We start from the raw sequence: 115,343 nt of genomic DNA, 5'->3' as shown, positions 1-115,343 counted from the left end.
CTGCCGGATAAACAAGGTTTCCTGGTGACTGAGCGTCCTGGCCACCTGCGGTTCGTCAGCCCGGACGGCAAACTGTCGGCACCGCTGACCGGCGTACCTCAGGTGTGGGCCAAAGGGCAGGGCGGCTTGCTTGACGTCGTGCTGTCACCGGACTTCAAACAGGACCGCCTGGTGTACCTGTCCTACGCCGAAGGCGGTGGCGAGGGGGGCAAGGCCGGTACCGCCGTCGGGCGTGGGCGCCTGGCCGATGACTTGAGCGGCTTGAAGGACTTCAAGGTCATCCTGCGCCAGGAACCCAAGTTGTCGACCGGTAACCACTTCGGCTCGCGCCTGGCTTTCGACCGTGATGGCTACCTGTTTGTGACCTTGGGTGAAAACAACGATCGCCCGACGGCCCAGGACCTGGACAAGTTGCAAGGCAAGGTGGTGCGCATCTTCCCGGATGGCCGGGTGCCGGAGGACAACCCCTTTGTCGGCCAGCAGGGCGTACGCCCCGAAATCTGGTCGTATGGCCAGCGTAACCCGCAGGGTCTGGCAATGAACCCGTGGAGCGGCACGATCTGGGAAAACGAACATGGGCCTCGCGGTGGTGATGAAATCAACATCATCGAGCGTGGCAAGAATTACGGTTGGCCGCTGGCGACTCACGGCATCGACTATTCGTTGACGCCGATCCCGGAGGCCAAGGGCAAGGAAGTGGAAGGCACCGTGGCGCCCCATCACGTCTGGGAGAAATCACCGGGCATCAGTGGCATGGCGTTTTACGATGCTGATCGTTTCAAACCCTGGCAGCACAACGTGTTCATCGGTGCCTTGGCCAGCCAGGAACTGATACGCCTGCAGTTCGATGGCGACAAGGTGATCCATGAGGAGCGTTTGCTTGGCGGCTTGAAAGCCCGCATCCGCGATGTACGGCAGGGCCCGGATGGCTATCTGTATGTGCTCACGGATGAGGATGACGGCGTGTTGTATCGGGTTGGCCTGAACTCGGACTGAGTGGGTTGCGGTGCAATGCCAGTCAGTCAGGGCTTGCTGCTGTCACTGTGGCGAGGGAGCTTGCTCCCGTTGGGCCGCGAAGCGGCCCCAGCTTTTGGTTTGAAAAGACTGGGCCTGCTACGCAGTCCAACGGGAGCAAGCTCCCTCGCCACAGGTTATCCGTCGTCCGCTCTAAATGTTTAGAGCCCCAGTTCGGACAGCCCCGGATGATCATCCGGGCGTCGGCCCAGCGGCCAGTGGAATTTGCGCTCGCTTTCCTGGATCGGCAGGTCATTGATGCAGGCAAAGCGGTTCGCCATCAGGCCGTTTTCGTCGAACTCCCAGTTCTCGTTACCGTAGGAACGGAACCAGTTGCCGGAGTCATCGTGCCATTCATAGGCATACCGCACCGCAATCCGGTTATCGGTAAACGCCCATAATTCCTTGATCAGCCGATAGTCCAGCTCCTTGGCCCATTTACGGGTGAGGAAGCCCTTGGCTTCTTCGCGGTTGTGGGCAAATTCGGCGCGGTTACGCCATTGCGTATCCAGGGTGTAGGCCAGCGACACTCGCTGTGGGTCGCGGGAGTTCCAGCCGTCTTCGGCCAGGCGAACTTTTTCGATCGCCGACTCGCGGGTAAAGGGCGGCAAAGGCGGGCGTGTTTCCGGGAGAGATGACATTGGGCAGTTCCTTGACACAATAAGGGTTATCGAGAGTTGCCGGATTTACGCGTTCTCAAGTCCTAATAACGTTCGCGCCATGCATTGCGCATTATCAGCGGCTGTTGAATCGCCCATCACCAAGGCAACGGTTATCGCACCATCGATCAATATCAGCAGTTGCGCGGCCTGCTGTTGCGGGTCGGGGGTGCCATGTGCTTCACACAGTTCAAGTGCGTACTCGAACAGTTTCTGTTTATGGGCTTTGGCCAACAGCCGCACCGGGTCTTGCGCGTCACCGGTTTCGCCGCTGGTGTTGATGAAGGCGCAGCCACGAAAGTCCGCCGACGCAAACCAGGTTTTCAGCGCACTGAACAGCGCCAGCAGGCGCTCGCCGCTGCTTTCGCTGCGTTCCACTTCTGCGCGCAGCCACTGCATCCAGCGCTCATCGCGGCGTTGCAGGGCGGCGATCACCAACTCGTCCTTGTTGGCGAAGTAGCGATAAATACTTTTTCTCGACACACCGGCGGTTTTCACCAAGAAATCCATGCCGGTGGCGGCGATGCCGTGGCGATAGATCAACTTCTCGGTGACGTCGAGGATAATGTCGCGGGTTTCACTGGGAGTCATGTCGTTCATGTGGCTAACAGTAGAACGATCGTTCTTCTTGGTCAACCAACTTTTTCAATGCGTGACTGCGAGACCTGAGCGCACCCATGGTGTAAGCTCGTGACCTCTTCGGATTCGACCCATTGCGAGCCTTATGCCGTCGTTCTTCAAACGCTCCCTGTTGCCCAAACTTCGCGGTTTTCCAATCACCCCCGAGGCCATTGACGTGCTGTCCGGCGCCGAGGCGTTCCGGCGTTGCATGCTGGAAAAGATTCCCCAGGCCACTCGGCGCATCTACATCGTTGCGCTGTATTTGCAGCACGACGAAGCGGGGCAGGAGATTTACGACGCGTTACATGCCGCCAAGGCCGCACGGCCGGAGCTGGACATTGTGGTCGTGGTCGACTCGCTGCGTGCACAACGCGGCCTGATCGGCGCCGGCAAGCAACCCGGCAACAGCGCCTGGTACCAGGCCATGACCCAAAGCCATGCCAGCGAAGTGCCGGTGTACGGCGTGCCGGTGCAAACCCGCGAACTGTTCGGCGTGCTGCATCTCAAGGGCTTCGTGATCGACGACAGCGTGTTGTATAGCGGCGCGAGCCTGAACAACGTGTACCTGCACAAGTTCGACAAGTACCGTTATGACCGCTACCACTTGATCCACAGCCAGCCGCTGGCCGACTCCATGCAGCATCTGGTGGAGCATGGCCTGGTCGCTTCCAAGGCGGTGCATCGCCTGGACCTGCCCAACCCGCCCACCACCCGCAGCCTGCGCAACGACATCGGCGACCTGCGCAGCCGCCTGAAACATGCGGCCTACGACACCACCGCCGGGCAGTTGCCCAATAACCACCTGGCCGTCAGCCCGTTGCTGGGCGTGGGCAAGAACAACCCGCTGAACCGGGTCGTCCTAGAACTGATCGCCAGCGCCCAGCATCAGCTGACCATCTGCACCCCGTATTTCAACCTGCCACTGCCTGTGACCCGGGAACTCAACCGAGCCCTGGCGCGAGGCGTGAAGGTCGACATCATCGTCGGTGACAAAACCGCCAATGATTTCTACATCCCGCCCAGCGAGCCGTTCAAGGTGATCGCAGCGTTGCCGTACCTCTACGAAATCAGCCTGCGCCGCTTCGCCAAGCGGCATCAGCCGGTGATCGACAGTGGCCAGTTGAACCTGCACCTGTGGCGCGACGGCGACAACACCTACCACCTCAAGGGCATGTGGGTCGACCAACGCTACACCTTGCTCACGGGCAATAACCTCAACCCGCGAGCGTTCCGCCTCGACCTGGAAAACGGTTTGCTGATCGATGACCCCCAGGGCCAATGGCTGGCGCCGCGACGTGCGGAGCTCGCGCAAATTTTCCAGCACACCACGCGTATTGCCGGCTATCAACAGTTGCAGTCCCTGGTGGACTACCCCCCGGCCGTAGGCAAGTTTTTACGGCGGGTCAGTCGGGTGCGGATTGAGCGGTTGTTGTACCGGATTCTGTAAGCGCTGAGCGTCACAAGATAATTCCCGGTTTCTGCCTGCATCTCTTTGGGACTTGGCTTACGAAAGAGCCCAATTGCGACTTGTAGATTTCCTCTCGACAGTTCTTACGGACGAGAACTCTCACCATTCTGACTGGTAGAGAGGAAATAGAAATGTCGCTTATCCAGGTAAACCCTTACCACCGGTTCTCCCACCTGCCTCCTGCGTCGGATGGGGCGGTGTCGAACCCGTCAACGCGAGACAAGCGTGGCGCCACGGCTGCCGTAGCTGAAGCGCCACGTCGATTCCCCTCCGAAGAAAACGCGCCCAAAGGCGATGCAACCCTGCAGACCAAGGTGGGGCGCTGGCTGAGTTCAGGGGTTGCCCCTGAGCCGCTTATCCCGCGAAATGCCTCGATTGGGCCGTTTATCAGTCAATACCAACAGGCACTCAGCGAGCCGCCAGTGCAGGACTGGTTTCGCGCCAAGGGCTTGAAGATCTCTACGGTGCGCGTGTTCAGCGACAGTGTGGTGGGCGTGGTCAGTCGCGATGGAAAAGACACCTTCGTACGGTTTACCACCACCGATGGTTCCGGCTGGTGGGAGGCCAGCGGCAAGCTTCGCAAGGTGCAAAAAATACTCTCGCCGAGTGACTTGGGGATTCCCGCCAACATGCCCTCCGAGCCGATCCCGCGGGATATCATCCTGGATTTTTATGGGGTGCAACCTGCGAAGAACGAGCAGGCGGCACCCGCGCTGGGGGCACAGCTCAAGCGTAATGGCTGGCCGCCCATCAGCGTTGAGAAGCGCCAGCAGTGGCGCGACGCTTTTACCCGCACAGTGACGGCGAACAGCGATGCAACCGCTCGCGGCGGTTTGGCCGAACAACTTCGCCAGCGCTTGCGAGGCCTGAAGGAGGGCGAGGCTCTGCGGTTGGATGAACAAGCCTATGTGGCGCCACCGGGTTCCTCTCTGGAGCGCAACAGCCAATTGCCACGCCAAGCCTTTGTCGAGCTGCTCGCCTCACCGGCGTTTCGGGACTTTCTTGAGAAAATCGGCCTGGACAGCGTCGGTGACCGTTTCAGAATCAGTCAGGGCGAGCTTCAACAGTGTGATGCCAAGGGCACGTGGCGGTCCCTGCAAGCCTACTTCGATGACGAAGTTGGCAAGAATCCCGACCCTGGCGTGCAGGCAATGAAGAGGCGGTTACAAGCCTTGGTCGAGCAAAGTCAGAAAACCGGCAACGCCCTGTACTCCACCGATACTTGGGATATGCGCCAGGCACTGGATTTCTTTGGCCTGAGTTCGCCCACGACGCTCGAGCAAGGCCGCGACGTGCAGGCTTGGCTCGACACGCGATGGCCTGAGCCGCCGCTGACCGCTGACTACGCAGCTTTGACCCCCTACACCTGGACACCGGGCGCATTGACGGCGGCTGACTGTGAAGTGCTAAAGACTGGCGCGGCGAGCGTCGCCGGTTTGTTCGATAGCTTCCTGGCCACCCCGGACCCCTGGCAGGCGTTGTCTGCAGACCCTGACCGGCGGTTGACCGCCTTTTTCGATTCGCCCGCTGCCGTGACCCAGGCCGACGCCTTGGCCAAGGAACTCAAGCTTTTCGACGTGGCTGATGGTCAGCCGTTACCCAGGGCGCAGCGTCATGCGTTGCTCGCTACGGCGCTCAAGCTCAACCTTCAGGGCAGCCTGCCGGGCAAACCAGGAGAAGTAGCCGGCTACGCGATTTATCAGCCTGCCAATTTCGGACGCACGCAAAAAGAAGTGCGTGCCGACATCGAGCGGCACCTGCGGGAAAAAGGCGCCAGCGCTGAAAGTGCGCCGTTTCTGGCGCATATGTTCCTGGCACAGGCTGCGCCGGAAATGCTGCTCAAGCCCGACCCACAACTGCCTGCCTCAATACCCCAAGTACTCAAGCAAAGCCCCGATGACGTGCGGATGGGTTCCCCGGCATGGCTCGCCATGCGTCTGGGCTGTGGGATCGCCGAAGCGCTCGCCGGGCCAGGCAGTTCGCGGGCGATGAACGCAACGCAGGTCAATGCCCTGGCACGCTTGCAACCGCAAAACCCGGAGCAGGAGGCGTTGATCAAAGGTGTGGGCACCCTGCCTTTGTTGGAGTGGGCCGTGATGGCCGGCGTGTTTCCCAAGCCGTTGGACGGCAAATACACCGCGCAAAACTACCAGGCGGCTGCACAAGCCTTCACCGAGCAGCAAAACAGCCTCCGCGACGCCTTCCAGACGCTGACGGCCGAGCCGCCCTCGATGACCCGCCTGCTTGTCGAGCAATTGACGCTGCTGTTTCCCGAGATGAGCGAAGATGAAATCCGTGGCTTCACTTTGCGCCGGGTGGCGGATCCCAGGCAGCACGGCCAACCCCATGAGGTTTTGTTGACTGAGTTTCTTCTGGCGGAACAAGACTCGCCGGGTGCGCTGGTCGCGTTCAACACGTGGCTGAACGAATACCGCGCCGGTAAAGCGAAGTACAAGTTCGAACATCCACGCATTTCCCAGGCGGATTTTGATGAGCGGATCAAAAAACTGCCGAAAATCGCACCGCTGGTAGCGCCCGCCATCGAGCGCTACGTGGCTGATTGTTGTGCGGCGCAGGCCACGGTACTCAAACTCATGTTTGCGCAGTTGCCGCTGGAAGACCGTAAGGCCCTTGAAGTGGGGCAAATCGAATTCTTCAGTTTGCGCGAGGCGACCGGCGACGCCATTGAGGACGACGAAGGCGCCGATTCCAAGGTGGCCGAACACAAGGGCACGCATGGCACGTTGATCCGTTACGAGACCGGCGCCGTCGAGCCTCGCTTCGGGTATTTCGAGGTGTTCCCCGGCGCCATGCGTATCGTCAAGCGCGACGACTTGAGCTACACGCTGCCGCTGGGCGGGCAGGTCGAAGTGGGGCAGAAACCCCATGGCCCCTTTGCGTATGTGCGGCGCGAGTTCCGGCACACAAAACCTGCCAGCTTTGATTTCGCGGCGTATAAAACTGGCAGCGAGCCGAAAGCCGGCGTGCAGTCATCGGTCATCATCGAAAAGGCCGCGACCGACCTGCCTGCCACGTTGATGCCCGGCCATCCAAAGCACGCACAGCTGCCGGTGCCCACGACGTTCAGCAGCGAAAAAACCGGCCGCATTGTCGAGGGCGTACTGAGTAACAGCTTTACCATGCCACGTGAGCCTTTGCTCCGCTATGCCAACCAGCCCACCGACTATCAACGTCGCCGGGCATTCCCGTTTGGCTCCGAGGACGTTTTCGGCCCTGAAAACCTGCGGATGGTCTTGGGCCTGCTGCCCTTTGTCGGCGCCTTCGCCGATGTCGCGGAGGGCAAGACGGCGCAAGGGGTACGCGGCATATTGATCGATTTCGCCTCGTTCGCAGTGACCGGTGGGTTAGCGGGTGTGAAGAGCTTTTACAGAGGGCTGAAAGTGGTATTGCCATTTAATGGCAGGGCATTTTCCATGCAGGGGTTCGCGGGGGTATCACCGTTTTTTCGCAGCGTGCTCAATCCGTTGGATGGCGCCATTGGGGTATTGAAAACGGGGCAGAAGGTGGCGGCTTTCGGTAAAAACTTCATGCGCGGAGAGTTGCGCGCCCTGGGGGCGGATATCTACCTGCCTGCAACTGTGTTTGAAAAGTGTCGCTGGGGGGCAGGCGTGTACTCCAGCGTCAACGCAGAATCCGGCCAGCCTGCCGGCAGTCGCGCCGGCACCTGTGCCGGACGCCCGTTGCATGCCGTGCAGAAAAACAACCTGTGGTATGCGATCAACCCGCACACCTTCAAGCCTGAAGGGGCGCCACTACAGGGCTTTCAGCCGTCGGCCGCCTGACGTCACAGACGCCTTCGCCGCGACAGCGGCGAAGGCGCCCGCAAAGGTCAGTTCAAGCCCAACTTGCCGCGCAGGGTCGACAGGTCTTCGGCCAAGGTATTGACCGGGCCGACCAGGGCCTTGCGGTCGTTTTCCTTGACCTTGTCGTAGGTCTCAAAACCGCCATCCTTGGTTTTGTACTTGGCCAGGATCTTGTCCACGGTGGCGAAGTTCTTGTCGACTTTGGCCAGGAACGCCTTGTCCTGCTTCTCGATCTGGCCACGGAACAGATCGACGATTTTCTTCGCGCCATCGACGTTGCCCTGGAAGTCATACAGGTCCGTGTGGCTGTAGCGATCTTCTTCGCCGGAGATCTTGGTGGCCGCGACCTCTTCGAGCAGCGCAGCGGCACCGCCGACGACTTTCTCGGGCGGGAAGGTCAGGCCTTCGACGCGGGTCTGCAGGTCCTTGACGTCGCCGTTCAGCTTATCGGCCAGGGCGCCCAGGCCCTCGGTGGTGTTCTTGGAGAACAGCGCGTATTCGATCCGGTGGAAGCCGGTGAAGTCGTCGGCTTCAACGCCTTTCTCGTGATCGTCGACACGCGAGTCGATAGACGCGTCGAGGTCGCTGAACAACTCGGCGATCGGCTCAATCGACTCGTAGTGCACGCGGGTCGGCGCATAGAGTTTCTTGGCGGTGGCCAGGTCGCCTTTCTTCACGGCGTCGGTGAACGCCTGGGTCTGGGTGACCAGTTCACCGATTTCTTCGGTGACGTAGATCTTGTAGTCCGACACCGGGCCTACCAGGTCCAGTGGCGCAGTGGCGGCGAAAGCGGCCAGTGGCGAAAGGCTCATTAACAACGACAACGCGATAGACGACTTCTTCATGGGACGTATCCGCTCTGGGTTTGTTTTAGGTATTGGCAGTGGTTTGAGGGTGCGAGGCCGCGAGCAGCGTACGCCCGAGGAAGTCCTTGGGCCCCGTGACGCCCGGCAAGGTGAAGAAGTACCCGCCGCCGACCGGCTTGAGGTATTCCTCCAGGGGCTCGCCGTTGAGCCGGGTTTGCACGCTGATAAAGCCTTTCTCCAGGTCAGCCTGGTAGCAGATGAACAACAGCCCCATGTCCAGCTGACCGTTTTTATTGACGCCGTTGGAGTAGTTGAACGGCCGACGCAGGATCAGGTTGGCCTGGGTCTGCGGCGTACGCGGGTTGGCCAGGCGGATGTGGGCATCGAGCTTGGTCAGCTTGCCTTCCGGGTCTTTGCTGTAGTCCGGCACCTGGCTTTCGCGCTGGCCGTCCATGGGCGCGCCCGTGGGTTTGACCCGACCGATGATGCTTTCCTGTTCCTGCAGCGGGGTACGGTCCCAGCGCTCGACGAAATTGCGGATGATCCGCACCGCCTGATAGCTGCCGTTGGCGGCCCAGGCCGGTTCATCGCTGCTCGGTTGCACCCAGACGATCTGGTCCATGGCTTTGTTGTCGTTGGAATTCGGGTTGGCCGAACCATCGCGAAAACCGAGGAAGTTACGCGCGCTCTGGGCCGGTTCGCCGGTTTTGGCCGGGGCCTGAGGCGGAACGCTGCCTTCCTGTTTCCAGCGCACCAGCAGCAGGTCCGGCAGGTTTTTTACAATGTCGCGCAGGGCATGGATATTGGTGTCAGTGGTGTTGGAGGAAAACTGCAGGCTCAAGTCGCCATGGCACTGCGCCGGTTCCAATGCATCATTGGGAAAGCCGACCATGCGGATCAGGCGCTTGGGCTTGACCGCCGACAGGCCGAAGCGCTCATCGAACAGCGATTCACCCACCGATACGGTGATGGTCAGGTTGTCGGGCGTCACCACCGGGCCGAGAATGCCGGAGTCGGTCGGCGGCAGTTTCGGGTCGACTTGCGGCACGGGGCCGCCGGTCATCAGGAAGTGGATACGTTCGTTCAGGGTACGGAACAGACGCTCCAGGTCTTCGCGGTCGCTGGCCAGTACATCGAACGCCACTACCATGCCGCAGGCGGGGCGCGGGGTGACGATGCCGGTCTGGTGTTTGCCGAAGAAATCCTGGTGGTCCTGGGTCTTGTCGCTGCGCGGTGCGGTGGTGACTTGCTCGGCTGCGGCGGCCATGGCCGGGCATGTCAGGGCACTGCCGGCAATCGCCGCTCCGGTGGCCGCCATGCCCAACAGGACACGGCGACGTTGGAGGTTGGTGTGTTCAGAATCACTCATGTGTGCGGTCGTCTTCACTGCAGGCCGGAAAGGCCAAGGGCGGGGTCGATTCCATCGAGTGCAACGGCCAGAGCCTTGGCCTTGTCGGCGATCTGCTTGCGCTGATCGGCCGTAACACTGTCGTAGCGGCTGAATTGACCGTCGACTTTGAAACCATTGAGTTCGGTATCGAACGCGTCGAGCGCGCTGTCGACCTTGGGCACCAGGTCGGCGGCGGATTGGGTCAACAGTGGGCGCATCAGGTCGACCACCTTGCGCGCCACCGCAAGGTTGGCGGCAAAGCCGTTCAAGTCGACGTGGCTGTAGCGTTCTTCTTCACCGCTGATCGCACGCGTGTCCGCCAGGCTGTTGAGGTTGCGTACCACGATGCCGACCAGTTGTTCCGGTGGCAGCGACTGCGTCAGCAATTGTTGCTTGAGCTGGGTGACATCGCTGACCAGGCGTTGGGCAACCGGTGCCAGGCCGTCCAGGTTGTGCTGCTGGAACAGGCTGTATTCCAGGCGGTGGAAGCCACTGAACGCGGGGTCTTGCTCGCGCTTTTCAAAGTAGTCGGCACGCGCATTGATGGCGTTGTCCAGTTCGGCCAGGCGCTGGGAGGCGGGCGCCAGCCGTTGGTAGGCTTCGCGGGCCGGCACATACAGCGCCTGCGCCTGGGCCAGGTCACCGGCGTCAATGGCTTGCTGCAGGGCGGTCACGGCCTTGACCAGCGCGCTGCCATGGCTGCTCAGATACACGCGGAACTCCGACAGTGGGCCGATAAACGCCACCATCGACGGTTTGGCCTTGGCCTGCGCGTCGGACTCGGCAGTCGGCGTCACATGCAGGGTGCCGCGTGGGTTGCTCAGCAGGCCGCAGGTGATGGCGTAGTCGCCGGGCAACAGGTTGGCGTTGATCACCTGGCTCAAACCGGGCGCGATGTTCTCGCGCTCTTCGACCACCAGCACACCGTCGAGGATTTCCCATTCCACCGCACGGTCGGAGCGGTTGATGATACGAAAACTGGCACGCCCGGCAGGCACGGTCAGCGCGTTGGGTTCGCAGGCGTGGCTGTGGATGGTCACGGCGATTTCATTGTGGTTGCTCTGGCGTTTGGCCGCGGCCAACTGCGATGCGTAGTAGAACAAGCCACCGGCGGCGATCATCACGATCACCGAGCCGGCCACGGCCCAGCGCAGGGCGCGGGACGGTGGGGCCGGTTGAGGGGTTGGGTTGGACAAGAGGCGGTCCTTACTGGCTGGAAACGGAAGAAGATTTGGCAATCGGCTTGGCGGGCGCCGAAGGCAGGAAGAACATCACCAGGGCCACCACCAGATAAATCAGATAAGCACCCAGGGTGCTGACGGTCGGCGCTTCCTGGTAACCGAACATACCGGCCAGCACCGAGCCCAGCGGGCTGTCCATGGGCAGCGCGGCGCTGAAGTCAAACAGCACGGTTTGCAGGTGGTTCCACACGCCGGCTTCATGCAAGGCCTGCACTGAGTTGGCGAGGATGCCGGCGGCGACCACCAGAATGAACAGGCCGGTCCAGCGGAAGAACGCGCCGAGGTTCAAGCGCATGCTGCCGGAATAGATCAGCAAGCCGACCACAATCGCCAGGATCAGGCCGAGCAGGGCACCGATCGGCGCGCCGGGGCCTTCGCTCTGTTGGAACACGGCCAGCAGGAAGAACACCGTCTCCAACCCCTCACGGGCCACGGCGAAAAACACCATGGCGATCAGCGCGAACACTTGATGTTTTGAACCAGCCAGGGCGTGGTCGAGGGACTCATGCAGGCTGTGCTTGATGGAGCGTGCGACCTTGCGCATCCAGAACACCATGGAACTGAGGATGCCCACGGCGATCAACCCTACGACGCCTTCGAAGAGCTCCTGTTGTTTCTGCGGGAACTCAGCGCTGACCAGCTCCAGGCCACCGCCTACCAGCAGGGCAAGGGCGGCGGCGAGAAATACGCCGATCCACACGGCGGGCATCCATTGGCCACGGCCGGTCTGTTGCAGGTAACTGGCGATGATGCCAACGATCAATGCGGCTTCAATGCCTTCGCGCAGCATGATTAAAAAAGGAACAAGCATTCGGCACCGCAATCATGACTGGATGGGATGGCAATTTGTAACATAATGATACTCATTGCTAAACAAGAAATATTGACTTTCGCTGAACCGAGGCTGAACGGTGGTGGCGAATCGCAAGCGCCTTTATGATGCAGGCCTTGCTTATGCGCCGTTGAAAAGCCCATTCCCCATGGCGGAAAAAGACACCATCTCCATCCATCTTGTGCGTGAGGCGCTGCTGCAGAGCTGTGCGTGCGACATGGCGATTGCCGAAGTACTGAGTAAGGCCGGTATCGACCCGGCGGCGTTGGAGCAGGGCGACGCCCGTGTGCCGGCGACGGCGTATGCGCGGTTGTGGCGTTTGTTGGCGCGGCGCATGGACGATGAATTTTTCGGGATGGACCCGCGCAAGCTCAAATCCGGCAGCCTGGCGTTTCTCTGCCGCGCCGCCATCGCGCAACCGACCCTGGCCGACGGCCTGGAAACCGCGCTGGGGTTTCTGTCGTTGATGCTCGAGCGGTTGCCCGCGCAACTGGTCCGCCAGCAGAGCCTGGCGGAAATCGTGTTGATGGAGCCCGAGGCGCAACCCAATCGGGCATTCACCTATTTTACGTATTGGATGATCGTCCACGGGGTTGCTTGTTGGTTGGCGGGCCGCCGGATTCCGATCCTGGCCATCGAGCTGCGTTGCCCGCAGCCGGACTTTTGCGACGATTACCAAGTGATGTTTTCCGACAACCTGCGCTTTGATCGGCCACGCACGCGCATGATCTTTTCCGCAGACTGCCTCGACCTGCCGATCAAGCGCAGTAACGACGAACTCAAGCGCTTCCTGGCCCATGCACCGGCCAACATCCTGGTCAAATACCGCGACCCTGATAGCCTCGCCAATCGCCTCAAACACGACCTGCGCCAAATGCCCCCCGAGACCTGGCCGGAAACCGAGGGTCTGGCGACCCGCCTATGTATTTCCGCCTCCACCCTGCGCCGCCGTCTGGCGGAAGAAGGGCAGACCTACCAGGGCCTCAAGGACAGCGTGCGCAAGGAACTGGCGATTGTCTGGCTGGCCGAACCGCAGATCAGCTTCGCTGAAATTGCGGCGCGGCTGGGGTTTGCCGATGCAAGTTCATTTTATAAGGCATTTCGTAAGTGGTCGGGGTCCAATCCTGGGCATTATCGAAGTCTGATTCTGAATGAACACAGCCGGTTTTAGTTGCCGCCCTGCGGGACTAGGAAATAGCTGACCAAGACTTTCTCCTGGGTATGACAGAGTTGGCTTATTTGATGATAGGACGCGTCTGGCATATTCAGGGTTATAAAACGTGCATTGTAGGTGGGTGATTCCTACCTGTAGTTCTGTCTGAGGTGTTGGGGGATAGGTAGGTCACTTGATCAACCTGTCGTTCAACTGTGAGGATGGAAATCATGAAAAGGTTTATCACCTTTGTCGTTTTGATGTCGGCTTTTGTGTCCTTTCAAGCGTTTGCTGGGTGTTGGTCTATTACGGACACCTATACGGGAATACTGGAAGGAGAAAGCGAAAAAGTGGCCTACGGACCCTTTACTATAACCTCCGCTAATGGGTGCCTGAATGCGAACATTGATGCAACCATTACTGCGGTAGACCGCGGAAGGCCACCTCAGCTATCGATACATAAGGAAATAGGTTCGTCGTGGGCTCAGGTGGCAGGAAATACGGGTAGTAATGTTTTGTATAGCGGTTCATTTGGTACTTATCGGGTGATGATAAAAAATCCTGATGCTGCACCTAAAGTCTACTTGGGAACTGTCAAGTACGGTCGCTGAAGAGAGTGTCAGCAGTGAGCCCAAGCTGTTGATGGGCTCACTGCTGGCTAAGCGTCGCAATCATGCCTGATCATCCACAGAAAGCTTAGGGTTGGATGAGTTGGCGAAGTGCATGAGGGCACCGATAGCATGATTGGCTGCGACCATCGCGTGTTTCCATCTCAGATTATCCTGTGTAGCGTGAACGGGGTATTCCTCGAGAAATTTAGCATACTCTTCTAACTTCTCATTGAATAACGCGATAGCGTTAAATTTAACGTGCGTATTTGCCTGATTGCCGTTGGCATCGAACTCTCCATTTCCGCTTATGAACATTCCAAATGTCATTACGTCAATCGCTCCGCTATCGTAAAGTTCTCTGCCTACTTTCTTTAGTTCGCGTGTACTGATCGATGCCATATCGTAAGTTTTCAAAAAATCCTTTAACTCGGCAACCTTCTTGTTGTCGCTGGTTTTCAGTATCTCGGCTGCCTTGGCATCGTCCGTTATAGAAAATGCGTTTTTGACTTCTTTAGGGTTTTTGATGAGATAAGCGCTGGTTGCCTTTGACCGTTGTGCGGGTTCAATCGTGGGTACAATTGCCATGGTGATGACCTCCGCTGTTGCTCAGAAATATTTGCGGTGCAGCGTAATGCTAGAACCAATCACTTTAATATTTACAGGTTTACTAGGCTGTGAAGAATATTTGGAAGTTGCTTACAAAATCCTACAATCGGTTCTGACGGCTTGATCCGTCACCGGCTTTCTGGGGTCGGACGCAGCCAGTTGAGTGGAGCTTCAGAGAGTTTGAATAATCAATTTTTGTAGTTCTATGTGTCGTCGCACTCGAGCCATAAAAATAATGCTTGCAATAAATACCCTTTAATCCTAAATGCCAAACACAGCGCGGCATTAGGACCTTACTTACAAAAGACTTCTTATCCGACTTACAGAACTAACCTTCAACATTTTAGGACCCCCAAAACAAAAAAAGCCCCACGACCGAATGGACCGCAGGGCTAAAAATTGGCTGGATGCGACCAACCAAAGGAGCGCTTTACATCATTTGGCGCTGGCGACCACCGTGTCCGGCTGCCAGCCGCCACCCAGGGCCTTGTAGATCGCGACAATCCCGCGATACAAGTCGACTTCCGCCTGGGCCTGGGCGTCTTCGGCGGCCAGGCGTTCGCGTTGGGCGTCGAGCAGGACCAGGAAGTCCACGGTGCCTTCGCGGTAGCGGATCGCGGCGAGGTCGGCGGCGGCGCGGCTGGATTCGCTTTGACGGATCAGCGAAACCAGGCGCTGTTGGCGTTTGCCGTAGTCACTGAAGGCATTTTCCGACTCTTCCAGCGCCAGCAGTACTTGCTGCTCATACGTTGCCAGGGCGCCATCGGCTTCGGCGTTGGCGCCGCGCAGGCGGGCACGCACGCTGCCGAGGTCAAAGGCGGCCCAGGTAATGCTTGGGCCGAGGGACCAGGCGTTGGCGGCCGCTGAACCGATCTGCGAACCCCGCCCGGCGGTAAAGCCGAGGAAGCCGCTGAGGCTGACCCGTGGGAACAGGTCGGCCTTGGCCACGCCGATACGTGCGGTGGCGGCGGCCAGTTTGCGTTCGGCACTGAGGATGTCCGGGCGACGTTGCAGCAGTTGCCCTGGATCGCCAATCGGCAATGCCTTGGCGATCGCCGGCAGGTCTTTCGGGCTCAGGTCCACGCTCAGCTTGTCGGGGCGCTGGCCTAGGAGGGTGGCGATGCGGTTGCGCTCGCGCACTTGTTCGGCCTGCAATTGCGGCACGCTGGCTTCAACCGCCGCCAGGCGTGCGTCGGCGCGTTCCACATCGAGCTGATCGCCGACACCGGCATCACGCAGGCTGACGGTGATGGCGCGCGACTCCTGCTGGTTCTTCAGGTTGTCCAGGGCAATGCGTTCACGCAATTGAGCGCCGCGCAGTTGGCCGTAGGCATCCACCAGTTCGGCAATCATGGTGACTTGCAGTTGGTACAGGTCGGCTTCGGCCACTTGCTGGTCGGCGTCGCTGGCCTCCAGGTTGCGGCGGATGCGGCCGAACAAGTCGACTTCCCAGGCCATGTCCAGCCCCAGGTCGTAACGCTCGCTGTTGACGCGCTTGGTGGTCTGGCCCGGGATCTGGCCTTTGCCCACGTCACTGCTGGCCCGCGAGGTCACCACCGGCATGATGTCGGTGGCCACGTCATCGCGAATGGCCCGCGCCGCCCGCAGACGGGCGAAGGCGACGCGCAAGTCACGGTTACCGCTCAGTGACTGAGTCACCAGTTGGTTGAGGGTCGGATCGTCGAACTGCTGCCACCAGATGCCTTCGTATTTGGCATGGTCATAGCTTTTGGTGTCGGCGGCGGCCGTGATATTGGCCGCCTCCAGCTTCTCGGTTTTGTAGTCCGGGCCGACCGCACACGCGCTCAGTGCGAGTACCAGCAGGCTCGGCAAAAATACTTTCACACTCATTGCTGTGTCTCCAGCTTCAAGGCCTTGGCCGCTTTGCGCGTTTCGCTGCGCTCCACATAGCGACGGATCAGTACGTAGAACACTGGCGTCAGCAACAGCCCGAAGAAGGTCACCCCGATCATCCCGGAGAACACCGCCACGCCCATGGCATGACGCATCTCGGCACCGGCACCGCTGGACAACACCAGGGGCACCACACCCATGATGAAGGCGAACGAGGTCATCAGGATCGGCCGCAGACGCAGACGGCAGGCTTCCAGTACCGCAGCGAGCGGGTCGAGGCCTTCCTGCTGTTTATCCTTGGCGAACTCGACGATCAGAATCGCGTTCTTACAGGCCAGGCCCACGAGTACGATCAAGCCGATCTGGGTGAAGATGTTGTTGTCGCCGCCCGAGATAATCACCCCGGTAATGGCCGACAGCAGCGTCATCGGTACGATCAGGATCACCGCCAGCGGCAGGCTCCAGCTTTCGTATTGGGCGGCCAGTACCAGGAACGCCAACAGTACGCAGAGCGGGAATACGAACAGCGCGGTATTGCCCGAGAGGATTTGCTGATAAGTCAGGTCGGTCCACTCGTAGGTCATGCCGTTGGGCAGTTCTTCTTTCAGCAGTTTTTCAATTGCAGCCTGGGCCTGGCCGGAGCTGTAGCCCGGTGCGGCGTTGCCATTGATTTCAGCGGTGATAAAGCCGTTGTAGTGCATTACACGGTCCGGGCCCGAGGTGTCGCTGACCTTGATGAAGGTCGCCAGCGGGATCATCTCGCCTTTGTTGTTACGCACTTTCAACTGGCCGATCTGGTCTTCATCCAGGCGGAACTGCTGGTCAGCCTGCACGTTGACCTGGTAGGTACGGCCAAAGCGGTTGAAGTCGTTGGCATACAACGAACCCAAGTAGATCTGCAGGGTGTCGAAGATGTCGCTGATCGCCACGCCGTGGGTCTTGGCTTTTTCGCGATCGATGGCGGCATCGACCTGCGGTACGTTGACGGTGTAGCTGGTGAACAGGCCAAACAACTCCGGCACGTTATGGCTCTTGGCAATGATGTTCTGGGTTTCTTTGTACAGCTCGTCATAACCCAGGTTGCCACGGTCTTCGATCTGCAGGCGGAAGCCGCCAATCGTCCCCAGGCCCTGTACCGGCGGCGGTGGGAAGATCGCCATGTAGGCTTCCTGGATGCTGCTGTACTTGCCGTTCAGCGCGCCGGCAATCGCACCGGCCGACATGCTCGGGTCTTTACGCTCGTCGAACGGCTTCAAGGTCACGAACACGATGCCGCTGTTCGGGCTGTTGGTGAAACCGTTGATCGATAGGCCCGGGAACGCCACCGCCGCTTCCACGCCCGGTTGTTTCAGGGCGATATCGGACATGCGCTTGATCACGTCTTCGGTGCGGTCCAGGCTCGCGGCGTCCGGCAATTGCGCGAAGGCCACCAGGTATTGCTTGTCCTGGGCCGGTACGAAACCGGTCGGGGTGTGGGCGAAGCCCAGCCAGGTCAGGACGATCAAACCGGCGTACAGGAACAGCGCGATACCACTGCCACGGATCACGCGGCGCACGGTGCCGACATAACCATGGCTGGCCTTGTCGAAGAAACGGTTGAACGGTTTGAACAACCAGCCGCCGAGCAATTTGTCGAGGAACCGGGAGAAGCCGTCTTTCGGAGCGTCATGCCCTTTGAGCAGTACCGCAGCCAGCGCCGGCGACAAGGTCAGCGAGTTGAACGCCGAGATCACCGTGGAGATCGCAATGGTCAGCGCGAACTGCTTGTAGAACTGCCCGGTCAAGCCGCTGATAAAGGCCGCCGGCACGAACACCGCGCACAGTACCAACGCGGTCGCGATGATCGGGCCGGTTACTTCGCTCATGGCTTTTTCGGTCGCCGGAAACGGGTCCAGGCCCAGCTCGATGTTCCGTTCGACGTTTTCCACCACCACGATGGCGTCGTCCACCACGATACCGATGGCCAATACCAGGCCGAACAGCGACAACGCGTTAAGCGAGAAGCCGAACAGGTGCATCACCGCAAAGGTACCGATCAAGGAGACCGGCACGGCCACCAACGGGATGATCGAGGCGCGCCAGGTCTGCAGGAACAGGATCACCACCAGCACCACCAGAATCAGTGCTTCGAACAGCGTGTGTACCACCGCTTCAATCGAGCCGCGCACGAAGATGGTCGGGTCATAGACGATGCTGAAGTCCATGCCTTGCGGGAAGTTCTGCTTGAGTTCCGCCATCTTGGCGCGGACTTCGTTGGAGATTTCGATCGCGTTCGAGCCCGGACGCTGGAAGATCGGGATCGCCACCGCCGGCTGGTTGTCGAGCAACGAGCGCAGGGCATATTGGCTGGAACCCAGTTCCACCCGTGCGATGTCTTTCAGGCGCGTGATTTCACCGTTTTCGCCCGAGCGAATGACGATGTTCTCGAACTCTTCCTCGGTTACCAGGCGGCCCTGAGTGTTCACCGACAACTGGAAGCTGGTGGCATTCGGAGCCGGTTGCGCACCCAGTGCACCCGCGGCCACTTGGCGGTTCTGTTCGCGAATCGCGGTGACCACATCGGTCGCGGTCAGGTTGCGCGAAGCGGTCTTGTTCGGGTCCAGCCAGACGCGCAGGGAATAGTCGCCCATGCCGAACAGCTGCACGTCACCCACGCCGCCCAGGCGTGCCAGCTCATCCTTCACATTGAGCAAGGCGTAGTTGGACAGGTAGAGCATGTCGTAACGCTTGTCCGGGGAGGTCAAGTGCACAACCATGGTCAGGTCGGGAGAGGCCTTGTCCACGGTGATACCGATGCGCGTCACTTCCTCAGGCAGCTTCGGCTGAGTCCGGGTCACACGGTTCTGTACCTGTACCTGCGCGTTGTCCAGGTCGGTGCCCAGGGCGAAGGTGATGGTCAGGGTCAGTTTGCCGTCGGCGGTCGACTGCGAGGACATGTACAGCATGTTCTCGACGCCGGTGATGGCTTGCTCCAACGGAGCGGCCACGGTTTCACCGATGACTTTGGGGTTGGCGCCGGGGAAGTTGGCGCGTACCACGACGGTCGGCGGCACCACTTCCGGGTATTCGCTGATCGGCAGTTGGAACAGCGAGATCGCACCGGCGATCAGGATCAACAGCGAGAGCACCGCTGCGAAGATCGGCCGCGAAATGAAGAACTTGGAAAAATTCATCTTGAGTCGTATCCCTTAACCGCGTGGAGTCGCGACGGCTGCGAGCTTGGGCGCGGCTTTATCCGGCGCCACTTGCGGAAGTAAGCTGGCTTCAAGCGCTTGTCGTTGTTGTGCCAAGGCGGCGAGGGTTTCCTTGCTGGCCATCGGGATGGTTTCCGGCGCTACCGGCGACCCCGGGCGAATGCGCTGCAAGCCCTTCACGACGATGGTGTCGTCCTTGTTCAGGCCGCTGCGCACGATGCGCAAACCTTCGATCTTCGGCCCCAGTTCCACCGCACGATAGGCCGGCTTGTCGCCGTCCATCACCAGCACGAACTTCTTGCCCAGGTCGGTGCCGACCGCCTCGTCGTTGATCAACACGGCGGAGTAGGTGCCGCTGCCGACCAGCTTCAGGCGGGCATACAGGCCAGGGGTGTATTCGCCCTTGCTGTTATCGAACACGGCACGACCGCGGATGGTGCCGGTGGCCGGGTTGACCTGGTTGTCGACAAAGTTCATCTGGCCCAGGTGCGGGTTGCCGGTCTCGTTGGACAGGCCCAGGTACACCGGGGTGGTTGCGCCACGACGGCCTTCGCGGGCCAACTCGGTGTACTTGAGGTACACGCGTTCATCGGCGTCGAAGTAGGCATAGACCTTGTCGGTGGAGACCACGCTGGTCAGTGCGGTGACATCGGCGGTCACCAGGTTGCCGGCAGTGATTTCGGCACGGCTGACGCGGCCGCTGATCGGTGCGGTCACGCGGGTGAAGCTCAGGTTCAACTTGGCCAGGTCCAACTGCGCCTGGATGCCGGCTACGGCGGCGCGAGCTTCCTGGGCGGCGGTGGTGCGCGAGTCGGCCAGTTCGGCGGAAATCGCATTGCTCTGACGCAGGCGTTCGCCACGTTGCGCTTCATTATCGCTGCGGGTGGCGGCGGCTTTGGTTTGGGCCAACTGGGCTTCAAGGCGGCGCACTTCGGCCTGGAACGGACGCGGGTCGATCTGGAACAGCAGGTCGCCTTTCTTCACCAAGGCGCCTTCGGTGAACGCCACCTGATCGATCTGGCCCGAGACTCGCGGACGAATCTGCACGGTTTCCGGGGCTTCCAAGCGGCCGGTGAACTCGTCCCACTCGTTGACCGGTTGTTCCAGCACCTTGGCCACGCTGATTTTGGCAGGGGGCATGGCGGCCGCTTGTTCCGGGGTTTTGCCGCATGCGCTCATCACCACCACGGCCAGGATCGCCAAGGGGAAGCGCAAATGTTTGAGTGACTGTTCCATGAGGTGCATCCGCCAATGTATTTGAGATGGGCGGATCATGCGCGGCGATGTGCTATGTCACGAATCGAATGAAGCAAAGGTAACTATCATTCGGAATGATATAAGCGCGAGATTAGCCCTCTAGCATGGGGGTTTCGTTAGGGTGCTATCAATAGGCGTGATGACAAAAGACTTTTGCACGCTGCGCAATCAGTCTACGCAGCGCACATGTCTGGCGGTGTGGCAGGGTGTTTTTTGGCTAAAGTGCGCCCAACTGCTTCATCAGTGTGAGGTTGTCTTCAATGTGCCAGTTGGCGGCGATCTTGCCGTCTTCGATCTGGTAGATATCGGTGGCGATGAAATCCACCGACTGGCCCTTGCCCTTGATCTCGCCAAAGGTGCCGGTGAAGTGCCCGCGAAAATGCAGGTGCACCACGACCCGGTCACCGGCGATGATCATTTGTTCGATCTCACAGCTCAGGTCGGGCACCGCGCCACGAAAAACCCGGGAAGCCAGCAGGGGGCCTTGGGGCCCTTGTTTGCGCCCTGGCGGTGGGGTCTTGTCGATGAAGTGATCGGCCAACGCTGCGCGGGCCAGGGTTTCATCGCCGGTATGCCAGAACGTGTCGTAGCGCCGGGCGACGTTTTCCATGGTCTCGCGTTGGCTGGTGGTGAGGCTTTTGTCGACCACAAGTGTTCCGGGTTTGACCAGCTCGGTGTTTGCGGCGACGGCCGCACCCGACAGGGCCAAACCCAAGGCCAGGGCAGCGATTCGATAGTGTTTCATTGGACTGTTTCCTTGAATGCAAAAGGGGGAGGCTTCAAATCGTCTCGGTTTCCCGCAGGCTGAGCGGACTCTTGAGGGTGTAGTCGGCGATGGCGTCCTTGCGCATGAAGGCCACGCCCGGATGACTGCCGGCGTAGCGCAGGAACTCGTCCCATACCCGCACCATCTGGGGTGTGCCGCTGATACGGTCGTGGGCACTGATGGACATCATCCGGCGTCGGCTGCCAGCCTCGGCATACAGCTGGTCAAACTCCAGCTTCACCTGTTCCAGGAACTGGGAGGGTGAGTAGTTGCGCCCCTCAATCAGCACGATGTCGTTGTTGCGCAAGGTGTAGGGCACGACGACAAAGTCCTTGCCGTTGACCTTCTCGATAAAGGGCTCATCCCGGCTCACATCATCGATGTGATAGACGTAACCCAGCTCTTGCAGGAGCGACAGGGTATTGGGGCCTCGGCGCAGCCAATTGCAGTTGTAGCCGGTGACCGGCTGGCCGGTCACGTCTTGCAGCACGCTGGCCGCCTGGCGCAGGAACGTGCGTTCGTCATCGCGGCTCATGGCAAATTGCGAACTCCAGTGGGGCCCGTGACCCGAGGCTTCATGACCGCGAGCGACGATCTCGCGGGCCAGCGCGGGGTTGCGCTTTACCGCGTCGCCGATCATGTGGCACGTGACTTTCACCGCGTGTCGGTCCCACAGGTCAAGCATCCGCGTAATGCCCTCGCGGTAGCCGTAGGCAAACCAGGTCGTGGTGGCCAGGTCCGCTGGAACACTGTCGGGGAAGTCCACTTTCGGAAAGGGGCTGTCAGTGCCTTTGAGCGGTTGGCCACCGGCTTCGAACTGCATCGAGATCGACACCACCAGCCGCGTGTCGCCTGGCCAGAACCGGCCGTTTGGCGGGCTTTGGGCCGGGGCAGGCGAGGAGGCTGGCGCCGTATGGGCGCGGGCCGGATTGAGTAATGCGCCTGCGGCAAGTACGGCTGCGCCTGCACCGGCCTGGGCCAGGAAGGTGCGCCGCTGAGGATCAGGTGGCGCAAGTGGGTTGCGGGGGGCATTCATCGGGGCCATCCCGGGTTGAATGATGGGCACTGTCGGGTTACTGGAAGGCATCGCTTCACTCCACGCTGTAAACGGATGGATGCAACCCTATGCCTTTAGGTTTATTTTGATAATCGGGCAAAAATCAAAAACCATCTTCGGAAATACCGAACAATGCTGCTAAAGAACCTTGAACTGTTTTTGCTGATCGTCGAGAAAGGCGGGTTATCGGCAGCCGGCAGGGAGCTGGGGCTTTCGCCCGCGTCCGTCTCCGAGCGGCTGGTGCAGTTGGAAGGTTTCTACGGTGCCAGCCTGCTGAACCGCACTACGCGTGCGGTCAACCTGACCGACGAGGGCCGGCTGCTGGTCGAGGGTGCCCGCCAGTTGCTGGCGCAAGCCGATGAACTGCACAGCAGTATTCGCCTGGGGGTGCACCAGGTCTGCGGGCCGATCCGCCTCAGCGCTCCCGTAGACCTCGGGCGCCAACTCATTGAGCCGATCCTGGCGCAGTTCATGGAGGAGCATCCGCAAGTCAGCATCGACCTCAACCTGAGCGACGGCTACGTCGATCTCGTCAGCCAGGGCATCGACTTTGCCGTGCGTTATGGGGCGTTGGCCGACAGCACGTTGCACGCCAGGTCGATGGGTGAGAACCGCCGCGTCGTATGCGCCTCGCCACAGTACCTGGAACTCAATGGCACGCCGCTGCACCCCGAAGACCTGACCCGCCACGAATGCCTGGTGATGCGCTTTGGTAGCAATATTTCGCGCGAGTGGACCTTCAAGCGTCACGGGCACACCCATCGGGTCCTGGTGCGCGGCCGCAGGGTGGCCAACGACGGCGCGTTGGTGCGGCAGTGGTGCCTGGCCGGTCACGGCATCTGCCTGAAATCGGTATGGGACGTCAGCGCCGACCTCGCTGCCGGGCGCCTGGTTGAGCTGCTCAAGGACTACGACCTGGGCAGTACCGCGTTGAACATCGTCTATCCGCCGAGCCGGGTTCAGCCGCAGCGGGTGCGGATGTTGATCGAACGGATCGTGGCGCGCTTGTCGAGCGTCGATGCGACGGTGTTTTCAGGCTGAGAGGTGCCGGAGGCCATGTGGATGTAGCGCCCCGTGCCTACTCGTACCGGTTGAGGGTTTCAGCCCGTACATAGGTGCGCAACACGTGATCCCACAGCGGCGACGACACCCCGAAGTTCTTTTCGACACCCTGGCGATGGTGTAGATCATGATTGGCCACCAGCCCCGGAATAAAACGGTAGGCCCAATGCTCGGGGCGGTGCATCACGTAGTGCACCGAGATGTAAATGAAGTATCCGCTCACCGCCCCCACAAAAACCGAGGTCAGGCCGGTGAACCAGGCCAGCAGCAACAGCGCGGCAAAGGTTGAGCTGGTTTTCCAGCTCGACACGCCGATGTAGGCGAGTACGTCGACATGGTGGGTCCAGTGCTCGCGGCGGTACAGCGAATGGAACAGGAAGCGGTGGGCCGAGTACTCCACGAGTGTCCAGGCCAACCAGCCGGCCAGTGCCAGGCCGAGGTCAAAAGGCGCGAGGTAGAGGGCAAGAAGGATGAAGAGGGGAACGGTGAAGAAGTCGAGGTAATAAGCGACTGACGACATCAGCCATTTATTGGAAGCAGCCATGTGCAGAATATCCCTGTAGTGCCCGATGGAAGAGGCGGATTCTGAAGGGCTGCGCTATGACTGGCAACTGCGTCGTGAGTGCAGCGTCACATCTTCAGAATGTTGCAAACGACTGACGTTCACGTGTGGCAAGGAGTCCGTATTGACGTTGTTTGCAGTGAAGCGGTTTGTGAATTAAAACAGCCCCCCGGACTGTTTACTTCAAGGAGATCTGATGTCCGTAGCAACCGCTTCAACGTTCCAGGTATTTTTTCGCAGAGGGTTCAAGCACCTGCTTGAACACTGGACACCGTTTACGGTGACTGTGATTTTTCTCGGCACTGGCTTTGGCATGCTCAGCCTTTACATTTACACCAAGGCTATTGGTCGCGCGGATATTTTCATGTCCACGCTGGATGCCAAATCGGCCCTGCTGGTGTGGGTGTTCGTCGTGATGTTCATGATGACCCTGCAGCTGGCGGTGCTGATGGTCTCGGCGTGGCTGTATGGCATGTCGGTCTCACTGCTCCATAGCCGTCCTGAGAAAACCCGATTCATCGCGCTGTGGCTATTGTTGCCATTAGTGGTCGGATTCATCACATTCATGGCGCTGGCTTTCAAATGGAACGAAGACGTTGGCGCTGGGCAGGCGCTGCTGATTGTGTTGGTCGCTACACTGCTTGCGCTTTTCGGGCTGACTAGGATCAGACAGGTTCGTGAGCTGATCGAGCAAAGCGCTCCCGAGGGTCATGGAAAGTGGGTGTATGTTCCTATTGCCCTCATGCTGTTCTTCACAGTGGTATCCGGAGCATTTCCGACGCTGCTGATTCTGGGTAACTATGTTGGCCAGGACGATGCAGCGGCGGTCAAGTTTGTCGCCGTTTTCTCGATTTTTACCTTTGTATTCAGCCTGATACCGGCGCTGTTGTTTTTTGTGGTCAAGGGCAGTCTGTTTCGTCGCCTGTCTACGCTGGCAGTCTCCGTGTTGATTTTTTTCGTCGTGTTCCTGCTTTCAGCGCGGGGGGCCATGTCGAGCATTACTTACATTGTTGCGGGCACACTGGAAATCCGCCAGACCCACGCAGCCCGGTTTATTCTGGAGGACCAGGTCAAATTGGGCGATCTCGATTCGCTGCAATGGCATACACGCTTGCGTGACGACGGCCGCGTGCAGGTTCAGGCGTACCAGCTGTTTGCATTCGGCGACTTACTACTGATTTGTCCGGTAGCTCTCCATGCTGCCAAACTTCATCAGCTGCCGCTCTACACCAAACTCTGCTGGTTCACCCGTGCCAGCAGCGTCCATCGCATGCCCCCGCAGATGAACCTCCATGCGCCGCCCACGGCAGAGTCGATCTGGACCAGGGCAGCAGCTCAACGCTTGAACTGGGAGAGCGTTCGGATCAACCTCACGTCCAGGATCAGTTTGCTGCGTGACAGCTCAGGTGGCTGATCACGCGGCTGTCGCCGTGACCTGTCGACCGGGTATGGCTGCAATCAATTCACGCGTGTAATCGCTGGCCGGCCGATTGAATATCCGCTCCACCGAGCCCTGTTCAACCACCCGGCCATTGCGTAAAACCAGCACCTCATGGGCAAAGTTAGCCACCACCGAAAGGTCGTGGGACACCAGCACATAGGCAATACCTGTCTCCCGTTGCAGCTCTTCCAGAAGCTCAAGAATGTGCGCCTGCACCGACACATCGAGCGCGCTGACCGGCTCGTCCAGCAGCAGCAAGTCAGGTTTGAGCGCCAGGGCACGGGCGATAGCGACGCGCTGGCATTGGCCGCCGGACAGTTCGCGAGGCAGGCGATCGAGGTAGCTGACGGGCAGGTGTACGCGTGCGATCAACTCCCGCGCCGCCTGCTCCAAGGCAGGGCCCTTGAGCAAGCCGAATGACACCAGCGGCTCGACAATGCTCTCGAACACTGTGAAGCGTGGGTCAAGGGCGGCAAACGGGTTCTGTTGCACCAACTGCAGGCGCTGGCGCAGGGGGCGAAAGTCGCGCCAGCTCAGGTCGGTGACGTCCTGTTGCTCGAACCAGCCCCGGCCCTGGGTCGGTTTTTCCAGGCCCAGGGCAATGCGCAGCGCGGTGCTCTTGCCCGAGCCGGACTCGCCAACAATGGCCAGCGTCTGGCCGGGATAAACTTGCAGGTTGAGACCTTCAAGGGCCAGGAACGTCGAGTCCTCACCCTTGACCTTGGGCAGCGCAAACGTTTTGCCCACGTTTTGCAAACTCAGGATGGGAGGCTGCGCGGGATCGATGCGGGTCAAGGGCGCGCGACGTTTGGCGAGCGCGGGGGCGGCACCAATCAAAGCGCGGGTGTAGTCGTGCTGTGGCGCGTCGAGGATCTGGCGTGGTGGCCCCTGCTCGACGAGCTCGCCGTGTTGCATCACCAGGATCCGGTCGGCGCGGTCGGCGGCCACACCCAGGTCATGGGTGATGATCAGCAGCGAAATCCCGCGCTCGCTGACCAGGCGCTGCAAGTGGTCGAGGATCTTGCGCTGTACGGTGACGTCCAGGGCGCTGGTGGGCTCGTCAGCGATGATCAAGCGCGGGTTGCCGGCCAGGGCAATGGCGATCAGCACGCGTTGGCGCATCCCACCGGAAAGTTCATGGGGATACTGACGTGCGCGCAGCACGGGTTGGTCGATGCCCACTTGTTGCAGCAGCTCGACAATGTCGGCATCCACCGCAGGGTAGCGTTTACCCTTGGCCAGGATCAGCGCCTCGGCAATTTGCTGGCCGACGCGTAGGGTCGGGTTGAGGCTGACCATTGGGTCCTGAGGCACCAGGCCGACGGTGCGGCCGCGCAAGCTGCGTTTCTGGCGCTCATTGGCGTGAGTCAGGTCGTTGCCGTCCACCCATAGCTGCCCGGCGTTGATCTGCGCGTTGTCCGGTAGTAGGCCGAGGATGGCATTGGCCAGGGTCGACTTGCCCGAGCCGGACTCGCCGACAATCGCCACTGTTTCGCCCTGGGCGACGGCGAATGACAGCGTGCGCACCGCTTGATTGACTTGCCCGCCGGAACGGTAGGTGACGCTGAGTTGGCTAACCTCCACTAGAGCGTTCATCGCTGGTTCTCCTCGAAGGTGCGGGCGATATGGTTGAGACTGAACACCACGGCGACCAGGAACAGACCTGGCAGCAGTGACACCCACGGGGCGGTGATCAGAAAGTGCCGACCGTTGGCGATCAAGGTGCCCCATTCCGCGGCCGGTGGTGCGGCGCCGAAACCGAGAAAACTCAGGCCGGCAGTAGCCAGGATCGCGGCGCCGAAATCCAGGGTCGCCAGCACTGCCACCGGCCCCCAGGCGTTGGGCAGAATGTGCCGCAGCAAGGTCCGCCCCCAACTGGCGCCGCCCAGGCGTGCGGCTTCGACGTAGGGCAAGGTCTTGACCCGCAGCACCTCGGCGCGGGTGGTGCGGGCGAACCCGGGGATGATCCCGACACCTACCGCGATAGCGACCGGTACAGTGCCGAAGCCGATCGCGGTGACGATAGCCAGCGCCAGCAACAGGCCGGGCAAGGCCAGCAGCACATCGACAACGCGCATGATCAGCGCATCGATGCGTCCCCCGGCAAAGCCCGACAAAATGCCCAGCCCCAAGCCGCCCAGCAGTGCGATACCCACCGCCAGGGAGGCAGCCAGCACTGACAAGCGGGCGCCGTATACCACGCGGGTGAACAGATCGCGGCCCAGTTCGTCGGTGCCGAACCAGTGGGTCAGGTTGGGCGCGCGGAGCTTGTCGGCCGGCGCGGTGGCGTAGGGATCGTAGCTGCTGAGCCCATGCGGCCACACCGCCGCGATCAACGCAAACACCAGTACCAGCAACGCCAGGCTGAACCCCGGACGGCGCAGCAACTGCAGCACCACTGTCGTTGTGCGTTGCAGGCGGCTGCGACGTTGCCACAGGTCAGGGCTGGCCGGGGCAGCTTTACCGCGCAGGTTCTGCTCAAGCATGGTCATGGTCTAGGACACCTTTGGCGTGTGGGAAATACGTGGGTCGAGCCAGGGATACAGCAGGTCCACCAACAGGTTCACCAGCACAAACGCGGCCGCCGACACGGCGACAATCGCCAGCACCACGGGAATGTCTTGCCGCAGCACGGCCTCCTGGGCCAGGCGGCCGATGCCGGAGCGGGCAAAAATGGTTTCCACCAGCACCGCGCCCGACACCGTATTGCCCACCTGCAGGCCGATCAGGGTCAGGATCGGCAGCGCTGCATTCTTGAAACCATGACGTGCTTGCACCTGGCCCCGGCTCAAGCCCTTGGCATAGGCGGTGACGATGTAGCGCTCTTGCCATACGCCTTGGAAACTGCGTTGCAACACTTGGGCGTACACCGCCGCACTGGGAATCGCCAGGGTGATTGCCGGCAGTACCAGGCTTTCAACACCGCGACTGCCGGTGGCGGGAAACCAGCCAAGGCCGAAGGCAAACACCTGGATCAGCAACAGGCCCATCCAGAACACCGGCACTGAAAACCCCAGGGATGGCAGACGGGCCAGGGCTTTTTTCAATGGCTGCCAGCGAATGTAGGCGCTCAGGTAGGCCAGGCCGATGCCGCCGAGTAACGACAGCACGATGGCGAATCCGGCCAGGGACAGTGTCTGAGGCAAGCGCTCGGCGAGCAGCTCGGCGACCGGACGATTGAGCGAAAGGGATTGCCCGAAGTCACCGTGCAGCGCGCCCACCAGCAGGTCGAAATACTGCTCGAACAAGCCTTTATCCAGGCCGTAATACGCCCGTGCCTTGGCCAGGTCGTCCACCGACAGCGAATCGGCCTCCATGCCTGCGGCGCTGAGCATGATCGACAGCGTATCGCCGGGCAGCAGATAAAGGATGAAGTAGGCGACGCTATAGGCACCCCACAGTACCAGCAGCGCCTGGCCGACACGGCCGATCAGGTAGCGGCTCATGGTGTGCCGATCTCGATATCACCCAGCAGCGCGAAGCCCTCGGCGGTCCAGCGGAAGTTTTTCACTTTGGATGACGTGGCGGCCTGCCAGACTCGCTCGTATATCGGGAATGCCGAGCTTTCATCGATCAGCAGGTCCTGCAGGTCGCCATAGGCCGCCGCGCGCTGTGGGCTTTGGGTAGCGGTGATGCCGGCATCGAATAAAGCCTTGGCTTGATCCAGCACGGCGGGTGAGTAAAGGTTGGTAGCCAGGGTCGAGCTGTTGGCGGTGCGTGGATCAAGAATGGTTTGCAGGATGATCGGGTCGGCGCGGGTCATGTAGGTGCTGGTCAGGTCGTAGTTCCCGGCCGAATTGTTGGCGACCCATTCGGCACGTGTCACCACGCTGAGTTTCAACTCGATACCGACCTTGCGCAGTTGGTCCTGGATCAGCACGTCGCCGGCGGTTTCAGCCGGGGTGAGGTTGTAGCTCAGGCTCAAGCGCTTGCCGTTTTTCTGGCGATAGCCGTCTGCGCCCTTGGCCCAGCCGGCTTGTTCCAGCAGTTGTTCGGCGCCGGCCGGGTCATAGGCCAGTTTGGACGCCTGGCTTTTGAAATAGGGCGTGGTCACATCGAAGAGGCCGCTCACCACCGGGAATTCGGCGTTGTACACGGTGCTGGCGTAGCTCTTGCGGTCGATGGATTTCTGCACGGCCAGGCGCACTTGTTTGTCGGCCAGCGCCCGTTCACCACGGGTGTTGGGGTACAGGTTCAAAGCAGGTCCCGGCAGCGAGCGGCTCTGGATGGTTGCGCCCTTGGATTGGAGCAGTTTGAGGTCCACTTCCGAGAACGGATTACGCGGCCACAGAATGTCAGCCTTGCCCTGCAGGAATAGACCGTTGCGCACGCTTTCTTCGGGGATGTAGCTGATGTCTACCGCGTCCAGATGTGCTTCGCCCTGGTTGTTCATATTGGCCGAGGCCCACGCATAGCCCTTGCGTTTAGTCAGGTGCGCACCGACTTCCGGGGTGTAGCTGGCCAGGACGAACGGGCCGGTGCCGATGATTTTGCCCAGGGACCGTTCCTTGACACTGAGGGCGTAGGAGGCGGGTGCAAGGATCGCCAGGTTAGTGGTGGAAGTGGCTTGCAGAAACCCGGCATTCGGCTTGGCCAGCACCAGCTTGATGGTGAAGGCGTCGACCACTTCGGCATGGTCATAGCCTGCCAGATAAGTCGCGCCGAAGGTCGCCGGCAACTCGGTGGCCAGGGCCTTGTCGCTGTCGAACGCGGTTTTCACCGCCTTGGCATCAAAGCGCTCACCGTTGCTGAAGGTGACGTTGTCGCGCAGATGGAAGGTGTAGGTCAGCGCATCGTCACTGACTTCCCAGCGTGTGGCCAGCCACGGAATGATCTTGCCGGTAGCCGGGTCTTGGTCGGTGAGGGACTCGGCGACATTGCGCAGCAGTACCCGATGCTCAAGCCAATAGACCTGGAACGGGTCGACGCTGACCAGCGTGGTGTTGTCGCCGAAGAAAGCGATGTTCAGGGTCTTGCCCGTCTGGGTGTCATTCCCCGGTGAGCAAGCGACCAGGCTCAATGCCAATGCGCCAGGGGCCAGCAGACGGCTCATCAAGTTGGAGGTATTCAATGGGTTGCCCTCGTGTGGCGTTTCGGGTGCGTGCAAGGTGCGGATCAGAAGTCGTAGGCCAGCTTGGTGTACCAGTAGCCGCCGCCCGGGTAGAACGGCGGGTTGCCGTAGGGCGCCAGGCCCAGGTTGCTGTAGACGGCATGCCGGTCGGGGCGCACGTCAAAGATGTTGGTACCGCCGAGGCTGACGGTGAGGTGGTCGACGAAGGTGTAGCTCACGTCCAGGTCCGTGATCCATTTGGCGCCAAAGCTGCGATCACCTGTGGGGTTCACTGCCAGGGTCTTGACCGCGCCGTAGCGACTGGTTTGCAGGGTGACGGCCAGGTCCTCGACTTTCCAGTTGGCCCCCAGGATCCATTTAGTCTTGGGTGTGGCATCGGTGAGGTCGCCTTCGCGATCGCGGCCCACCAGGGTCACGCCGGAGTTGGCCAGCGCGCCGGGCGTGTCGCGGGCGCCTTCGATGGTGGTCTTGTTCCAGTTGAAACCCAGGCTCCAGCGCACATCGCCCCAGGCATCCAGCGGCGTGGTGTGATCGGCGACTACATCCAGGCCACGGGTGCGGGTGTCGAAGGCGTTGGTGTAGTAGTTGACCCAGGTGCCGGTGGGAACGCCCTGGGCGTTGAGGATCGCGTTGATCGCGCCATTGCCGCGGTCGTAGATATTGCTGGTCAGGGCGATGCGGTCATTGATGTCGATCAGGTAGGCATCGGCCGTGATGCTGGTACGCGGCGCCGGTTGCCAAGTCAGGCCGAGGCCGAGGTTGCGCGACTTTTCCGGTTTGAGGTCGTCGCCACCCAGGGCTTTGGCCAGGTTGCTGCCGGCCGGGGTCAGTCGGGTCACGGCAGGCACCACGTTGCCATTCGCGTCGGTGGCCACTCGGTTGTCCGCCACGGTGTAGCCGATTTGCGTCAGCGACGGCGCCCGAAAGCCGGTGCCAACGGTGCCGCGCACGGCCACGGTATCGGTCAAGTCAAAGCGTGAGTTCACCTTCAGGCCGAAGGTGTTGCCCGAATCATCGTCGTAATGCTCAACCCGCCCAGCCACGTCGAGGAACCAACGCTCGGTCAGGTCAAAGCCCAAGTCCAGGTAGCCGGCATAGTTGTTACGGATCAGGCTGACTTCATCTTCCGGTCGGATCGTCACCGCCGCCTGCGCACCTGAAGCGGCCGGGTAGGTGCCTGTGATATACGCGGCAGGTTCGCCCGCGAAGGTACTGAAATGTTCCCAGCGATGCTCAAGGCCAGCTGACACCTGCACCGGCGGGGTCAGGCTGAACAGGCTGTCGTAGCGTCGGGTGACGTCCAGATTGTTGACCCATTGCTCGAAACGGAAGGTCGCCAGGTTGTCGAATCGGGTCGGTGACGCAGTACCCAGCGACGGGTTGATATTCAGGTCGCTGGCGTGGTGGACGTTGTTGCGCCCGTAGGTGGTGCTCAGGTCCCAGTTCCACTCGGCCAGCTGGCCCTTGCCCCCGAACAGTAACTGGTAGTCGCGGTCCTTGATGTTGTTGAGCGGGTAGTAGCCGTTGGGGAATACTTCAGGCACGGCTGCGGCGCCGGTGGGCAGGCGAAAATAGTTGGCCGCCTCGGCATCGCGCTCGCCATAGGTGGAGAACGAATACAGCGTCAAGTCTTCCAGAGGAAGTTCGGCGTTGTAGGCCAGGTTGAACGCCTTGAGGTCGGGATCGCCGTTCTTGATTGCCACGCGATCCCAGGCCGCTTCCTTGGCCTGATCGTTGAACGCCCTGACGCTGCTGTCTGCCTTGTCGTTCCACGCGGCGCTGCCGCGTTTGCGAGCATCTGCGGAGAAGTGGAAAAAGCCGCCGTCACCGAGTTTGAAACCCTGATCGCCGGCCACCTTGATAGTTTCACCCTGCCCGGAAAACAACTGGCCGTAGCTGGTTTCCAAGTGCCCGCCGTTGTCGGTGGCCTTGAGGATGATATTGATCACCCCAGCCACTGCATCCGAACCGTACTGAGCGGCCGCGCTGTCTTTGAGCACCTCGATATGGTCCACCGCGCTGACCGGGATCAGGTCGATGTCCACGGCATTCGCACCGCTGTTGTCGATAGAACCACGCTGGCCGGTGGCGCCGTTGTGCCGGCGCTTGCCGTTGACCAGCACCAGGGTGTAAGCCGGTCCCAGGCTACGGTTGCTCAGGGGGCGCGTCACCGAGTTGTAGCCGGCGATGTTGGTGCCGAAATTGAACGAGGGCAGCAGCTTGGCAATCGCCTCCGACAGTTCGGCGCGACCGGTCTTGAGCAACTGTTCGTTGTTGATCACATCAATCGGTGCCGGGCTGTCCGCCACCGTTCGCGCCTGGCCGCGCAGGCCGGTGGAAATCACGGTGACGGTATCGAGTTTGGCCTCCTCGGCGAAGGAGGGCGCCGCTGCCAGCAGGAGGGAACTGGTCAACAATGACAGGTGGAACTTGGGAATGGGAAAGACAATGTCCGGCATATCGAGCGAGGTCCCTTGAGCCTGGTTCAGGCTCCCGATGGTCGAAGGTACGTCCTCCACCAGGTATGGGGTCGGTCTGTGATATGAAGATATTCCTATAAAAAAGCTCAGTGAAAGTCTTTTTTAGAATAAGCTAATTATTAGATATTGTTATTTTGATATTTTTTAAGATTCTCTATTTTTATGATGTTGCGGCGGTCTCGGTCACGTTGTTGCTGCTGCTTGAACCGATCGTGGGGTGGCCTCGTTTCATGAGGCGTCGGAACGAGGTGCCCGGATCGATTGTTGTCTGGGGCGCTGGGCAGAGAAACCGCATTGGGCAGGCGACCAGCCCCGCCCAATGCCTCACCACCCGATTGGGCCGTGCTTGAGCGATCAAGCCAGCGTGTTCAAGCACACCACCTTGGGCTGGGTCATTTCTTCATAGGCAAAACGCACCCCCTCGCGGCCCAGGCTGCCGTATTTGGAGCCGCCAAACGGCATCGCATCGAAGCGATAGTCGGACGAGTCATTGATCATCACGCCACCGGCTTCGATCCGGCGTGCGGCGCTCATGGCCGTGGCCAGGTCACGGGTAAAGATCCCGGCGTGGAGGCTGTACTCGGGTTCGTTGGCCAGCGCGATGGCCTCATCGAAGGATTCAAAACGCTGCAACACCACCACCGGCGCGAAGACCTCATTGCGCCAGAGCTGGCTGGCGTGATCGACGTTTTCCAGGACGGTGGCGGCGTAGCAGGCGCCCTGGCGTCGATGCCCGCAAAGCAACGTAGCGCCTTGGGCCAATGCGTCAGCGACCACACGCTCGGCATTCTGCGCGGCTTGTTGAGTGATCATCGGGCCGATATCGGTGTTGGCGAGCATTGGGTCGCCGACCACCAAGGCTTCGGTTTGGCTGACGAAACGCGCGCGGAACGCTGCGTAAATGGACGCATGCACCAACAGCCGCTGGGTGCCGATGCAGTTCTGTCCCGCGGCCCAGAACGCGCCGGACACGCAACTCGCCACGGTGGCCTCAAGGTCGCAGTCGGCCATGACGATCACCGGTGCGTTGCCGCCCAGGTCCATCGCGAGTTTCTTCAAGCCCGCAGTGCGGGCAATCTGCTCGCCGGTGACAAAGCCTCCGGTAAAGGAAATCATGCGTACCTCTCGCGCCGCCACCAGCGCCTTGCCCAGCTCCGCGCCGCCGGTGGCCAGCGTGACCACGGATTCGGGCAAGCCGGCTTCGACCAGGTACGACACCAGTTTGATCGCCGATAACGGCGCCAGCTCCGAGGGTTTGAGAATCACCGCATTGCCGCCGGCAATGGCCGGGCCGAGCTTATGCGCCACGAGATTCAATGGGTCGTTGTACGGCGTGATTGCGACGATTAAACCGAGCGGCTCACGGGAGAACCAGCCCTGGCGCGACGCCGAGCCTTCATAGGCATCAAAGGGGATCACCTCGCCGGCATTACGCTTGGCCTCTTCGGCGGACAGCTTGAGGGTGTTGACGCAGCGCTTGACCTCTTTTTCGGCCTGCTTGAGGGTCTTGCCGGCTTCCTCGACGATCAGTCGGGCAAATGCCTGGGCATCGCGCTCCACGTGCAAGGCGGCCTGTTCGAGAATCTGCGCCCGGCGATGACGCGGCAACCCCGCGCACGCCTGCACGCCGTCGCGGCCCTGCGCCAGCAACTGCGGTACCTGCGAGGCACACACCTCGGCGACGCTGTCGATCAGCGTACCGTTGTAAGGGTTGAGGACTTGGATCTGCGGTGCCACGACGGCCCGGGCCAGGTTCGATACGTTCATGCGCTTACTCCCGGTTCTGTGCCGCAGCCTGATGCAGGCTGATGATGTCTGACAGCAGCGCGAAGGCGGTTTCCGTACGCCCGGCGCCAGGCCCCGACACTGTCACCGTGCCGATCAGGTCGGTGTTGAACGACACCGCGTTGGTGGCTCCGCCGATGCTGGCCAACGGATGCGCGTTGTCCAGCAGGCGCGGTTCGACGCTGGCACTGACCGAACCGTCGGCCTGGCGTGTGGCGGCGCCGATCAACTTCCAGCGTGCATTGTTCTGGCGGGCCTGGTCGATGTCGTCCAGCGTGAGGGTACTGATACCGCGGCAGCGCACATCGCTGACATTGAGCTTTGCATCCAGCAGTTCGTTGGCCAGGATCACCACTTTGAGGCGCACGTCATGGCCCTCGACATCCGCCGTCGGGTCGGCTTCGGCATACCCCAGCGCCTGGGCCTGCTCGACCGCTTCGGTAAAACCCAGGCCACTCTCCATGCGGGTCAGGACGAAGTTGGACGTGCCGTTGAGAATGCCCTCGAAACCGTTGATCGTGCTGCCCGCCAGCAACTGCCTGGCCAGGCGGATCACCGGGGTGCCACTCATGACCGAGCCTTCATATTCAAAGGCCACGTGATTGCGCTGGGCCAGGGCTTTCAATTGAGCACCGTGCAGGGCAATCGGCCCTTTGTTGGTGGTCACTACGTGCTTGGCGCTTTCCAGCGCCCAGCGACAGAAGGACGTCGCCGGTTCGCCATCCACCGGGTTGGTGAATGTCGCCTCCGCGATGATGTCCGCGCCGGAGTCCTTGATCACCACCTCGTTGAGCGCCAAGGCGCTGCCACCCGGTAGTTGCGCCAGGGCGCCCTTGACCGCCGGCAGACCTGCCAACGAGGCCGCATCCAGCCCTTGACGATTGATCAGCGAACCGAGGAACAGGTCGGTGACGCCGACGATTTTCAGGCTGAAGCCCAGTTCGGTTTTCCAGCGTTCATTGCGCTCGGCAATCAATTGCGCCAGGGCACGATTGACGCCGCCAAAGCCGACCAGCGCGAGTTTATATTCAGTCATTTTTTTATTGCCCTTGATCTGGATGAGGTGGGGTAGGGCTCTAGATTAGGGGCGCGCCCAGGGCAGTGAAATATGCCGATTTGCTCTATTTCATGGGCGTTTTGACCAAGGGAGGGCGCGCATGACCGGCATAAAAAAAGCCAACCGCAGTTGACTTTTTTCCAAGCAAAAACCGGCTCAGACGACTGAGGACAAAACGAACGAAGTCACTGTGTTTTCCACGCCCGCCAGTGCCGAAATCTGATTCCACACCTGATGCACCCGCTGCGGGCTGGTTGCGCTGACGCGCAGCATCAGGTCGAACTCGCCGCTCATGACATCGCACTGGGTCACTTCGGGGATCGCGCGCAGGGCCTGCAAGACGTCTTCCCCGCGCATGCGGTCATAGCGATAGACGAAAATCACTGCGTTGATCTGTGAGGCGGCGTGTCGTCCATCGCCCGTGAGGACGGTATAGCCGAGGATCGCACCGTCGCGTTCCAACCGTTCGATCCGTTGGCGCACGGCGTTGCGCGACAGGTTGACCTTGGCCGCCAGCTCGGCGTGGGCCGCCCGTGCGTTAAGCCGCAGCTCGGCGATGATGCGCTCATCGAGAGGGTCCAGGATGCGCTTCATGGGGCCTCCACTGGCCACGCGTTCAAAGCGTGTCGAGCACGTTAAGAAGGGGGGTGATGTCATCGGGGGCGACCCGATGGCACGGTGGGTGTACCGGTGGCTCGCCCTGGCTGGCTGACGGCGGGAGGCCGATCCCCAGTTCGGCGAGCAACGCCGCCGATTTGACCGGGGAAATTTCCCCCAGCGTGACCATCGGCGCCACCAGGCTGCGACGGTACAGGCGAGCGGCAATCACGCCGGTAGCCGTGTGCGGGTCGACAACGTAGCCGGTGTCGCGATGCAGTGCGGTCATCTCATTCAGGGTTTCCTCATCGCTGACGGCGTAGGAGTCAATGATCATCCGTGCACGTAACCAGCATTCGTTGGCGAGGGTGATCTCGCCGTGGGATTCCAGCTCGAGCATCAACGCGCTGACCGCCTGATGGTCATGCTCATACACTTCCCAGAGGAACCGCTCCAGGTTGGAGAACGTCGACAGGTCCATCGCCGGTGACCGGGTCTTGTTGGCGCGCAGCCTGGAATAATGGTTCTTCAGGAACAACTGGTGCAGGGCATCGTTGGTATTGGTGGCGACGATAATCTGAGTGATGGGCAAGCCCATTTTCTGCGCCACGTAGCCTGCATAAACTTCGGCGAAACTCGCCGCCGGCACGCTGAAACCGATCGGCCGCTGACCGCCGCCCAATTGCAGCACCGCGTGGAAATACATCACCAGTTGCGCCAGCACATTGACCCAGTTGCTGGAGTTGAAACTGATCGCCTCGTACTGGGGGCACGGCCACTGTCTGAACAGCCGGCTCACAATGCCCTGGCACTCGTCGAAGCTGCCGTCGACCGCAAACAGATGCACATCGGGCCGTGCCGCCGCCCACAGTGCGTGCAACTGATGCGGCGGCACCCCTCGCTCCGGGTAAAGCACTACCAGATGGGCCTCGTCACAATCGTTGAACGCCTCGATCGCCGCCAGGCCGGTATCGCCGTTGGTGGCGCCGAGCATCACTGCACGTCGGGCGCGGCGTTGCAGAAAGTACTGCACCAATTGCGCCTGCAATTGCGCGGCAAAATCCTTCGAGGAGCGGGTCGGGCCGTGGAACAGCTCCAATACCCATTCATTGCGGTCGACCTGATGCAAAGGCGCGACGGCCCGGTGCTGGAAACGGCGGCTGGCGTCTTTGAGCAGGCGCTTGAGATCCGGCTCGGGAATGGCGTCCCCAATGAACGGACGCAAGATCCGATACGCCAATTCGTCATAGGGCAAGGTTGACCAGTTCGCGATGTCCTGGGTTTCGAATTGCGGCAGGTCCAGGGGGACGAACAGCCCGCCGTCGTCGGCAATACCGGACAATACGACCCTTTCGAAGTCGACCCGTACGGCGGCATTTCGGGTACTCACATAGTGCATGCTTGGGCTCCGGCCACTATTTGTATCGGTGTGCCTGCTCGACCAGCCAGGTGGAAAACATCACGGCGTCGGGATGCTCGTCGGCGCCTGAACCGCGTACCAGATAAAACGATTCGCTGGCTTCGATACGCTGGTCGAAGGGTGCGACCAGGCGCCCGTCCTCAAGCATTTCGTCGACCATCGAGGAGCGTGCCAGGGCGATCCCTTGCCCCAGCTCCGCCATGCGCAAGGTCGAGATCAGCGTGTCGAACTGCAGGCCGCACGACGAATCGACGGCGTCCGCGCCGACCATCTTCAACCAGTAGCCCCAACCTTCTTCGTAGCCCAGCACATGCAGCAGTGTGTGCTGGGCCACGTCCTCGGCCGCATTCAGTGGTGAACGTGCGGTCAGGGCGGGCGAGCACACTGGAAACAAGGTGTCCCAGGTCAGGCGCTGCGAAACCAGGCCGGGCCATTGACCATGGCCCCAGCGAATCTCCATGTCGTCCTCGCCATCCAGCTCCTTGACCCAGATATTGCTGATGTAGCGGATATCCACCTGCGGATGGGCCTGACGAAAACCCACCAGTTTGGGCGCCAGCCAGTGCACGAAAAACGCCAGGCTGCCGCGCACTTTGATTGGCCGGCGTTTGTGCTGGCCAAAAATCTCATTGGTGCCGACGGCCAGGCGGGTGATCGCATCCTGTACCACCGGCAGGTAGGCCTGGCCTTCTTCGGTCAGGCCCAGGCCACGTGGTAACCGCTTGAACAGCGCCACCCCCAGATGGCTTTCCAACTGCCGGATCTGCTGGCTGACGGCACCCTGGGTCAAGCACAGTTCGTCAGCGGCGTGAGTGAAGTTCAGGCATCGAGCGGACACCTCGAAGGCCCGCAGCCAATTCAACGGCGGGAGTGGCTTTTGCTTCATGATCTGTCCCTTATCGACGCTGTGCCGAGCACGCTGGACCACACCGTCGAGCGTGCCTAGAACGCATCGGACGGTCGAACCGTGGAGGCGAGCGACAGGCGTCGCTCGCGGCTATTGCGGGTAATGTAATACACGAAGTAGCACCAGGCGATGAAGGGCACGCCGAAGTACAGCGCGACCCGCTGCTCGGGGTCGAACGCGATGCCCACACACGCCAGCGCGCAGCACACCAACGCGCCCAGCGGAACCCAGGGGTAACCGCGCACACGGAACTTGAGGTCGCGCACATCGCCGCCGTTGGCCACATACTGGCGGCGAAAGGCGATCTGGCTCGCGGCAATGCTCATCCACACCACCACAACCGCCAACCCGGAGATGGAAACCAGCGCCAGGTACACGGTGTCGGCTGCGAACACGCTGCTGAGCAGGGAGGCGCCGCCACCGACCATGCTCAACACAATCGCATTCAAGGGCGTGCCCATGCGGGTCAGCTGGGAGAACTGCTTGGGCAGATGGCCCTGGTCGCTCAAGGTCCAGAGCATCCGCGAGGCGGCGTACAGCCCGGAGTTGGCGGCCGACAACAGCGCAGTGATGATCACAAAGTTCATGATGTCGGCGGAGTAGGGGATGCCGATATAGGTGAATACGGTCACGAAGGGGCTTTCCACCAAACCGGCCTGTTCGCGGGGCAGCAGGGTTGCCAGGACGGAAATCGTGCCGACGAAAAAGATCGCCAGGCGCAGCACGGTGGTGCGGATGGCCCGTGGCACATTGCGTTGGGGGTCTTTGGTTTCACCGGCGGCGATACCGATCAGCTCGGTGCCCGAGAAGGCGAACGACACGGCCAGCAAGGTCATGGCAATCGACATGAAACCGGTCGGGAACAGGCCCTCGCGGGTGAAGTTACCCAGGCCGATGCTGTGGGCCTGATCGATATTGAGCAGGCCGAGAATGGCGCCGCCGCCGATCACAAGAAACACCACCACCGTCACGACTTTGATCAGCGACAACCAGAACTCGGTTTCGGCAAACAAACGCACCGACACCACGTTGGTGAAAAACACCGCGCCGGCGAACAGCGCACTCCAGATCCATACCGGCGTGTCGGGGAACCAGCGCGTCATCAGGATACCGGCAGCGGTGAATTCCGAACCGATGGCCACGGTCCATGTCAGCCAATACAGCCATGCCACGGTATAGCCGGTGCCCGGGCCGAGAAACCGCGTTGAGTAACTGCTGAACGAGCCGGTTTCAGGCATCTGCACCGCCAATTCGCCCAGGCACATCATCACCATGTAGACCATGAGCGCGCCAATGACGTAGGCGATGACCGCGCCGAGAGGACCTGCCTGGTTGACGGTATATCCAGAGGTCAGGAACAGCCCGGTGCCGATCACGCCACCGAGTGCGAGCATGACGATATGGCGGGTCTGCATTTCCTGTTTGAAGCCGGCACGCGTGTTGAGTTTTTCTTCTTTTGTGGACATGGTTGTTCTCATGAAAGTTGTTAGGGCAGGTCGGAACGTTGCCGCTAAGTCTTATTATTATTCCTCTTCATGAAACGCCTCACAGACGGCCCTGTCGTGAGGTTTGAAACGTCAGTTCGCGACTTCGGCGCAGTTGCTCTGTGGGCTGTTTTTCTCACGCAGGCCGCGCACAAAGGCGAACGCCTGCTTCAAATCATCCAGCAGATCATCGGTGTCCTCGATACCGACCGAGACCCGCACCAACCCTTCCGAAATCCCCAGGGCCAGCCGTTCCTCCAGCGTGTTTTCCACATGACTGGTGGTGCGGGCCGGGCCGTAAATGGTTTCCACCGCACCGAGGTTGCCGGCGCAATGCGCGAAGCGCAGGCGTGGCAATAGCAGCTTGACCGTGTCCATGCCGCCGACCAGTACAAAACTGACGATGGCGCCGAAGCCAGCCATTTGCGCGCAGGCCACTGCGTGGTTCGGGTGCCCGGGCAGGCCGGGATAATTGACGGATGACACCAAGGGTTCGGTGCACAAGAATTCCGCCAGGGCACGAGCGCTGCGCTGCTGTTGGCGCATGCGCAGTACCAGGGTTTTCATGCCGCGAATGATCAGGTAGGCCGAGAACGGGTCGAGTGACGCACCGTTGATTTCGCGGTAATGCCGAACCTTGGCCATCAACGATTCCTGGCCGCAGACCAGGCCGCCCAGCACATCACCGTGACCGCTTAGGAACTTGGTGGCGCTGTGAATAACCACGTCCACCCCCAGCGCCAGCGGGCTCTGATTCAGTGGCGTGGCGAAGGTGTTGTCGGCCACGACCAAGGCGCCGACGCGTCTGGCCGCCGCGACCAGCCGTTGGATATCGACGATTTTCAGGGTCGGGTTGGTGGGCGTTTCCAGGTACACCACCTGACAGCCTTTGGCGATTTCGCGCTCGATCTGCTCATGATCGAACGTCTCGCACAGCGTGACCGCCACGCCCATGCGCGGCAGGAACTCTTCGAAAATCTTGTTGGTGCCGCCATAGCTGTCCTTGGTGGAGACCACGCGGTCGCCATGAGCCAGGAAGGTGTAAAGCACGCTGCTGATCGCAGCCATGCCGCTGCTGAAGGCAACGGCGGATTCGGCCATTTCCAACTCGCCGATCTTGGCTTCGAGGGTCTCGACCGTCGGGTTGCTCATGCGGCTGTATATGAAGCCCTGGGCTTTGCCCAATGCCACGTCATACCAGACATCGATGTCGTCGTAGCCATACGCGGCGCTGGCCACGATCGGGGTTTGGGTAGCGTTGTAGGGGTGCCTGACTTGCTCCCCGCCCCAGACTGCCCGGGTCCCGGCACCCGCATTATCAAGTCCTGTGCTGTCAGGTTTTTTGTTCATTGAGATACTCGCACTGAGGGGTGAACGTTGAGTCATTCACACAGATAGTGCGAGCCAATATAGGGATTGGCGGCGTCCCCGAGAAACGATGTTATCGGTGCCAAAGGGCTGCTTTTTTTAATGGGTGGAGCTGGAGCAGCTCGATAATTCTGAGGTCGGTCTGCGCGCTCACGGGGTTTGCCGCTGATGTTTCTTCAACCGATAGGCAAATTGGGCACGGCTGAGCCCAACGCGTCTGGCCGCCGCGGCCAGGTTGCCGGCGTTCTGTTGCAGCGCCTCTCGGATCAGGCGTGCTTCGAGCCCTTCGATGGAAAACCCCTGGTCGAGTTGGCCCAGGGTGTCCAGCAGCACAGGGGGGCTGACCGGCGCGGTGTTTGACAGGCTGCCGTGGTGGTCCAGGCCATAGGCATCCGCCGGCAGCGGTTCGTTGCGAAACAGATGCACCAGATCAATCGCTTGGCCCTCGTCACTGGCGATCAGGCCGCGCTCGATCAGGTTTTGCAGCTCACGCACATTGCCCGCGAAATCGTAGCGCAGCAGCACCTTCAGCGCGCGCATGGTCAGGCCGGCGGGTGTACGCGCGTATTCCTGGCAGAAGCGCGTCAGGAACGCATTGATCAACAGCGGGATGTCATCCCGGCGCTCACGCAGCGGCGGCAGGGCGATGGGGTAGACATTCAGGCGGTAGAACAGGTCTTCACGAAACGAGCCGTCGGCGACCGCCTTGCGCAAGTCGATATTGGTCGCGGCCACCACCCGCACGTCCACCGTGATGCCGCGCACGCCGCCGACCCGTTCGATCTCGCGCTCCTGCAACGCCCGCAGCAGTTTGCTTTGCCCCGCCAGGCTGAGGCTGGTGATTTCATCCAGGAACAGGGTGCCGCCCTGGGCCCGTTCGAAACGCCCGGGACGCGAGTGGGTGGCGCCGGTGTAGGCGCCACGCTCGACCCCGAAGAGTTCGGCTTCGATCAGGTTGTCGGGGATGGCCGCGCAATTGAGCGCGACGAATGGGCTGTCACGGCGGCCGCTGAGTTGGTGCAGCTGGCGTGCGAACATCTCCTTGCCGACGCCGGACTCACCGCTGATCAGCACCGTGGCGGGGGTCAGCGCGACGCGTTGCAAGGCTTGCATCGCGGCGTTGAACGCTGCACTGGCACCCACCAGCGGTTGTGCCTGGCTGACCCCGGCAGGGCTGCCTGCCGGACTATGGCGCAGCGGGGTGGCGGCGGGGCTGGTGACGGCCTGGGACACATTCAGGTAGCGCAGGTCCTGCTCGGCGTCGCCCCATTGCTCGACCGTCTTGCCGAGCACCCTGCAACTGCGGTGGCCCATGCCACGGCACTCGACTTCACGGAAAATCACCAGTTGCCCGAACAGGCCACTGACGAAGCCCGTGGCATACCCGGTCTCCGTCCAGCACACCGGATCCTGGCCGACACCGTAGGCGCGCACATGCTCGTCGGCCTCGCAGGAGTGGTGCCAGAGAAACTCGCCTTCATAGAACCCCGAGTCGGCGTCGAACTTGAAGTACAGGGGTTCGACCTTGGTCATGCCCTCCAGGGTGTGCAAGTGCGTCCCGGCCCGGAACACGGCGGCGGCATCGGCCTGTGGCCAGCGCTCGCGTATCAGGCGCGCATCGCGCGCGCCGCAGGCATAACCGGTGCGGGTAAACAGGCCGCGCGCCTGCTCCAGCCCCAGGCGCTCGATGACTTCCCCACGCAGGGCGCCGAAGGCGGAGCTGTGCAGCAGCAACATGCGTTGGTCGTTGAGCCAGATCCGCCCGTCTTCGGGAGAGAAAAACAGGCAGTCGGTCAGTTCCGCAGGCGTGGGTGAACTGCTGTCGCTGAGTTGGCGGCTGTCGCCGCGCGGATGATAGTGCGCGGCGCTCGCTCGGTCGTCGGGCTGCGCGCTTTGGGGATTAGTCATTGTTATGCCCCTGCAAGGCGAGTGATCGATATGAGTCACTGCTCAGATAGTTATTAAACATAACCTTATCAATTGAACAAGTGGCGCGGTGGTGGTTTTTGCAGTTGAGCGATGGAGCACCGCAACGCGGCGCGTGAAAGGCCCCGATCCAGAGCCTTCGACGGTTTATGTCAGCGGGGTCTCGTGCAAGCGGCACAGCCTTTGCTCAAGGCTTGATGCGGCGTCTGCACCCGTGCAGGCGATGACAATTACAAGAACCGGGAGTTGCCATGTCAGTGTCTGAAACCACCCACCTGTTACAACGGGCCATCGAGTCCGAATGCCTGTTCAACGGCGATTGGGAGCCCGCTTCGGGAGCCGTGATCCCCGTGATCGAACCTGCCACCGGCGAACCGCTGATGAACTGCGCCATGGCCAGCCCGGCCGACATCGCCGTGGCCAGCCGCAGCGCGGCCCTGGCCCAGCCGGCATGGGCCGCGCTCGGCCCACGGGAGCGCGCCGAGGTGTTTCGCAAGGCGGCTGAGGTGGCCCGACAGTCATTCGCCGAACTGGCGCTGTATGTCGCCCGGGAAACCGGCGCCGCGCTGTTCAAGGGCGAGCACGAAGTGCGCGAAGCGATCGTGCTGCTGCATCAGGCGGCGGGCTTGCTGTCCCAACCCCACGGCGTGGTACTGCCCAGCGCGGCGGGGCGCTTGTCCTATGCACGGCGCCAGCCCCATGGTGTGGTCGGGGTGATTTCCCCGTTCAACTTTCCCTTGGTGCTGTCGCTGCGTTCGGTGGCACCGGCCCTGGCGGCGGGCAATGCGGTGGTGCTCAAGCCCGATCCGCAGACCCCGGTCAGCGGTGGTTTCCTGATCGCCCGGCTGTTCGAAGAAGCGGGCCTGCCCAAGGGTTTGCTGCACGTGTTGCCCGGCGCCGCAGCGGCAGGTGAGGCGCTGTGCCGCGACCCCAACGTGCGGATGATCGCGTTTACCGGCTCCACGGCAGCGGGGCGCAAAGTCGCCGAGGTGGCTGGCCGGCACCTGAAAAAAGTCGCGCTGGAACTGGGCGGCAAGAACCCGTTGATCATTCTCGAAGACGCCGACCTCGACCTGGCCGCCAGCAACGCCGCCTGGGGAGCATGGCTGCACCAGGGGCAAATCTGCATGGCGACCGGGTTGGTGCTGGTGCATGAGTCCATCGCCGCCAGCCTGACGCGCAAGTTGGTGGACAAGGCCCGTGCGCTGACCGTGGGCAACGCTGCGCGCGGTGAAGCAGCGCTCGGCCCCTTGATCAACCTGCGCCAATTGCAGCGCGTGCGCGAGATCGTCAACGACAGCCTGCAGGCGGGCGCAAAGCTGGAGGCGGGCGGCGATTATGACCAGCTGTTTTACCAACCCACGGTGCTCAGTGGCGTACGGCCGGGTATGCGCGCCTTTGAAGACGAAATTTTCGGCCCGGTGGCGACGGTGGTCAGCTTTGCCACGGATGAGGAGGCCATCGAGCTGGCCAACCGCACCGAGTACGGGCTTTCGGCGGCCATCCTCTCGCCCTCGGTGGGGCGCGCCATGGCCATCGGCGAGCGGCTGGACTGCGGCCTGCTGCATATCAACGACCAGACCGTGGCGGATGAGTGCATCAACCCTTTCGGTGGGCGCGGCGCGTCGGGCAATGGCGGCAGCGTTGGCGGGCCGGCTGACTGGGACGAATACAGCCAATGGCAATGGGTCACCGTGAAAAACACGCCGCCGGCCTATCCCTTCTGAGCCTTGGCTCGCACCTGCCTACACAACAACAAGAGGGCTTGAACATGCACCTGTACAACAAAACCTTGATCGTCACCGGCGTCGCGTCGGGCATTGGAGCGGAAGTGGCGCGATTGGCGCGCTTCCAGGGCGCCACGGTGTTGGGCGTCGATCGCCATGAACCCCAATTGACGCTGGCTGGATTTTTTCATGCCGACCTGAGTGATCCCGCGAGCATCGACGCGCTGGTGGCGCGCCTGCCGACGCGGGTTGACGCGCTGTGCAATATTGCCGGTGTGCCCGGTACGGCGCCGGTGCAAACGGTGGCGGAGGTCAACTACCTGGGGTTGCGCCATCTCACCCAAGCGCTGCTGTCACGCATGCCGGCGGGCGGCAGCATCGTCAACGTCGCCTCGGTGCTCGGCGCGCAGTGGCCGCAGCGCCTGGCGCTGCACAAAGCGCTGGCCGCGACTGAGAGCTTCAGGGCCGGGCAGCAGTGGCTGGCGGCCAATCCGGTGGAGCAGGGCAGCTGCTATCAGTACTTCAAGGAAGCGCTGATCGTCTGGAGCGCACAGCAATCCCAAGCCTGGTTTCGCGATCACGCGGTGCGTATCAACTGTGTCGCGCCAGGGCCGGTGTTCACCCCGATTCTGGGGGATTTCGTCAGCATGCTCGGGCCAGAGCGGGTGGCCGAGGACAGCCAGCGCATGACCCGCCCGGCCTTGGCTGATGAGGTGGCCTCAGTGATCGCGTTCCTTTGCTCGGACGCGGCGCGTTGGGTCAACGGGGTCAATCTGCCGGTGGATGGCGGGTTGGCCGCCACTTACCTGTAGGCATTGCCACAGCGTTGCACCCCGGTGCGGCAGCGCCGTGCCGGGGGTCTTGAACAACAACAAAAATACAGGACATACAAGATGCTCAAGCCTATCTTGCGGCCGGTTGCGGCCGTGACATGGGTCGCGTTGTCAGCGACCGCTCATGCTTACGACTTACCCGGCCTGAACCTTGGGACCACCAGCTTCTATGACGGCTCACCCGCGCCTGCCGGACCCGGTTGGTACCTGGAGGAATACCTCACGTACTCGCGTGCGAGCCGCTTCAATGATGCCCATGGCAACAAGCTCGCGTTGCCCCGGCAGGACCTGGAAGTGGTGGCGCCCACCACGCAGATCATCTACGTCGGCCAGCCCCTGGCCAATGGCGCGATGCCAGGATTTACCCTGATCAATACCTCCCTGGCCCATGTGTCGGTGGAGGATGGCTTGAACAACGCGGCACTCAGTTCCCGGGCCGGGTTTGGCGATGTCACGCTGGGCGCGTTCCTGCAACTGCCGACAGTGACCCGAGCCGATGGCAGCCCGTGGTTGACCCAGCGGGTCGAGGCGGATGTGACGGTGCCGGTGGGCGCTTACGACCGCAATCGCTCGATCAACCCCGGCAGCCATTTCTGGTCATTCAACCCCTACTACGCGGCGACATACTGGTTCAGCCCCAAGTGGTCGGCGAGTGGGCGTTTCATGTACCTGTGGAATGGCAAGAATGATCAGCCGCAGGCAGGCTTTGGAGATGCCTCCAGCACCCAGGCCGGGCAGGCACTGCATGCCAACCTGACGCTGCAGTACGCTATCGACGCGCAATTGAGCCTGGGCTTGAATGGCTACTGGTTGAAGCAGATCACCGACACCGAGGTGGATGGGCATGCGGTGAGTGGGCGTCGAGAAAAGGTCTGGGCCATCGGCCCGGGCATGATGTACGCGTTCAACAAGGAAAATATCCTGTCGGTGAACGCGTACTTCGAGCAACAGGCGCAAAACCGCACCCAGGGCAACAAGCTGGTGTTTAACTGGCTGCACCGGTTTTAGCGGCGGGGGTGCCAGGCAGGCCCGGTGGCGCCGCACGTAGCATCACGCTGATGATGGTGAGTGCGGCGATCACCACGCCGGGGGACGTCGCCAACAGCACGCCGGGAGTGCCGGCGCCTGCCGCGAGGAGTTGCCCGGCCGCCAGCGGCCCGGCCACCGAGCCCAGCCGGCCGATAGCCACGGCCGCCCCCACGCCGGTCGCACGCACGGCGGTGGGGTAGGCGGGTGGGGCGCTGGCATACAGCACCAATTGGGCGGCCATCACGAACAACCCGGCGGCAAAGCCGGCAATGGCCATGGGCACAATCCCCACCGACAGGCCGACCCCGGCCAGTGCGGCGAGCAACCCGGTGTACACGCACAGCACCACTTTCAGCGCGTTGCAGCGGTCCAGCAGCACCCCGCCCAGCAGCGAGCCGAGGGCGCCGCCGATATTGAAGAGCATCTGCACCAAGCCCGCCTGGGGTTTGCTGAAGCCCTGTTCCATCAGCAACGAAGGCAGCCAGTTGAGCAGCATGTACATCACGGTCAGGGTGAAGAAGTAACTGAGCCATAACGCCAGGGTCGTGCGTGCGCGCCCTTCGCCGAACAGTGCCTCGCCGGTGGAGGGGCGCAGGCTGTGGCCTTGCCCGGACTGTTGGCGAAAGGCATTGGATTCAGGCAGCAGCCAGATCATCAGCGGCACGGCCAGCAAGGGCGCCAGGCCGCCAATGATAAAAGTGGTTTGCCAGTGTTCACTGGAAAACATCGCGACCACGGCGGCGAGTGCACCGCCCAGTGGCACGCCGCAGTACATGACGCTGATCGCAGTGCCACGCTTGCCTTCGCTGACCGCCTCGGCACACAGCGCGATCAGGTTGGGCAGCGCGGCGCCCAGGCCCAGGCCGGTGAGAAAGCGCACCAGCAACAGGCTCCAATAGCTCTCGACAAACGCAGTACTCAGGGAAAACAGCCCGAACAGCAGTACGGCACTGGCCAGGATTTTCTTGCGGCCGATGCGGTCGGCGACCCAGCCACCGAAGAACGCCCCCGGCAGCAAGCCAATGATGCCGACGCTGAAGACCCAGCCGAGCATTTTCGGGTCCAGCGCAAAACTTTGCCGCAACCCGGCGGCAGCGGTGCCGGCGGCCTGCAGATCGAAACCCTCGATCAGCGCAACGATAAAGCACAACGCGATAGTCAGCGTCGAACGACGCGATGGACTGTCCATGGGCAAACCTCATTGTTGTTTTTGTTGTGGTGCGAGCCGATCGGCTGCTGACGATTAAGATAACAAATATAACTAAAAAAACTACGACGGCGAACCTGCCGCAAATATCGACCAGCAAGCCCTCTATCTCAGTCGTTTGCGCTGGGGACGCATGGGGTAAATGAAAATAGATAGTTTTATTAACGTTCGATTATCGGTCAGTCGCGGTTGACGAGTGCCTCCAGCTGTTTCCATTCTCTGTTGGCGAAGCCGGTTGGCCGAGCGCGTGTCACCCCAAAAACAACAACAAAAAATGGACATCGAACATGCAAAAACTCCCCACGGGCGCTGTCGCGGCGGCCTGCCGTGTGTCGAACCGCACGCCACGCCTGATCAGTGCGCTGCTGCTGTTGAGTGTTCTGCCCACCTCGTCGTGGGCGGCGGGGTTTATCGACGACAGTCATGCCACCCTGACGCTACGCAACTACTACCTGGACCGTGACTACAAGGACGACGGCGCCAAGACCGCCGCCCGCGAATGGGCGCAGGCGTTTATCCTCAACCTGGAATCGGGATACACCCCAGGCACCGTGGGCTTTGGCCTGGATATGCGCGGGCTGATGGGGGTCAAGCTCGACTCTTCGCCAGACCGCAGCGGCACTGAGTTATTGCCGGTATCGGCCAGCGACAAGCGTGCCGCCGATGAATATTCGCGGCTGGCGCCGACCGCCAAGTTGCGGTTTGCCCAAACCACGGTCAAGGCCGGCGACGTGTCGATCTTTCTGCCATTCGCTTTTGCCAGCCCCTCACGCCTGCTGCCGCAGACCTTTCGCGGCACGACCTTGAGTTCCAAGGATATCGACGGGCTGACCCTGAATACCGGCTACATCGACCGTATCAACAAGCGCGATTCCACCGACTATCAGGCCATGACGATCGCCTCGCCCAACCGCCGGTTCAACGCCACCGCAACCACCTCGCACCTGGCGTACCTGGGCGGCGATTACCAGGTCAATAAAGACCTCAGCTTGCGCATTTATCACGCGCAAGTGGCGGACCTCTATCAGCAGGACACCTTCGCGTTGCTGCATAACCTGCCAGTGGGCGACGGGGTACTGACCAGCGACCTGCGCAGTTTTTTCAGCCGCGAAGACGGCAGCGCCAAGGCCGGTAAGGTGGATAACCGCAACCTCTCGGCGCTGTTCGGCTATCGCCTCGGCGGGCATCGTTTCAGCCTGGGCTACATGCACTCCAGCGGCGACACGGCCACGCCCTATATCTCGGGGACCGAGCTGATGGGCATGAGCGAACTGACCATGAGTTCGGACTTTCTCAACGCCAAGGAGCGCACCTGGCAGGCGATCTACGACTATGACTTTGCGGCCTCAGGCTTGCCGGGCCTGAAAAGCCGGCTGCGGTATGTGCGAGGCGACAATATCGAATTGACGGCCTTCAATGCCCAGGACCGCAAGGAGCGTGAGTTCCAGATGGAACTGGGCTACGTGATCCAGAGTGGCCCGCTGAAGAACGTCGGGCTGATGGCGCGCAAGTCGATCTACCGCAACGACTTCCCCGGTGGCGCCGCGTTTCGCGATGAAAACCAGACACGCTTCCTGGTGCTCTACACCGTGGCGCTCTGGTAGGTCAGCCGTCCTGGTACACCTTCTTGAGCAGGCGCAGCAGCTCTGCACGCTCTTCGGCGTCGAGGGCGGCGGTGGCGTCCAGGTCGCTCTGGGCGGCGATGTCCTTGAGTTCCTTGAGCAAGACTTCGCCAGGCTTGCTCAAGAAAATCCCATAGGAGCGCTTGTCCGGTTTGCAGCGCACGCGCACGGCCAGGGCGCGGCTTTCCAATTTGTTCAGCAAGGGCACCACCTGCGGTGGTTCGATGGCCAGGGCGCGTGCCAGGTCGGCCTGCATCAGCCCGGGGTTCTGCTCGATGATCGCCAGGGCCGAGAACTGGGCGGGGCGCAGGTCATGCTCGGACAGCCGGCCGATCAGGTTCTGGAACAGCTTGAGCTGGGCGCGGCGCATGGCATAACCGATCAGATCGTCCAGCGCTGAATCCAGCGGCGGCCGTGCCTCGTCGTTGTCGGGCGGGGCCTGGCGGGCGGCGGCGAGGGTGGAGGGCTTGGCCATTGGCAGTGCAATCCTCAGGAAGTGGAGGTTAAGAAGGCTATCTAGTTTGCCGGGGTTGACGCGCCCTGGCTACGACAGCTTTTCAAGTCGTAGGAAAAAACGCTGGTCACACCTTGAGAAATATTGGTTATTAAAATTAATAGTTAATTGACATAACCATATTTGCGGTTTAATTTCGAATCCATCTTCACACCAGAACAAGAGCATACCGCCATGAGCAATTACGAAGGCCGTTGGACCACTGTCAAGGTTGAGATCGAGCAAGGCATCGCCTGGGTCATTCTCAATCGCCCGGAAAAACGCAACGCGATGAGCCCGACCCTCAACCGGGAAATGATCGACGTGCTGGAAACCCTGGAGCAGGACCCGGCCGCCGGTGTGCTGGTACTGACGGGCGCCGGTGAAGCCTGGACCGCAGGCATGGACCTCAAGGAATACTTTCGCGAAGTGGATGCCGGCCCGGAAATCCTCCAGGAAAAAATCCGCCGTGAAGCCTCGCAATGGCAATGGAAGTTGCTGCGCATGTACGCCAAACCGACCATCGCCATGGTCAACGGCTGGTGCTTCGGCGGTGGTTTCAGCCCGCTGGTGGCCTGCGATCTGGCGATCTGCGCCGATGAAGCGACCTTCGGTCTCTCGGAAATCAACTGGGGCATCCCACCGGGCAACCTGGTCAGCAAGGCCATGGCCGACACCGTGGGCCATCGTCAATCGCTGTACTACATCATGACCGGCAAGACCTTCGGCGGGAAGAAGGCCGCTGAAATGGGCCTGGTCAACGAGAGCGTACCGTTGGCGCAACTGCGCGAAGTCACCATTGAGCTGGCGCGCAACCTGTTGGAGAAAAACCCGGTGGTGCTGCGCGCGGCCAAGCATGGTTTCAAGCGTTGCCGCGAACTGACCTGGGAGCAGAACGAAGATTACCTGTACGCCAAGCTCGATCAGTCACGCTTGCTCGACACCGAAGGCGGACGCGAGCAGGGCATGAAGCAATTCCTCGACGACAAGAGCATCAAGCCGGGCCTGCAGGCGTATAAACGCTGAGGTGTGCGGCCTGCGGGCCGCATTGCCGTCACCCTGCTTGAACGTATTCCCGATAAAGATAATAAAGAGGAATCACCATGCTGGACGTGCCCCTATTGATTGGCGGCCAGTCGTGCCCCGCCCGCGACGGTCGAACCTTCGAGCGTTGCAACCCAGTGACCGGTGCCGTGGTTTCGCGGGTGGCCGCCGCCACCCTGGAAGATGCCGACGCCGCCGTGGCGGCGGCCCAGGCCGCGTTTCCCGTCTGGGCTGCGCTGGCGCCCAACGAGCGTCGCACCCGCCTGCTCAAGGCCGCCGAGCAATTGCAGGCGCGTAGCGCTGAATTTATCGCCGCGGCCGGTGAGACCGGCGCCATGCCCAACTGGTATGGCTTTAACGTGCGCCTGGCGGCCAACATCCTGCGCGAAGCCGCGTCGGTGACCACCCAGATCACCGGCGATGTCATCCCCTCCGATGTGCCTGGCAGCTTTGCCATGGCCCTGCGCCAACCGTGCGGCGTGGTGCTGGGCATCGCGCCCTGGAATGCTCCGGTTATTCTCGCCACTCGCGCCATTGCCATGCCGCTGGCGTGCGGCAACACCGTGGTACTCAAGGCTTCTGAGTTAAGCCCGGCGGTACACCGGTTGATCGGCCAGGTGTTGCAGGACGCCGGCCTGGGCGATGGCGTGGTCAATGTCATCAGCAATGCGCCGGCGGATGCGGCCGCGATTGTCGAGCGGCTGATCGCCAACCCGGCGGTGCGGCGAGTCAATTTCACCGGCTCGACCCATGTCGGGCGGATTGTCGGCGAACTCTGCGCTCGCCATCTCAAGCCGGCGCTGCTGGAACTGGGCGGCAAGGCACCGTTGCTGGTGCTCGATGACGCCGACCTGGACGCTGCCGTAGCGGCCGCGGCCTTCGGCGCGTATTTCAATCAGGGGCAGATCTGCATGTCCACCGAACGCCTGATTGTCGATGCCAAGGTCGCCGATGCCTTTACCGCCAAGCTGGCGGCCAAACTCGAAACCCTGCGCGCCGGTGACCCTGCCGCGCCGGATTCGGTGCTGGGTTCGCTGGTGGATACCGGCGCCGGCACGCGCATCAAGGCGCTGATCGACGATGCCCTGAGCCAGGGCGCACGCCTGGTGGCCGGCGGGCAATTGGACGGCAGCATCCTGCAGCCGACCCTGATCGAGGGTGTCACCGAACACATGCGGCTCTACCGCGAAGAGTCCTTTGGCCCGGTGGCGGTGTTGCTGCGCGCTGACGGTGACGAAGCGCTGCTGCGCCTGGCCAACGATTCCGAGTTCGGTTTGTCGGCGGCGATCTTCAGCCGCGACACCGGACGTGCCCTGGCGCTTGCGCAACGGGTGGAATCGGGCATTTGCCATATCAATGGCCCGACGGTGCATGACGAGGCGCAGATGCCGTTTGGTGGCGTCAAGTCCAGCGGTTATGGCAGCTTTGGCGGCAAAGCCTCCATCGAACACTTCACGCAATTGCGCTGGGTGACGTTGCAGAACGGGCCACGGCACTACCCGATCTGAGTCCGTTGCGCGACATAACAATAAAGGCGGGCGTTTGACCCGCCTTGATGGAGGGCATTCTTGTGAGTTCCGAATTCAGACCGCAACCTCAGTCCGAGCCGCACCCGCCGCAGTACCGCGCGGTGTCCATCGGCCATGCGCCGGTCGAGGTCACTGAAGAACAGGGCGTGCTGCATATGCGTTCCCTGGAGCCATTGGCCGAGCTGCCGAGGCGCTTGCTGGATCGTCTGGTGCATTGGGCCGAGGTACGGCCTGAGCAGACGTTTATCGCCGCGCGCCAGGCCGACGGTGAATGGCGCCGAGTCAGCTACGCGCAGATGCTCGACAGCGTGCGAGCCATCGCCCAAAGCCTGCTGGGTTTCGGGCTGTCGGCGCACAAGCCCCTGGCGCTGCTGTCAGGCAACGATATCGAACATTTGCAGATGGCCCTCGGCGCGATGTACGCCGGCATTCCCTACTGCCCGATTTCGCCGGCGTACTCATTGTTGTCCCAGGATTTCGCCAAGCTGCGGCATGTATGCGACCTGCTGCAACCGGGGCTGCTGTTTGTCAGCGATGCGCCGGCGTATCGGCGTGCGATCGATGCGGTAGTGCCGGCCGACACACCGCTGATCAGTGTGCGCGGCGAGGTGCCGGGGCGTACCCACGTCAGCTTTACGCACCTGCTGCAGACACCCGGCGGTGCCGAGGCCGAGGCGGCGTTCAACGCCACCGGCCCCGACACCATCGCCAAATTCCTCTTCACCTCGGGCTCGACCAAGTTGCCCAAGGCGGTGATCACCACCCAACGCATGCTGTGCGCCAATCAGCAAATGCTGTTGCAGACGTTTCCGGTGTTTGGCGAGGAGCCGCCGGTGCTGGTGGACTGGCTGCCGTGGAACCACACCTTTGGCGGCAGCCACAACGTGGGCATCGTGCTTTACAACGGCGGCACCTTTTACCTGGACGACGGCAAACCCACGGCCCAAGGCTTCGCCCAGACCCTGCGCAACCTCAAGGAGATCTCACCCACGGCGTACCTGACGGTGCCCAAGGGCTGGGAAGAACTGGTCAATGCGCTGGAACAGGACGCCGAGTTGCGCGAGTGCTTTTTTGCCCGCATGAAGCTGTTCTTCTTCGCTGCCGCCGGCCTGTCGCAAAGTGTCTGGGATCGGCTTGACCGGGTGGCCGAGCGGCACTGCGGCGAGCGCATCCGCATGATGGCGGGGCTGGGCATGACCGAAGCCGCGCCATCCTGCACCTTCACCACCGGTCCGTTGTCGATGGCCGGTTACATCGGCTTGCCCGCGCCGGGTTGCGAGGTGCGGCTGGTACCGGTGGACGGTAAGTTCGAAGGGCGCTTTCGCGGGCCGCACATCATGCCCGGGTACTGGCGGGCGCCGGAGCAAACCGCCGAGGCGTTCGATGAGCAGGGTTATTACTGTTCCGGGGATGCGCTCAAGCTCGCTGACCCCCAGCAACCGCAATGGGGGTTGATGTTCGATGGGCGGATCGCCGAAGACTTCAAGCTGTCTTCCGGGGTATTTGTCAGCGTCGGCCCGCTGCGCAATCGCGCCGTGCTTGAAGGCTCGCCCTATGTGCAGGATGTGGTGATTGCCGCACCGGACCGTGAGTGCCTGGGTGCCCTGGTGTTCGCCAGGCTCTACGAATGTCGCAGGCTGGCGGGCCTGAGCGCCGAGGCCAGCGACACTGAAGTGTTGGCCAGTGCGCCGGTGCGCCAGTGGTTCGCCGACTGGTTGCAGCGACTCAATCGCGAGGCCACCGGCAATGCCAGTCGCCTGGAGTGGATTGCGCTGCTCGACGAGCCGGCGTCCATCGACCGCGGTGAAATTACCGACAAGGGTTCGATCAACCAGCGTGCGGTATTGCAGTGGCGTGCGGCGAAAGTCGAAGCGCTGTATCGCGGTGAAGACCCCACGCTGCTGCGTGCGGAACACACACAATGAGGTCTGCCGATGCCCAGCTATGAGGCGCCCTTGCGCGATATGCAATTTGTGCTCGAGCATTGGCTGCAGGCGCCTGATGCGTGGCGCCGCAACCCGGCGTTCGAGGCGTTGGACCTGCCGCTGGCGCTGCAAGTGCTGGAGGAGGCCGCGCGCTTCAGCCAGGGCGTGCTGGCGCCTTTGAACGCCCTGGGTGATCGTCAGGGCTGCCGCTGGCAGACGGGCCAGGTGAGCACCCCGGACGGTTTTGCCCAGGCGTATCAAGCCTATGTCGACGGCGGCTGGCCGGCGCTGGCCTGTGCTGAGGCGCTGGGCGGGCAGGGCTTGCCGCAGGTGCTCGACGCCGCCGTGCAAGAGATGCTCTATGCCAGTAACCACGCCTGGGCCATGTACACCGGCATTGCCCACGGCGCCTACCTGTGCCTCAAGACCCATGCGGCGCCGTGGTTACAGGCGCGTTATCTGCCCGAGATCATCAGCGGCCATAGCTTGCCGACCATGTGCCTGACCGAGCCGCAGGCCGGCAGCGACGTCGGCTTGCTGCGTTGTCGCGCCGAACCCCAGGGGGATGGCAGCTATCGCTTGAGCGGCAGCAAACTGTTTATTTCCGGCGGTGAGCACGACTTCACCGCCAATATCCTGCACCTAGTGTTGGCGCGCCTGCCCGATGCGCCGCCCGGCAGTCGCGGTATTTCGTTGTTCCTGGTGCCCAAGCGTCTGGACGATGGCCGGGCCAATGGCGTGCGCTGTGAGGGCATCGAGCACAAGATGGGCATTCAGGGCAGTGCCACCTGCTCGCTGGTGTTCGACGCCGCCCAAGGCTGGTTGATCGGCGACCCGCATCGCGGCCTGGCAGCGATGTTCGTGATGATGAATTCGGCACGCCTGCATGTCGGCCTGCAAGGCTTGGGGCATGTCGACGCGGCTTGGCAGAACGCCCGGCAGTACGCCGCTGAACGCGTGCAAATGCGCGCACCGTCACGGCCCGCGACAGTGGCGGCGCAAGCCGCTGACCCCATCCGTTATCACCCGGCCATGCGCCGCGTTTTGCTCGAACTGCGCACCACCAGCGAGGGCCTGCGCGCCATCGGTTACTGGGCCGCGCACTTGCTCGATCAGGCTGAGCAGGGGCCGGACCCGGCGGCGGCCGCGTTGGCGTCGTTGCTGACCCCGATCATCAAGGCGTTTTTTACCGAACAGGGGTTTCGCCAGGCCAGCAACGCGTTGCAGGTCTTCGGCGGCTACGGTTATGTCACCGAGTTCGGTATCGAGCAAACCCTGCGTGACAGTCGCATCGCGATGATTTATGAGGGCAGCAATGAGATCCAGGCCAATGACCTGTTGCTGCGCAAAGTGCTGGGCGATGAGGGCCAGGCGTTTGGCTTGTTGCTGGCCGAGCTGCGCGCTGAAGCCGGGCAGGGCCGGAAGCATGCTGAGTGCGCAGGGTTTGCCGACGCGTTGGACAGCCTCTGCGATGCCTTGGCCGGTGCGGTGAGCGCCATACGCGAGCGGTCTGGCGAAGACCGCGAATACCCGTATCGGGCCGCGCCGGACTTCCTCCAGTTGTGTGGCGTAGCGCTGTTGGCCTTTGCCTGGGCACGGGCTGCGCGGGTCTCCAGGGCATTACCCGAAAGCGATCCGTTGCGTAACGCCAAGCTGCAAAGCGCCGGGTTCTTTTTCGATTACCTGCCGTCGCGGCTGGCCCAGCACCTGGGTGCAATCGAGGGGGCACGCGCGGCGCTGGCGTTCGTCTGATTGCACTGACTTGCAGCACGACGACTTGCGATCCGACGACTTGCGATACTATGGGGCGACCCACGTTTTCTGGAAGTTGCCTGGATGAGCAAGCCCGGCCAATTGGTGCTGATTGCACTGCGCAAGATGATTGCCAGCGGAGAGTTGGCGGCGGGTGAGCGCCTGATGGAAATTCCCACGGCGCAGCGCTTCGGCGTTTCGCGCATGCCCGTGCGCATGGCATTCCGTACCCTTGAGCAGGAAGGCTTGCTGGTGCCGTTCGGCGGGCGTGGCTATCAGGTGCGGTCGGTCAGCCCCAGCGATATTGCCGGCGCGGTCGAAGTGCGCGGTGTGCTTGAAGGCCTGGCGGCGCGTCAAGCCGCCGAGCGCGGTTTGTCCGATGACGCGCGCAGGGCGCTTGAGCGCTGTCTGGTCGAAGGCGATCAACTGTTCGACAAGGGGTATGTCACCGAGGACGACCTTGAGGTCTATCACGACCTGAACATGCGCTTTCACCAGGTCATCGTTGAAGGCAGCCATAACCCGGCGATTGCCGATGCCCTGGCACGCAATGACCACCTTCCATTCGCCTCGGTGACGGCACTGGCGGTGGACCGCGAGGACATGGTCCGCGAATACCGCCGCTTCAACTATGCGCACATGCAACACCACTCGGTGTTCGACGCCCTGGTCAATCGCCAGGGCGCACGGGCCGAAGCGCTGATGCGCGAACACGCCAATGCGACGTTGCGCTATGCTGACACCTTCAGCTCAGCCACCGCCGACGCGCGCATGAAGGTGATTTTGCCCGCCTCGTGACACGCCTCAGAGATCGAGCACCAGCATTGGGGTTTTCGAGCGCGAGCAGCACGGCGTGAACTGGTCATTGAGCGCCTGTTCCTGCTCGGTGAGGAACAGGTCACGGTGCTCTGGTACGCCGTCCAGCACGCGAGTCAGGCAGGTGCCGCACACCCCCTGTTCACACGACACGGCAATCGTGATGCCGTGGCTCTCCAGCACCTGCACCACACTCTGGTCGACCGGTATCTCAAAGACCTTGCCAGAGCTGCCGATTTGCACCGAAAACCGCCCATCGAGGCGGCTGTCCACCGGCGCCGCCGAGAAGTATTCGCGATGCAGACAACTGTCCTGCCAGCCCAGCGCACGGGCACTGTCGAGCACATGCTGCATGAACCCGCCCGGGCCGCACACATACAGGTGAACGTCGTCTGCGGGGGCCGCCAGCACCTGGCCAATATCCAGGGCCGTGTCGGGCTGTTCGTCAAAATGCAGGAACACTCGCTCGGCAAATGGCGACGCCTTGAGGCGCTGCACAAACGCTGCGCGTTCGCTGGCACGGGCGCAGTAATGCAGTTCGAAGTCGGCACCTGCCTGGGCGAGGTGTTCGGCCATGCACAGGATCGGGGTGATACCAATACCCCCGGCAAACAACACACTGCGTCGGGCGTCGCACACCAGCGGGAACAGGTTGCGCGGTGCGCTGATGCTCAGGCGGGCGCCTGGTTGCAGCTGTTCGTGCAGGCTGCGCGAACCGCCTCGTGAGGTAGGGTCCTTGAGCACGCCGATCAGGTAGCGATGACGTTCTTCAGGGTGATTGCACAGCGAGTATTGACGGATCAGCCCGTCCGGCAAGTGCACATCAATGTGCGCGCCGGCACTGAAGGCTGGCAATGGGTTGCCATCGACACTGGCCAGTTCAAAGCTGCAAATGTCCTGGGCTTCATTGTTACGCGATACCACCACCACATCGATCATGTTCAGTCCTTCCTGCGTTGGGGTTATTCAGGCGGTGGTTGTGTTGATCAGGTGAGGTTCGACCGCGCGTTCCCGGGCAATCAGGCGTTCGAGAATTTTGCGTGACTGCACGCCGCCGGCATCGATATTCAGCTTGAGCAAATTGCGCGTCGGGTGGGCAAGCAGGTTCTGTTGCTGGCGCTCGAGCATCTCCAGGTCTTCGCTGAAAATCTTGCCCTGACCTTCGCGGATGCTCTCAGTCAGTGCTTCATCGTCGGGCTTGAAGTTGCGCGCCATGCCCCAGAAGTACCAGATCGAGGTGTCGGTCTGCGGGGTGATGAAATCCACCACAATGCTCGCCGCCTTGTGCTCGGCGGCCGCGTGGTAGCCGCCTTTGCCGGCATGGGCCACGCCGACTTCGATCAATACATGGCTGGGCGGGGTGAAGCGGCAGATCTGCCAGCGGTCCACCGGCACATCATCGGCGAGGTTGTTGCCGCGCAAGGCCATGCGCCAGAACGGCGGGGCCAGGATGTTTTCCATGTGCCGGGCGGTGATGACTTCGTCGCCTTCCACGGTGGTCACGGGCGCTGCTTCGTCGATTTCCTTCTGGCCGATACTGGAGGCATGCACGTAGGTTTCGTGGGTCAGGTCCATCAGGTTGTCGATCATCAGGCGGTAGTCACACTGGATCTCGAACAACCCGCCGCCATAGGCCCACTCATCACTCACGGCCCATTCCAGATGTGGGATCAGCGCGGGATCGGCCAGGGCCTGATCGCCCGGCCAGACCCAGATGAAACCGTAGCGCTCGACGGCCGCAAACGTCTTGTTGCAGGGAAACCCGCGTACGCGCTGCCCCGGCATTTCCACCGTCTTGCCATCACCGCCCATCACCAGGCCGTGATAGCCGCAGACCAGGTTGCCGTTCTCGACATACCCCAGCGAAAGCGGGGCACCGCGATGCGGGCAGAAATCCTCGACCGCCATTACGGCGCCATCCAGGCCACGATAAAACACCATTTTTTCAGCGCAGATCTGTCGGCCCAAAGGCTTTTGCGCAATTTCATCAGGGGTGCAAGCGACGTACCAAGTGTTCTTGGGGTACATGACGACTCTCCAGGCAACGCGTTATTTTTATTTAATGGATCCATTAAATGGGCGGCTGGCTGGATAGGTCAACGCTAATGCGGTTATATATTGGGCGATTATCGGTCAATTGGGTTTCAGTGGATCCAATGATCCGTTCTTTAAAAGGACTCAAGGACGGGCAGGGGATCTGTGGCCGTGAAGCGGGATGCACATTTAATTGACGCCACTATATCGCCACCCTATTATCGCCGCCGAATGATGGCACTGAGCCATGTAGAGGGATCTAATCGATGTGGCGTTTTGCACGCCGGACCAGGCTCAGCCTGCTGTCCGCTTTTTTTTGCCTGGGCGCGGGCGGGTGGGCGCAAGCCGCCACACAGCAGGCTGCCCCAGGTATCACCGACCTGATTCGTGATCGCCAGGACCGCCTGCTCGAAGAGCAGCAACGGCGGCTTGAGGATCTCAAGGAATTGCCGGGTAAATCCACGACGCCTGCGACGCCGACAGGGCCTGCCGACACTCGCTGCTTTCCGATCAAAGCCATTGAGCTCTCCGGCGCTGAAGCGTTGTCCGAAGGCGAACGCAACCGCCTGATCAAGCCTTACATCGACCAATGCCTCGGCGTACCGCAGCTTAACGAGGTGCTCAAAGTCATCACTGACCGCTACCTGGCTAAAGGCCTGGTGACCAGTCGCGCCTACCTGCCGCAGCAAGATCTCTCCAGCGGGCACCTCAAGATCCAGGTGGTCGAAGGCAAATTGGAAAGCTTGAAGGGCGCTGAAGGCAGTGGCATCACCGACCGCCAACTGGCGATGAGTTTTCCCGGCAAGCAGGGCGAATTGCTCAACCTGCGCGAAATCGAGCAGATGGTCGACCAGCTCAACCGCCTGCCGTCGAACCAGGCGCAGATGGAGTTGGCGCCAGGCAAGGCCGTGGGTGGCAGCGACGTCCTGGTCAAAAACACCCCGCAGAAGCCCTGGCGCGTGGGCCTGTCGCGCCATAACGGCGGCCAGCGCAGTACCGGCGAGCAGCAGTGGGGCGCGAGCCTGGATTGGGACAATCCATTGGGCCTGGCTGACCAACTGTCGTTGCGCGGCGGGCACGATGCCGTCAGCGACCATCAGAAAACCTCGCGCAATTCGATGCTCAACTACAGCTTGCCGTTTGGCTGGTGGAACCTGACCTACAGCTACACCGAGAGCGAATACCGCTCCCGGGCCGAGGCGAACAATTTCACGTTCAAGCAGACCGGCGACAGCCAGAACCACCAATTGCGCCTGGAGCGCGTGATCCACCGCGATGCCCTCAGCAAAACCTCCCTGAGCACCGGCGTGGCCTACCTGCGCACGAACAATTTCATTGAAGACAGCAAGCTCGCCGTGAGCAGCAACCGTCTCAGTGAAGCCCAGTTCGGCATCAATCACGGGCGACGTATCGGTGAGTCGTTTCTCAACATCGACCTGGGCATGCAAGACGGCATTGGTGCATTCGATGCCCAGGCCAATCATCATCCAAAACCCGGCCAGGCCGATGCGCGCTATCGCAAATACACCGCCACGCTGAGCTACCTGTACCCCTTCAAGTTGTGGGGCGAGTCATTGAGTTTCAGCAGCCTGATGACCGGCCAGCACAGCGAAGACGTGCTGTTCAGCCCACAACGCATGAGCCTGGGCGGGCAGTCGTCGATCCGCGGCTACAAAGACCAGATGCTCGCCGGCGACAGTGGCGGTTACTGGCGCAACGACCTGCGCTGGAGCCGCCCGGTGACCTGGGCCTGGCTACAGCCGGTGCTCAGCGAGTACGGCACCAGCCTGGGTTACGACCAGGGCGTGATCAGCCGCGACCGCTACAACGCCGAGCAGCATGGGCGCATGAGCAGTAACTCGGTGGAGCTGTTTGCCCGTGGCAAGAACGTCGCCGCCAGCGTGACCTTTGCCCACTCTCTGGAACGACCGGCCGCTATCACTGAGCGTGAAGCGCCGATCTATTTCCGACTGGATTTCTTTCTTTAAATTTTTGACCGCCTTCGGGCAACGAGACATGACATGGACGTTCGCCAGTTCGCCTTCCTCGCGCGCCAGCCTTCTGCTGCCGTAAAAAGCCGTACCCACTTCCTGGGGCTGCCTAAACGTGGGTTGGCGTTGATCCTGGCCAACGCCATGTTCTGGCAACCGCTGCTGGCTCAGGCGGACGGTATCGTGGTCAGTGCGCCGGGCACCACGCTCGCGCAAGCGGGCAATGGCGTGCCGATCGTCAACATTGCCGCACCCAACGCCAACGGCCTGTCGCACAACCAGTTTCATGACTACAACGTCGGTGCCAACGGGGTGATCCTCAACAACGCCACCGACCGCACCCAGTCCACCCAGTTGGGCGGCATCATCGTCGGCAACCCGAATTTCCACGGCAGTGCCGCCAACGTCATCCTCAATGAGGTCAACGGCGGCAGCCCCAGCCAGCTGCGCGGTTACACCGAAGTGGCGGGGCAGTCGGCCCATGTGATTGTCGCCAACCCCTACGGCATCAGCTGCAATGGCTGCGGTTTCATCAACACCCCGCAAGCCACGCTGACCACCGGCAAGGCCGTGATCGAAAACGGCCAGATCAACCGCTATCAGGTTGACCAAGGCACTGTTGCCATCGATGGCGCCGGCCTGAATGCGAGCAATGTCGATCAGTTCGAAATCATCACCCGCGCCACCACGATCAATGCGCAGATCCAGGCGAAAAAACTCACCATCGTCGCCGGTCGCAACGATGTGGATGCGCGCACCTTGAATGCCAGCGTACGTGCAGCGGATGGCAGCCAGGCACCGGACCTGGCCATCGACTCGTCGGCGCTGGGTGGGATGTATGTGGGCGCGGTCAAGCTGATCGGCACCGAGGCCGGTGTTGGCGTGCGGTTGTCGGGTGACATGGTGGCCGGCGGCGATATTCGGATTGACGCCGCAGGCAATGTGATCATGGGGCAGACCTCGGCCGGTACGGCGCTGGCGGTCAATGCGGCCAGTGTGCAAGCCAAGGGCGCAGTGTATGCCGGTACCGATCTGTCGGTGAAAACCCAAGGCGCACTGACCAACCAACAAACCCTGGCCGCCAAGGACAGCCTCACGCTGGACGCGGGCGGGCGATTGACCAACAGCGGGATTATCGAAGCCGGCGTCAACCCCGACAACAGCCGCAATGCCCAGGGTGATGTGCGCCTGACAGCCCAGGCCATCGACAATACCGGCAAGACCATCATTGCCAGTCGCGACCTCAGCCTCAATACCGGCGAGCTCACCAACCAAGGCGGCACCCTGAGCGCTCAGCGCAATGCGCAACTGAGCGCCACGAGCCTGGACAACCAGAACCAGGGCCGAATCTTGAGCGCCGGCAGCCTCGGCGTGAACGCGGGGCAGTTGCTCAACAGCCAGGGCGGCCTGTTGACCAGCAGCGCAGCACTGACGGCAACGGTCGGCCAGTTGATCAACCGCAACGGCGAACTGTCGAGCCTTGGCCAGGCCAGCTTGCAGGTGGCGATGCTGGATAACGTGGCCGGCCTGGTGTCGGCCGGGCAAACCTTGAACCTGAATGCCAGCTCCGCCATCAACAACCAGGCCGGGCGGATCGCTGCGCACCAGGCCGTGCAGTTGAATGCCGCTTCCCTGGACAACAGCCAACAAGGATCGCTGACCAGCCAAGGTACGCTCGCTGTTGAACTCAGTGGCAGCCTGGCCAACCAACAGCAGGGCCGTATCGAGTCCAGCGGCAACGCGACGGTCAAGGTCGGTGCGCTGGATAACCAGCAGGGTGGGGCGCTCACCAGCGGCCAGGCCCTGGACCTGACGGCGGGTGCGGTGAATAACAGCGGCGCTGGTCGGATCGCCAGCGCTCAAGGCTTGAACGCGAATCTCGGCAGCCTCGATCAACACGACGGCGGGCGTTTATACAGCAACACCGACTTGAGCCTGAACCTCAACCAGGGTCACCTGGACAACCGCAACGGGCTGATCAACGCCGCTGGGCAGTTGACCCTTGGCAACCTCAACAGCGTGGATAACCGCCAAGGTGAGATTTCCAGTGCGCGGGCGTTTACCGTCGCCGCACGCACGGTCGATAACGCGGCCGGCAAGCTGCTCAGCGACCAGGGGCTGACCCTGCAGATTGCCCAGGTCTTGAATAACGGTGCGGGGCTGATTGCGGCCGCCGGCCTGCAAATCGATGCCGCCGGCCTGGTCAATGACCAGAACGGCAGCCTGAACAGTCGCGCTGCGCTGAACGCTCGGGTCACGGGGGTGCTGGATAACCGTGGCGGCAGCGTCAGTGCTGTCGGCGCGAGCCAGGTCAATGTGGGCAGCTTGAACAACGGCGGCGGCCGTATCTCCAGCCAGCTCGAGCTGGCGCTGGACCTCAACCGTGGGCACTTGGACAATCAGGCAGGCGTGATCGGCACGCCCGGCCAGTTGCTGCTGAACAACCTCAATACTGTCGACAATCGCAACGGGGAAATCTCCAGCACTACCGGCTTCACGCTGCAAGCCGACAGCCTGGATAACCGCGGCGGCAAGGTCTTGAGCGAGCAGTCGCTGATGCTGGCCGTTGCCCAGGCGTTGAATAACGCTGCAGGCCGGGTGAGCGCCGCATCGTTGCAGGTACACGCCGGCAATCTCGACAACAGCGGCGGTCATCTGGTGGCGCAGAACGGCCTGACCCACGACGTCGACGCCACACTGCTCAACCGCAATGGCGAAATCCTGGGCCGCGATGTGCGGCTGACGGCGGGCGTACTGGACAACGCCCAAGGTCGGATACAGGGCGACACTCTGCTGAAGATCAACAGCGGCGACCTGAGCAATCGCAATGGCACCCTGGCAAGCAGCCAGACCCTGCAACTCACTGCGGCCAGCCTCGACAACACCCTTGGCAAGCTCACCAGCAATGCCGCGTTGACCGCCGCCATTGCCGGTCACCTGCTTAACCAGAGCGGGTTGTTCAGCGCAGGCACCGACCTGCAACTGAACAGCGCCGACCTGGACAACCAGGGCGGCCAGCTCAGCGCCGGCGGCGCCCTGCAATTGCGCACCGGGTTGCTGGATAACAGCAGCGGCGGGCGCATCAACGGCCAGCGCCTCAGCGCGAATGTGACCGGCCTGGACCAGCACAACGACGGTCGTCTCTACAGCCAGGGCGACTTGAGCCTGGACCTCAATCGCGGGTATCTGAACAACCAGGGTGGATTGATCAACGCACCGGGGTCGTTGCTGTTGAATAACCTCAACAGCGTCGACAACCAAGGCGGGGAAATTTCCAGCGTCAGCGGCTTCAGCCTGCAAGCGGACAGCCTGGATAACACCCTGGGCAAGGTTTTGAGCGAGCAGGCCCTGACCTTGCGTATCGCCCGTGCGCTGGGGAACACCAAAGGCCTGGTGTCGGCCACTAGCCTCGACGCAAGGGCTGGGAGCTTGAGCAACCAGGGCGGCAAATTGTCTGCGCGTACCGCGTTGAACCTCGGCGTGGATGGGCTGTTGGATAACCGCAGCGGCGAGTTGCTGGCCAATGACCTGGCGTTGACCGCCGGTTCACTCGACAACAGCGCAGGGCGCGCCCAAGGCGATCGCAGTGTGGCCCTCAGCAGCGCCGCCCTGATCAACCAGCACGGCACCCTGGCGGCCGGCGAGACCTTCACCCTCAATGCCGCCAGCCTGGATAACAGTGAAGGCACGCTGACCAGCGACGGCGCCCTGACCGCCGTGATCGCCGGGCAGTTGCTCAACCAGGCAGGCTTGCTGGCTTCCACCGGTCATCTACGCCTGAACCTGGGCAGTCTGGATAATCAACGCCAGGGACGCATCAGCAGCAAGGCCGACCTGACCCTCGTCGGCACCACGCTCGATAACCGCAACGGCAACCTTGCAGCGGTCGGCGTCTTGAAAATCAACGCGGCCAGCCTGGATAACCGCCAGGGCAGCGTGTATGCCAACCAGAATCTCGACCTGGCGTTGGACGGTGCCCTGAACAACAGCCAGCAGGGACGCTTGCGTGGTGATGCCCAATTGAGCCTGAAGGCAGGCCAGGTGGATAACAGCGACGGTGGGCGCGTCAGCGGTGGGCAGTCGCTCAGCGCCAGCGTGACGGGGTTGGACCAGCACAACGATGGTCGCCTGTTCGGCCAGGGCGACGTCAGCCTGGATCTCAATCGTGGCCATCTGAACAATCAGGGCGGTGCCATCACCGCACCGGGTCAATTGCGGCTGAGCAACCTCAACAGCGTCGCCAACCAGGGCGGGGAAATCTCCAGTAGCCGGGCGTTTACCCTGGCCGCCGATACGCTGGACAACCGCAACGCCAAGGTCCTCAGTGAACAGGCGCTGACTCTGCGAATTGCGCGCGCCCTGGACAACACCCTGGGCCTGCTGTCCGCCCACGCGCTGGACCTGCGTGCCGGCAGCCTGGACAACCTCGGCGGCACACTCAGTGCGACTGACGGCCTGACGGTGCAGGTCGACGCTGCGCTGGACAACCGCAACGGTAAACTGCTGGCGCGCACCGCCTCGGTCAATACCGGCTCCCTGGATAACCGCGAGGGCTTGCTCCAGGGCGATGCCACGCTGAACCTCACCAGCCTTGGTGCCCTGGATAACCGTCAGGGCCTGGTGTTTGGCGCCCAGGCGCTGGACATCACGGCGGGCAGCCTGGATAACAGCAGCGGCAAACTCTATTCCAAGCAACAACTGGCCGTGTCGGCCAAGGGCGCGTTGGGCAACGCTCAAGGCACGCTCAACAGCGATGGCACCCTGGTGCTCACGGCCGGGCCGGTAGACAACAGTGCCGGCGGACGCATCACCAGCCAGCAGCAACTCACGGCCTCCGTCACGGGCCTTGATCAACACAACGATGGCCGCCTCTACAGCCAGGCGGGTGTGAGCCTGGACCTCAACCACGGCCACCTGAACAACCAGGGCGGCTTGATTCATGCCCCGGGTGCGCTGCTGCTAAACAACCTGGCCAGCGTGGATAACCAGGGCGGCGAAATCTCCAGTACCCAGGCGCTGACGTTCAGCGCCGACAGCCTGGATAACCGCGCCGGCAAGTTGCTCAGCGAACAAGGGCTGATCGTGCGCATTGCCAAGGCCCTGGACAATACCAAGGGCCTGGTTTCCGCCACTGGCCTGGACTTGCGCGCTGATCGCCTGGTGAATGCCGAGGGCTCGCTCAAGGTCCGCGACAACCTGACGGCGCAGGTCGACACGGCACTCGACAACCGCCAGGGCGAAATCCTCGGCGCAAGTACCGCCCTCACGGGGGCGTCGCTGGACAACAGCCAAGGGCTGATCCAGGGCGACAACCGGCTCACCCTTGAGCACTCGGGCGCGGTAGCCAACCGCAACGGCCGCCTTGTCACGGGCCAGGTCTTGAACCTGAGCGCCGGCAGTCTCGACAACACCCAGGGCAAACTGACCAGCGACGGTGTCCTGAATGCGTTGATCAGCGGTCAGTTGCTCAACCAGGCGGGGCTGTTGGCCGCCACTACCCAGCTGCAATTGACCGCTGCCAGCCTGGATAACCAGGCCAAAGGCCGTATTACCGGCAAGAACCACCTGAACCTGAGCGTCGGCCAATTCGACAACCGTGGCGGCAGCGTCGCGGCGGTGGGGCAATTGCAGGTCAACGGCACCACGCTGGATAACCGTGACGGCGGCTTGCTCAACTCAGGCCAGGCCATGACCCTGGCGGTGGACACGCTGGATAACCGCGCCGGGGAAGTCTCCAGCGTCACCGACCTGACGCTCACCGGCCAGCAGTTCGACAACAGCGCCGGCGGGCGCCTGCTGGCCAACGGCGACATGCAGTTGACCCTGCAGCGCTTGAACAACCAGCTCAAGGGCATCATCTCCGGGCAGCAGTCGCTCCACCTGAACGCCGCGCAATGGGACAACAGCGCCCAGGGCAGCCTGTACGCCAAGCGCAGCCTCGGCATCACCTTGAGCGATCACCTGAATAACCAACAAGGTGCGTTGCGCAGCGATGGCGACCTGAACCTGCATGCGGCCAGCCTGGCCAATGACAACGGGCGCATCAGCAGCGCCGCACCGCTGGTACTGACCACCTCGGGCGCGATCAGCAACCAGAAAGGCGAGTTGCTCAGCGCGGTCGCCTTGACCTTGACCAGCGCCAGCCTGGACAACCTGGGCGGGAAAATCATCGGTGACGGTGCCGTGCAGGTCACCACCGGCGCTTTCAACAACCAGCAGGGCGGGCGGCTGACCAGCGCCCAGCGCCTCAACCTGGCGGCAGGGCAGGTGGACAACCGTGGACAGGGTCGCATCGCCAGCGCCAACACCCTCACCGCCAGCATCACCGGGCTTGACCAGCGCGGCGGTGGCCAGCTTTACAGCACGGGTGCGCTGACCCTGGACCTGAACAAAGGCCACCTGAACAACGCCGCAGGCTTGATCAGTGCGCCAGGCCAGCTGTTGCTCAAGAACCTGGCGACGGTCGCCAACCAAAGCGGCGAGATCTCCAGCAAACAGGCGTTCACCCTGGCCGCGCAAAGCCTGGATAACACCGACGGCAAAGTGCTGAGCGACCAGGCGCTGGACCTCAAGATCGATCAGGCGTTGATCAACCGCAACGGCCAGGTTTCTGCGGCCGGGCTCACGGCTCAAGCGGCAAGCCTGGACAACAGCGAGGGCGTTTTCAGCAGCTCGAAAGACCTGAGCCTGGCGTTGGCCGGTGACCTGCTCAACGTCGACGGCGAAGTCTCGAGTGCCGGCGCCAGCGTGGTCAACGCCATGACCTTGAACAACCACAACGGTCAGGTGATGGGCGATGTCAGCCTCGACCTGGCGATCCAGGGCGCACTGGCAAACCAGGCGGGCACCCTTGGTGCCGCCCAGCGCCTGCAAGTCACGTCGGCGAGCCTGGACAACAGCCAGGCCGGCAGCCTGGTCAGCGATGGCAGCCTGCGCGTGAAAGTCGACGGTTTGCTGGACAACCAGGCCAAGGGCAGTGTGATGGCCAAAGGGCTCATGGACATTCAGGCGGCGAGCCTGGACAACCGTGGCGGGCGTGTTTCCGGGCAGAACCTGCTGACCCTGCGCGGCAACAGCCTGGATAACCGCGCCGGCGCGATCCGCGCCAACCAGGACCTGAACCTCTACCTCGGCCAGTTGGACAACCGCGAGGGCGTGCTCAACAGCAAGCAGGCCCTGGGCATCACGGGCCAGTCGCTGAGCAACCAGGGTGGCTTGCTCAGCGCCGCAGGCCCCGTACGTCTGGCGCTGGAAAACGCCAATAACGACAAGGGGCGCATCGCCAGCCAGGCCGACCTGGACGCTACCATCGGCACCTTGACGCAACAAGGTGGCGAGCTGGTTGCCCAAGGCAATCTGTCCCTCACCGGCACCCGCCTCGAGAACCGCGACGGTGCTTTGGTCGGGGCCACAAAAGCGCTGAAACTCAAGGTCGACAGCGTCGATAACCGGGCCGGCGAAATCTCCAGCCAGATAGACGCCGAGCTCAGCGGCCAGCGCCTGGACAACAGCGGTGGCAAGCTGCTGGCCGGGACGGCGCTGCAATTGGCCGTGGCCCAGGTGATCAACCAGGCCAAGGGGCTGGTGTTCGCCCAGGATGCACGCTTGACCGGCACGCGCCTGGATAACGCCCAAGGCACCTTTGCCGGCCAGCGCTCGCTGGCGATTCAACTGGCGGCGGGGCTGGATAACAGCTACGGCAAGATCAGCAGTGAAGGGACGTTGCAACTGCTCGGCCAACGCATCGATAACACCGGCGGCAGTGTTTCCAGCGCCGGTACGCTGGACATCAGCAGCGCCAATGAGCTGCTCAACCAGGGCGGTATCCTCGAGACCGCCCAAACCCTCGCCCTGACCAGCGCGAGCCTCGACAACAGCCAGCAGGGCCTGATCAAAAGCCAGGGCGCCGCGACCCTGGACACCGGCCTGTTCAACAACACCGTGGGCGGGCGCCTGATCAGCGCCGACAGCCTCGACCTCAAGGCGGCCCAGGTCAGCAACGCCGGCCGCATAGCCAGCGCCGGCAGCCTGAACGCCAGCCTCACCGGCCTCACCCAGCAGGGTGGCGAGTTGTTCAGTAACACCCAACTGAACCTGGATTTGAACCACGGTGACTTGAACAACGCCGGTTTGATCAACGCACCGACCCTGATGCTGAAAAACCTCGGCAACCTCAACAACCAGAACGGTGAGATCTCCAGCCAGAACGCCTTCACCCTGGCAGCGCGCAACCTCGACAACAGCAACGGCAAGCTGATCAGCAACCAGGCGTTGACCCTGCGCATCGACCAGGCCCTGGCCAACCTCAAAGGCCGTATCAGCAGCGCCGGCCTCTACAGCCGCAGTCTCAGCCTGGACAACACTGAGGGGCTGGTCAGCAGCCGGGGTGTCCTGGACCTCAGTGCCGGCGACCTGATCGATAACCAGCGCGGCACCCTGATGGGCGACGGCAAGGTGTTACTGGCCAGCACCAACCTGGACAACCGTGGCGGCGAAATCGCCGGCAAGGCTGAACTGACGGTCAACGCGAACCGCCTCGACAACCAGCAAGGCCAGTTGATCGGCACCGACACCCTGCACCTCAGCGGTGCCAGCCTCGATAACCGTGGCGGCCTGATCGGCGCCACAAAAGCGCTGACACTCGATGTGGCCGGCATCGACAACCGCGCCGGTGAATTGACCAGTAACGCCGACGTCAACGTCACCGGCCAACGACTGGATAACAGCGACAACGGCCAAGTCTTCGCCGGCAGTGGCCTGAACCTCAGCGTCGATCAACTGCTCAATCGCCACGGCGGTCAACTCAGCGGCCAGCGCCTGATGCTGGCGGGCACCGGCTTGGATAACAGTGGCGGCAAGCTCCTCAGCCAACAACCAATGCAAGTGGAACTGGCCGGCGACCTGGACAACAGCCAGGGCTTGCTGAGCAGTGAAGGGACCCTCGACGTCAAGGCGCGCAGCCTCAACAACACCCAGGGCAGCCTCTCCAGCGCACAGGGCTTGAGTGTCGAAGTCACCGGCCAACTGAACAACCAGAACGGTGAACTGGTCACCGACGGCGCCCTGGTGCTGCGCAGCGCCGGCCTGGGCAACCAGCAAGGCAGCCTGAGCGGTAAAGGGCCGGTTGCGGTCACCACCGGCGTGCTGAATAACCAGGGCGGGCGCCTCAACAGCGGCGACACGCTCAACCTGAGCGCGGGCCAACTCAACAACGGTGGCAGCATCGGCAGCGCCAAGGCGCTTACGGCCAGCGTCACGGGCCTGGACCAGCAGGGCGGCAAACTCTTCAGCAACACCCGCCTGAGCCTCGACCTGAACAACGGCCAGTTGAACAACCAGGGCGGCCTGATCAATACCCTCGGCCCGCTGCTGCTCAACAACCTCAATGCCGTCAACAACCAGAACGGTGAAATCTCCAGCGCCCAAGCCTTCACCCTGGCCGCGCAAAGCCTGGATAACAGCAACGGTAAACTGCTGAGCAACCAGGGCCTGACGCTGCGCCTCGCCCAGGCACTGGCCAACGTCAAGGGCCTGATCGGTGCGGCCAGCCTCAACGCACAGGCAGGCTCGGTGGACAACCGCGGCGGCACCCTGACCAGCCGCAGCGACCTGCAGCTGACCAGCGAAGGTCTGCTCAATAACCAGGACCAGGGTTTGATCAGTGCCAAGCAGGCGCTGACCCTGACCAGCGCCAACCTGAACAACCAGAACGGCAGCCTGCTCGGTACGGCAGGCGTCACCCTCAGCGCCATGGCGCTGGACAACCGTGCCGCCGGCCTGATCAACAGCCAGGGCACCCTCAACCTGAGCGCCGCCAGCCTGGACACCGGCAGCGGCGGCGAGGTCTCCGCCAAAGGCGCGATGGACCTGAACCTGAGCGCCCTGAGCCTGGCGGGTGGCCGTGTCATGGGTGAACAACGCGTCACCCTGGACCTGAACAACAACGACCTGGATAACCGCAACGGCTTGATCCTCGCCAAAGGCCCGTTGACCCTCAACCGACTGCGCACCTTCAACAACCAGAACGGCGAACTGTCCAGCCAGCAAAACCTCGCCCTGAGCACCGGCACCCTGGATAACAGCGGCGGCAAGCTGATCAGCAGCCAGGTGCTGACCGTCAACGCGACCAACCTGCTCAACCAGAGCGGCCTGGTTTCCGGTTGGCAGGGTCTGAACGTCTACGGCGGGCGCCTCGACAACCGCAACAACGGCACCCTGTCCAGCCGCAGCGGGGCAGTCGACGTGGGCCTTTCCGGCGAACTGCTCAATGGCGGTGCCGGTGCCCTGGTCAGCCAAGGGCAACTGAGCGTACGGGCGGCCAGCCTCGACAACAACGGCGGCATTCTGTCCAGCGGCGCCGGGCAAAGCCTGGTGATCAGCGCCGGGCTGAACAACGCCAACGGCGGCCTGATCGACAGCGGCGCCGATCTCGACCTGCAAGCCGCCACTCTCGACAACCAGGCCGGCACCGTCAACGCGCAGCAGGCGCTCAGCGTGACCGGCACCGACCTGCACAACCAGGGCGGCACGCTCGCCAGCAACGGCCGCTTGACCCTCAACCTGCTGAGCATCCTCGACAACACCAACGGCAAGCTGGCCAGCGCCGGCCCGTTGCTGTTGCAGCGCGCTGCCCAAGTCAACAACCAGGGCGGCCAGATTGCCAGCCAGGGCCTGCTGACGCTGCTCACCGGCGGCCTCGACAACCGCCAGCACGGCACCATCGCCGGCAAGGACCGTGTAGCAATCACCAGCACCGGCGTCCTGCAAAACGACGCCGACGGTTTGATCTACAGCCAGGGTGCAGACCTGCAAGTCAAGGCTACCAGCCTGAGTAACCGTGCGGGCGTGGTACAGGGCCAAAGTGGCTTGAGCCTGGATGTCAGCGGTGAGCTGGATAACCAGGATGGCAAGCTTCTGGCGCAAAGCGGTGATGTCAGTGCCAAAGCCAATACCCTGAACAACCAGGGCGGCACACTCGCCAGCCTCAAGGGCCTGTTGGATGCCAACGTGGCTGACAGGCTGCTGAACGGCTATAGCCAGGTCGGCAAGGCCGGCGTGATTCAGGGCCAGCGCTTGAACCTGATCGCCGGCAGCGTGGATAACCAACACGGGCGTATCGCCGCGCAAAATGGCGACGCCGTGGTCAACGCCAATTATTTCGCCAACGCCTACGGCGGCCTGTATGCCAAGGACCTGCTGCGGGTCGGCGGTGCGGGGCTGGACAACAGCTTCGGGCAAATGGCGGCGAACCGGGTTGAACTGGGGCTCAGCGGCCAACTTAGCAACCACTCGGGGATTATCGAGAGCGACACACTGCTGAGCGTGCAAGCCGGCAGCCTCGACAACCAGGGCGGCCAATTGCGCGCTATGGGCAGCGGCGGCAAGACCGACTTCCAGGTCGGCGGCGTATTCGACAACCGCAACGGCCGCCTGGAAACGCGCACCAGCGACCTCACTCTCAATGCCGCAAGCTTCCAGAACCAGGGCGGCAGCCTGCTGCACAGCGGCACCGGCACGTTTGATATTGCCACCGCGAACCTGACCAATGCCGGGGGCACTGTCGTCACCCAAGGGGGCTTGACCCTGGCCGCTGATACCTGGACCAACAGCAGTGTGATCCAGGCTGGGCGTTTGACGGTGAACGTTAATACCTTGAATCAAGCCGCAGGCGGCCAGTTGTTGGCGTCTGACAGCTTCGTAGGCAGTGGTGGTAACTGGAACAACGATGGCTTGATCGCCAGCGATGGCACGGCCCAATTGACGCTGGCCGGCAGCTATGGCGGCAATGGGCGTTACAGCAGCGTGGGTAACCTGGGCCTGAGTGCCGGGCAAGTGAACCTGAGCACGGCGGCGAGTATTGCCGGCGGACAGGACAGCACGATCAACGTGGGCGGCCAGTTGACTAACGCCGGGCGTCTGACCTCGGCCAACAACATGACCGTCACGGCAGCAGATGTCAGCAACACCGGCACACTGGCGACAGGCGCCAATCTGACCCTCAGCAGCAACACCCTGCTCAACAGCAATGGGTTGATCACCAGCGGCGGCGACATGCAGTTGCTGGCCACCCGCTTTACCAACACCTACGCCGATGTTTACGGGCTGGGTAATGTCCTGATCGCCAAAGATGCCAGCCAGACCAAAGCCGATTTGCTGGATAACCGTTCGGGCACCGTCGAGAGTGCGAAAAACCTGACCGTCAGTGCCATGACCGTCAATAACGTCAGGGACGTGTTGGAGTATTCGGGGCATGAAAAAAGTTCGGTCAAGATCACCGAACTCGACTGCAACCTGATCCCAGGTGCGGGATGTGACTTCCGCAGCAAAGGCCGTCGAAATGGTCTGTGGCAAATCGATGAAATCGATCGCTTGAACGTTACCCGCAGCAGCGTGGCCTCGGCGCTCAGCAGCGGCGCTGACATGCAGATCGACGCCCAGACGCTCAACAACCTGAGCAGCACCATTGCTGCCACGGGCAACCTCACCGCCAACGCGACCACTATCAATAACCAAGGTGTGCAAGCCCAGGAGATCAAGACCACCCGCACGTATTGGAACTTTGTCACGCAAATCTTCCAGGCGCTGCCGGCGGCCGCCAACTTCAATGCAAAAAATAGCCCTGCGCCCTCGGCGACCGTCGAAGCAGACCTCAGCTATTTCCTCAGCCTCATGGGGGGCGGCAAGCTTTCCGAAAAAACCACCACGCTCAATAGCGATGGCCAATCCTACGATGCGGTCATCCAGGCGGGGGGCAACGTCGCACTGAACGCTGCCCAGAACATCAACAACAGCGTGGTGCGTCCTTACTACGCCTATGTAGCAGCCGGCCGCACGAAAGCCGACACAGGCGCAGGAAGTGGCTATTCGACGGCGATCTCCATCAATTCGCAGTTGCCTCCCAACCTGGCCCAACAGCAAGTGAACCCCCTCGCGCTCCCGGGCTTCAGCCTGCCCACCGGCCAGAATGGTTTGTTCCGCCTGAGCGGGCAGGGCGCCAGCAGCGGGCAAGCGGCTCAAGCTAATGCCGGGCCTCAGAGCTGGACCCTTGGCGCCGCCAGCGTCGGTTTGGCGCAACGCCAACAGACCCTTCCCGAAACCCAGGGGCGGACGATTCAGTTAGAAGAGGTCACCCAGCTCTCCGCCAACAGCCGACAGGTATCGGTTACGGCCCGCGAGGCCAGCGGAATCAACGCCAGGGCCAGTGCCGTTAACATCGCCGGCATAGGCAATGCCGATGCGGTCACGCTGCAACCTGGCCGTACCAGCGGCGGCGATATCACCCAGGTCGATGGCATCAACACCCAAAACCCTGTTGAAGGCTCGCGGCCGACGGTTGATGTCTCTCGTCCGAATGTCGACCTGTCAGGCCTGACGCCCGCTGAGCGCGACGCCCGTATCGTGCTGACCACACCCGATGGAACGTCGTCTGGCGGCACCCGCCCTGACCAGAACGTCCCAAGCCTCTCAACTGCTGATCGCGCGACCAGCGTTGTAGCCGTTGCGCCGAGTAGCACGCGCCCCGACCTTGACCTGCCGGGCCTGATCCCACAGGCCCCTGTTACACCGGTTAGTGTCGTTGCGCCGCAGCCATCCGTGGTGGCTCCGGTGGCGCCCCTGCCACGAGAGACCCCGTCGGTCACGTCGCCAGTCGATCAGCCTGGTGCAAGCGTCAGCAGCCGACCTGCCGTGGTCGCAGTTGTGCCATCTGCGGCTGAACCGACTCCGGTTGCCAGCCAGACCGTCAACCGGGTCCAAGGTCTTCCAGACAAGAGCGCGGTGTCGCAGCCGCACAAATACTTGGTCGAAACCAACCCGGTGCTCACCGGCATGAAGCAATTCATGAGCTCGGACTACCTGCTGTCCGGGCTGGGCTACAACCCGGACGAGAGCGCCAAGCGCTTGGGCGATGGTTTCTACGAACAACGCCTGGTTCAGCAAGCCGTCGTCGCACGTACCGGCCAGCGTTTCCTCGATGGGCAAACCAGCGACGAAAAGCTGTTCAAATACTTGATGGACAATGCCATCGCCAGCAAGCAAACGCTGAACCTGGCGGTAGGTGTCAGCCTGAGCTCCGAGCAAGTCGCGGCGCTGACCCACGACATCGTCTGGCTGGAAAAAAGCGTGGTCAACGGCGAAGAGGTGCTGGTGCCGGTGCTGTACCTGGCCAACGCCAACAACCGCCTGGGGCCCAACGGCGCGCTGATTGCGGGCAACAACGTCAGCTTGATCGCGGGCCAGAACCTGGACAATGTCGGCACCTTGCGTGCCGGCAACAACCTGTCGGCCAAGGCCGGCAACGACCTGGTCAACAGTGGCTTGATCGAAGCGGGTAACCGACTGGACCTGCTGGCGGGCAACAACATCGTCAACAAGGCCGGCGGCATCATTTCCGGACGCGACGTCACCATGACCGCCGTAAATGGCGACGTGATCAACGAACGCACCGTCACCGGCCACGACAGCAGCGATGGTGTCATCAGCGAACACAGCGACTTTCTCGACAGCGCCGCACGTATCGAAGCGGCCAACGACATGAGCATCAGGGCCGGCCGCGACTTCTCCAACCAGGGCAGCGTGCTGCAAAGCGGGCGCGACACCACCATCCAGGCCGGCCGCGACCTGAGCTTCGGCTCAGTGGAGCAGGCCAACAGCAACGCGAACCTCAGCGCCCGCAACAACAGCCGCTCCGTCACCCAGAACGGTTCGTCGGTGACGGCGGGTCGCGACCTATCAGCGATTGCTGGCCGCGATCTGACAGCAATTGCCAGCCAGATGGATGCCAAGCGGGATGTCGCGATGTCGGCGGTGGGCGACCTGACGATGGCTTCGGCGGCGGACGAGCAGCATTCGGCGTTGAACCTGAAGAAGGTGAAGGCGCAGGAAGACCATGTGAGCCAGGTGGGCACGTCGGTCAAGGCTGGCGGGGATGTCTCGCTGAGTGCTGGCAAGGACCTGGCGATGATTGCCAGCCGCGTCAGTGCGGGGGATGAAGCGTATTTGGTGGCGGGTGGAAAGCTGGGGTTGCTGGCGGCGGAAGACAGCGATTATTCGCTGTATGACATGAAGAAGAAGGGGAGCTTCGGGAGCAAGAAGACTCAGCGGGATGAGGTCACGCAGGTCACCAACATCGGGAGTGAGATCACGACCGGGGGGGATCTGACGCTCAAGAGTGGTAGTGATCAGGTGTATCAGGCGGCCAAGCTTGAGAGTGGGCAGGACATTACGTTGGATAGTGGTGGTGGTATTACATTTGAGGCCGCCAAGGATCTGCATCAAGAGAGCCACGAGAAATCCAACAACAACGCATTCTGGGTATCGGCAAAGGGCAAGGGCAAAACCGACGAGACCGTACGCCAGACCCAAATGGTGGCTGAGGGCAACATTGCGATCAAAGCCGTTGAGGGCCTGAAGATCGACGTCCTGCAGGTCAACCAGCAAACCGTCAGCCAATCCATTGATGCGATGGTCAAGGCAGACCCGCAGTTGGCTTGGCTTAAAGACGCCGAAAAACGCGGTGACGTGGACTGGCGCCAGGTCAAGGAAATTCACGATAGCTTCAAATACAGCAACTCGGGGCTTGGGCCGGCGTCGCAGATCATTATTGCGATTGTGATGTCGGCAGTACTGGGGCCGATGGCAGCTACGGCTGCGGGAGGAACCGTAACGGGGGCTGCTGTGGGGGCCGTTGCGTCCGGGGCTGCTACCAACGCCACCGTGAGCGTCATCAATAATCGGGGCAATTTGGGGGCGGTACTCAAGGATGTGACTTCTTCGGATGCGATGAAGGGGTATGTCATCTCAGGCGTCACAGCTGGTTTAACTGCCGCCTATTTTGATGGTTGGACCGGAACACATACGGATACGGCTACTGGCCAAGTTATCGGTCCGAAGTTATACACCGTGAACGGTGTGGGGCAGTTTGCCGCAAACCAAGTACTTCAAAATGGCACCTCTATGCTGCTGAGCAAAGCGCTTGGGCAAGGCGGTAGTGCCAGTGACGCGTTGAAAAGTGCACTGTTCAATACCTTGGCCGCCGCCAGCTTTAACGCTGTGGGCGATTACACCAAAGGCGTAGTCGCTGATGGTTCTGTGCCGAAAATTGCCATTCATGCCATGGTCGGAGGGTTGCTGGCAGAGGCGACAGGTGGAGATTTCCAAACAGGTGCCTTAGCAGCCGGGGCGAACGAAGCTTTGGTTGCGGACCTTAACAAACTGGTTAAGGGCGATGGGCGCTTATTGACCATGAGTTCTCAAATCGTTGGCGTTTTGGCTGCGGCTGCTCAAAAGGATGTGGATGCTAGCAAACTGGAGAAAGGAAAGTGGATCGCGCAGAACTCTACGCAGTACAACTTTTTAGGTGATCACTCTGCACCGGAACGAGATAAAGCCCGGGAGGACTTTGAGAGAGACCGAGGGATAGGCGCCGCTAAAAAACTTGTTTCCTTGGAGGGGGCTGATCAACGCAGCGACAATTTGCTGGCAGCCTACAAGAAAGATCCTGGGTCTTTATCCAAGGACGATGTATCCGAGTTAACGGCCTATCTTCAGGTCTATACCTATGAGCAGGTAGCGTCAAAAGGCGAAGCAAAGGCACGTCTAGACCTAGAGAACCTGTTGAATAATGGGCCGGCCCCCACTACCGATTTCTATTACGCAGGTACCACCGAGGCAAAAAATGCTTACGGTGACACCGCTCGCGCGGAACTGGGGTGGCTAGAGAAGCTCTATTGGTCCCGCGACAAAAGCGCCAACGAATTGACTTACAAGGACGCCAAAGGTGTCTTACGAGAGAGTTACGAGCAGCAAGGTCTTGCGAATATCGGCAATCCTGCCATTTATGGACTTTCTGGTCCTTTAGGCGCTACTGTTCGAATTGCTGCTGCAGCCGATGGGGTGCTTCAAGCCGGTTACGGTGCAAACCAGGCTATCAACGGTGACGGATGGAATGCTGCGGGTAATATTCTATTCGGGACGTTAGCGGTTGCGGGGCTGGGGGTTCCTGGGGCTAAGCCTGGTGTTTTCGGTGCAAAAGGTGCCGGTTCTAGTGGTTTCAGTGGCGGTAAACCATCTATTGTTGATGATCCATATAGCCCGAATGCTGTTACTGAAAGGTCTAGCGTAAATAGAGATTATTATGGTCGGGAAAATGCTGCCGATGAGTTTTCTGCTGGTCTTCCAGATTATGCAACGCATTCAACAGCAAAGAGCTATCAGTCAACGGCGCCAAGAGATCTGAACGAGCAGACTTTGTGGAACAGAGTGACAGAAAATCCCTCTGCCGGCCGTGATACAAAACTAGCGGGCGATAAAGACTTCCCGCGGAGTGAGGGATGGAAAAAAATGGAAGTAAGTCACCGTCTATCTAGCGGAGAAAATATAACCATCCACTACCAGTACAACTCCGTAACCGGTAAAGCATACGATATGAAAATTACTACGCCGCAACAGCTGCCCCCTGTGCTGCAGCCCGGTAGGACTATTGAGTGATGTGGATATGATTATTCGAGAAATTGGGCGAGAAGAGCCTGTAAAGGTGTTTGGGATTTACTGGATAGAGAACGAACGGTTTTACTGGGTCATTCCTTATGATGGCTACGGTGGCCTGATGGCACTCAGCGATAGAGAAGTCAATGTTGTTGACTCTTCTTTGTCAAGTGATCTCATCCTCTGCAAGGATGGGGGGGGAGGGGACATGATTCTGCATTGGGCAGCGGAAGATTTGATTGAAGAACTTGTGGAGCGTGATCCGCTAGCAATGGTTGAGTTCTTAGAACGCATAAAAGGCTGATGGTGAAAAAGGGACACGTGAGATTGTTGTGCGCAGCGACGATGACTTCAGCGCAGCGGTCAACGGAAACGGTAGGACTAAAGCATATATTAATGAAAACGGCGAATTGGTTCCACCTAACGTCAACGGGACCGGCAGCGTCCAAACGCACGTGCGCGGTGGCAATCCTGAGAATTCGCCCTATATATCTGTTACTGATCCAAGTGTAGCGTCGACCCCGAAAGACTATGGTTCTGATAAAATTGAGATCGATGTGAAGCGCTTAAAGCAGGACATTGATTCTGGTAATCTGCCAGGTACCAAATTTTTGTAAAATCAGCAAGTGACAGCGGAGTTGCAATCGAAAGTGGATGCGGCCCGGGCAAGGTACACAAAAAATCCGTCTGAAAATAACAATGATTCGTTGATTAATGCTGAGAGAGATCTTAAGAACGCTACGCGCGATGGGGAATGTTTGATTAAGGGCTGTGTACCGGCTGACTATATTAAGAAAGTAAAAAAATAGGTTTATATGGACCCGAAAACATACGAACTATTGAATAGCGTTCCTGAGCATGCAGATTATGCTGTGACTGCAGGAGATTTGGATCCAGAGGATATTCCACCGGAAAGAATTGGCGCTGTGCTAAATTTGCTCCGTCATACGAATAATAAAGAAGAGCACTTTTTGGCTGCGAAACTGCTGACCAGTTGGGGGCTCTGTGAAGGTCTAGTCGCCTTAGAAGGGGATATGGAAAAAAACGAATGCATCGAAGGAGCATACCCCCACCGACTATATGGTTACGACGACACTTATCACCAGATAATCTTAGCTGTAACTCGATATTTTGCCAACGTGGCTGATCGCGGGGGAATTGAAGCGGCTAGAACGCAAATTTACTCTCCTCTATCGAAAATTATTTCGTTGGCGAGTAGTAAGCCGTTCGAAATAGCCAAAATTTTTGACTTTGTGAAAAGAAAGAACTATTTGGAATATGTGCCGCTTATTGAAGTTCACCTTGTTGCTATAATCGATCATCCGGAATTACATCGTTGGAAAATTTTTGATGCTATTGAATTCTTGATGGATTTTAGACCCGATTTCGTTTTGTCTCTGCTTCAAGAAAAGAAAAAGTCAATTGATGATTTTAGGCATGTGAAATAGGGTACAGACCCTGAGGGATCCCCACAAATCTATCTCAGGCCCTGCGCTTGAGGGAAAATAGGGGTCGGACCACGATTTTGCGTTTTTTAGAGTTCAGCAGACTTGCTCTTTAAAAATATAAAGAATGATGGTCTGGTGCCTATTTCCCTCTGGGCGGAGGTGGCTCCTCTGATGCTTGCTTGACCAAAACCCCTATTAAGCCAAAACAGTAATCCCCCACGCCGAATACAACAGTGCTTTCTTTGTTTTTTCCGTTGCCACGTCATCGTTTCTTTACGCAGGTCTAAAAGTTCGGCACCAGGCTATATGTTGACACGGCACAGCCCAATAGCAAAAACACCGAGCCGCCGTTGGGCGTTACGACGGCTCGGTACTGCGTTAAAGGCTTAGCTGCCCGCTACTGCTGCCTCCCGCTCCATCAGCTTGTCCATCAGCAACACCCCCAACTCACTCAACTGGTGTATTGCCAGCGCTACATCGCGTGGTTTCCCGGTCAGGTCCTCGGACAGGTCGAGCAGCAAGGCGCTGACTGAGGAAAAGGTTTCGTAGCTGTTGGTGATCAGGGTTTCTGAGCTGGTGTCGGGGGCGACACTGAATAAACCCGGCGGCGGCTGAGGTGCAGCCGTTTCTGAATTGAGGTAGTGATCTATGGCGCGATGCGCCGCCTGATTGAGTTTCAGGTCGGGCTTACTTGGAGGATTAGGCGTGACTTTGAACATACTTGGAATTTCCCACTTTAGGGCCGCCACCTCTGAGCTACTAAACTAAGGGGTGGCAGCTGTGCGCAGGTTAGTAGACCGGGGAATTCCAAGAAAGCCGGCGCGCCCGAGGACGCCCTGCACACAGCCACCATAAAGCACGGACGTTGTCGCCCGACAGATGAAGCTTATGCACTGATTGGAATAACCCCAGGCTACTAAACCCGATCGCTGAGTTTTCAGCGACCGAGCAACCTTAGAGACGCCCACTCAAGCGCACAAGCCGGCGGATTCTGACGCAAGCGTAGGCAAGGGAGCAAGGCGCTGTCGCCTCGGACTTTCCTGTTTCAGGGCTTGTTGTAGGAAATGTACTCATTCGGCAAAACAATTGGGCGGTCATTACCCTTTGGCGACACTCGCCCGCCACTGCGCCGGCTGCTCCAGCCGCTGCGCCGCATGCTGTGTGGTGGCTTGCGCGGTATACGCTTGGCTGGCGACTTCACCGATCGCTCGCAGTAGTTGGAAAATAGGGGGCATACCACGCTTTTGTGTTCTTTAGAGTTCAACAGAGTTGCTATTTAAAATTATAGAAAGAATGGTGGTCTGACCCCGATTTTACTCAAAGATGGAGGAGTCCAGCTCAAGTATGGCGATCCTGATGGCGTAGCAGGATTGGTCGTGAATGTAGATAAAGCGGGAGTGCTGGGATTTGAAATTCGTGCAGCAAAGAATCATCCCTACTACGATGCATCAGGCACTGATATGTTTGCCAGCGCAATGCAACGCCTCGGCAATGAAGGCGTCAAGGTCAATCAAATCCGTGGGGCTTGGGAGGCGGGTACTGACAGCGTTAACACTGCTCGTTATCTCGAGAATATTGCCAATGGAATGTCAAAAGAAAATGCTGCTTTGAATACATGGACAGGCCAAATAGCCCAAAAGTACGGATACGGAAAGGTTGAAAAAATTGAAACCATTGGAGATATCAATTGTGTCACCTTTAAAAAATAAGTATTTGTTAGCCCAGTTGCTGGAAGGAAAATTGCCGAGCACTGTACTGAGCTTTATGTTAGAGGCTGATCCTGAGTTGGATAAGTATGTTTTAGCAAATATTTTTTTGGAAGAGTTTGATCGTTTGGATAGCAAGGTCCTTCCTGTAATATGGAGGTGGAAGAGTGCCAAATCAATCATGGGTATTTCTGACCAACAATTTGATGAGGCAATACTCGCGCAAATGAGGATGGCAGGTTATACGGTATAGTTAATAATAGGGAGGGTCTCAACCGATTTCATCGAAAATAGGGGGCGGACCCTGAGGAGTAAATAGGGGTCAGACCACGATTTTGCGTTTTTAGAGTTTGGTAGAGTTGCTCTTTAAGAACATTGGAGAATGATGGTCTGACCCTATTTCTTTTGGAAATCACCTAGTCAGCTAGAGTTATTTAATTCATTGATTAAGAAGGTTAGACCAGTTGGGGAATAGTTTTGAATGTTTCTAGAGATGGCGATGTGAGAGGTGTTCTGATTGATTATCTTTCAAATGATAAGATTGAAGATGGCGAGTGCTATTTTGAAAGTGTCTCGAATTTGCTTTCTGAGTATCTTCGTCTTGAATGTTTAGGAGATATTTGTTTTTATCGACGTGAAATCGATAAAGCAATAAAATACTATGAGTCCTCTACACGTTTGGCGCCAGAGCGAGCAATCGCAAGATATCTTTATATTGCAGGAGTTAAAAATGAGAGGTTAGGGAACTTTGTGGACGCTTTTAAATATTATCAAGCGGCTATTGAAACCGAACCTTCATTTGTTGATTCCTACGTGGAGCTTGGAGGTCTTTTAGTGAAAATTGGTGATTTTGAAGGCGCCTTGAAATGCTATGAAGATGCTTTGGAAATAAAACCAAGGGATTTGATTAGTTATGAGAATTTAATTTTGGTTTTGACGAGGCTTTATGAAGGTGATAATGAGCGTTATAAAGTTGAATTTCGTGCTGCTAAGTCAGCTTATGAGGAGCTTGAGCGAGCCGGCGGGCTAATCTCTTCAGATAAGTTAGGCAAGTGGTAATAATGAAGCATAGGGGGTGGGGCCTGCTTTTGTGTTTTTTAGAGTTCAGAAAAGTTGCTATTTAAAAATATAAATAATGGTGGTCTGACCCCTATTTCCTAAAGGTTTTATGGGGTATGGCCCGGACGGAGCTTCAGGATTAGTGGGGTCGCTTAAAAAACTCCTAGAATACACTCAGTCTCAAGGAGCCAAGACAGTCACCCTTAAAGGTTATTACGCGTCAGAAGAAGGCGCAGCATTAGGGGCCGGGAAAGTGGGCGAGAAATTCTATTTTAGTTTTCCGGCTACCAAAGAAGGACTTAGAGAATTTTTGAAGGGGCTAAAGTAGTGAACCATCCAAATTCAGTGAGCAAACATCTGAAAAGCCTCAATTTGTCTGGTTATGGAGGCTATATACCTCTCAGTAGTGACCCCAAACTGGGTCAGGGGGTATATGAAATTTATTTAGATGGCTGTACCTTAAAGATTTTTGAAAAAGGCGTAGCTATAAAGTTTAAGGGAAAAAACGTTGGTGCTCTTTATTCTGATATATTAAAAATTACTAGTCATCTATCTGCGGCGGTGTTTTCGCAGGCTTCAGCGAACCAAAATGTGAATATTTCAATTCCTTTGGAAATTCATCTTTCGGAGAGTGTTGTGGTTTTTGAAGTTCAGTTGCTGATTTATTCTAGAGTGTTAATTGTTTTAAATGATATGTGGCGAGGTTATAAAAAATAAACGGTCAGTCACTGAGGGATGCCCCCTATTTTCCCTAACCCCCAAACACCATAACCCTGCTTCCCTTTATTCACCGCCGGTCATCGCCTCAATTTCTATCAAATAACCATGATGCAACCCCGCCACCGGAACCACCGCACGAGCCGGCCGATGCTCTCCCAGATAACGCGTATAAACCCGGTCAAAAGCGGCCCAATGCTCTACCCCCACGACATACACCGTCACCTTCAACAGGTCACTCGCACTCCGGCCGGCTGCGCTGAGGATTGCCATCAGGTTATCGAGCGCGATTGAGGCTTGCACCTCGAACGGTTGGTCGGCGCTATGCTCGCCGTCTGCGCGCACCGGCAACTGCCCGGACACGTATAAAACGCCCTGGTGCAGTACCGCCTGGGAGTAGTGCCCGCCCGGAGCGGCCGCGTTGGTCGTGTGGATCAACTCGATCTTACCAGCCATGCAGGCGACTCCAGGTGTGCACGGCGCCTTCGGCGTCGCAGGCGTGATAGTGCGGGAATTGCGCGCCGGTGGCGCACGCGTGGTTGGGCAGGATGCGCAGGCGGCTGCCGATGGGGAAGTGCGCCACGATGTCGGTGCCCTGGGCCGCTCCAAGGGTGATGATGCCGTGCTCCTGGTTGGCGCCAGTCACTCGCGCGCCCTCGATCCATTCGCCGGTTTCGGTACACACCTGCCCGTAGCCGAAATCCCGGCGCTGGCGTTGGGTGCCGCGGTCACGGCTCATGGCCATCCAGCCGGCGTCGGTGATGATCCAGCCTTTGTCTTGCTGATGGCCGATGACGGTGGTCAGCACGCTCAGGGCCAACTCGTCCGCCTGGCAAACGCCGATGTTGTGCATGACCAGGTCGAAGAATACGTAGACACCTGCGCGTACTTCCGTCACGCCTTCCAGGTTCAGCGCCGACAGGGCGGTGGGTGTGGAACCGATGCTGACCTCCGGGCAGGCCATCCCGGCTTGGCGGATTTTTTCAGCGGCGCTGACGCAGAGCTGGCGTTCCTGTTCGGCAAGGGCCTGCAATGCTGGAAGAGTGTCGAGTTCATAGCTGGAGCCGGCGTGGGTCATCACGCCGCGCAATTGCTGGCCGCCCTCGACAAGGACACGGGCAACCGCTAGCAGCGCAGGGTCTTCAACGGCCAGGCCTGAGCGGTGGCCGTCGCAATCTATTTCGATCCACACGTCGAAACGTTCGTCGTGTTGCTGTGCGAAGGCGACAATCGCTTGGGCCCCGACAACGCTGTCGGTGAGCACACTCAAGTTGCAGCCCTGGCGCCTGAGTGCGAGGGCCTGAGCCAACTTGCCGGGCGCAATTGCCACGGCATAGAACACATCGTTGATGCCCTCGGCAAAGCAATACTCCGCTTCTTTCAGGGTGGACACCGTGACGCCGCTCGCGCCGGCGGCTATCTGCGCCTTGATCACGGGCAGGCATTTGCTGGTTTTGATATGCGGGCGCAAGCGCACACCCAAGCTGTGCATGCGTTGCTGCATGCGCTGAATATTGCGCTGCATTCGCGAGACATCGACTAGCGCGACGGGGGTATCGAGAGAGGCAATAGGGGCTGACATGACAGAACTCAGGTGGCTGGAGACGCGGCCACTCTACTCAGCGTTCGTAAAGTTGTGGTTCAATCAATGGTCATCAATCATTAAGTAAAATTGAATGATCTCTGTCGAAGATCTACGCCTGGCTGCAACACTGGCGCGCTCCGAGTCTTTGAGCGCTGCGGCCAGAATGCTCAACGTCTCGCCACCCGCGCTGTCCATGCGCCTACGTAAGCTCGAGGCGCTGCTGGGGCTGACCCTGGCCAATCGCGATGCCCGGCGCTTGAGCCTGACCGCCGACGGCGAGCGTTTCTCCCGTGAATGTGCGCTGTTGCTGGAGCAACTGGAGGCGTTGCCGGAGTCGTTCAGGCAACAGGACCAGCGGCTGACCGGCACGCTCAGGCTGGCGGCGCCGTTCGGCTATGGACGCCAGCGGATTGCACCGCTGCTGGCCCGCTTCGCCAGGTTGCATCCACAGCTGCGCCTGCAGCTGGATTTGCGTGAAACGCCATGGCCTGATCGTCACGACAGCGACGCGGTTATTCACATTGGTCACCTGAACGACAGCCTGTGGATCGCCAGGCCCCTTACGCAAAACCACCGATGGTTGTGCGCAAGCGCAGCCTATCTGGAGCAGTACGGGGTGCCATCTTCACCGGAGCAACTGGCCGAGCATCGCTGCATTTGCATTCGTGAAAATGATGAAGATGTCACGCTATGGCATCTGCGTAAGGGGCAGGGGCGCAAAACACTGCGCATCGAACCCGCACTGTTGAGTAACGATGGAAGCGTCGCGCGGCGTTGGGCCGAGCAAGGCTTGGGCTTGGTGCTGCGTTCGCAGTGGGATGTCAGTGATGCAATCGCCAACGGTAGCCTGGTCCGGGTGTTGGCGGATTGGCAATTCGACAGTGCGCCGATCAACCTGTTGGTACCCTCACGCAAGCTGCGTAGCCCGCGGGTGGAGGCATTGGTGGCGTTTCTGGAGGATGCTTTGAAAGCCTGATCAGCTGAAAGGGCGGCGCAAACATGCTTCATGCAAGTGCGCCGCTTGCCTGACTGCTATCAACTGAAGCGGATATCCAGCGAGCGAAGATAGGTCTGCAGCCCCGCGTCCTGGATCGGGATCAGGAACGCTTCCTGGTCGGACTCGTTGAAGTGGGCGTGCCAGTAGCCGGGCGGCGTGACAAACGCCAGCCCCGGCGCCCAATCCACGCGAACCGGGTGACGTATCTGGCCATCGGCGTCCAGGTCGGTGCCGACCAGGGTGTAGCAACCTGTCGGGCAATCGACGATAAAATCCAGCGCAATCGACTGATGCCGATGAGGCTTCTGGACCGAGCCGGCCGGCAGAATTCCATACATGGCCCAGAGCACATGGGTCACGGTTCGGGTTTGCGGGAAATTGCGGTTGCCCAACAAGATGCTGATACGGCTGCGGTCTTGCGCACGCGGGTCATCGGCCGCTTCACGCAGCTTCGCGTTGGCGGTCTGCGCCGGGTACAACGTCGGCAAGAACCGGTCAGTGCTGCGGGTCACGCCGAGATAGCGCAACAGGGGCTCGTCATGCACGTAATAGAGCCGGGCGTCCTCGGTCGCGCTGAAACAGGCGCCCAGCAGACCTGGCAGCGCCATGAAGCAGCCTTTGGACCATTCCAGGGTGTGCTCGCCCTGGGTCACTTTGCCTGCGCCGGCAATCACATAAAAAACCTGCGAGGTGGCGTTGGGCTGGAGCGTCAGGCTGTCGCCCGCATTGAGGCGGATAAAGTTGGCACAAAGCCCGGGGCCGGTGGCCGGCCCTTCGCAGCCCAATGCTTCGCTCAGGTCCAGCGGCACGACCCGCGAGGGGCCTGAGTCGCAGAGCGAGGCTGGAAAGTTGTGGTAGGGCACGCCTGTAATGAGCTTGGCGCTGATCGGATTTGCCGCTTTGCTGTACTCGAAATATTCCGCTTCGCGCTCGTTTGGCGGCACGGCGTCTACTGCATCGATCCTGAATGTGCTGTTCACGATTGTCACCTCGCTCGCTGATCCGTGGATGCAGCGTAGGCCGGATCAGGCCCTTCTGCAAAGTGCTGATATATATAGAAACTGCGACCGTTATGGCAGCAAAGCTATTTGTTTATTTCTTCTTAGTTGGTACTTTCGTTCAGGTTTATAAAGCTTCGTTTATTGTTCGATTTCGGTACAAAGTCTGTATGTATAAGAAAAATTTCAAAAAAAAGTATTAACTTTTCCTGGCGCTTGCCGATGGCTATGCAAGTCATAAAAGGTAGTCGTTGTGCGAAATAATCAACCCGTTACTCAGCGCGAAGTTTCACTTGACCCACAGCAGAAACTTATCTCTACAACAGATGCCCGAGGCGTTATCAGTTATTGCAATGACGCGTTTGTCGAGATCAGCGGTTTTAATCGAGAAGATCTGATAGGGGCTCCGCAAAACATCGTTCGTCATCCGGACGTGCCCCCAGCCGTGTTCGCGCACATGTGGAGTGCGCTTAAACAAGGTCGGCCATGGATGGGGATCGTCAAGAACCGCTCCAAAAGTGGCGATCACTATTGGGTCAACGCGTACGTCACACCGATATTCGAAGGCAGCCAGGTAGTGGGCTTCGAGTCGGTCAGGGTCAAGCCGACGGCGGATCAGGTCCGTCGGGCGCAAGCGCTCTATCAGCGTATCAGCCAAGGAAAGTCGGCCATCCCTCGCTGGGACAACTGGGTGTGTGCTGCGCAGGATTGCCTGCCATATCTGGCCACCGGGCTGGCGGGTGCGGTGAGCGGTGTGTTCTTCAGTGCGCCGTTGGCATTCGGTGTGGCGGCAGCCGTGGCGTTACCGCTCGGCTGGGTCTTTTCACGTTGGCAGAAGCACGGAACGTTACGCCTGTTGCAGATGACCGAACCCTCGACCTCCGATGCGTTGATTGCGCAGATGTACAGCGATGCCCGTGGCCCGCAAGCCCGCCTGGAAACGGCTTTCGTCAGCCAGACTGCGCGTCTGAAGACTTGCCTTACGCGCTTGCAGGACACTGCCGAGCAACTCAGCCGACTCGCAGGGCAATCCGAGGCGCTGGCCGCTGAGGGCTCGAAAGGCCTGGAGCGCCAGCGGGTCGAGACTGAACAGGTGTCGGCCGCAGTCAACCAGATGGCGGCGACGACCCAGGAAGTTGCCCGGCATGTGCAACGCACCGCTGATGCCACCCAGCAGGCCAACCAGCTGACGGGTCGTGGCCGCGATGTAACCCGGGAAACTCGCGAAGCCATTGAGCGTCTGTCGAGTGTGGTGAGCGAAACTGGCCTGACTGTGGCGCAGTTGGCGCGGGACAGTGATGAAATCGGCACGGTCGTGGATGTGATCAAAGGCATCGCCGATCAGACCAACCTGCTGGCACTGAATGCCGCCATTGAAGCTGCCCGTGCCGGCGACATGGGCCGAGGCTTTGCCGTGGTGGCCGATGAGGTCCGCCAGCTGGCACAGCGCACCTCGCAATCGACCACGCAGATCCATCAACTGATCACCACGCTTCAGGTCTCGTCCGGCAAAGCCGTGCAAACCATGGAGAGCGGTTGCCGCCAGGCCGAAGAGGGCGTGCTTCAAGTGCTCGAGGCGGACAAGGCGTTGCTGGGCATCAGTGAAGCCGTCGCCAACATCACCGACATGACCACCCAGATTGCGAGCGCTACGGAAGAGCAAAGCGCGGTGGCCGAGGAAATCAGCCAGAACATCGCCACCATCGCCCAACTGGCTGATCAAACCTCGGAGCAGGCGCACCAATCGGCAGGGCTGAACACCGAGCTGACCCGCACGGCTTCCACGCAATACTCCCTGGTCGAGCGCTTTAATCGATAAAGCCTGCCCTTAGCATAATGCTGGTCAGTTAAGCGATGGTGCAGACGATGGTTAACCTGTGGGAGGGGGCAAGCCCTAATGCCAGTCAGTTAAGAGAACCTGCCGCAACCAAACTTTGTAGTGAGCGGGCTTGCCCCGCGCTGGGCGGCAACGCCGCCCCAACGAAGACGCCGCGGTATTTCAGAAGGACCGAAGTGCCTGGGGTGGGGGCGGCTTCGCCACCCAGCGCGGGGCAAGCCCGCTCACTACAGATCATGTGTTCTACAGCCCACCCTTTAACTGACTGGCATTAGGGCAAGCCCCCTCCCACAGTGACAGCGTCAAGCTTTAACTGAGTACAAAAGCTCCCGGTATCTTCCTAAAGTGCGCTTCAACGCGGCCGATAATTCAGTCTAAGCATGGCTTCCGATAACAACACATGCGACGTCAGCTCTAGCGTTTCTCCTTGCCAAAACTATAAATACCCGCAGGTGAAGTCATGAATATCAAGCAGAAGCTGACCTGGGCGTTCGCGGCTATCGCGTGTGTCCCGGTCATCCTGGTCGCCGTTTTGGTAGTGCTGAATGTGCGGGAGGGGGCCCAGGCCAATTTCCTCGACAGCAGCGGTCGCGAGATCCGCCAGATCGACAATGGCATGAAGCAGTTCTTCGACGGCATCAGCCAAAACGTCGACTACGTCGCCAAGGACCCGCGCGTGGTTGCGGCCAAGGACCTCAAGAGCTACGCCGGCGCCGACGCCGCGCAAATCCCATTGACCCCGACCAACAAAGAGCTGCTGGCGATATTCGACCAGTTCGCCAAAAGCCATCCGAGTACCGCCTACCTGTCACTGGGTTTGAGCGACGGCGGCTACGCCAGTTGGCCGGACGACACCAAACTGAACAACTATGACCCACGCGTGCGCCCCTGGTACAAAGCGGCCATCGCCGCGCCAGGCACCACCGTGCGCACCGGTGCCTACTACTGGGCGCCGGACGATGCGACGCTGATCGGCACCGTGCACACCGTCGCCGATACCGCCGGCAATATACTCGGCGTGGTGGGCCTGGATGTGTCGCTCAAGCAGCTCACTGAACTGGTGCGCAACATCAAGCTGGGCCACAGCGGCTACCTGATGCTGGTGGAAGCCAACGGTAACGTGCTGGTAGACCCCAGCGACGCCAAGCACAACTTCAAACCCCTGGCTGACCTTGGCCCCAACTACGCCGAACTGGCCAAGCGCGGCGACGGTGTGACCCAGATCGAGATCGATGGCGTGCCCTACATGGCCAACGTGGTCAGCTCCAAAGACCTGGGCTGGCGTTTTATCGGCCTGATCAAGCGTGATGAAGTGATGGCCGAGGCCACCCGCCTGACCTGGTTGATCGCCGCCATTGCAGCGGCCTTGGCCTTGGTGTTCGCGCTTGTCGGTGCCAGTTTTGCCCGCGTCATCGTGCGTCCGATTCGCGGCGTGGCCGATGGGCTGCAGGAAATCGCCGAAGGAGAGGGCGACCTGACACGCCAACTCAAGGTGCAGGGCAAGGACGAAACCGCCGGCCTGGCGGGCTGGTTCAACCAGTTCCTGGGTATGATCGCCCAATTGGTGCAGCGCATCGGCAGCGCTTCATCGGACCTGCAGACCGCCGCCGTCGACACCAGCGAAGTGGCCAACAACATGAACCAGGCCGCAGGTCGCCAGCGTGAAGCGGTGGAGCTGGTGAGCACGGCGTTCAACGAAATGGTGGCGACCGCCAACGAGGTCGCACGCTCATGCAGCGCCGCCGCGTCGAGTGCCGACGAAGGCTACCGCGACGTCCATGACGGTCAGCAGCACATTGGCGAAGCCACCGGCAGCGTGCTCAAGCTCAGCGAAGACCTGCAGAAGTCGACCCAGACCATGCAGTTGCTGGAGCAGGACAGCCAGAACATCAACACCATTCTCGACACCATCCGTTCGATCGCCGAGCAGACCAACCTGCTGGCGCTCAACGCCGCGATTGAAGCGGCGCGCGCTGGTGACCAGGGCCGTGGCTTCGCCGTGGTCGCCGACGAAGTCCGCGCCCTGGCGCGTCGCACCGCCGACTCCACCGGCGAGATCGACAGCCTGCTGGGCAACCTCGCCCGCCGCACCCAGGAAGTCACGCAACAGATGCAAGGCAGCCTGCAGGTGTCCCACGCCAGCGTGGAACGCATCCAGCAGGCCCGTGACAGCTTCGACAAGATCCGCGGCTCGGTGGACTCGATCCGCGACCAGAACACTCAGATCGCCACCGCCGCCGAGCAGCAGCACCAGGTGGCTGAAGAGATCAACCGGCACATCGCACAGATCCATGCCGATGCCCAGTTGGTCGAAGGCTTTGCGCAGTCCTCACAGACTGGCTCGGGCCGGTTGATAGAGATTTCCGGGGAGCTTAAGGGCTTGGTAGGGCGTTTTAAATATTAGTCTCCCAGGCCGAATGAAAACGGTGAGCTTTCATCGTTTTCATTCGGGCGGTCAATGCAGTCTTTTCCCTGAGCGGCCCCGCAGGTTATGTCTCAGGCCTGGCCGACGCCGTCGGCGGGGGGATCGATGGAGAACACAGCGTCCCGAGTGAGTTTATGCCTATCATGAAGAAGCGTTCATGCAAGCACTTTTCTGATAACTCGCCGGATACTGCCCATGAGAGACCTGCCGCCCACCGCGACCTTGCGCGCATTTGAAGTTTCTACCCGGCACTTGACCTTTACGTCGGCCGCACAGGAACTACATGTGACTCAAAGCGCGGTCAGCCACCAGCTCAGGCATCTTGAGGCCCTTTGGGGCGTGCAGTTGTTTGAACGTGGCAAGGCGTTACGCCTCACGGCAGCGGGGGCTGCGCTGGCGCCCATCGTGCGCGAGTTTTTCATCAGCCTGGAGGCGACCCTGGGTGATTTGCGCGAGCAAAAAGACAGGGTACGACTCAGCGTCAGTACCACCTATTCCTTCGCGCTCAAATGGCTGCTGCCACGCTTGCCGCGTCTCTCTCGTCAGCACCCGGAACTGTTGGTCTCGCTGGATACCACGGATAAAATAATTCACTTCTCTCACGGCCAGGCTGATGTTGCGATCAGGCTCGGCAAGGGCAATTACCCCGGTCTGCATTCTGAGTTCCTGTTTGGGGAGCAGGTATTTCCTGTGGCCAGCCCAGAACTGTTGCGGCGCGTCGGCACTCCGCGGAACCCCGCGGAGTTGTTACATTTCCCGCTTCTGACGCGGGACGGTGCCGAGTTGGTACCCAAGTGGGAAGTGTGGTTTCAAGCCGTCGGGCTGGCCTATTTGCCGCTGCAGGAAAGCGTCAGGTTTGGCGATACCAACATGACGGTGGAAGCGGCCCTGCTCGGCCAAGGCGTTGCATTGGTGCGCAGCGGGCATGTCGAGAGCGAAATCGGCGATGGCCGCTTGGTTCGGCTGTTCGATGTGCCGTTCCCATCGCCGCTCGCTTATTACTTCGTCTGCCCCAAGGGCATTGAATCACAGCCGCACATCGCCAGCTTTCGTCAATGGTTAGTCGATGAGGCGCTGAAGGTAAAACACGTAGAACCTTAAGGCATGAGCATTCATTCATGCTGCGATGAGGAGCCTTCGCTTTAGTCCCGGCGCCGAATTGCCTAGAGTGGCGCATGCCTATCCATCTCATCTTCCTCGTGCTTTTCGCCGCGCTCCTGCATGCCAGCTGGAACGCGCTGCTGCGCAGCGGCGCTGATCGGCTATGGTCGATGACGGTGATGTGCATTGCCATCGCCGTCACCAGTCTCGTTGCCGCAGCATTCATGCTGCCCCCCGCGATTGAAAGCTGGGGCTACGCGGTGCTTTCGGGGTTGTTGCATGTGGGCTACAACCTGTTTCTGGTGCGCAGTTATCGAGTCGGCGACCTGGGGCAGATCTATCCGATTTCACGTGGGTCGTCGCCAGTGCTGATCACCTTGGGCGCAGCCGTTTTTGCCGGAGAAAGCATCACGCCTGGCGAGTTGCTCGGCGTTACGCTGGTGTCATGCGGGATTATTTCCCTGGCCTTCAGAGGGCGCAGTCTTTCGGTTCCCAGCCTGCCCTATGCGCTGGGAACGGGCGGCTTTATCGCGGCCTACAGCGTGGTCGACGGCATCGGTGCCAGGCTCTCCGGTGCGCCGCTGGCCTACACCGTGTGGATGTGCGCCCTGTGGGGCGTGTTGATGCCGGTGGTCTACATCGGTCTGCGTGATGCCCGCAGCTTATTCTCTGCCCGGCCCGGAACAGCGACTGCTGTGGTCGGCGGGCTGGTCTCTTTGCTCGCGTATGCAATGGTCATCTACGCGATGAACGAAGCGCCTTTGGGCGCGGTATCCGCATTGCGTGAAACCAGCGTGCTGTTTGCGGCGTTGATCGGCTATGTCTTCCTCGGCGAGAGGTTAACCGCACGCCGGATACTGGCGTGCGTAGTGATCGCCAGCGGCACCTTACTTATCGGCTGATACAGCCACGGCTCAGGAGCAATATCTAATGTTCGACGTCTCGCAGGCACCGCTGATTCTAATCACGGGTGGAAGTCGTGGAGTAGGGGCAGCAACGGCTCGGCTGGCCGCTGCAAGAGGTTATGACGTCGCGATCAGCTACGTTACCAACGAGGCCGCAGCGTTGGCTGTGGTTGCGGATGTGGAAGCGTTGGGGCGCAGAGCGCTGGCGATGCGGGCCGACAGTGCGGACCCTCGGCAGGTGGCTGATTTGTTCGCAGCGATCGACCACTCGTTCGGACGCATTGACGTCTTGGTCAATAACGCCGGAATGCTGGCGACTCAGTCACGCCTGGAGGGTCTCGGCTTCGAGCGGATGCAGCGCATTTTCGCGGTCAATTCCATCGGGCCAATCCTCTGCGCCCAGCAGGCGGTAAAGCGTATGGCTTACCGTCACAACGGCCCGGGCGGCGTGGTGGTCAATGTCTCTTCGGCGTCGGCGCGCCTTGGCAGCCCCAATGAGTATGTCGACTATGCGGCGTCAAAGGGAGCCTTGGAGACTTTCACCATTGGCTTTGCAAAGGAGGTCGCACGCGAAGGCATACGCGTTAACTGTATTCGCCCCGGACATATCTATACCGAAATGCATGCCAGTGGCGGTGAGCCGGGGCGGGTCGATCGTGTCAAGGACTCGATCCCCATGGGACGGGGCGGACAGCCTGAGGAAGTGGCCCGCGCGATTCTATGGTTGGCGAGTGCGGAGGCATCGTTTGTTACTGGTACATTCCTGGATGTGACGGGCGGTAAATGAGTCAGAGACATGCTCGCGCAACGGAGTATTCGATGGACGCGCGAATTGCGCAGCTGTTCAGTCGGTTGTTTCGACAGCAACCGTACTGGCATAAGCATCCAATGATGATCTTGATATTTTGGTTAAATACATTGTGGCAGCCAGCACGGGAAGTCTTTCCGGTCGTGATTTATATAAGCAGTACAGGCCGAATCCATGTTCGGGCGCTTGTTTGTAGGGTCGATGTCGTGGAAAGCTGAGGTCATTGAGCAGTACGGTATTGGATAGGGTAATTAGGATTGTTCGCGAACCTGCATCCAGTCGAAAAAATCTTCGGATGCAAAGCCAACGCTGCAGTTGGCGTCGAACCGTTCGTTGATTCTGATGAGAGTCATCCGCTGAGCCTCTTGTGGTGAGGTCGGGAAGAAAGCTCCACCAGGTTTGCTGTGCATGAAGAAATCCCCGAGCTTGGCTCCGCAGTTTTCGCAGTGATTCATCAAGTAACGGCTGCCCACTGTTTTGCTGTAGGCCTGTTTGAATTTGTTGGTGAAGTGATGGATCTGCTTCGTGACCAAGGGAGAGAGGCTGACGACGTTGGAGACCGTTCCGCGATACCCATGGCACTTCCATTCGCCGAGGTTGCTTGTGAGCGCGAAATCTTCGTCCTCATCCTCGTAATAATCGAACTCTTCGTGTTGCTCGGGAAGCTTGAACGTGAACACGCGGGTCAAATTAGAGCAACCCCAGCAGTCAGACACTGACTCTATGACATAGTAATAAGGTGCTCTGACACTAAATTCAGGTCCGTGCTCTAGGTCTGCATGCTCTGTTACGGGCAGCCACTGAGCCAAGGGGGCGATGTCGACACCCTCGGGGATGTACCAAGTCTTCAGGCTCGGGTCCCACCTTGCACCGAGTGATTTCGCTTCGTCTTTTTCTGAGAAAGGGACTTTCAGATCAATCCTTGCCATTTCCGTATCCGTACGTATTGCTGAGTAAACGCCAGATCTCATGCTAGAGCCTTCTGGCCTTGTTGGGACCTGCAAACTTAAAAAAGAGCGACAAAGCAGGCTGATGGAGGGAGGTGTTGCAATAGCCCGCGGGTCTGTCGTGGTCAGAGGTAGATCCACAACTGCGCTCAATGGCTGGGTCTTCAATCAGGCTGTTTAAATAGCCTGTTAACCAACTATGGCAGTTATCATAGGTCGACCAAGTTTAGGCCTTAAAGGAGGCCTATAACTCGACTCAGGGCAGCAGCCAAGTGCTGTTTGGGGTGGTGGACCGAATGCCGACTGCCTGACACTGCTCCAGAATCGGCAGAATGTAGGTGATGTTGGTACGGCCTGGCTTGCCTCCTGCTATGTAACGCGCCGCCTGGCAAAGTGGGCCGGCTTTTTCATACGTATGGTTGGAGCTGATTTCCACCGCTTGTGCTTGGCCGAAATGATTGTTTCCGGCGAGGTAGTCCAACGTTTGCTGGAAAGCTGCTCGAGTCAACGCTAACTGCGAGTCTTCCGATCCTGTCTCAATCACAACGCGATTTGCGTCAACGGTCGTGATACGGAAACGGGCTTTGCGCGAAGGTGTTTGCAGCTCTGTGCCTTGCAGGCGGCTGATCAATGCCCAGAGAGTGCTGTCGACTTGAATGATGTGCTGCATGGGATAATTCCTTCGTTGCTGAACGGACGCTAGTTTTAACCTGAAGCGACTTATGGAATCCTGATACCCAACGCATTCAGCGATGGCGTATCCATTCGGCCATTCACGGTCAGCCCACTGTCCATCTGAAAGGCCATCAAGGCACCACGTGTCGCCTTGCCCATCACCCCATCAATGGTGCCTTGGTAATACTGGCGCACCATCAGCGCGGTCTGCACACGGGTGACCAGGTTGCTTTTCTGTTCATTGGTCACGCGGCCTTTTGAAGTGCTCGAGCTTGTCCCGCTGGTAGTGCCAGACGACTGATAAAAGCTATTGCTGTTTGAGGTGCTGCTCGAAGCACTCGGCGCACTGTAGCTTCGGGTACTGGTAGCGGGTGGGCTGTAGTAGCGAGGTGCGCTATAGCCACCCGAGCCGCTGTAGTGAGAACTGTGGGAACTGTGGGACCGGTGTGAACTGTGCGAGCGATGTGCCGCATAGATGTTGACGGTGTCTGGCGCATTGAGCGTATCGGCAAATACCGGGGGCTGTAGCTTGTCGTTGGGTTGCCAGTTCGCATCGGCGAGCGACAGATGGCCCGCCTGTGCCAGGGTGGGACCTGCCATTGGCAGCAGGCTGATCCCACTGATCAGGACTTTCCAGCGGTCGAGCAATTTCACTGTGCACTCCTTGCATAGGCGCTAAAGGCCTCGGTCGATAATAGTTGTACGCCGCGGCTCTGCCAGCGGTCGGTGTGGGATTTGAAGAAGCCAGAGCAATGTTTGACGGCAGCGCATTGCTGGCAGGTATCGATGAACAGGTTCTTCCAGTCCGAGATGCTTTGGCGGGCGAAACGCGAGAGGTGGGCCGGGATCAGGCACAGGGGCAAGTTGTAGATCGAAACCGGCACTCCGCGGTTGAACAGGAAATACACGGCCTGGCTCAACGATTCCTGATAGTCCAGCGGGTCAATCCACAGTTCTTCGTAGTTCTTCCTGGCCAGGCCGGTACTTTCGATACCCATCAGCGCAACATGCCGCACGAAGGGCAGGTTCCTGAACACGTAGTGGGCGAGCTCAGGCAAGCGTGGCGTGGTCAGGCGATTGAGCACCACGCGTATCTCGATGATCTGGTTGGCGCGCGCCAGGTTGTAAAGACCTTGCAGGGTTTCGCTAAACGCGCCGGGAGCCTGCACCAAATAGTCATGGTCTTCTGCATTGTCGGCATACAGCGGGATGCCCCAGCTCAATTGAGGATGACCGATGGAAGAGAGCGCAGCGATCCAGCTCGGGGCTTGGAACAGACGCCCGTTGCTGAGCACATGAATGGATTTCTGCGGCAAAACGGCTTTGCACTTGGCCAGGATTTCGAGCAGGCCGTCGCGATAAAGCGTTGGTTCTCCGCCGCTGATTCCCAGATTTTCCTCGCCCGGGTCCATCAGGTCGATCAGCCGTAGGTTCTCCTCAATGTGCCAACGGTCATCGATATCTTTGGGCGGCTGCGAGCACATCAGACAGAGGCTGTTGCAACGATCAGTCATGAACAGCAGGTTGCTGTCCGAGCCTCGTCGATAGAGCACTCGCACCAACGCGTGGCCTGGTGTGATGGCAATGACATCGCCGGGCTGCACGACATTCGCATCTTTGGGTGTGTGCAGGTGTAGCTGCACACTGTCGAAATCGCCAATCAATGGCTCTGGGGTCAGGAACCCACCCACTGGTAATGAGAGCAGATGCGGGCTCCGTAGCCGTTCTTCGTTTGGCAGCCAAAGCAGCAGGTCACCGAACTCAGCGCTTCCGGCACAAACAGCCAGGCCTTGTTCGATGAACTCATCCAGAGTGATGACCTTGAGCAGTTTCGGCTCATTCAGGTGATGGATTTCGAAGTGGGTATCTTTGCGCAGCATCGCCATCAGCCCCTGTAACCCGGGAACCGGACATCGTTGTAAGAGCGCCTGTTCAACCAAGACAGCAGCACCCTCTGCACGTTGTCGTCGCCATCGCAAAGCAGGCCGAAAAGATGCTTCAGCAGCCCCATGTTCTTCTTGCAGAAGCTGCTGAACACTCGGTGTCCGATCGGGTCAGCTTGGCGGGCATAGTGTTCGACGGGGTCAGCACCACAGTACGGGACAAGTGCGCAGTCGGAGCAGCCCGGCAGCGCCTCTGCTACACCACTGGCGAGCAACGCATTCATAACGGGTGATGCGAGTAATTCAGACAAGGGTTGCTGCACGGTGCCGAGCCTCAAGCCGTCTTCACCCATCTCCAGCAACATTCGGGCTTCGTCCGAGGGATAGACGTAACCGTCATAGTTGTAAACCAGCGCCGCAGTGCCTGCGCCAGCAGGGGAGCGCAGGTCTACATAGCCGGAGGAGAAGGGTGTCAGGATATTCTTCAGCAACAGGCACGTATAACTCTCTGAGAGGTATACGCCCTGTTGGTTGATATGCAGCAAATAAGTCAGTGCCCTCTTGTAGAAGGCCAGATATCGCTCAATAGGGTAATCAAGTCGATGGGCACTCTTGGTGGCAAACCCATAAGGGCTCAGAGGCCGAAGCGAGATGCAGGAGAAGCCTTGACTTACATATTCATCGATGATTGCTTCAGGTTGTTCGAGGCTTCTTGAGGTCAGCGTAGTCAGCGCGGAGACTGCATCATGGCCAAGGCGCTCACGGACCCACTGGATACCTTTTACAGTGCGTTCGTAGGAGTCTCGTGACGGGGTAGGGCGGTTGGCATTGTGCAAGGACGCCGTCCCATCGAGCGAGGTCGAAAACTGGATGCGATTTAGTTCTGCGAAGTCGAGTATTTCCTCCGTCAGGTGGTGCAGTGTGGTGGTAATGACGAACTGGATATCCCGTTGCTCGACCATATTCCGTTCAACGACCCATTCGACAATCTGGCGGACGCGCTCGAAGGCCAGAAGCGGTTCGCCACCCTGAAACTCCACAGTCAGGGCGGGAGCGTTCGATTCGAACAGGCGATTGACTGCCTCCTGTGCATCCGCTTCCGACAGGTCGTGGCCGGATCCGCTCAGAGGGGCCCGCGACACCTGGCAGTACTGGCACGTGTGGTTGCAGCGCAATGTAACCACGAACAAGTGCAGTGCAGGGCCCTGGAAGAGGAAGTCTTTGCGGCTGCGGTACTGCGCGGCCATTTCCGGGAACGGGTCGTGGCGACCTGGTTCGTAGATGAAATGGCGGGCCAGCAGGTCCTTGTAAAAAGGCGTATTTGCTTGAACGTCGAAGTAACTGAGGGCTCGTAATTGCGCGTCGTTAACGTGCATGTACTCACCGGTATCGGAGGTGAGTAGGATGTCACGGTCTTGTCCCGTGCTCATGCGCATGAATCGAAAAGGCAGCAAGCGGTAGTGCTTGGCATCTGTCGCAATCAGTGTCACTGGGAAATCCCACATCCAGCGAGCGCGGCGCGGGCCAAGACTTCACGTAACCCTGCTGTTTCGCGGTTGATATGGTCGCGTAGGGCGAAGTCGTTCAGGTGCTGAAGGATCAGCGAGTGAGCCTGTTCCCGGGAAAGCGTTAGCTTTGATTCAGTGGGATGGGCTGTGAGGCTTATCTGATTGGCTTCAATATCAACTTGGACCGTGACAGTGTCGGCCAGGGAATATGCGGCGCGTCGCACCACGCTGAGCGGGTAGGCTGCGCTGTCGAGTTTCAGCGTGACTGGCCATGTCATCGGAATCGGTCCTTCAAATCCATTGGGAACGTGTGGATTTTGCCGATTGCCGAGGCATTATGCCATCATAATTTTTTACATTTGCACGCATTTATCCAGCGTGGCGGGTGGTGCGCTCACTAGAGCTCGATCATTGATATGGGGTAGGGACGAGAATCCACATATCCCTCAGTGCATCCATCCTCATCAATAGCCCACTTGGCCCAAGGCTGGGGGCATCCTTTTCAAACCATCCAAAAACATGCCCTCAGATATGCCTCCAATGTAGCAATCCACTGGAATTGGATGGATCTTCATGGTCTATCAAAACGCAGAAATGATCAGATAAACAGACCGCCATACGGCTTCTATAGACTGTCAGGATCCCCAAAAAACATCTGAATCCGCGACCGCAACCATCGTTCCCCCGGATCATTATCCTGCGAGCCACGCCACGCCATATGCAGTTCAAAACTGCGCACCGGCAGGGGTGGGTCTTCGGCGCGCAGGCCGCCGGCGGAGGTCAGTGCGTCGGCCGCGTAGTCCGGCACGGTGGCCAGGATGTCGGTGCCGGCCAGCAGGGTGCCTAGCCCGTTGAACTGCGGCACGGCGAGGACGACGTGGCGTTTGCGGTCGAGTTTTTCCAATTCTTCATCGATAAAGCCGCTGAGGTCGCCTGCGAACGACACCAGCGCGTGGGGGCGGGCGCAGAAGTCGTCCAGGCTCAGGGAGCCGGGGACGCTGTCGGCGCGCAACAGTTTGGGCAGGCTGCGGCGCAGTACCTTGCGCTTGGCGTTGGCCGGCAAGTCGGCGGTGTAGCTGACGCCGATGGAGATTTCGCCGGAGGTCAGCAGGCCGGGCATGAGGATGTAGTTGACCCGGCGCACCACCAGCACGATGCCGGGGGCTTCGGCGCGCAGGCGTTTGAGCAGTTGGGGCAGCAGGGCGAATTCGACGTCGTCGGACAGCCCGATACGAAACACCGCGGTGCTGGTGGCCGGGTCGAACTCGGCGGCGCGGCTGACGGCGGTGGAAATCGAGTCCAGGGCCGGGGAGAGCAGTGCGAAGATTTCCACGGCGCGGGCCGAGGGTTCCATGCTGCGCCCGGTACGCACGAACAGCGGGTCATCGAACAACCCACGCAGGCGTGACAGCGCCGCGCTGATGGCCGGCTGGCCAAGGAACAATTTCTCGGCGGCGCGGGTCACACTGCGCTCATGCATCAGGGTTTCGAATACAATCAAGAGGTTAAGGTCGACACGACGCAGGTCGTTACGGTTCATCTTGGGTCCTGGAAGAGTCAGCAAGCTTGACGAGAACGGCCATATTCAGAACCTTCAGATTCCATTCAAAAGTATGACCGGCATGAATCTTACGGGGAAAGACTGGTACTCTGCACCGGCTAATTGAGTTTTCCTACGAGTCTTGGGGTCTATTCCTCAGAAGCTGAATCAATGGCAGGCATGTTGACTATTAACGGCGACCGGTGGCCTTGCCCGGAAAGCCCAGATAGAGTTCATGGCATTAGAGGTTACTTTGGCGAGGTTTGCGATGTCCCGCACGATCCGTTTTCACAAGTTTGGTCCGGCCGAGGTGCTCAAGTGCGAAGAGCATGCAGCCGCACAGCCCGCACCGGGCGAAGTGCAGGTGCGCGTCGACGCGATTGGCATCAGTTGGTACGACATTCTCTGGCGTCAGAACCTGGCGTCTTCCCACGCTCGTTTGCCGTCGGGCCTTGGCCATGAGATGGCCGGCGTTGTTGTCGCCCTGGGCGACGGCGTGGACGACTTGGCAGTGGGTGATAAGGTGGCCAGTTTTCCGGCCGAGAGCCCCAATGACTACCCGGTATATGGCGAGCAGATCGTTCTGCCTCGCTCGGCCTTGACCCGTTACCCGGACGTCTTGAGCCCTATTGAAGCCAGCGTGCACTACACGCCGCTGTTGATCGCCTACTTTGCCTATGTGGACCTGGCGCGGGTCAAGCCGGGCCAGTTTGCCCTGGTGACTGACGCCAGCCACTGCGCGGGCCCTTCGTTCGTGCAACTGGGCAAGGCCCTGGGTGTGCGGGTGATTGCCGCGACCAAGGACAGCGCGGAGCGTGAGTATCTGCTGTCGCTTGGTGCAGAGAAGGTGATCGTGACTGAAGAGCAGGACCTGCTCATGCAAGTCAACAAATATACGGATAACCGCGGTGTGGATGTGGTGTTCGATGGCCTGGGTGGCCCGCAGATGTCGCTGCTCGGCGACGTGTTGGCGCCCCGTGGCAGCCTCGTGCTGTATGGCTTGCAGGGTGGCAACCAGACGCCTTTCCCGGCCTGTGCCGCGTTCCAGAAGAACATTCAGTTTTTCGTGCACTGCATCGGTAATTTTACCGGCAAGCCGGAGCTGGGCATCATCCAGGACCAGGTGGCTTTGCAACGTGCATTGCGCGACATCAACCAACTGACCGCCGACCGCGTGCTGGTGCCGTTGAAAACCACGGTGTTCCCGTTCAGCCAGTTCGTCGAAGCGCACCGCTACATGGACGAATGCCCGTGTCGCGAGCGGGTTGCCTTGCAGGTTGAGGCTGTTTGAGCTGTAGGAGTATTCGCAAATGAGCGCGCCTGGGTCCGAGTGGATGAGGCAAATACGCCATTTGTCAGGGCTTAACCCGCACCTGGGTTAAGCCGCCACCGGGCTGTTCTGCCCCGCAAACAATACCTTTGCCCCTTGCGCCGCCCTGAATTCCAGCGCGGCGTTGTTGTGTGGGCGCGATTAACGTGCGGCCGGTTGATCATCTGAACGGGTTTCTGGCGCTGTTCTGTATCTGTTATTCATTATTTGAGTGCCGATAATTGTGCCTTCACTGTCATCTCAAGGACTGAGCAATGATTGACTATCTGAAACTATCGCGTCGTTTTGCCAAAACTAATTCAGCCCTGCCTATTTGTATTGAAAGTTTATTGGGAATGCCTGGGCGGTTTTTCAGGGTTCGGTTGAAAGAGGTAAGTAATGTTGGTCAGATATTTCTCTAATTTATTAGTTAGAGCGGTGTAGGACGCTGTCGGATTATTCCTAGGGCTATCCCTTCTTTCGCCGTAGGGCGCGCAGGGTCGCGGCTCTCGTCGAAGGTGGTCATTTGGAATGCCACTGGTAACGCTCCGGTGGGTTTGTTGCAAGGTGCTAATGTTGATCCATCCTCGTACCCTGTAACGAGCAATAAACCTACAGATGTAATAGGTCAGGCAATTGCTCTTGGCAGTTGCTTGAAACTGATATTTCAACTCGGGTAGTAAAGCAATGAGCGCAATTCACGAGCAAGCCATGAACTATGTTTATCATCAAGTTCTGCAGCGGTTGATCGGGCACTTTACCCGTGCCGAGCGTACGGCACTTCAATTGTTGATCCAGCGAATTGTGGTGGCTGCCGGCGGCATGGAACAAGTCGGTGACTACAAGGTGCTCGTCGCCCATGGCGGTGGTGCTGTCAGCAGCTACACCCTGGCGCTGCTGCGGGCGGCGCAATTGACCATTGCCGGGCGGGCGCCCAAGACCTTTCATCTACGTGTAGCCACCTTGCGGCATGCGGGCATGACCCAGGCGACACTGGACACCCTGTACCAGGGCTACAGCGCGTTGTTTCTGCACGACGACCCCCGCGTAGACCTGCTCCTGGTGGAAAACCAGGAAGTGCTGCCATTCAATCACCAGCGCCCGCCGTCGAGTGCGGGGCGTGAGGTCAGCCAGCGCAATATGCTGATGATAGGGCACCTGACGTCCGGCGATATCAGGGCGACATTGTGTAACGACACCTACCTGCGCCTGGGGGATTTCTACCAACGGGTCACCACATGGGGTGGCGGGGTGCATGCGGTGGTCAGTGGCGATTCCGCGCGCACGCAAAGCCAATACCTGGCCTGGCTGAAAAAGACGGCCACTACGGCGGGCAGCACTCTGCCGCCCGGCAAGTCGTCATCGCTCAATGCGCTGTTTGCGCGCATGGAGGAGTGGAGCGCCGGTTGCTACCGTGACCTCTACGGCGAACATTATGTGGACATCGACAGCCCGGGCCGGGGCGGGCACCGGCATCTGGCGTATATCGGCATCGACGATCTGCTGGGGGAGGTGGACGTTGCTTCGACACCGCTGCTCACGCAGTTCCTGGCCCGTAAACCGGACCCCTTTGCGTTCCACTTCAGCCATTCGGCGTTCCCTAACCCATTGCTGATGGCGCATTTGCATGGGCTGCAGGCCCAATGCCTGCGGGAGCTGTCCTACGCGGAAGGGGTGGATAGCTTTGTCAGGCAAGCAATGGACGCCATGTACCGCCGGCACATTCCACACCACCTGATAGCCGAGGCAAGCTCAGATGACGGACGGATTCTGTCAGCGACCTATGCCCAGGAATTCTTCGGCCTGGATGAAGGGCAGTTGACCTGCCTGTTGTTCTCACCCTTCATTCACCATGGCGAGCGGCTGGAGGGCTACCTGCGCCAATGCCACCCGGGCATGCTGGTGGCGCTCCCTGAGCTGCACTACGTGTTGCAAGGCAAGCCGGCCGGCGATGTGTTGCAGCAATGGGCGGTCGATACCAGCGGGTTGTCGCTGCCGTTATTGCAACACCTGTACCGCAAGCGGCCGGTACAGATCGAACGGGGTGCCCAACTGCGCAACCGCCGCCTGGCCCAGGCGCAGGCGGCGCAGTTGTCGGGGCGTTAGCCGCGTGCACCGGTTTGTCAGCCCAGGTCAGCGCCAATGACCCTGCGCGGGGAGCGACAGGCGGATTTCGCTTACCAGGCGGTGTACCGCTACATGATCAACCTCATCAACGAGGTCAGCCTGGACACGCCGGTCAAACTGCCGTCCCTGCGGCAGTTGTCGGCACGGCTGAACGTGTCGATCTCGACGATTCAGTACGCTTACTCACTGTTGGAGAAGGAAGGACGGGTCTACTCAGTAGCCAAATCCGGCTATTTTGCCTGGCCGGCTGCGGTCAACCCGCAAATGATGGCGGGTGCCGATCTGCTCGAGCGCTTGTACGTAGCGGCGCGGCGTCCGGCAATGGCCGTGCTCAGTGGTGATGAGCCGGCGCTGCTGGGCTCACTCGACGGCGCTTTGCTGACGCTGGAGCGCCAACTGGTACGGCGCCATCCGCATCACCTGCAACCCTGGTCGCAACCCTGTGGCGTGTGGGAGTTGCGTACGGCGTTGGCGGCGCGCTACACCTCATCGCCCACGCGTTGCTGGCAGGCCGATGAGGTGTACATCGGGGCAGACGTGCGAGGCGTGCTGGAGATCCTGATTGATGCATTGGGCCTCAAGGGCAGTATGGTGGTGGTCGAGTCCCCCTGTGATTATTTGATCTTGCGCCTGTTGCAGGCTGCCGGTGTGCGGGTCGTCGAGTTGCCTTGGCAGGCCGACGGTTGCCTGGACCTGGCGATGCTCGAACAGCTGCTGCGTCACGAACCGGTGCCCCTGGTGTTGCTGTCATCGGTGGTCAGCCTGCCGTCAGGCAATGCGCTGTCGACCGCAGAGCGGCTGCGCGTGGCCCAGTTGCTGGAGCACTATGGCGGCTGGTTGCTGGAGAACGATACATTCGGTGAGCTGAGTTTCGCATCGCCCCCGGTCCCGCTGCGCAACCTGGTCAACCCGGAGCGGTTGATCGTGTTCTCCTCGTTCGAAAAGGTACTCGGGCCGGAAGCGCCGTTTGGTTATGTCTTGTCGCGCCACCTGAGCGGCGAGTTGCAGCGCCAATTTCTGCTGCGCTCATTCAGGCTGTCGTCGATCCGTCAACGCGCCATCGCCCAGCTTTACCAGAACGGGCGGTTCGACCAGCACCTGCAGACGTTGCGCGAGCACTTGTGCGAACAGGCTGAGGCCATGAGTGAGCGCCTGGATGCCCATCTGGAGGGGCGTGTGACCTATCGCATGCCCATCGCCGGGGCAAGCTTCTGGTTGGAATCGGTGGCAGCGGTGGATATGCGTCAGGTGTTCCAGCGCATGGTCGCGCAACACGTGGTGATTGCTCCGGGTGAGTTGTTCAGCCTCAGCGGCTTGCATTCTCAGCATCTGCGGCTCAGCCACACGTTCAGTGGGCAGCTGAACCTTGATATCACCCTGGATTGCCTGGCACAGGCATTGCGCCAGGCACAGATCGACTAGCGTATGAAAAATCTCCAATCACTGTCGGATCGATATCGTCGCGAAGTAGTCCAACTCCCAGTAAACTGTCACTTTTTCCGAATCCTTCTTTTCGAGGTTTATGCATGACTATCAGTCCTTTTGCGGGCAAGCCGGCGCCAGCTCAGTTGCTGGTGGATATCCCGCGACTGGTCACGGCCTATTACACCGGCCAGCCTGATGCAGCAATCTCCACTCAACGCGTGGCCTTCGGCACCTCTGGGCATCGTGGCAGCTCGTTCGAGCTGAGTTTCAACGAATGGCATGTGCTCGCCATCAGTCAGGCCATCTGCCTGTACCGTGAAGCCCAAGGGATCAATGGCCCGCTATTCGTGGGCCTGGATACCCACGCCCTGTCGACCCCGGCCGGCGCCAGCGCCCTGGAGGTCCTGGCCGCCAATGGCGTGCACGTGATGCTGGCCGAAGGGGATGAATACACCCCGACACCGGCGATTTCCCACGCCATTATCTGCTACAACCGTGGCCGCACCAGCGGCCTGGCGGACGGTATCGTCATCACGCCATCCCATAACCCGCCGCAAAGCGGTGGCTACAAGTACAACCCGCCCAATGGTGGCCCGGCCGACACCCACGTGACCAAGTGGATCGAAGCCAAGGCCAATGAACTGCTGGCCAATAAACTGGCCGGCGTCAAGCGCATCACCCATGCGCAGGCGCTCAAGGCCGACACCACTCATCGGCATGACTACCTCAACAGCTACGTGGCCGACCTGATCAACGTGATCGACATGGACGCCATCCGCAGCGCGGGCCTGCGCCTGGGCGTCGACCCATTGGGCGGAGCAGGGGTGCGCTACTGGTCGGCGATCGCTGAACACTACCGCTTGAACCTGGACGTGGTGAACACCGAAGTCGACGCCACCTTCCGCTTCATGAGCGTGGATTGGGACGGCCAGATCCGCATGGACCCGTCTTCGAGCTATGCCATGCAAGGGTTGATCGGCCTCAAGGAGCGTTTCGACGTCGCCTTTGCCTGCGACCCGGACCACGACCGCCATGGCATCGTCACCCCGTCCGGTGGCCTGCTGGCGCCGAACAACTACCTGGCGGTGTCGATTGACTACCTGTTCCAGAACCGCCCTGACTGGCGCGCCGATGCGGCCGTGGGCAAGACCGTGGTCAGCAGCGGCTTGATCGATCGCGTCGCCGCGCGCATCGGGCGTCGCCTCTACGAAGTGCCGGTGGGTTTCAAATGGTTTGCCGACGGGCTGTTCGAAGGCTCGCTGGGCTTTGGTGGCGAAGAAAGCGCCGGCGCCTCGTTCCTGCGTAAAGACGGCAGCGTGTGGAGCACTGACAAGGACGGTTTGATCCCGGCCTTGCTGGCCGCGGAAATGACCTCGCGCAAAGGTCAGGACCCGAGCCAGATCTACCGTGGCCTGACCGATGCCCTGGGCGAGCCGTTCGCGATCCGCGTCGACGCCAAGGCCACCCCGGCGCAGAAAGCGCTGTTGGGCAAGCTGTCGCCGGAGCAGGTCACGTCCACGCAGTTGGCCGGGGAAAGCATCCAGCAAATCCTCAGCCATGCGCCGGGCAATAACCAGGCAATCGGTGGCTTGAAGGTGATGACCGAAAACGGCTGGTTCGCCGCACGCCCATCGGGTACCGAGGATATCTACAAGATCTACGCCGAGAGCTTTATTGGCGAAGATCACCTCAAGCAGTTGGTGGAAGAGGCGCAGGTGCTGGTCGACGGCGCGATTTCCGAGTGATACCACTCAGTTTCTGAAAAGACTGTCACCGTGGCGAGGGAGCTTGCTCCCGCTGGGCCGCAAAGCGGCCCCCGCTTTTGATTTGAAAAGACTGGGCCTGCTACGCAGTCCAGCGGGAGCAAGCTCCCTCGCCACAGGTCATCCATGCCGCCGGCCGTCAGGCCAGATCGACCAGCACAATCTCGCTGTCCTCAATCGCCGTTACGCGCAATACCTGCTCATCCTGCACCGCAACACCGTCGCGAGCTTGTGCACGCAAGCCGTTGACTTCAATCACGCCGGTCGCCGGCACCAGATACGCACGCCGCCCGCTGTCCAGCCGGTATTCGGCGCTTTCCCCGGCTTTCAGGTTCGCTGCCACCAGGCGCGCGTCCGCCCGAATGCGCAGGCTCTCGCTGTCTCCGGCCTTGCCGCTGGCCAGGGTCACAAAACCCTCGCGGTCACCTTTGGGAAACGGTTTGGCACCCCAGGACGGCGGCAACCCCGATTCGTTCGGGATAATCCAGATCTGGAAAATCTTGGTCGGTGTGGCTTCCAGGTTGTATTCGCTGTGGGCGATCCCGGTGCCGGCGCTCATCACCTGAACGTCGCCAGCCTCGGTGCGGCCCTTGTTGCCCAGGTTATCGGCGTGGCTGATCGCGCCCTCACGCACATAGGTGATGATTTCCATATCGCGGTGCGGGTGCTGCGGAAAACCGGTGCCCGGCGCAATGATGTCGTCGTTCCATACCCGCAGGTTGCCCCAGTGCATGCGCTTGGGGTCGTGGTACTCGGCAAATGAAAAGTGGTGATGAGCGTCCAGCCAGCCGTGATGGGCGCCGCCCAACGTATTGAAGGGTCGAAGTTCAAGCATGATCGTCTCCTGTGAATGAGCCCATTTTCCGGCAGCGGATGATCGATAAAAAGCGTAAAAAGTGCCTTATTCCTATCAGTCGATTAGATGGGTTACGCGTGTTTTGACTTTCACTTCATCGCCTAACTGCATGACGATAAAGCAATTGGCTGGAACTGAACGCCGTTTCCGGCGACCATGGCGCACTTGTCGAAGCCAGTCCATCGCAGGAGTCCGCGTGCCGCAACAAAAGCCTGATCTACCGCCCGAACTGCGCCCACTGGCCGAAATGCCGCTACTCAAGCGTCTGGCGGCGCGCCTGTTTGGGCATGGCCTGACCCGTTTACGGGCCCAGCACCGGTTTTCCTGGCTGCATGGCCAGGCGGATGGTTTTCGCAGCGGGCACGAGGCCGGCGTGGAGTACGGCTACCGCGAGGGTAAGGCCGATGGTATCGAGGAGGGCCGGCAAGTCCTGTTGATTCGTGACTTTCGACCGGACGAGCATCGCGCGCCGGGGATCGACGACAGCCTGTTCGATGATTGGCGCCTGCCGCTGACCGCCGAGGTGAAAAAACGCATGAAGGCCGACGTCGCCCGATTGCTGCCCGAGCATGCCCAGCCCAGTGCGGCGCAGTGGAAGATGATCTTCAGCGACACGCCCTCGACCTCGGTGATTGCCGGGGCGGGCGCAGGTAAATCCACCTCGCTGGTGCTGCGTATCCTGCTATTGACCCATTATCTGGGCTTCGAGCTAAGCTCGATGACGGTGGTGACCTTCACCCGCGAATCACGCAAAGACTTCATCAACAAGCTCATGCAGATTCTCAGCCTGTGGGGCCAACCCCTTGGCCTCAAAGAGGCCCAGGCTGTGGTGCGTACCTTTCACTCGCGCATTTTGCCCATGGTGCGCAGTTTGCCGGGCTTTGAACGGCTGCAAGCCTTCGAGAACCTCGGCAGTGGGGTTGAAGACGCCGACAGCAACCCGTTCGACCTGCGGATCAGCGACGCGCAGCGCCAACAGCTGAATGCCTGCTACCACCACTTGCATGGTCGCCATGAACGCTTCCGTGAACTGATCGTGCCGCTGGCGCGCCAGGGCCTGCAGCTCAAGGAACTGGAGCGCGACCACCCGGATGTGCAAAAGCGCATGGCGGTGACCGAATTGGCGGCCAAGCGTGATGAAGAACTCTGCGATGTGATCGAAGACCTGTGGTTTCGTGCCGGCGCCTGGCCGATAAAAGGCATTGAGCCCAGCCGGCAGACCTTCGAGATCAACGGTGCGCAGTTTCATTGCCATGGCTACATCGCTGAGCTGGACGCTTGGGTGGTGTTGGGCTTCGATGCCCGGGAGAACGCCCAGATTACACGCCCCAATGCCAAACTGTCGGTGCGTGCGGAGTGGGCGGTAAAGCGCACCCTGTTTCAAGCTTTCTGCCGCAAGCCTTTGATTTGGCTTGATAACTACGAATCATCTAAACGGCTTTTGGGCAGCCTGGCGGGGGATGCCACGGCGGGCCCCGGGTTTGACTACAAGGTTAAAGGCGAACTGGCGTCGGCGCCGCTGCTGGACAGCTTTGTCACGGCTGCCGGCTTTATCGAAAACCTTGGCCTGGACGTACCCACTGCCGTGGGCCGGATGAGCTTCGCCAAGGACGACCCCGACCGGTTCTTCTTCGAGGCCCTGAGCATTTTCTGGAAAGCCCTGGAAGACCATCTGCTCGATCAGTCGCCGCCGATCATGACCTACAACCGCATGTTCTCGCTGTTCGGTGAAAACACCCCGGAAAACCTCAAGTTGCTCAGCGACCCGCTGCTGCGCCCGATGTCGCACCTGATGATCGATGAGTTCCAGGACGTATCGCCGCAGATCGTGTCGTGGCTTCGCGCCAGCCTGCGTGAGATCCGCAGCCGTGGTCCGGCGATGCACGTCGGGCGTGGGGCGCAGCGTTCTTCGTTACTCTGCGTCGGGGACGACTGGCAGTCGATTTATGGTTGGCGCGGCAGTTCGCCCCAGTATTTCATTGCGTTCAACCAGGAATTCCCGTCACCCGCGACCACCCGTGTGATGCTCGGCGAGAACTACCGCAGCCACCAGCACATCATCGACGCCGCCGAGCATGTCGTGCGCAGCGCCCCGGCGATTCCCGGCAAAAAAGCCAAGGCCAGCGGCGCCCCCAAGCCCTTGGTCCCGGTTGCGGTGCTTGAGCGCGATGACGCCATGCTTGGCCGCACGCTGCTCGAGCATTATCAAAAAGGCGATTCGGTCTTGATGTTGTATAGAAAAAGCAGTGATAAGTTATTGATTAAGGAGCATATTCAGTCTGTAGTTAATCTGGATTCTAGCTTGCCGCCAGCGGCTCGTAGGTTGAAACAGCTGACTTATCACAGTGCCAAGGGCTTGCAGGCGGATGCTGTTTTTCTGCTGGGCGATTGCCAACATGTCACCAGCTCGCCCTACAAGAACCAGGTTTACCGCATGGCCGGGCTGGGCAAGGACGGCGACAGCGAGCCCTATGACACAGCGCAAAGAGACGAAGTGCTGCGCCTGGCTTACGTCGGTATCACCCGTGCGGTGAGCCACTGCTATTGGTATGTCGAGAAACCGGAGGGCCAGGGCGTGAATGTGCCCAGGGCCTCGGAGCGGGTAGATGGCAAGAAAGCGTTCTTCGACGACCGGCGTGGATGACTCCGGCAGGGCCGCTCACGACGGCCCGGGCAAGGCATCAAGCCCGCAAAGACAGCGGTGGTACAAAGGACTCCAACTCATCCTCCACCGCCTCGATGATGCGCTCTACATCAGAGGCATTCATCACCGTGGCGCAGGGGATGCCGGCGATGGCGATCAAGGTCTCGCCGCTGGCCCGGTCGAACAGGCGCACGATCATGCTGCCAGGCGCATCCATGCTGCCTTCGAAACCCATCGGATGAAAATGCCAGCGCATCAGCTGGCAGGCGTTGGGGAACGTCACTTTGTTCAGGTTGCCGTGCATATTGCCCACCTTGTTCATTGAGCGCTTCCTTTAGCTCGCGGCAGGGCCAGGACCGTCAATGGTCATGGTTTGAAGAATTTCAAAAATAGCATTCGTTCGTAACCGTCATGTGACTTTTTTTGTCCCGTTCGGCAGTTGTTTACTGACTCTTTGATGTAGGTCATGTCCTGGTTCAAATCAGGCAAAAAGCCATTAGTGATCAGCGCTGATCGACCCTTGAAGCGGTCGTGATAATTCGGCAGTCTCACCATTTACCCGCCACAGAGCCTTATATGCCCGACAGCGCCTCGGCCGATGATTGCCAAACCACCCGGGCCACGGCTGAACTGGTGTTGCGTCACCACCTGTGCTGGCGCCATCGCGACCTGGATGGGGTCATGGCCTACTACCATCCGGACATCCAGTACCACGACTTCTTCCAGAACCGCGTGGTGGGCTACGCCGAACTGCGTGAGTACCTGCAAGCCAGCATGCCGCGTGGGCCCGATGAGGCCATCGCCCATGCTGACCGCATTCGCGCCGACGGTGACACAGCCTTCATCCAGTACTGCATCACCTTGCGTGGCGGCCAGGGGTTGGTGTCGTTCCGCACCAGCGAAGCGATCACCGTGCGTGACGGGCTGATCTGGCGGGTCAATGAATACGCGTCCCTGGTGCATGAACAACCGGCCCAGGCTATACGCCCGACCGTCAGTCGCCTGGGCCTGTCGCCGCACCAGTTGGGGCATATGGCCAACGACCTGCAGCAGTATTTCCAACAGCAGCAACCCTATCTGGACCCGGAGCTGGATTTGCAACGGGTGGCCAAGGCGTGTGGCTACAGCCGCAATCAGATGTCCTACCTGCTGAACCAGGTGCTCGGGCAGAGCTTCTACCGCTACGTCAACCAGGCACGGCTCCAGCACTTGTTGGCCGAGTTGGACAAGGCCACGTCGCCGATAAAAGTCGATGAGCTGGCGTTCGCTGCGGGTTTCAACTCGTTATCGGCGTTTTACAGCGCATTTCGCCAGCACACCGGGCAGTCGCCCAAGGCTTACGTCAAGCAAATTTCTCTGCGTGCACGCGCGCAAGACAGCCCATAACCTCACGCCCTAGGATCGTCCCTATCGAAATGAGGTAGGGGAGCCCGGCATGCCGGCATGGCGCAAGATCAGTTTATGGATGGACCAGTTGGACGACCCGCTGCTGGCGCGGCCGGCGCTGGCCCATGACCTGGATGTCAACGTGGCCATTATCGGTGCCGGTTATACCGGGCTGTGGACCGCGTATTACCTGAAGCGCCAGGCACCCGAGCTGAAAATCGCGATTATCGAGGCACACACCGCAGGTTTTGGCGCGTCGGGCCGCAACGGTGGCTGGCTGATGGGCAACCTGTTGGGTGAAGACCGCTTGTTGGCGGGCCTCGACCCGCAACAACGCCGGGCCTCATTCGATCTGTTGCACGGCATACCGGATGAAGTGGCCCAGGTGTTGGCCCGTGAAGGAATCGACTGCGACTACCGCAAAGGCGGGGCCCTGTATTGCGCCGCACGCTACCCCGAACAGGAGCGCAGCCTGCGTCGTTACCTGGACAAACTCCACGCCCAGGGGCTGACTGAACACGACTACCGCTGGTTGAGCCCGCAACAGTTGGCCGAACAGATCCGTATCGCCAAGCCCTATGGCGGCATCTATGCGCCGCATGTCGCGACGATCAACCCCGCCAAGCTGGTGCGCGGCCTGGCGCGGGTGGTGGAGAACATGGGGGTGACGATCTACGAAAACAGCCCGGTGACCCACTGGCAGTCCGGCCGCCTGCGCACGGCCCAGGCCGGCGTGCGCGCCGCCTGGGTGGTGCCGGCGGTGGAAGGCTACGCCAACACATTGCCGGCCCTGGGGCGTTATCAGTTGCCGGTGCAGAGCCTGATGGTCGCCACCGAGCCGCTGTCCGCCGCGACCTGGGATGAAATCGGCTTGAGCCATGGCCAGGCGTTCGGCGAAAGCAGCCGTCAGGTTACCTACGGCCAGCGCTCAGCGGACAATCGCCTGGTGTTCGGGGCGCGTGGCGGCTATCAGTTCGCGGGGAAGTTGCGACACAACTTCGATCTGACCGACAGCGAGGTCGATCTGCGTCGTTACCTGTTTGGTGAACTCTTCCCACAGCTGAAGAAGGTACGGATTACCCACTCCTGGGGTGGCAACCTCGGCATGTCACGCAACTTCCGGCCACATATGTTGTGTGACCACAAGACCGGTATCGCGCTCTCTGGCGGTTATGGCGGGGAGGGCGTCGGCGCCACCAACCTGGGCGGTCGCACCTTGGCTGACCTGATCCTGGGCCTGGATACGCCATTGACCACCCAGCCCTGGGTGATCCGCGAGCGTGGCCTGGACGCACTCAAGCCCTGGGAGCCCGAGCCCTGCCGCTGGCTGGGCTACAACGCGATCATTCGCAGTTTTGTGCATGAAGACCAGGTGTTGGCCGACCCCCATACCGCGCCTTGGCGGCGCAAGTTGGCGAGCGCCGTGGCCGGCTTCATGGAAGGTTTCATGCACTGATCGTTTGACTCGCACGAACGCTTTGGATCCTTGATCGCCTGCCATAACAACAGCCCTGAAACCGCCAGGAAATCGAACCATGAAAGCCATTGCCCTGTTTCCCCTGATATTAGCGGCGTCTATCAGCCAGGCCGCTGAGACGGTGAAAATCTACAACTGGTCGGACTACATTGCGCCCGACACCACCAAGAACTTCCAGAAAGAAACCGGCATCGGTTTCACCTACGATGTGTACGACAGCAACGAGACCCTCGACGGTAAGTTGATGACGGGGCAATCGGGTTATGACGTGGTGTTCCCATCCAACCACTTCATGGCCCGGCAGATCGAGGGCGGCGCGCTGAAGAAGCTCGACAAGCGCCAATTGCCCAACTGGAAAAACCTCAACCCGGTATTGCTCAAGGCCCTGGAAAACAACGACCCGGGCAACGCCCACGGTTTTCCCTACCTGTGGGGCAGTACGGGCATCGGCTACAACATCGACAAGGTCAAGGCCGTGCTCGGCGACGACGCGCCGGTGGATTCCTGGGACTTGATCTTCAAACCGCAAAACATGGCCAAGCTGCAAAAGTGCGGGGTGGCGATCCTCGACAACGGCCCGGAGCTGTTGCCGGCCGCGCTGAACTACCTGGGTTTGCCGCCCCACAGCAAGCAGCCTGAAGACTACAAAAAAGCTCAAAACCTGCTGATGAAGGTGCGGCCGTATGTGGCGTACTTCCACTCCTCGAAATACACCGCCGACCTGGCCAATGGCGACATCTGTGTGGCTGTCGGTTTCTCCGGCGACATCCTGCAAGCCGAAAGCCGTGCCAGGGAAGCCAAAAACGGCGTGAACATCGGCTACAACATCCCCAAGGAAGGCGCCGCCATCTGGTTCGACATGGTCGCCATGCCCGCCGACGCGCCCGATGAAAAAGCCGGCTATGCGTTCATGAACTACCTGCTGCGCCCGGACGTGATGGCCAGCATCACCAACTACGTGCACTACGCCAATGGCAACAGCGCAGCCGACAGCCTGGTGGACCCGATGATCAAGGCCGACACCAAGGTGTACCCGAGCCCGGAAATGATGGGCAAATTGTTTGCCCTGGAGGCGATGCCGCTGAATATCGACCGGGTGCGTACGCGGGTGTGGAACACCATCCGTACCGGCCGCTGAAGCCTGTAGTGAGCGGGCTTGCCCCGCGCTGGGTGGCGCAGCCGCCCCAAACCCAGGCACCTCGGTCCTCCTGAAATACC

At 60.4% G+C, this 115,343-nt stretch carries 82 protein-coding genes and 3 pseudogenes (1 of these 85 running past the window's edge); 41 read left to right on the top strand and 44 right to left on the bottom strand.

What is annotated here, in order from left to right; genetic code table 11:
* A protein-coding gene (locus ACQRBV_RS22380) for a PQQ-dependent sugar dehydrogenase (protein WP_411984034.1) crosses the window boundary here: on the top strand, positions 1-996 show its 3' portion. The gene continues 162 nt to the left of window position 1, outside the view; only the last 996 of its 1,158 coding nucleotides appear in the window; its start codon lies off the left edge, out of view; the stop codon is at positions 994-996.
* Positions 997-1,175: 179 nt separating this feature from the next.
* Here ACQRBV_RS22380 and ACQRBV_RS22375 read toward each other — a convergent pair whose 3' ends face one another.
* Complete coding sequence (locus ACQRBV_RS22375) at positions 1,176-1,655, bottom strand: DUF1348 family protein (protein ID WP_060752812.1); 480 nt, start codon at positions 1,653-1,655, stop codon at positions 1,176-1,178.
* A 45-nt stretch (positions 1,656-1,700) separates the two neighbouring features.
* Positions 1,701-2,273: a TetR/AcrR family transcriptional regulator gene (locus ACQRBV_RS22370; protein ID WP_060752813.1), complete on the bottom strand. Its 573-nt coding sequence runs from the start codon at positions 2,271-2,273 to the stop codon at positions 1,701-1,703.
* A 124-nt stretch (positions 2,274-2,397) separates the two neighbouring features.
* On the opposite strand from ACQRBV_RS22370, the gene pssA reads away from it, so the two are divergent.
* Together pssA and ACQRBV_RS22360 are read left to right on the top strand one after the other, a co-directional pair.
* Positions 2,398-3,741, top strand: a complete 1,344-nt coding sequence (gene pssA / locus ACQRBV_RS22365; RefSeq protein WP_411984035.1) for a CDP-diacylglycerol--serine O-phosphatidyltransferase — start codon at positions 2,398-2,400, stop codon at positions 3,739-3,741.
* 152 nt (positions 3,742-3,893) lie between these two features.
* Positions 3,894-7,565, top strand: coding sequence for a hypothetical protein (locus ACQRBV_RS22360; RefSeq protein WP_411984036.1), 3,672 nt, complete (start codon positions 3,894-3,896; stop codon positions 7,563-7,565).
* A 47-nt stretch (positions 7,566-7,612) separates the two neighbouring features.
* Here ACQRBV_RS22360 and efeO (ACQRBV_RS22355) read toward each other — a convergent pair whose 3' ends face one another.
* Genes efeO (ACQRBV_RS22355) through efeU form a run of 4 tightly spaced genes read right to left on the bottom strand, consistent with a single transcriptional unit; the run spans position 7,613 to position 11,834 of the window.
* Positions 7,613-8,431 (bottom strand): iron uptake system protein EfeO, encoded by an 819-nt coding sequence (gene efeO, locus ACQRBV_RS22355; RefSeq protein WP_198763112.1) that lies wholly within the window; start codon positions 8,429-8,431, stop codon positions 7,613-7,615.
* A 25-nt stretch (positions 8,432-8,456) separates the two neighbouring features.
* Entirely contained in the window at positions 8,457-9,761 is a 1,305-nt protein-coding gene (gene efeB / locus ACQRBV_RS22350; protein ID WP_411984037.1) for an iron uptake transporter deferrochelatase/peroxidase subunit, read from the bottom strand.
* A gap of 14 nt (positions 9,762-9,775) precedes the next feature.
* Positions 9,776-10,978: an iron uptake system protein EfeO gene (gene efeO / locus ACQRBV_RS22345; protein WP_411984038.1), complete on the bottom strand. Its 1,203-nt coding sequence runs from the start codon at positions 10,976-10,978 to the stop codon at positions 9,776-9,778.
* A 10-nt stretch (positions 10,979-10,988) separates the two neighbouring features.
* Positions 10,989-11,834: an iron uptake transporter permease EfeU gene (gene efeU, locus ACQRBV_RS22340; RefSeq protein ID WP_090371252.1), complete on the bottom strand. Its 846-nt coding sequence runs from the start codon at positions 11,832-11,834 to the stop codon at positions 10,989-10,991.
* A gap of 169 nt (positions 11,835-12,003) precedes the next feature.
* On the opposite strand from efeU, the gene ACQRBV_RS22335 reads away from it, so the two are divergent.
* A complete protein-coding gene (locus tag ACQRBV_RS22335) occupies positions 12,004-13,026 on the top strand; it encodes an AraC family transcriptional regulator (RefSeq protein ID WP_411984039.1) in 1,023 nt (340 codons plus the stop codon).
* A 212-nt stretch (positions 13,027-13,238) separates the two neighbouring features.
* Complete coding sequence (locus ACQRBV_RS22330) at positions 13,239-13,619, top strand: hypothetical protein (protein WP_161548912.1); 381 nt, start codon at positions 13,239-13,241, stop codon at positions 13,617-13,619.
* A gap of 60 nt (positions 13,620-13,679) precedes the next feature.
* Here the strand turns inward: ACQRBV_RS22330 and ACQRBV_RS22325 are convergent, their stop codons facing one another.
* From ACQRBV_RS22325 to ACQRBV_RS22300, 6 genes are all read right to left on the bottom strand, one after another.
* Positions 13,680-14,204 carry a hypothetical protein gene (locus ACQRBV_RS22325; RefSeq protein ID WP_411984040.1) on the bottom strand — a complete coding sequence of 175 codons (525 nt, stop codon included), beginning with the start codon at positions 14,202-14,204 and terminating at the stop codon, positions 13,680-13,682.
* A 456-nt stretch (positions 14,205-14,660) separates the two neighbouring features.
* The gene (locus ACQRBV_RS22320) at positions 14,661-16,076 is read right to left on the bottom strand and encodes an efflux transporter outer membrane subunit (RefSeq protein ID WP_060752820.1); all 1,416 of its coding nucleotides are present in this window, start codon (positions 16,074-16,076) and stop codon (positions 14,661-14,663) included.
* Positions 16,073-19,252, bottom strand: a complete 3,180-nt coding sequence (locus ACQRBV_RS22315; RefSeq protein WP_060752821.1) for an efflux RND transporter permease subunit — start codon at positions 19,250-19,252, stop codon at positions 16,073-16,075. The genes ACQRBV_RS22320 and ACQRBV_RS22315 overlap by 4 nt, the downstream gene beginning before the upstream one ends.
* 15 nt (positions 19,253-19,267) lie before the next feature.
* Positions 19,268-20,509: a multidrug efflux RND transporter periplasmic adaptor subunit MexE gene (mexE, locus tag ACQRBV_RS22310; RefSeq protein ID WP_411984041.1), complete on the bottom strand. Its 1,242-nt coding sequence runs from the start codon at positions 20,507-20,509 to the stop codon at positions 19,268-19,270.
* Between the two features lie 238 nt (positions 20,510-20,747).
* Positions 20,748-21,275 (bottom strand): ester cyclase, encoded by a 528-nt coding sequence (locus ACQRBV_RS22305; RefSeq protein ID WP_411984042.1) that lies wholly within the window; start codon positions 21,273-21,275, stop codon positions 20,748-20,750.
* A 34-nt stretch (positions 21,276-21,309) separates the two neighbouring features.
* A complete protein-coding gene (locus tag ACQRBV_RS22300; RefSeq protein ID WP_411984043.1) occupies positions 21,310-22,332 on the bottom strand; it encodes a polysaccharide deacetylase family protein in 1,023 nt (340 codons plus the stop codon).
* A gap of 153 nt (positions 22,333-22,485) precedes the next feature.
* Between ACQRBV_RS22300 and ACQRBV_RS22295 the strand changes: the two genes are divergently transcribed.
* Positions 22,486-23,394: a LysR family transcriptional regulator gene (locus tag ACQRBV_RS22295; RefSeq protein ID WP_411984044.1), complete on the top strand. Its 909-nt coding sequence runs from the start codon at positions 22,486-22,488 to the stop codon at positions 23,392-23,394.
* 37 nt (positions 23,395-23,431) lie between these two features.
* On the opposite strand, the gene ACQRBV_RS22290 is transcribed toward ACQRBV_RS22295, so the two are convergent.
* Positions 23,432-23,959 (bottom strand): sterol desaturase family protein, encoded by a 528-nt coding sequence (locus ACQRBV_RS22290; RefSeq protein ID WP_060752826.1) that lies wholly within the window; start codon positions 23,957-23,959, stop codon positions 23,432-23,434.
* 214 nt (positions 23,960-24,173) lie between these two features.
* On the opposite strand from ACQRBV_RS22290, the gene ACQRBV_RS22285 reads away from it, so the two are divergent.
* Positions 24,174-25,391, top strand: a complete 1,218-nt coding sequence (locus tag ACQRBV_RS22285) for a hypothetical protein (RefSeq protein ID WP_411984045.1) — start codon at positions 24,174-24,176, stop codon at positions 25,389-25,391.
* On the opposite strand, the gene ACQRBV_RS22280 is transcribed toward ACQRBV_RS22285, so the two are convergent.
* The 13 genes from ACQRBV_RS22280 to ACQRBV_RS22220 all read right to left on the bottom strand — a co-directional run bounded on the left by ACQRBV_RS22280 (position 25,392) and on the right by ACQRBV_RS22220 (position 43,495).
* Positions 25,392-27,014 (bottom strand): dipeptide ABC transporter ATP-binding protein, encoded by a 1,623-nt coding sequence (locus ACQRBV_RS22280; RefSeq protein ID WP_411984046.1) that lies wholly within the window; start codon positions 27,012-27,014, stop codon positions 25,392-25,394.
* Positions 27,011-27,910, bottom strand: a complete 900-nt coding sequence (locus ACQRBV_RS22275) for an ABC transporter permease (RefSeq protein WP_060752829.1) — start codon at positions 27,908-27,910, stop codon at positions 27,011-27,013. The genes ACQRBV_RS22280 and ACQRBV_RS22275 overlap by 4 nt, the downstream gene beginning before the upstream one ends.
* Before the next feature lie 3 nt (positions 27,911-27,913).
* The gene (locus tag ACQRBV_RS22270) at positions 27,914-28,864 is read right to left on the bottom strand and encodes an ABC transporter permease (RefSeq protein WP_060752830.1); all 951 of its coding nucleotides are present in this window, start codon (positions 28,862-28,864) and stop codon (positions 27,914-27,916) included.
* Positions 28,861-30,471 carry an ABC transporter substrate-binding protein gene (locus tag ACQRBV_RS22265; protein ID WP_104993560.1) on the bottom strand — a complete coding sequence of 537 codons (1,611 nt, stop codon included), beginning with the start codon at positions 30,469-30,471 and terminating at the stop codon, positions 28,861-28,863. Before ACQRBV_RS22265 ends, ACQRBV_RS22270 begins: the two co-directional genes overlap by 4 nt.
* Positions 30,472-30,533: 62 nt before the next feature.
* Positions 30,534-32,948 carry a TonB-dependent receptor plug domain-containing protein gene (locus ACQRBV_RS22260; RefSeq protein WP_411984047.1) on the bottom strand — a complete coding sequence of 805 codons (2,415 nt, stop codon included), beginning with the start codon at positions 32,946-32,948 and terminating at the stop codon, positions 30,534-30,536.
* Positions 32,949-33,323: 375 nt separating this feature from the next.
* Positions 33,324-34,736, bottom strand: a complete 1,413-nt coding sequence (locus tag ACQRBV_RS22255; protein ID WP_411984048.1) for an aldehyde dehydrogenase family protein — start codon at positions 34,734-34,736, stop codon at positions 33,324-33,326.
* 4 nt (positions 34,737-34,740) lie between these two features.
* Positions 34,741-35,790: a homoserine dehydrogenase gene (locus ACQRBV_RS22250; protein ID WP_060752833.1), complete on the bottom strand. Its 1,050-nt coding sequence runs from the start codon at positions 35,788-35,790 to the stop codon at positions 34,741-34,743.
* Between the two features lie 177 nt (positions 35,791-35,967).
* Positions 35,968-36,405 (bottom strand): Lrp/AsnC family transcriptional regulator, encoded by a 438-nt coding sequence (locus tag ACQRBV_RS22245; RefSeq protein ID WP_060752834.1) that lies wholly within the window; start codon positions 36,403-36,405, stop codon positions 35,968-35,970.
* A 22-nt stretch (positions 36,406-36,427) separates the two neighbouring features.
* The gene (gene thrC / locus ACQRBV_RS22240; RefSeq protein ID WP_411984049.1) at positions 36,428-37,807 is read right to left on the bottom strand and encodes a threonine synthase; all 1,380 of its coding nucleotides are present in this window, start codon (positions 37,805-37,807) and stop codon (positions 36,428-36,430) included.
* Positions 37,808-37,823: 16 nt separating this feature from the next.
* Positions 37,824-38,714 carry a LysR substrate-binding domain-containing protein gene (locus tag ACQRBV_RS22235; RefSeq protein WP_411984050.1) on the bottom strand — a complete coding sequence of 297 codons (891 nt, stop codon included), beginning with the start codon at positions 38,712-38,714 and terminating at the stop codon, positions 37,824-37,826.
* 56 nt (positions 38,715-38,770) lie between these two features.
* Positions 38,771-40,201: an amino acid permease gene (locus tag ACQRBV_RS22230; protein WP_411984051.1), complete on the bottom strand. Its 1,431-nt coding sequence runs from the start codon at positions 40,199-40,201 to the stop codon at positions 38,771-38,773.
* Between the two features lie 111 nt (positions 40,202-40,312).
* On the bottom strand, positions 40,313-41,569 hold the full coding sequence (locus tag ACQRBV_RS22225; RefSeq protein ID WP_411984052.1) for a cystathionine gamma-synthase family protein: 1,257 nt from the start codon (positions 41,567-41,569) through the stop codon (positions 40,313-40,315).
* 168 nt (positions 41,570-41,737) lie between these two features.
* Positions 41,738-43,495: a sigma 54-interacting transcriptional regulator gene (locus ACQRBV_RS22220; protein ID WP_411984053.1), complete on the bottom strand. Its 1,758-nt coding sequence runs from the start codon at positions 43,493-43,495 to the stop codon at positions 41,738-41,740.
* A 269-nt stretch (positions 43,496-43,764) separates the two neighbouring features.
* Here ACQRBV_RS22220 and ACQRBV_RS22215 point away from each other — a divergent pair, with 269 nt between their 5' ends.
* From ACQRBV_RS22215 to ACQRBV_RS22205, 3 genes are all read left to right on the top strand, one after another.
* Positions 43,765-45,240: a benzaldehyde dehydrogenase gene (locus ACQRBV_RS22215; RefSeq protein WP_090371226.1), complete on the top strand. Its 1,476-nt coding sequence runs from the start codon at positions 43,765-43,767 to the stop codon at positions 45,238-45,240.
* Positions 45,241-45,284: 44 nt separating this feature from the next.
* Positions 45,285-46,052, top strand: coding sequence for a coniferyl-alcohol dehydrogenase (locus tag ACQRBV_RS22210; protein WP_411984054.1), 768 nt, complete (start codon positions 45,285-45,287; stop codon positions 46,050-46,052).
* A gap of 81 nt (positions 46,053-46,133) precedes the next feature.
* Positions 46,134-47,081, top strand: a complete 948-nt coding sequence (locus ACQRBV_RS22205) for a SphA family protein (RefSeq protein WP_060752842.1) — start codon at positions 46,134-46,136, stop codon at positions 47,079-47,081.
* Here the strand turns inward: ACQRBV_RS22205 and mhpT are convergent.
* A complete protein-coding gene (gene mhpT, locus ACQRBV_RS22200) occupies positions 47,059-48,291 on the bottom strand; it encodes a 3-(3-hydroxy-phenyl)propionate transporter MhpT (protein ID WP_411984055.1) in 1,233 nt (410 codons plus the stop codon). The genes ACQRBV_RS22205 and mhpT overlap by 23 nt on opposite strands.
* A 305-nt stretch (positions 48,292-48,596) precedes the next feature.
* Between mhpT and ACQRBV_RS22195 the strand changes: the two genes are divergently transcribed.
* Complete coding sequence (locus ACQRBV_RS22195) at positions 48,597-49,913, top strand: OprD family porin (protein WP_411984056.1); 1,317 nt, start codon at positions 48,597-48,599, stop codon at positions 49,911-49,913.
* Between the two features lies 1 nt (position 49,914).
* Here the strand turns inward: ACQRBV_RS22195 and ACQRBV_RS22190 are convergent, their stop codons facing one another.
* A complete protein-coding gene (locus ACQRBV_RS22190; protein WP_104993569.1) occupies positions 49,915-50,406 on the bottom strand; it encodes a MarR family winged helix-turn-helix transcriptional regulator in 492 nt (163 codons plus the stop codon).
* A gap of 213 nt (positions 50,407-50,619) precedes the next feature.
* Here ACQRBV_RS22190 and ACQRBV_RS22185 point away from each other — a divergent pair, with 213 nt between their 5' ends.
* The 5 genes from ACQRBV_RS22185 to ACQRBV_RS22165 all read left to right on the top strand — a co-directional run bounded on the left by ACQRBV_RS22185 (position 50,620) and on the right by ACQRBV_RS22165 (position 57,472).
* Entirely contained in the window at positions 50,620-51,450 is an 831-nt protein-coding gene (locus ACQRBV_RS22185) for a p-hydroxycinnamoyl CoA hydratase/lyase (protein WP_411984057.1), read from the top strand.
* Between the two features lie 77 nt (positions 51,451-51,527).
* Positions 51,528-52,976, top strand: a complete 1,449-nt coding sequence (locus ACQRBV_RS22180) for an aldehyde dehydrogenase (RefSeq protein WP_411984058.1) — start codon at positions 51,528-51,530, stop codon at positions 52,974-52,976.
* A gap of 62 nt (positions 52,977-53,038) precedes the next feature.
* The gene (locus ACQRBV_RS22175; protein ID WP_411984059.1) at positions 53,039-54,922 is read left to right on the top strand and encodes a feruloyl-CoA synthase; all 1,884 of its coding nucleotides are present in this window, start codon (positions 53,039-53,041) and stop codon (positions 54,920-54,922) included.
* Between the two features lie 9 nt (positions 54,923-54,931).
* On the top strand, positions 54,932-56,674 hold the full coding sequence (locus ACQRBV_RS22170) for an acyl-CoA dehydrogenase (protein ID WP_411984060.1): 1,743 nt from the start codon (positions 54,932-54,934) through the stop codon (positions 56,672-56,674).
* 84 nt (positions 56,675-56,758) lie between these two features.
* Positions 56,759-57,472: a GntR family transcriptional regulator gene (locus tag ACQRBV_RS22165; RefSeq protein ID WP_104993573.1), complete on the top strand. Its 714-nt coding sequence runs from the start codon at positions 56,759-56,761 to the stop codon at positions 57,470-57,472.
* Between the two features lie 6 nt (positions 57,473-57,478).
* Here ACQRBV_RS22165 and ACQRBV_RS22160 read toward each other — a convergent pair whose 3' ends face one another.
* Together ACQRBV_RS22160 and ACQRBV_RS22155 are read right to left on the bottom strand one after the other, a co-directional pair.
* Complete coding sequence (locus tag ACQRBV_RS22160) at positions 57,479-58,429, bottom strand: PDR/VanB family oxidoreductase (RefSeq protein ID WP_411984061.1); 951 nt, start codon at positions 58,427-58,429, stop codon at positions 57,479-57,481.
* Positions 58,430-58,456: 27 nt separating this feature from the next.
* A complete protein-coding gene (locus ACQRBV_RS22155) occupies positions 58,457-59,518 on the bottom strand; it encodes an aromatic ring-hydroxylating oxygenase subunit alpha (RefSeq protein ID WP_060752851.1) in 1,062 nt (353 codons plus the stop codon).
* Between the two features lie 272 nt (positions 59,519-59,790).
* Here ACQRBV_RS22155 and ACQRBV_RS22150 point away from each other — a divergent pair, with 272 nt between their 5' ends.
* The 5 genes from ACQRBV_RS22150 (at position 59,791) to ACQRBV_RS22130 (ending at position 80,447) form a co-directional block, all read left to right on the top strand.
* Positions 59,791-61,512: a ShlB/FhaC/HecB family hemolysin secretion/activation protein gene (locus ACQRBV_RS22150; protein ID WP_411984062.1), complete on the top strand. Its 1,722-nt coding sequence runs from the start codon at positions 59,791-59,793 to the stop codon at positions 61,510-61,512.
* Positions 61,513-61,545: 33 nt separating this feature from the next.
* Positions 61,546-79,002: a filamentous hemagglutinin N-terminal domain-containing protein gene (locus ACQRBV_RS22145; RefSeq protein ID WP_411984063.1), complete on the top strand. Its 17,457-nt coding sequence runs from the start codon at positions 61,546-61,548 to the stop codon at positions 79,000-79,002.
* A gap of 7 nt (positions 79,003-79,009) precedes the next feature.
* The gene (locus ACQRBV_RS22140) at positions 79,010-79,303 is read left to right on the top strand and encodes a hypothetical protein (RefSeq protein ID WP_060752858.1); all 294 of its coding nucleotides are present in this window, start codon (positions 79,010-79,012) and stop codon (positions 79,301-79,303) included.
* 28 nt (positions 79,304-79,331) lie between these two features.
* Complete coding sequence (locus tag ACQRBV_RS22135) at positions 79,332-79,616, top strand: hypothetical protein (RefSeq protein ID WP_411984064.1); 285 nt, start codon at positions 79,332-79,334, stop codon at positions 79,614-79,616.
* A 198-nt stretch (positions 79,617-79,814) separates the two neighbouring features.
* Complete coding sequence (locus tag ACQRBV_RS22130; protein ID WP_411984065.1) at positions 79,815-80,447, top strand: hypothetical protein; 633 nt, start codon at positions 79,815-79,817, stop codon at positions 80,445-80,447.
* A 386-nt stretch (positions 80,448-80,833) separates the two neighbouring features.
* Here ACQRBV_RS22130 and ACQRBV_RS22125 read toward each other — a convergent pair whose 3' ends face one another.
* Both ACQRBV_RS22125 and ACQRBV_RS22120 read right to left on the bottom strand, forming a co-directional pair.
* Complete coding sequence (locus ACQRBV_RS22125) at positions 80,834-81,166, bottom strand: DUF6124 family protein (RefSeq protein ID WP_161548938.1); 333 nt, start codon at positions 81,164-81,166, stop codon at positions 80,834-80,836.
* A 378-nt stretch (positions 81,167-81,544) separates the two neighbouring features.
* Positions 81,545-81,682 carry a hypothetical protein gene (locus ACQRBV_RS22120; protein ID WP_178126870.1) on the bottom strand — a complete coding sequence of 46 codons (138 nt, stop codon included), beginning with the start codon at positions 81,680-81,682 and terminating at the stop codon, positions 81,545-81,547.
* Positions 81,683-81,823: 141 nt separating this feature from the next.
* Between ACQRBV_RS22120 and ACQRBV_RS22115 the strand changes: the two genes are divergently transcribed.
* The 4 genes from ACQRBV_RS22115 (at position 81,824) to ACQRBV_RS22100 (ending at position 83,929) form a co-directional block, all read left to right on the top strand.
* Positions 81,824-82,156, top strand: coding sequence for a hypothetical protein (locus ACQRBV_RS22115; protein ID WP_178126871.1), 333 nt, complete (start codon positions 81,824-81,826; stop codon positions 82,154-82,156).
* Entirely contained in the window at positions 82,137-82,406 is a 270-nt protein-coding gene (locus ACQRBV_RS22110; RefSeq protein ID WP_411984066.1) for a hypothetical protein, read from the top strand. The genes ACQRBV_RS22115 and ACQRBV_RS22110 overlap by 20 nt, the downstream gene beginning before the upstream one ends.
* 224 nt (positions 82,407-82,630) lie before the next feature.
* On the top strand, positions 82,631-83,212 hold the full coding sequence (locus tag ACQRBV_RS22105) for a tetratricopeptide repeat protein (RefSeq protein ID WP_411984067.1): 582 nt from the start codon (positions 82,631-82,633) through the stop codon (positions 83,210-83,212).
* A 327-nt stretch (positions 83,213-83,539) separates the two neighbouring features.
* Positions 83,540-83,929, top strand: coding sequence for a hypothetical protein (locus tag ACQRBV_RS22100; protein WP_411984068.1), 390 nt, complete (start codon positions 83,540-83,542; stop codon positions 83,927-83,929).
* Between the two features lie 66 nt (positions 83,930-83,995).
* Here ACQRBV_RS22100 and ACQRBV_RS22095 read toward each other — a convergent pair whose 3' ends face one another.
* Positions 83,996-84,385 carry a RidA family protein gene (locus tag ACQRBV_RS22095; protein WP_411984069.1) on the bottom strand — a complete coding sequence of 130 codons (390 nt, stop codon included), beginning with the start codon at positions 84,383-84,385 and terminating at the stop codon, positions 83,996-83,998.
* A complete protein-coding gene (locus ACQRBV_RS22090) occupies positions 84,375-85,511 on the bottom strand; it encodes a DSD1 family PLP-dependent enzyme (protein ID WP_411984070.1) in 1,137 nt (378 codons plus the stop codon). Before ACQRBV_RS22090 ends, ACQRBV_RS22095 begins: the two co-directional genes overlap by 11 nt.
* 94 nt (positions 85,512-85,605) lie before the next feature.
* On the opposite strand from ACQRBV_RS22090, the gene ACQRBV_RS22085 reads away from it, so the two are divergent.
* Complete coding sequence (locus tag ACQRBV_RS22085; RefSeq protein WP_411984071.1) at positions 85,606-86,490, top strand: LysR family transcriptional regulator; 885 nt, start codon at positions 85,606-85,608, stop codon at positions 86,488-86,490.
* 59 nt (positions 86,491-86,549) lie between these two features.
* Here the strand turns inward: ACQRBV_RS22085 and ACQRBV_RS22080 are convergent, their stop codons facing one another.
* Positions 86,550-87,491, bottom strand: coding sequence for a cupin (locus tag ACQRBV_RS22080; protein WP_411984072.1), 942 nt, complete (start codon positions 87,489-87,491; stop codon positions 86,550-86,552).
* Positions 87,492-87,762: 271 nt separating this feature from the next.
* Between ACQRBV_RS22080 and ACQRBV_RS22075 the strand changes: the two are divergent.
* The 7 genes and pseudogenes from ACQRBV_RS22075 to ACQRBV_RS22045 all read left to right on the top strand — a co-directional run.
* Positions 87,763-88,038, top strand: a pseudogene (locus tag ACQRBV_RS22075) (PAS domain-containing protein); the annotation flags it as partial.
* 216 nt (positions 88,039-88,254) lie between these two features.
* Positions 88,255-89,328, top strand: a complete 1,074-nt coding sequence (locus tag ACQRBV_RS22070; protein WP_411984406.1) for a methyl-accepting chemotaxis protein — start codon at positions 88,255-88,257, stop codon at positions 89,326-89,328.
* Positions 89,329-89,806: 478 nt separating this feature from the next.
* A pseudogene (locus tag ACQRBV_RS22065) lies at positions 89,807-90,889 on the top strand (cache domain-containing protein); the annotation flags it as partial.
* Between the two features lie 345 nt (positions 90,890-91,234).
* Positions 91,235-91,750, top strand: a pseudogene (locus tag ACQRBV_RS22060) (methyl-accepting chemotaxis protein); the annotation flags it as partial.
* Between the two features lie 216 nt (positions 91,751-91,966).
* Positions 91,967-92,872 (top strand): transcriptional regulator GcvA, encoded by a 906-nt coding sequence (gene gcvA, locus ACQRBV_RS22055; RefSeq protein ID WP_411984073.1) that lies wholly within the window; start codon positions 91,967-91,969, stop codon positions 92,870-92,872.
* Positions 92,873-92,946: 74 nt separating this feature from the next.
* The gene (locus ACQRBV_RS22050; RefSeq protein WP_411984074.1) at positions 92,947-93,774 is read left to right on the top strand and encodes an EamA family transporter; all 828 of its coding nucleotides are present in this window, start codon (positions 92,947-92,949) and stop codon (positions 93,772-93,774) included.
* Positions 93,775-93,802: 28 nt separating this feature from the next.
* Positions 93,803-94,564, top strand: a complete 762-nt coding sequence (locus tag ACQRBV_RS22045; RefSeq protein WP_411984075.1) for an SDR family oxidoreductase — start codon at positions 93,803-93,805, stop codon at positions 94,562-94,564.
* Between the two features lie 272 nt (positions 94,565-94,836).
* On the opposite strand, the gene ACQRBV_RS22040 is transcribed toward ACQRBV_RS22045, so the two are convergent.
* The 7 genes from ACQRBV_RS22040 to ACQRBV_RS22010 all read right to left on the bottom strand — a co-directional run bounded on the left by ACQRBV_RS22040 (position 94,837) and on the right by ACQRBV_RS22010 (position 101,138).
* Positions 94,837-95,514, bottom strand: a complete 678-nt coding sequence (locus ACQRBV_RS22040; protein ID WP_161548949.1) for a DUF5710 domain-containing protein — start codon at positions 95,512-95,514, stop codon at positions 94,837-94,839.
* Between the two features lie 274 nt (positions 95,515-95,788).
* Positions 95,789-96,202, bottom strand: coding sequence for a hypothetical protein (locus ACQRBV_RS22035; protein WP_161548950.1), 414 nt, complete (start codon positions 96,200-96,202; stop codon positions 95,789-95,791).
* Between the two features lie 50 nt (positions 96,203-96,252).
* The gene (gene hxsA / locus ACQRBV_RS22030; RefSeq protein WP_161548951.1) at positions 96,253-96,861 is read right to left on the bottom strand and encodes a His-Xaa-Ser repeat protein HxsA; all 609 of its coding nucleotides are present in this window, start codon (positions 96,859-96,861) and stop codon (positions 96,253-96,255) included.
* Entirely contained in the window at positions 96,858-98,093 is a 1,236-nt protein-coding gene (gene hxsC / locus ACQRBV_RS22025) for a His-Xaa-Ser system radical SAM maturase HxsC (RefSeq protein ID WP_411984076.1), read from the bottom strand. The genes hxsA and hxsC overlap by 4 nt, the downstream gene beginning before the upstream one ends.
* Positions 98,093-99,580, bottom strand: coding sequence for a His-Xaa-Ser system radical SAM maturase HxsB (gene hxsB, locus ACQRBV_RS22020; protein ID WP_411984077.1), 1,488 nt, complete (start codon positions 99,578-99,580; stop codon positions 98,093-98,095). Before hxsB ends, hxsC begins: the two co-directional genes overlap by 1 nt.
* A complete protein-coding gene (gene hxsD, locus ACQRBV_RS22015; protein WP_161548954.1) occupies positions 99,577-99,876 on the bottom strand; it encodes a His-Xaa-Ser system protein HxsD in 300 nt (99 codons plus the stop codon). The genes hxsB and hxsD overlap by 4 nt, the downstream gene beginning before the upstream one ends.
* 347 nt (positions 99,877-100,223) lie before the next feature.
* Positions 100,224-101,138: a LysR family transcriptional regulator gene (locus ACQRBV_RS22010; RefSeq protein ID WP_104993745.1), complete on the bottom strand. Its 915-nt coding sequence runs from the start codon at positions 101,136-101,138 to the stop codon at positions 100,224-100,226.
* A gap of 268 nt (positions 101,139-101,406) precedes the next feature.
* Between ACQRBV_RS22010 and ACQRBV_RS22005 the strand changes: the two genes are divergently transcribed.
* The 4 genes from ACQRBV_RS22005 (at position 101,407) to pgm (ending at position 107,744) form a co-directional block, all read left to right on the top strand.
* Positions 101,407-102,429: a zinc-dependent alcohol dehydrogenase family protein gene (locus ACQRBV_RS22005; protein WP_060752890.1), complete on the top strand. Its 1,023-nt coding sequence runs from the start codon at positions 101,407-101,409 to the stop codon at positions 102,427-102,429.
* Positions 102,430-103,134: 705 nt separating this feature from the next.
* Positions 103,135-104,553 (top strand): hypothetical protein, encoded by a 1,419-nt coding sequence (locus ACQRBV_RS22000; RefSeq protein ID WP_411984078.1) that lies wholly within the window; start codon positions 103,135-103,137, stop codon positions 104,551-104,553.
* A gap of 36 nt (positions 104,554-104,589) precedes the next feature.
* Entirely contained in the window at positions 104,590-105,996 is a 1,407-nt protein-coding gene (locus ACQRBV_RS21995) for a PLP-dependent aminotransferase family protein (RefSeq protein WP_205343772.1), read from the top strand.
* A gap of 104 nt (positions 105,997-106,100) precedes the next feature.
* On the top strand, positions 106,101-107,744 hold the full coding sequence (pgm, locus tag ACQRBV_RS21990) for a phosphoglucomutase (alpha-D-glucose-1,6-bisphosphate-dependent) (RefSeq protein ID WP_060752893.1): 1,644 nt from the start codon (positions 106,101-106,103) through the stop codon (positions 107,742-107,744).
* A gap of 157 nt (positions 107,745-107,901) precedes the next feature.
* Here pgm and ACQRBV_RS21985 read toward each other — a convergent pair whose 3' ends face one another.
* The gene (locus tag ACQRBV_RS21985) at positions 107,902-108,597 is read right to left on the bottom strand and encodes a pirin family protein (RefSeq protein ID WP_060752894.1); all 696 of its coding nucleotides are present in this window, start codon (positions 108,595-108,597) and stop codon (positions 107,902-107,904) included.
* A 217-nt stretch (positions 108,598-108,814) separates the two neighbouring features.
* Here ACQRBV_RS21985 and ACQRBV_RS21980 point away from each other — a divergent pair, with 217 nt between their 5' ends.
* Positions 108,815-111,262 carry a UvrD-helicase domain-containing protein gene (locus tag ACQRBV_RS21980; protein WP_411984079.1) on the top strand — a complete coding sequence of 816 codons (2,448 nt, stop codon included), beginning with the start codon at positions 108,815-108,817 and terminating at the stop codon, positions 111,260-111,262.
* A gap of 37 nt (positions 111,263-111,299) precedes the next feature.
* Here the strand turns inward: ACQRBV_RS21980 and ACQRBV_RS21975 are convergent, their stop codons facing one another.
* The gene (locus ACQRBV_RS21975) at positions 111,300-111,584 is read right to left on the bottom strand and encodes a DUF1652 domain-containing protein (RefSeq protein ID WP_060752896.1); all 285 of its coding nucleotides are present in this window, start codon (positions 111,582-111,584) and stop codon (positions 111,300-111,302) included.
* 254 nt (positions 111,585-111,838) lie between these two features.
* Between ACQRBV_RS21975 and ACQRBV_RS21970 the strand changes: the two genes are divergently transcribed.
* The 3 genes from ACQRBV_RS21970 to ACQRBV_RS21960 all read left to right on the top strand — a co-directional run bounded on the left by ACQRBV_RS21970 (position 111,839) and on the right by ACQRBV_RS21960 (position 115,263).
* The gene (locus ACQRBV_RS21970) at positions 111,839-112,648 is read left to right on the top strand and encodes a helix-turn-helix transcriptional regulator (protein ID WP_060752897.1); all 810 of its coding nucleotides are present in this window, start codon (positions 111,839-111,841) and stop codon (positions 112,646-112,648) included.
* Between the two features lie 49 nt (positions 112,649-112,697).
* Complete coding sequence (locus tag ACQRBV_RS21965; protein WP_411984080.1) at positions 112,698-114,104, top strand: NAD(P)/FAD-dependent oxidoreductase; 1,407 nt, start codon at positions 112,698-112,700, stop codon at positions 114,102-114,104.
* Between the two features lie 79 nt (positions 114,105-114,183).
* A complete protein-coding gene (locus tag ACQRBV_RS21960) occupies positions 114,184-115,263 on the top strand; it encodes a polyamine ABC transporter substrate-binding protein (RefSeq protein WP_411984081.1) in 1,080 nt (359 codons plus the stop codon).
* Positions 115,264-115,343: the final 80 nt, after the last annotated feature.

It is taken from the genome of Pseudomonas sp. R11F, from assembly GCF_050312575.1.
In the GTDB taxonomy this organism is placed as follows: domain Bacteria; phylum Pseudomonadota; class Gammaproteobacteria; order Pseudomonadales; family Pseudomonadaceae; genus Aquipseudomonas; species Aquipseudomonas palleroniana.
This window is presented reverse-complemented; position numbering and strand designations above follow the sequence as displayed.

Excerpts from the sequence above, each read along its gene's own strand:
- efeO (WP_198763112.1), bottom strand. The coding sequence starts at position 8,431 with ATGAAGAAGTCGTCTATCGCGTTGTCGTTGTTAATGAGCCTTTCGCCA.
- mexE (WP_411984041.1), bottom strand. The coding sequence starts at position 20,509 with ATGGAACAGTCACTCAAACATTTGCGCTTCCCCTTGGCGATCCTGGCC.
- ACQRBV_RS22275 (WP_060752829.1), bottom strand. The coding sequence starts at position 27,910 with ATGACCATGCTTGAGCAGAACCTGCGCGGTAAAGCTGCCCCGGCCAGC.
- ACQRBV_RS22035 (WP_161548950.1), bottom strand. The coding sequence starts at position 96,202 with ATGCAGCACATCATTCAAGTCGACAGCACTCTCTGGGCATTGATCAGC.
- gcvA (WP_411984073.1), top strand. The coding sequence starts at position 91,967 with ATGAGAGACCTGCCGCCCACCGCGACCTTGCGCGCATTTGAAGTTTCT.
- ACQRBV_RS22160 (WP_411984061.1), bottom strand. The coding sequence starts at position 58,429 with ATGATCGATGTGGTGGTGGTATCGCGTAACAATGAAGCCCAGGACATT.
- ACQRBV_RS22315 (WP_060752821.1), bottom strand. The coding sequence starts at position 19,252 with ATGAATTTTTCCAAGTTCTTCATTTCGCGGCCGATCTTCGCAGCGGTG.
- ACQRBV_RS22170 (WP_411984060.1), top strand. The coding sequence starts at position 54,932 with ATGCCCAGCTATGAGGCGCCCTTGCGCGATATGCAATTTGTGCTCGAG.
- ACQRBV_RS22360 (WP_411984036.1), top strand. The coding sequence starts at position 3,894 with ATGTCGCTTATCCAGGTAAACCCTTACCACCGGTTCTCCCACCTGCCT.
- ACQRBV_RS22045 (WP_411984075.1), top strand. The coding sequence starts at position 93,803 with ATGTTCGACGTCTCGCAGGCACCGCTGATTCTAATCACGGGTGGAAGT.
- ACQRBV_RS22185 (WP_411984057.1), top strand. The coding sequence starts at position 50,620 with ATGAGCAATTACGAAGGCCGTTGGACCACTGTCAAGGTTGAGATCGAG.
- ACQRBV_RS21975 (WP_060752896.1), bottom strand. The coding sequence starts at position 111,584 with ATGAACAAGGTGGGCAATATGCACGGCAACCTGAACAAAGTGACGTTC.
- ACQRBV_RS22150 (WP_411984062.1), top strand. The coding sequence starts at position 59,791 with ATGTGGCGTTTTGCACGCCGGACCAGGCTCAGCCTGCTGTCCGCTTTT.
- hxsD (WP_161548954.1), bottom strand. The coding sequence starts at position 99,876 with ATGACATGGCCAGTCACGCTGAAACTCGACAGCGCAGCCTACCCGCTC.
- ACQRBV_RS22235 (WP_411984050.1), bottom strand. The coding sequence starts at position 38,714 with ATGAAGCAAAAGCCACTCCCGCCGTTGAATTGGCTGCGGGCCTTCGAG.
- ACQRBV_RS22295 (WP_411984044.1), top strand. The coding sequence starts at position 22,486 with ATGCTGCTAAAGAACCTTGAACTGTTTTTGCTGATCGTCGAGAAAGGC.
- ACQRBV_RS21970 (WP_060752897.1), top strand. The coding sequence starts at position 111,839 with ATGCCCGACAGCGCCTCGGCCGATGATTGCCAAACCACCCGGGCCACG.
- efeB (WP_411984037.1), bottom strand. The coding sequence starts at position 9,761 with ATGAGTGATTCTGAACACACCAACCTCCAACGTCGCCGTGTCCTGTTG.
- ACQRBV_RS22095 (WP_411984069.1), bottom strand. The coding sequence starts at position 84,385 with ATGGCTGGTAAGATCGAGTTGATCCACACGACCAACGCGGCCGCTCCG.
- ACQRBV_RS22375 (WP_060752812.1), bottom strand. The coding sequence starts at position 1,655 with ATGTCATCTCTCCCGGAAACACGCCCGCCTTTGCCGCCCTTTACCCGC.
- ACQRBV_RS22330 (WP_161548912.1), top strand. The coding sequence starts at position 13,239 with ATGAAAAGGTTTATCACCTTTGTCGTTTTGATGTCGGCTTTTGTGTCC.
- ACQRBV_RS22010 (WP_104993745.1), bottom strand. The coding sequence starts at position 101,138 with ATGAACCGTAACGACCTGCGTCGTGTCGACCTTAACCTCTTGATTGTA.
- ACQRBV_RS22230 (WP_411984051.1), bottom strand. The coding sequence starts at position 40,201 with ATGTCCACAAAAGAAGAAAAACTCAACACGCGTGCCGGCTTCAAACAG.
- ACQRBV_RS21995 (WP_205343772.1), top strand. The coding sequence starts at position 104,590 with ATGACCCTGCGCGGGGAGCGACAGGCGGATTTCGCTTACCAGGCGGTG.
- ACQRBV_RS22140 (WP_060752858.1), top strand. The coding sequence starts at position 79,010 with ATGATTATTCGAGAAATTGGGCGAGAAGAGCCTGTAAAGGTGTTTGGG.
- ACQRBV_RS22305 (WP_411984042.1), bottom strand. The coding sequence starts at position 21,275 with ATGAAACACTATCGAATCGCTGCCCTGGCCTTGGGTTTGGCCCTGTCG.
- ACQRBV_RS22220 (WP_411984053.1), bottom strand. The coding sequence starts at position 43,495 with ATGACTAATCCCCAAAGCGCGCAGCCCGACGACCGAGCGAGCGCCGCG.
- ACQRBV_RS22320 (WP_060752820.1), bottom strand. The coding sequence starts at position 16,076 with ATGAGTGTGAAAGTATTTTTGCCGAGCCTGCTGGTACTCGCACTGAGC.
- ACQRBV_RS22225 (WP_411984052.1), bottom strand. The coding sequence starts at position 41,569 with ATGAACAAAAAACCTGACAGCACAGGACTTGATAATGCGGGTGCCGGG.
- ACQRBV_RS22145 (WP_411984063.1), top strand. The coding sequence starts at position 61,546 with ATGGACGTTCGCCAGTTCGCCTTCCTCGCGCGCCAGCCTTCTGCTGCC.
- ACQRBV_RS22335 (WP_411984039.1), top strand. The coding sequence starts at position 12,004 with ATGGCGGAAAAAGACACCATCTCCATCCATCTTGTGCGTGAGGCGCTG.
- ACQRBV_RS22195 (WP_411984056.1), top strand. The coding sequence starts at position 48,597 with ATGCAAAAACTCCCCACGGGCGCTGTCGCGGCGGCCTGCCGTGTGTCG.
- ACQRBV_RS22215 (WP_090371226.1), top strand. The coding sequence starts at position 43,765 with ATGTCAGTGTCTGAAACCACCCACCTGTTACAACGGGCCATCGAGTCC.
- pssA (WP_411984035.1), top strand. The coding sequence starts at position 2,398 with ATGCCGTCGTTCTTCAAACGCTCCCTGTTGCCCAAACTTCGCGGTTTT.
- ACQRBV_RS22085 (WP_411984071.1), top strand. The coding sequence starts at position 85,606 with ATGATCTCTGTCGAAGATCTACGCCTGGCTGCAACACTGGCGCGCTCC.
- ACQRBV_RS22050 (WP_411984074.1), top strand. The coding sequence starts at position 92,947 with ATGCCTATCCATCTCATCTTCCTCGTGCTTTTCGCCGCGCTCCTGCAT.
- ACQRBV_RS22285 (WP_411984045.1), top strand. The coding sequence starts at position 24,174 with ATGTCCGTAGCAACCGCTTCAACGTTCCAGGTATTTTTTCGCAGAGGG.
- mhpT (WP_411984055.1), bottom strand. The coding sequence starts at position 48,291 with ATGGACAGTCCATCGCGTCGTTCGACGCTGACTATCGCGTTGTGCTTT.
- ACQRBV_RS22005 (WP_060752890.1), top strand. The coding sequence starts at position 101,407 with ATGTCCCGCACGATCCGTTTTCACAAGTTTGGTCCGGCCGAGGTGCTC.
- ACQRBV_RS22250 (WP_060752833.1), bottom strand. The coding sequence starts at position 35,790 with ATGACTGAATATAAACTCGCGCTGGTCGGCTTTGGCGGCGTCAATCGT.
- ACQRBV_RS21985 (WP_060752894.1), bottom strand. The coding sequence starts at position 108,597 with ATGCTTGAACTTCGACCCTTCAATACGTTGGGCGGCGCCCATCACGGC.
- ACQRBV_RS22270 (WP_060752830.1), bottom strand. The coding sequence starts at position 28,864 with ATGAGCCGCTACCTGATCGGCCGTGTCGGCCAGGCGCTGCTGGTACTG.
- hxsC (WP_411984076.1), bottom strand. The coding sequence starts at position 98,093 with ATGGCGATGCTGCGCAAAGATACCCACTTCGAAATCCATCACCTGAAT.
- ACQRBV_RS22280 (WP_411984046.1), bottom strand. The coding sequence starts at position 27,014 with ATGAACGCTCTAGTGGAGGTTAGCCAACTCAGCGTCACCTACCGTTCC.
- ACQRBV_RS22000 (WP_411984078.1), top strand. The coding sequence starts at position 103,135 with ATGAGCGCAATTCACGAGCAAGCCATGAACTATGTTTATCATCAAGTT.
- ACQRBV_RS22260 (WP_411984047.1), bottom strand. The coding sequence starts at position 32,948 with ATGCCGGACATTGTCTTTCCCATTCCCAAGTTCCACCTGTCATTGTTG.
- ACQRBV_RS22125 (WP_161548938.1), bottom strand. The coding sequence starts at position 81,166 with ATGTTCAAAGTCACGCCTAATCCTCCAAGTAAGCCCGACCTGAAACTC.
- efeU (WP_090371252.1), bottom strand. The coding sequence starts at position 11,834 with ATGCTTGTTCCTTTTTTAATCATGCTGCGCGAAGGCATTGAAGCCGCA.
- ACQRBV_RS22090 (WP_411984070.1), bottom strand. The coding sequence starts at position 85,511 with ATGTCAGCCCCTATTGCCTCTCTCGATACCCCCGTCGCGCTAGTCGAT.
- ACQRBV_RS22255 (WP_411984048.1), bottom strand. The coding sequence starts at position 34,736 with ATGAACGTATCGAACCTGGCCCGGGCCGTCGTGGCACCGCAGATCCAA.
- ACQRBV_RS22210 (WP_411984054.1), top strand. The coding sequence starts at position 45,285 with ATGCACCTGTACAACAAAACCTTGATCGTCACCGGCGTCGCGTCGGGC.
- ACQRBV_RS22205 (WP_060752842.1), top strand. The coding sequence starts at position 46,134 with ATGCTCAAGCCTATCTTGCGGCCGGTTGCGGCCGTGACATGGGTCGCG.
- ACQRBV_RS22165 (WP_104993573.1), top strand. The coding sequence starts at position 56,759 with ATGAGCAAGCCCGGCCAATTGGTGCTGATTGCACTGCGCAAGATGATT.
- ACQRBV_RS22370 (WP_060752813.1), bottom strand. The coding sequence starts at position 2,273 with ATGAACGACATGACTCCCAGTGAAACCCGCGACATTATCCTCGACGTC.
- ACQRBV_RS22265 (WP_104993560.1), bottom strand. The coding sequence starts at position 30,471 with ATGAGCCGTCTGCTGGCCCCTGGCGCATTGGCATTGAGCCTGGTCGCT.
- ACQRBV_RS22130 (WP_411984065.1), top strand. The coding sequence starts at position 79,815 with ATGGACCCGAAAACATACGAACTATTGAATAGCGTTCCTGAGCATGCA.
- ACQRBV_RS22300 (WP_411984043.1), bottom strand. The coding sequence starts at position 22,332 with ATGAATGCCCCCCGCAACCCACTTGCGCCACCTGATCCTCAGCGGCGC.
- pgm (WP_060752893.1), top strand. The coding sequence starts at position 106,101 with ATGACTATCAGTCCTTTTGCGGGCAAGCCGGCGCCAGCTCAGTTGCTG.
- ACQRBV_RS22190 (WP_104993569.1), bottom strand. The coding sequence starts at position 50,406 with ATGGCCAAGCCCTCCACCCTCGCCGCCGCCCGCCAGGCCCCGCCCGAC.
- thrC (WP_411984049.1), bottom strand. The coding sequence starts at position 37,807 with ATGCACTATGTGAGTACCCGAAATGCCGCCGTACGGGTCGACTTCGAA.
- ACQRBV_RS21960 (WP_411984081.1), top strand. The coding sequence starts at position 114,184 with ATGAAAGCCATTGCCCTGTTTCCCCTGATATTAGCGGCGTCTATCAGC.
- ACQRBV_RS22325 (WP_411984040.1), bottom strand. The coding sequence starts at position 14,204 with ATGGCAATTGTACCCACGATTGAACCCGCACAACGGTCAAAGGCAACC.
- ACQRBV_RS22245 (WP_060752834.1), bottom strand. The coding sequence starts at position 36,405 with ATGAAGCGCATCCTGGACCCTCTCGATGAGCGCATCATCGCCGAGCTG.
- ACQRBV_RS22155 (WP_060752851.1), bottom strand. The coding sequence starts at position 59,518 with ATGTACCCCAAGAACACTTGGTACGTCGCTTGCACCCCTGATGAAATT.
- ACQRBV_RS21965 (WP_411984080.1), top strand. The coding sequence starts at position 112,698 with ATGCCGGCATGGCGCAAGATCAGTTTATGGATGGACCAGTTGGACGAC.
- ACQRBV_RS22120 (WP_178126870.1), bottom strand. The coding sequence starts at position 81,682 with ATGCCCCCTATTTTCCAACTACTGCGAGCGATCGGTGAAGTCGCCAGC.
- ACQRBV_RS22180 (WP_411984058.1), top strand. The coding sequence starts at position 51,528 with ATGCTGGACGTGCCCCTATTGATTGGCGGCCAGTCGTGCCCCGCCCGC.
- ACQRBV_RS22290 (WP_060752826.1), bottom strand. The coding sequence starts at position 23,959 with ATGGCTGCTTCCAATAAATGGCTGATGTCGTCAGTCGCTTATTACCTC.
- ACQRBV_RS22040 (WP_161548949.1), bottom strand. The coding sequence starts at position 95,514 with ATGGCAAGGATTGATCTGAAAGTCCCTTTCTCAGAAAAAGACGAAGCG.